At 69.7% G+C, this 110,031-nt stretch carries 111 protein-coding genes, 1 tRNA gene and 2 pseudogenes (2 of these 114 running past the window's edge); 46 read left to right on the top strand and 68 right to left on the bottom strand.

The window, feature by feature from the left end:
* Window positions 1–600: the 5' portion of a zinc ribbon domain-containing protein gene (locus ACSDQ9_RS10495; RefSeq protein ID WP_435146751.1), read on the bottom strand. Its footprint begins 141 nt before the window's first position; 600 of the gene's 741 nt are visible here — the first part of the coding sequence; it begins with the start codon at window positions 598–600; the stop codon falls past the left edge of the window.
* 344 nt (window positions 601–944) lie between these two features.
* Here ACSDQ9_RS10495 and ACSDQ9_RS10490 point away from each other — a divergent pair, with 344 nt between their 5' ends.
* Entirely contained in the window at window positions 945–2,237 is a 1,293-nt protein-coding gene (locus ACSDQ9_RS10490; RefSeq protein WP_435146749.1) for an MFS transporter, read from the top strand.
* 4 nt (window positions 2,238–2,241) lie between these two features.
* On the opposite strand, the gene ACSDQ9_RS10485 is transcribed toward ACSDQ9_RS10490, so the two are convergent.
* Window positions 2,242–3,156 carry an acyltransferase domain-containing protein gene (locus ACSDQ9_RS10485; protein WP_435146747.1) on the bottom strand — a complete coding sequence of 305 codons (915 nt, stop codon included), beginning with the start codon at window positions 3,154–3,156 and terminating at the stop codon, window positions 2,242–2,244.
* 105 nt (window positions 3,157–3,261) lie between these two features.
* Here ACSDQ9_RS10485 and ACSDQ9_RS10480 point away from each other — a divergent pair, with 105 nt between their 5' ends.
* Entirely contained in the window at window positions 3,262–4,728 is a 1,467-nt protein-coding gene (locus tag ACSDQ9_RS10480) for an aminopeptidase P family protein (protein WP_435146746.1), read from the top strand.
* Window positions 4,729–4,849: 121 nt separating this feature from the next.
* Entirely contained in the window at window positions 4,850–5,890 is a 1,041-nt protein-coding gene (corA, locus tag ACSDQ9_RS10475; RefSeq protein WP_435146744.1) for a magnesium/cobalt transporter CorA, read from the top strand.
* Window positions 5,891–5,934: 44 nt separating this feature from the next.
* Here the strand turns inward: corA and ACSDQ9_RS10470 are convergent, their stop codons facing one another.
* The 3 genes and pseudogenes from ACSDQ9_RS10470 to ACSDQ9_RS10460 form a co-directional block, all read right to left on the bottom strand.
* On the bottom strand, window positions 5,935–6,435 hold the full coding sequence (locus ACSDQ9_RS10470; protein WP_435146742.1) for a hypothetical protein: 501 nt from the start codon (window positions 6,433–6,435) through the stop codon (window positions 5,935–5,937).
* Window positions 6,432–7,061 (bottom strand): class I SAM-dependent methyltransferase, encoded by a 630-nt coding sequence (locus tag ACSDQ9_RS10465; RefSeq protein WP_435146740.1) that lies wholly within the window; start codon window positions 7,059–7,061, stop codon window positions 6,432–6,434. Before ACSDQ9_RS10465 ends, ACSDQ9_RS10470 begins: the two co-directional genes overlap by 4 nt.
* A pseudogene (locus tag ACSDQ9_RS10460) lies at window positions 7,058–7,577 on the bottom strand (general stress protein). Before ACSDQ9_RS10460 ends, ACSDQ9_RS10465 begins: the two are co-directional and overlap by 4 nt.
* A gap of 107 nt (window positions 7,578–7,684) precedes the next feature.
* Here ACSDQ9_RS10460 and ACSDQ9_RS10455 point away from each other — a divergent pair.
* The 3 genes from ACSDQ9_RS10455 (at window position 7,685) to ACSDQ9_RS10445 (ending at window position 10,808) form a co-directional block, all read left to right on the top strand.
* Entirely contained in the window at window positions 7,685–9,013 is a 1,329-nt protein-coding gene (locus tag ACSDQ9_RS10455) for a magnesium transporter MgtE N-terminal domain-containing protein (RefSeq protein ID WP_435146739.1), read from the top strand.
* Complete coding sequence (locus ACSDQ9_RS10450; protein ID WP_435146737.1) at window positions 9,006–9,518, top strand: DUF1003 domain-containing protein; 513 nt, start codon at window positions 9,006–9,008, stop codon at window positions 9,516–9,518. The genes ACSDQ9_RS10455 and ACSDQ9_RS10450 overlap by 8 nt, the downstream gene beginning before the upstream one ends.
* A 132-nt stretch (window positions 9,519–9,650) precedes the next feature.
* A complete protein-coding gene (locus tag ACSDQ9_RS10445; protein WP_435146735.1) occupies window positions 9,651–10,808 on the top strand; it encodes an Mrp/NBP35 family ATP-binding protein in 1,158 nt (385 codons plus the stop codon).
* A gap of 43 nt (window positions 10,809–10,851) precedes the next feature.
* Here the strand turns inward: ACSDQ9_RS10445 and ACSDQ9_RS10440 are convergent, their stop codons facing one another.
* From ACSDQ9_RS10440 to dapA, 4 genes are all read right to left on the bottom strand, one after another.
* Entirely contained in the window at window positions 10,852–11,295 is a 444-nt protein-coding gene (locus ACSDQ9_RS10440; protein ID WP_435146734.1) for a sec-independent translocase, read from the bottom strand.
* Between the two features lie 68 nt (window positions 11,296–11,363).
* Complete coding sequence (locus tag ACSDQ9_RS10435; RefSeq protein WP_435146733.1) at window positions 11,364–12,797, bottom strand: zf-HC2 domain-containing protein; 1,434 nt, start codon at window positions 12,795–12,797, stop codon at window positions 11,364–11,366.
* On the bottom strand, window positions 12,794–13,549 hold the full coding sequence (gene sigE, locus ACSDQ9_RS10430) for an RNA polymerase sigma factor SigE (RefSeq protein WP_435146732.1): 756 nt from the start codon (window positions 13,547–13,549) through the stop codon (window positions 12,794–12,796). The genes ACSDQ9_RS10435 and sigE overlap by 4 nt, the downstream gene beginning before the upstream one ends.
* A gap of 208 nt (window positions 13,550–13,757) precedes the next feature.
* A complete protein-coding gene (gene dapA / locus ACSDQ9_RS10425) occupies window positions 13,758–14,678 on the bottom strand; it encodes a 4-hydroxy-tetrahydrodipicolinate synthase (RefSeq protein WP_435146730.1) in 921 nt (306 codons plus the stop codon).
* A 28-nt stretch (window positions 14,679–14,706) separates the two neighbouring features.
* Between dapA and ACSDQ9_RS10420 the strand changes: the two genes are divergently transcribed.
* The gene (locus ACSDQ9_RS10420) at window positions 14,707–15,366 is read left to right on the top strand and encodes an O-methyltransferase (protein WP_435146728.1); all 660 of its coding nucleotides are present in this window, start codon (window positions 14,707–14,709) and stop codon (window positions 15,364–15,366) included.
* Window positions 15,367–15,521: 155 nt separating this feature from the next.
* On the opposite strand, the gene glgC is transcribed toward ACSDQ9_RS10420, so the two are convergent.
* On the bottom strand, window positions 15,522–16,754 hold the full coding sequence (gene glgC / locus ACSDQ9_RS10415; protein ID WP_435146727.1) for a glucose-1-phosphate adenylyltransferase: 1,233 nt from the start codon (window positions 16,752–16,754) through the stop codon (window positions 15,522–15,524).
* A 120-nt stretch (window positions 16,755–16,874) separates the two neighbouring features.
* On the opposite strand from glgC, the gene glgA reads away from it, so the two are divergent.
* A complete protein-coding gene (gene glgA / locus ACSDQ9_RS10410; protein WP_435146726.1) occupies window positions 16,875–18,071 on the top strand; it encodes a glycogen synthase in 1,197 nt (398 codons plus the stop codon).
* 133 nt (window positions 18,072–18,204) lie between these two features.
* Here the strand turns inward: glgA and ACSDQ9_RS10405 are convergent, their stop codons facing one another.
* The 4 genes from ACSDQ9_RS10405 to dapE are packed head-to-tail and all read right to left on the bottom strand — an operon-like array spanning window position 18,205 to window position 20,670.
* Window positions 18,205–18,372 (bottom strand): DUF3117 domain-containing protein, encoded by a 168-nt coding sequence (locus ACSDQ9_RS10405; protein WP_022909603.1) that lies wholly within the window; start codon window positions 18,370–18,372, stop codon window positions 18,205–18,207.
* Window positions 18,360–18,815: a DivIVA domain-containing protein gene (locus ACSDQ9_RS10400; RefSeq protein WP_435146724.1), complete on the bottom strand. Its 456-nt coding sequence runs from the start codon at window positions 18,813–18,815 to the stop codon at window positions 18,360–18,362. The genes ACSDQ9_RS10405 and ACSDQ9_RS10400 overlap by 13 nt, the downstream gene beginning before the upstream one ends.
* Complete coding sequence (locus ACSDQ9_RS10395; protein WP_435146858.1) at window positions 18,815–19,579, bottom strand: LOG family protein; 765 nt, start codon at window positions 19,577–19,579, stop codon at window positions 18,815–18,817. Before ACSDQ9_RS10395 ends, ACSDQ9_RS10400 begins: the two co-directional genes overlap by 1 nt.
* A gap of 5 nt (window positions 19,580–19,584) precedes the next feature.
* Window positions 19,585–20,670 carry a succinyl-diaminopimelate desuccinylase gene (gene dapE / locus ACSDQ9_RS10390; RefSeq protein ID WP_435146722.1) on the bottom strand — a complete coding sequence of 362 codons (1,086 nt, stop codon included), beginning with the start codon at window positions 20,668–20,670 and terminating at the stop codon, window positions 19,585–19,587.
* A gap of 189 nt (window positions 20,671–20,859) precedes the next feature.
* Between dapE and dapD the strand changes: the two genes are divergently transcribed.
* The 4 genes from dapD to ACSDQ9_RS10370 are packed head-to-tail and all read left to right on the top strand — an operon-like array spanning window position 20,860 to window position 24,919.
* Window positions 20,860–21,813 carry a 2,3,4,5-tetrahydropyridine-2,6-dicarboxylate N-succinyltransferase gene (gene dapD, locus ACSDQ9_RS10385; RefSeq protein WP_435146720.1) on the top strand — a complete coding sequence of 318 codons (954 nt, stop codon included), beginning with the start codon at window positions 20,860–20,862 and terminating at the stop codon, window positions 21,811–21,813.
* Window positions 21,810–22,760, top strand: coding sequence for a hypothetical protein (locus ACSDQ9_RS10380; protein ID WP_435146717.1), 951 nt, complete (start codon window positions 21,810–21,812; stop codon window positions 22,758–22,760). Before dapD ends, ACSDQ9_RS10380 begins: the two co-directional genes overlap by 4 nt.
* Window positions 22,761–22,811: 51 nt before the next feature.
* Window positions 22,812–23,864 carry a Gfo/Idh/MocA family protein gene (locus ACSDQ9_RS10375; RefSeq protein WP_435146715.1) on the top strand — a complete coding sequence of 351 codons (1,053 nt, stop codon included), beginning with the start codon at window positions 22,812–22,814 and terminating at the stop codon, window positions 23,862–23,864.
* The gene (locus ACSDQ9_RS10370; protein WP_435146714.1) at window positions 23,864–24,919 is read left to right on the top strand and encodes a Gfo/Idh/MocA family protein; all 1,056 of its coding nucleotides are present in this window, start codon (window positions 23,864–23,866) and stop codon (window positions 24,917–24,919) included. The genes ACSDQ9_RS10375 and ACSDQ9_RS10370 overlap by 1 nt, the downstream gene beginning before the upstream one ends.
* A gap of 30 nt (window positions 24,920–24,949) precedes the next feature.
* Here ACSDQ9_RS10370 and dapC read toward each other — a convergent pair whose 3' ends face one another.
* From dapC to ACSDQ9_RS10355, 3 genes are all read right to left on the bottom strand, one after another.
* Window positions 24,950–26,047, bottom strand: coding sequence for a succinyldiaminopimelate transaminase (dapC, locus tag ACSDQ9_RS10365; protein WP_435146712.1), 1,098 nt, complete (start codon window positions 26,045–26,047; stop codon window positions 24,950–24,952).
* 9 nt (window positions 26,048–26,056) lie between these two features.
* Entirely contained in the window at window positions 26,057–26,377 is a 321-nt protein-coding gene (fdxA, locus tag ACSDQ9_RS10360) for a ferredoxin (RefSeq protein WP_435146710.1), read from the bottom strand.
* A gap of 107 nt (window positions 26,378–26,484) precedes the next feature.
* Window positions 26,485–28,251, bottom strand: a complete 1,767-nt coding sequence (locus ACSDQ9_RS10355; protein WP_435146708.1) for a VanW family protein — start codon at window positions 28,249–28,251, stop codon at window positions 26,485–26,487.
* Window positions 28,252–28,394: 143 nt separating this feature from the next.
* Here ACSDQ9_RS10355 and ACSDQ9_RS10350 point away from each other — a divergent pair, with 143 nt between their 5' ends.
* Window positions 28,395–29,600, top strand: a complete 1,206-nt coding sequence (locus tag ACSDQ9_RS10350; protein WP_435146706.1) for a GNAT family N-acetyltransferase — start codon at window positions 28,395–28,397, stop codon at window positions 29,598–29,600.
* On the opposite strand, the gene ACSDQ9_RS10345 is transcribed toward ACSDQ9_RS10350, so the two are convergent.
* The 4 genes from ACSDQ9_RS10345 to ACSDQ9_RS10330 form a co-directional block, all read right to left on the bottom strand.
* Entirely contained in the window at window positions 29,591–30,520 is a 930-nt protein-coding gene (locus ACSDQ9_RS10345; protein ID WP_435146704.1) for a metallophosphoesterase family protein, read from the bottom strand. The genes ACSDQ9_RS10350 and ACSDQ9_RS10345 overlap by 10 nt on opposite strands.
* Window positions 30,520–32,235: a signal peptide peptidase SppA gene (gene sppA, locus ACSDQ9_RS10340; protein WP_435146702.1), complete on the bottom strand. Its 1,716-nt coding sequence runs from the start codon at window positions 32,233–32,235 to the stop codon at window positions 30,520–30,522. The genes ACSDQ9_RS10345 and sppA overlap by 1 nt, the downstream gene beginning before the upstream one ends.
* A gap of 221 nt (window positions 32,236–32,456) precedes the next feature.
* On the bottom strand, window positions 32,457–33,776 hold the full coding sequence (locus ACSDQ9_RS10335; protein ID WP_435146700.1) for an MFS transporter: 1,320 nt from the start codon (window positions 33,774–33,776) through the stop codon (window positions 32,457–32,459).
* 50 nt (window positions 33,777–33,826) lie between these two features.
* On the bottom strand, window positions 33,827–34,549 hold the full coding sequence (locus tag ACSDQ9_RS10330) for an aminotransferase class IV (protein ID WP_435146698.1): 723 nt from the start codon (window positions 34,547–34,549) through the stop codon (window positions 33,827–33,829).
* A 12-nt stretch (window positions 34,550–34,561) separates the two neighbouring features.
* Here ACSDQ9_RS10330 and ACSDQ9_RS10325 point away from each other — a divergent pair, with 12 nt between their 5' ends.
* Window positions 34,562–35,890 (top strand): anthranilate synthase component I family protein, encoded by a 1,329-nt coding sequence (locus ACSDQ9_RS10325; RefSeq protein ID WP_435146696.1) that lies wholly within the window; start codon window positions 34,562–34,564, stop codon window positions 35,888–35,890.
* Window positions 35,891–35,929: 39 nt separating this feature from the next.
* Here ACSDQ9_RS10325 and ACSDQ9_RS10320 read toward each other — a convergent pair whose 3' ends face one another.
* The 4 genes from ACSDQ9_RS10320 to ACSDQ9_RS10305 all read right to left on the bottom strand — a co-directional run bounded on the left by ACSDQ9_RS10320 (window position 35,930) and on the right by ACSDQ9_RS10305 (window position 40,952).
* A complete protein-coding gene (locus ACSDQ9_RS10320; protein ID WP_435146694.1) occupies window positions 35,930–36,322 on the bottom strand; it encodes a hypothetical protein in 393 nt (130 codons plus the stop codon).
* A gap of 91 nt (window positions 36,323–36,413) precedes the next feature.
* A complete protein-coding gene (gene rarD, locus ACSDQ9_RS10315; RefSeq protein ID WP_435146692.1) occupies window positions 36,414–37,271 on the bottom strand; it encodes an EamA family transporter RarD in 858 nt (285 codons plus the stop codon).
* A 112-nt stretch (window positions 37,272–37,383) separates the two neighbouring features.
* Window positions 37,384–39,444, bottom strand: a complete 2,061-nt coding sequence (gene tkt, locus ACSDQ9_RS10310) for a transketolase (RefSeq protein ID WP_435146690.1) — start codon at window positions 39,442–39,444, stop codon at window positions 37,384–37,386.
* 128 nt (window positions 39,445–39,572) lie between these two features.
* Window positions 39,573–40,952 carry an MFS transporter gene (locus ACSDQ9_RS10305; RefSeq protein WP_435146688.1) on the bottom strand — a complete coding sequence of 460 codons (1,380 nt, stop codon included), beginning with the start codon at window positions 40,950–40,952 and terminating at the stop codon, window positions 39,573–39,575.
* 85 nt (window positions 40,953–41,037) lie between these two features.
* On the opposite strand from ACSDQ9_RS10305, the gene ACSDQ9_RS10300 reads away from it, so the two are divergent.
* The 3 genes from ACSDQ9_RS10300 to ACSDQ9_RS10290 are packed head-to-tail and all read left to right on the top strand — an operon-like array spanning window position 41,038 to window position 43,695.
* On the top strand, window positions 41,038–41,550 hold the full coding sequence (locus ACSDQ9_RS10300; RefSeq protein WP_435146687.1) for a GNAT family N-acetyltransferase: 513 nt from the start codon (window positions 41,038–41,040) through the stop codon (window positions 41,548–41,550).
* A 25-nt stretch (window positions 41,551–41,575) separates the two neighbouring features.
* Entirely contained in the window at window positions 41,576–43,153 is a 1,578-nt protein-coding gene (locus ACSDQ9_RS10295; RefSeq protein WP_435146685.1) for a purine-cytosine permease family protein, read from the top strand.
* On the top strand, window positions 43,150–43,695 hold the full coding sequence (locus ACSDQ9_RS10290) for a cysteine hydrolase family protein (RefSeq protein WP_435146683.1): 546 nt from the start codon (window positions 43,150–43,152) through the stop codon (window positions 43,693–43,695). Before ACSDQ9_RS10295 ends, ACSDQ9_RS10290 begins: the two co-directional genes overlap by 4 nt.
* Window positions 43,696–43,732: 37 nt before the next feature.
* On the opposite strand, the gene ACSDQ9_RS10285 is transcribed toward ACSDQ9_RS10290, so the two are convergent.
* Complete coding sequence (locus ACSDQ9_RS10285; protein ID WP_435146681.1) at window positions 43,733–44,515, bottom strand: gamma-glutamyl-gamma-aminobutyrate hydrolase family protein; 783 nt, start codon at window positions 44,513–44,515, stop codon at window positions 43,733–43,735.
* Between the two features lie 71 nt (window positions 44,516–44,586).
* Here ACSDQ9_RS10285 and ACSDQ9_RS10280 point away from each other — a divergent pair, with 71 nt between their 5' ends.
* From ACSDQ9_RS10280 to ACSDQ9_RS10265, 4 genes are all read left to right on the top strand, one after another.
* Entirely contained in the window at window positions 44,587–45,378 is a 792-nt protein-coding gene (locus ACSDQ9_RS10280; RefSeq protein ID WP_435146679.1) for a sulfite exporter TauE/SafE family protein, read from the top strand.
* Window positions 45,379–45,505: 127 nt separating this feature from the next.
* Window positions 45,506–46,441, top strand: coding sequence for a metal ABC transporter solute-binding protein, Zn/Mn family (locus tag ACSDQ9_RS10275; protein ID WP_435146676.1), 936 nt, complete (start codon window positions 45,506–45,508; stop codon window positions 46,439–46,441).
* A complete protein-coding gene (locus tag ACSDQ9_RS10270; RefSeq protein ID WP_435146674.1) occupies window positions 46,438–47,268 on the top strand; it encodes a metal ABC transporter ATP-binding protein in 831 nt (276 codons plus the stop codon). The genes ACSDQ9_RS10275 and ACSDQ9_RS10270 overlap by 4 nt, the downstream gene beginning before the upstream one ends.
* Window positions 47,265–48,179, top strand: a complete 915-nt coding sequence (locus ACSDQ9_RS10265) for a metal ABC transporter permease (RefSeq protein ID WP_435146672.1) — start codon at window positions 47,265–47,267, stop codon at window positions 48,177–48,179. Before ACSDQ9_RS10270 ends, ACSDQ9_RS10265 begins: the two co-directional genes overlap by 4 nt.
* 50 nt (window positions 48,180–48,229) lie before the next feature.
* On the opposite strand, the gene melA is transcribed toward ACSDQ9_RS10265, so the two are convergent.
* A complete protein-coding gene (melA, locus tag ACSDQ9_RS10260; protein ID WP_435146670.1) occupies window positions 48,230–49,606 on the bottom strand; it encodes an alpha-galactosidase in 1,377 nt (458 codons plus the stop codon).
* Window positions 49,607–49,698: 92 nt separating this feature from the next.
* Between melA and ACSDQ9_RS10255 the strand changes: the two genes are divergently transcribed.
* Entirely contained in the window at window positions 49,699–50,556 is an 858-nt protein-coding gene (locus ACSDQ9_RS10255) for a helix-turn-helix domain-containing protein (RefSeq protein ID WP_435146667.1), read from the top strand.
* Here the strand turns inward: ACSDQ9_RS10255 and ACSDQ9_RS10250 are convergent.
* Genes ACSDQ9_RS10250 through ACSDQ9_RS10240 form a run of 3 tightly spaced genes read right to left on the bottom strand, consistent with a single transcriptional unit; the run spans window position 50,540 to window position 52,447 of the window.
* Window positions 50,540–51,475, bottom strand: coding sequence for an alpha/beta hydrolase (locus ACSDQ9_RS10250; RefSeq protein WP_435146665.1), 936 nt, complete (start codon window positions 51,473–51,475; stop codon window positions 50,540–50,542). The two genes, ACSDQ9_RS10255 and ACSDQ9_RS10250, sit on opposite strands and share 17 nt — an antisense overlap.
* A 25-nt stretch (window positions 51,476–51,500) precedes the next feature.
* Window positions 51,501–51,872 carry a phosphotransferase gene (locus ACSDQ9_RS10245; RefSeq protein ID WP_435146663.1) on the bottom strand — a complete coding sequence of 124 codons (372 nt, stop codon included), beginning with the start codon at window positions 51,870–51,872 and terminating at the stop codon, window positions 51,501–51,503.
* The gene (locus ACSDQ9_RS10240; RefSeq protein WP_435146662.1) at window positions 51,788–52,447 is read right to left on the bottom strand and encodes a phosphotransferase; all 660 of its coding nucleotides are present in this window, start codon (window positions 52,445–52,447) and stop codon (window positions 51,788–51,790) included. The genes ACSDQ9_RS10245 and ACSDQ9_RS10240 overlap by 85 nt, the downstream gene beginning before the upstream one ends.
* Window positions 52,448–52,549: 102 nt before the next feature.
* Here ACSDQ9_RS10240 and trpB point away from each other — a divergent pair, with 102 nt between their 5' ends.
* The gene (gene trpB, locus ACSDQ9_RS10235) at window positions 52,550–53,746 is read left to right on the top strand and encodes a tryptophan synthase subunit beta (protein WP_435146660.1); all 1,197 of its coding nucleotides are present in this window, start codon (window positions 52,550–52,552) and stop codon (window positions 53,744–53,746) included.
* Between the two features lie 166 nt (window positions 53,747–53,912).
* Here trpB and tpx read toward each other — a convergent pair whose 3' ends face one another.
* From tpx to ACSDQ9_RS10220, 3 genes are all read right to left on the bottom strand, one after another.
* Window positions 53,913–54,413: a thiol peroxidase gene (gene tpx, locus ACSDQ9_RS10230; protein ID WP_435146658.1), complete on the bottom strand. Its 501-nt coding sequence runs from the start codon at window positions 54,411–54,413 to the stop codon at window positions 53,913–53,915.
* 68 nt (window positions 54,414–54,481) lie between these two features.
* Window positions 54,482–57,010, bottom strand: a complete 2,529-nt coding sequence (locus tag ACSDQ9_RS10225) for a glycogen/starch/alpha-glucan phosphorylase (RefSeq protein WP_435146657.1) — start codon at window positions 57,008–57,010, stop codon at window positions 54,482–54,484.
* Window positions 57,011–57,119: 109 nt separating this feature from the next.
* A complete protein-coding gene (locus ACSDQ9_RS10220) occupies window positions 57,120–58,268 on the bottom strand; it encodes a hypothetical protein (RefSeq protein ID WP_435146655.1) in 1,149 nt (382 codons plus the stop codon).
* 73 nt (window positions 58,269–58,341) lie between these two features.
* Here ACSDQ9_RS10220 and ppk2 point away from each other — a divergent pair, with 73 nt between their 5' ends.
* Window positions 58,342–59,250, top strand: a complete 909-nt coding sequence (gene ppk2 / locus ACSDQ9_RS10215; protein WP_435146653.1) for a polyphosphate kinase 2 — start codon at window positions 58,342–58,344, stop codon at window positions 59,248–59,250.
* Between the two features lie 79 nt (window positions 59,251–59,329).
* Here ppk2 and ACSDQ9_RS10210 read toward each other — a convergent pair whose 3' ends face one another.
* The 5 genes from ACSDQ9_RS10210 to ACSDQ9_RS10190 form a co-directional block, all read right to left on the bottom strand.
* Entirely contained in the window at window positions 59,330–60,058 is a 729-nt protein-coding gene (locus tag ACSDQ9_RS10210; RefSeq protein ID WP_435146651.1) for a DUF4870 domain-containing protein, read from the bottom strand.
* A 68-nt stretch (window positions 60,059–60,126) separates the two neighbouring features.
* Window positions 60,127–60,477 (bottom strand): GatB/YqeY domain-containing protein, encoded by a 351-nt coding sequence (locus ACSDQ9_RS10205; RefSeq protein WP_435146649.1) that lies wholly within the window; start codon window positions 60,475–60,477, stop codon window positions 60,127–60,129.
* Between the two features lie 344 nt (window positions 60,478–60,821).
* Window positions 60,822–61,175 carry an ArsR/SmtB family transcription factor gene (locus ACSDQ9_RS10200; protein WP_435146647.1) on the bottom strand — a complete coding sequence of 118 codons (354 nt, stop codon included), beginning with the start codon at window positions 61,173–61,175 and terminating at the stop codon, window positions 60,822–60,824.
* Complete coding sequence (locus ACSDQ9_RS10195) at window positions 61,156–62,448, bottom strand: MFS transporter (protein ID WP_435146645.1); 1,293 nt, start codon at window positions 62,446–62,448, stop codon at window positions 61,156–61,158. The genes ACSDQ9_RS10200 and ACSDQ9_RS10195 overlap by 20 nt, the downstream gene beginning before the upstream one ends.
* A 241-nt stretch (window positions 62,449–62,689) precedes the next feature.
* A complete protein-coding gene (locus ACSDQ9_RS10190; protein WP_435146643.1) occupies window positions 62,690–63,127 on the bottom strand; it encodes a hypothetical protein in 438 nt (145 codons plus the stop codon).
* Window positions 63,128–63,315: 188 nt separating this feature from the next.
* On the opposite strand from ACSDQ9_RS10190, the gene ACSDQ9_RS10185 reads away from it, so the two are divergent.
* Together ACSDQ9_RS10185 and ACSDQ9_RS10180 are read left to right on the top strand one after the other, a co-directional pair.
* Entirely contained in the window at window positions 63,316–63,480 is a 165-nt protein-coding gene (locus tag ACSDQ9_RS10185; protein ID WP_435146642.1) for a hypothetical protein, read from the top strand.
* A gap of 59 nt (window positions 63,481–63,539) precedes the next feature.
* The gene (locus tag ACSDQ9_RS10180) at window positions 63,540–64,016 is read left to right on the top strand and encodes a hypothetical protein (RefSeq protein ID WP_435146640.1); all 477 of its coding nucleotides are present in this window, start codon (window positions 63,540–63,542) and stop codon (window positions 64,014–64,016) included.
* A gap of 536 nt (window positions 64,017–64,552) precedes the next feature.
* Here ACSDQ9_RS10180 and ACSDQ9_RS10175 read toward each other — a convergent pair.
* Together ACSDQ9_RS10175 and ychF are read right to left on the bottom strand one after the other, a co-directional pair.
* The gene (locus ACSDQ9_RS10175) at window positions 64,553–64,945 is read right to left on the bottom strand and encodes a VOC family protein (protein ID WP_435146638.1); all 393 of its coding nucleotides are present in this window, start codon (window positions 64,943–64,945) and stop codon (window positions 64,553–64,555) included.
* 154 nt (window positions 64,946–65,099) lie between these two features.
* Window positions 65,100–66,173 (bottom strand): redox-regulated ATPase YchF, encoded by a 1,074-nt coding sequence (ychF, locus tag ACSDQ9_RS10170; protein WP_435146635.1) that lies wholly within the window; start codon window positions 66,171–66,173, stop codon window positions 65,100–65,102.
* 176 nt (window positions 66,174–66,349) lie between these two features.
* Here ychF and ACSDQ9_RS10165 point away from each other — a divergent pair, with 176 nt between their 5' ends.
* Window positions 66,350–66,649: a hypothetical protein gene (locus tag ACSDQ9_RS10165; protein ID WP_435146633.1), complete on the top strand. Its 300-nt coding sequence runs from the start codon at window positions 66,350–66,352 to the stop codon at window positions 66,647–66,649.
* Window positions 66,650–66,746: 97 nt separating this feature from the next.
* Here ACSDQ9_RS10165 and ACSDQ9_RS10160 read toward each other — a convergent pair whose 3' ends face one another.
* Window positions 66,747–68,027 (bottom strand): M18 family aminopeptidase, encoded by a 1,281-nt coding sequence (locus ACSDQ9_RS10160; protein WP_435146632.1) that lies wholly within the window; start codon window positions 68,025–68,027, stop codon window positions 66,747–66,749.
* A 117-nt stretch (window positions 68,028–68,144) separates the two neighbouring features.
* Here ACSDQ9_RS10160 and ACSDQ9_RS10155 point away from each other — a divergent pair, with 117 nt between their 5' ends.
* Both ACSDQ9_RS10155 and ilvA read left to right on the top strand, forming a co-directional pair.
* Window positions 68,145–69,758, top strand: coding sequence for a DNA recombination protein RmuC (locus ACSDQ9_RS10155; RefSeq protein WP_435146630.1), 1,614 nt, complete (start codon window positions 68,145–68,147; stop codon window positions 69,756–69,758).
* Window positions 69,759–69,800: 42 nt separating this feature from the next.
* Complete coding sequence (gene ilvA, locus ACSDQ9_RS10150) at window positions 69,801–71,081, top strand: threonine ammonia-lyase IlvA (protein WP_435146628.1); 1,281 nt, start codon at window positions 69,801–69,803, stop codon at window positions 71,079–71,081.
* Between the two features lie 32 nt (window positions 71,082–71,113).
* Here the strand turns inward: ilvA and ACSDQ9_RS10145 are convergent, their stop codons facing one another.
* The 3 genes from ACSDQ9_RS10145 to ACSDQ9_RS10135 form a co-directional block, all read right to left on the bottom strand.
* Complete coding sequence (locus ACSDQ9_RS10145; protein WP_435146625.1) at window positions 71,114–71,743, bottom strand: hypothetical protein; 630 nt, start codon at window positions 71,741–71,743, stop codon at window positions 71,114–71,116.
* The gene (locus tag ACSDQ9_RS10140) at window positions 71,740–72,234 is read right to left on the bottom strand and encodes a SigE family RNA polymerase sigma factor (protein ID WP_435146623.1); all 495 of its coding nucleotides are present in this window, start codon (window positions 72,232–72,234) and stop codon (window positions 71,740–71,742) included. Before ACSDQ9_RS10140 ends, ACSDQ9_RS10145 begins: the two co-directional genes overlap by 4 nt.
* Window positions 72,235–72,400: 166 nt before the next feature.
* Window positions 72,401–73,402, bottom strand: coding sequence for a 4-hydroxy-3-methylbut-2-enyl diphosphate reductase (locus ACSDQ9_RS10135; RefSeq protein ID WP_435146856.1), 1,002 nt, complete (start codon window positions 73,400–73,402; stop codon window positions 72,401–72,403).
* A gap of 72 nt (window positions 73,403–73,474) precedes the next feature.
* Between ACSDQ9_RS10135 and xseA the strand changes: the two genes are divergently transcribed.
* Together xseA and ACSDQ9_RS10125 are read left to right on the top strand one after the other, a co-directional pair.
* A complete protein-coding gene (gene xseA / locus ACSDQ9_RS10130; protein ID WP_435146621.1) occupies window positions 73,475–74,722 on the top strand; it encodes an exodeoxyribonuclease VII large subunit in 1,248 nt (415 codons plus the stop codon).
* Entirely contained in the window at window positions 74,715–74,963 is a 249-nt protein-coding gene (locus ACSDQ9_RS10125) for an exodeoxyribonuclease VII small subunit (protein ID WP_435146619.1), read from the top strand. The genes xseA and ACSDQ9_RS10125 overlap by 8 nt, the downstream gene beginning before the upstream one ends.
* Before the next feature lie 24 nt (window positions 74,964–74,987).
* Here ACSDQ9_RS10125 and ACSDQ9_RS10120 read toward each other — a convergent pair whose 3' ends face one another.
* The 4 genes from ACSDQ9_RS10120 to trhA form a co-directional block, all read right to left on the bottom strand.
* Window positions 74,988–75,533: a DUF4245 domain-containing protein gene (locus tag ACSDQ9_RS10120; RefSeq protein ID WP_435146617.1), complete on the bottom strand. Its 546-nt coding sequence runs from the start codon at window positions 75,531–75,533 to the stop codon at window positions 74,988–74,990.
* 85 nt (window positions 75,534–75,618) lie between these two features.
* Window positions 75,619–75,972, bottom strand: coding sequence for a metallopeptidase family protein (locus ACSDQ9_RS10115; RefSeq protein ID WP_435146616.1), 354 nt, complete (start codon window positions 75,970–75,972; stop codon window positions 75,619–75,621).
* Window positions 75,973–76,044: 72 nt separating this feature from the next.
* Complete coding sequence (locus tag ACSDQ9_RS10110; RefSeq protein WP_435146855.1) at window positions 76,045–77,367, bottom strand: PhoH family protein; 1,323 nt, start codon at window positions 77,365–77,367, stop codon at window positions 76,045–76,047.
* A gap of 323 nt (window positions 77,368–77,690) precedes the next feature.
* Complete coding sequence (gene trhA, locus ACSDQ9_RS10105) at window positions 77,691–78,404, bottom strand: PAQR family membrane homeostasis protein TrhA (protein ID WP_435146615.1); 714 nt, start codon at window positions 78,402–78,404, stop codon at window positions 77,691–77,693.
* Between the two features lie 132 nt (window positions 78,405–78,536).
* On the opposite strand from trhA, the gene ACSDQ9_RS10100 reads away from it, so the two are divergent.
* Both ACSDQ9_RS10100 and ACSDQ9_RS10095 read left to right on the top strand, forming a co-directional pair.
* Window positions 78,537–79,346, top strand: coding sequence for an isoprenyl transferase (locus ACSDQ9_RS10100; protein ID WP_435146613.1), 810 nt, complete (start codon window positions 78,537–78,539; stop codon window positions 79,344–79,346).
* A 178-nt stretch (window positions 79,347–79,524) separates the two neighbouring features.
* On the top strand, window positions 79,525–80,406 hold the full coding sequence (locus ACSDQ9_RS10095; protein WP_435146611.1) for an endonuclease domain-containing protein: 882 nt from the start codon (window positions 79,525–79,527) through the stop codon (window positions 80,404–80,406).
* Between the two features lie 85 nt (window positions 80,407–80,491).
* Here ACSDQ9_RS10095 and ACSDQ9_RS10090 read toward each other — a convergent pair whose 3' ends face one another.
* Window positions 80,492–82,531, bottom strand: a complete 2,040-nt coding sequence (locus ACSDQ9_RS10090) for a thioredoxin domain-containing protein (RefSeq protein ID WP_435146610.1) — start codon at window positions 82,529–82,531, stop codon at window positions 80,492–80,494.
* Between the two features lie 83 nt (window positions 82,532–82,614).
* Between ACSDQ9_RS10090 and ACSDQ9_RS10085 the strand changes: the two genes are divergently transcribed.
* From ACSDQ9_RS10085 to ACSDQ9_RS10075, 3 genes are all read left to right on the top strand, one after another.
* A complete protein-coding gene (locus ACSDQ9_RS10085; protein ID WP_435146608.1) occupies window positions 82,615–83,202 on the top strand; it encodes a DinB family protein in 588 nt (195 codons plus the stop codon).
* Between the two features lie 46 nt (window positions 83,203–83,248).
* On the top strand, window positions 83,249–83,812 hold the full coding sequence (locus ACSDQ9_RS10080) for a DinB family protein (RefSeq protein ID WP_435146606.1): 564 nt from the start codon (window positions 83,249–83,251) through the stop codon (window positions 83,810–83,812).
* 137 nt (window positions 83,813–83,949) lie between these two features.
* Window positions 83,950–84,870 carry a phosphotransferase gene (locus tag ACSDQ9_RS10075; protein WP_435146605.1) on the top strand — a complete coding sequence of 307 codons (921 nt, stop codon included), beginning with the start codon at window positions 83,950–83,952 and terminating at the stop codon, window positions 84,868–84,870.
* Window positions 84,871–84,873: 3 nt separating this feature from the next.
* Here the strand turns inward: ACSDQ9_RS10075 and ACSDQ9_RS10070 are convergent, their stop codons facing one another.
* Window positions 84,874–85,047 carry a GNAT family acetyltransferase gene (locus ACSDQ9_RS10070; RefSeq protein WP_435146603.1) on the bottom strand — a complete coding sequence of 58 codons (174 nt, stop codon included), beginning with the start codon at window positions 85,045–85,047 and terminating at the stop codon, window positions 84,874–84,876.
* A gap of 32 nt (window positions 85,048–85,079) precedes the next feature.
* Window positions 85,080–85,988: a mycothiol conjugate amidase Mca gene (gene mca, locus ACSDQ9_RS10065; RefSeq protein ID WP_435146601.1), complete on the bottom strand. Its 909-nt coding sequence runs from the start codon at window positions 85,986–85,988 to the stop codon at window positions 85,080–85,082.
* An 87-nt stretch (window positions 85,989–86,075) separates the two neighbouring features.
* Between mca and ACSDQ9_RS10060 the strand changes: the two genes are divergently transcribed.
* Both ACSDQ9_RS10060 and greA read left to right on the top strand, forming a co-directional pair.
* On the top strand, window positions 86,076–86,510 hold the full coding sequence (locus ACSDQ9_RS10060) for a DUF4307 domain-containing protein (RefSeq protein WP_435146599.1): 435 nt from the start codon (window positions 86,076–86,078) through the stop codon (window positions 86,508–86,510).
* 61 nt (window positions 86,511–86,571) lie between these two features.
* Window positions 86,572–87,084: a transcription elongation factor GreA gene (gene greA / locus ACSDQ9_RS10055; RefSeq protein ID WP_435146597.1), complete on the top strand. Its 513-nt coding sequence runs from the start codon at window positions 86,572–86,574 to the stop codon at window positions 87,082–87,084.
* Window positions 87,085–87,175: 91 nt separating this feature from the next.
* Here greA and ACSDQ9_RS10050 read toward each other — a convergent pair whose 3' ends face one another.
* Together ACSDQ9_RS10050 and ACSDQ9_RS10045 are read right to left on the bottom strand one after the other, a co-directional pair.
* The gene (locus tag ACSDQ9_RS10050; RefSeq protein WP_435146595.1) at window positions 87,176–87,586 is read right to left on the bottom strand and encodes a DUF2089 domain-containing protein; all 411 of its coding nucleotides are present in this window, start codon (window positions 87,584–87,586) and stop codon (window positions 87,176–87,178) included.
* 23 nt (window positions 87,587–87,609) lie between these two features.
* Complete coding sequence (locus tag ACSDQ9_RS10045) at window positions 87,610–88,572, bottom strand: hypothetical protein (RefSeq protein ID WP_435146593.1); 963 nt, start codon at window positions 88,570–88,572, stop codon at window positions 87,610–87,612.
* Between the two features lie 112 nt (window positions 88,573–88,684).
* On the opposite strand from ACSDQ9_RS10045, the gene ACSDQ9_RS10040 reads away from it, so the two are divergent.
* Entirely contained in the window at window positions 88,685–89,371 is a 687-nt protein-coding gene (locus ACSDQ9_RS10040; RefSeq protein WP_435146592.1) for a uracil-DNA glycosylase, read from the top strand.
* A 62-nt stretch (window positions 89,372–89,433) separates the two neighbouring features.
* Here ACSDQ9_RS10040 and ACSDQ9_RS10035 read toward each other — a convergent pair.
* Window positions 89,434–89,871: pseudogene (locus ACSDQ9_RS10035) on the bottom strand (GtrA family protein); the annotation flags it as partial.
* Window positions 89,872–90,036: 165 nt separating this feature from the next.
* Here ACSDQ9_RS10035 and msrA point away from each other — a divergent pair.
* Both msrA and ACSDQ9_RS10025 read left to right on the top strand, forming a co-directional pair.
* Window positions 90,037–90,678 (top strand): peptide-methionine (S)-S-oxide reductase MsrA, encoded by a 642-nt coding sequence (gene msrA, locus ACSDQ9_RS10030; protein WP_435146590.1) that lies wholly within the window; start codon window positions 90,037–90,039, stop codon window positions 90,676–90,678.
* 72 nt (window positions 90,679–90,750) lie between these two features.
* Window positions 90,751–92,238 (top strand): peptide MFS transporter, encoded by a 1,488-nt coding sequence (locus ACSDQ9_RS10025; protein WP_435146589.1) that lies wholly within the window; start codon window positions 90,751–90,753, stop codon window positions 92,236–92,238.
* Between the two features lie 36 nt (window positions 92,239–92,274).
* On the opposite strand, the gene ACSDQ9_RS10020 is transcribed toward ACSDQ9_RS10025, so the two are convergent.
* The 4 genes from ACSDQ9_RS10020 to ACSDQ9_RS10005 all read right to left on the bottom strand — a co-directional run bounded on the left by ACSDQ9_RS10020 (window position 92,275) and on the right by ACSDQ9_RS10005 (window position 96,189).
* The gene (locus ACSDQ9_RS10020) at window positions 92,275–93,201 is read right to left on the bottom strand and encodes a TolB family protein (protein ID WP_435146587.1); all 927 of its coding nucleotides are present in this window, start codon (window positions 93,199–93,201) and stop codon (window positions 92,275–92,277) included.
* Between the two features lie 28 nt (window positions 93,202–93,229).
* A complete protein-coding gene (locus ACSDQ9_RS10015; RefSeq protein WP_435146585.1) occupies window positions 93,230–93,967 on the bottom strand; it encodes an ABC transporter permease in 738 nt (245 codons plus the stop codon).
* Window positions 93,964–94,689, bottom strand: coding sequence for an ABC transporter ATP-binding protein (locus ACSDQ9_RS10010; protein WP_435146583.1), 726 nt, complete (start codon window positions 94,687–94,689; stop codon window positions 93,964–93,966). Before ACSDQ9_RS10010 ends, ACSDQ9_RS10015 begins: the two co-directional genes overlap by 4 nt.
* Window positions 94,690–94,809: 120 nt before the next feature.
* Window positions 94,810–96,189 (bottom strand): mannitol dehydrogenase family protein, encoded by a 1,380-nt coding sequence (locus tag ACSDQ9_RS10005; RefSeq protein ID WP_435146581.1) that lies wholly within the window; start codon window positions 96,187–96,189, stop codon window positions 94,810–94,812.
* Window positions 96,190–96,466: 277 nt separating this feature from the next.
* Here ACSDQ9_RS10005 and gndA point away from each other — a divergent pair, with 277 nt between their 5' ends.
* Window positions 96,467–97,912 (top strand): NADP-dependent phosphogluconate dehydrogenase, encoded by a 1,446-nt coding sequence (gene gndA, locus ACSDQ9_RS10000; RefSeq protein ID WP_435146580.1) that lies wholly within the window; start codon window positions 96,467–96,469, stop codon window positions 97,910–97,912.
* Between the two features lie 195 nt (window positions 97,913–98,107).
* Window positions 98,108–98,725, top strand: a complete 618-nt coding sequence (locus ACSDQ9_RS09995) for a hypothetical protein (protein ID WP_435146578.1) — start codon at window positions 98,108–98,110, stop codon at window positions 98,723–98,725.
* On the opposite strand, the gene ACSDQ9_RS09990 is transcribed toward ACSDQ9_RS09995, so the two are convergent.
* Complete coding sequence (locus tag ACSDQ9_RS09990; protein ID WP_435146576.1) at window positions 98,706–99,986, bottom strand: FAD-binding protein; 1,281 nt, start codon at window positions 99,984–99,986, stop codon at window positions 98,706–98,708. The two genes, ACSDQ9_RS09995 and ACSDQ9_RS09990, sit on opposite strands and share 20 nt — an antisense overlap.
* A gap of 379 nt (window positions 99,987–100,365) precedes the next feature.
* On the opposite strand from ACSDQ9_RS09990, the gene ACSDQ9_RS09985 reads away from it, so the two are divergent.
* On the top strand, window positions 100,366–101,343 hold the full coding sequence (locus ACSDQ9_RS09985; protein WP_435146574.1) for a hypothetical protein: 978 nt from the start codon (window positions 100,366–100,368) through the stop codon (window positions 101,341–101,343).
* Between the two features lie 17 nt (window positions 101,344–101,360).
* On the opposite strand, the gene ypfJ is transcribed toward ACSDQ9_RS09985, so the two are convergent.
* A complete protein-coding gene (ypfJ, locus tag ACSDQ9_RS09980) occupies window positions 101,361–102,227 on the bottom strand; it encodes a KPN_02809 family neutral zinc metallopeptidase (RefSeq protein WP_435146573.1) in 867 nt (288 codons plus the stop codon).
* Between the two features lie 189 nt (window positions 102,228–102,416).
* Between ypfJ and ACSDQ9_RS09975 the strand changes: the two genes are divergently transcribed.
* On the top strand, window positions 102,417–103,112 hold the full coding sequence (locus ACSDQ9_RS09975) for an NUDIX hydrolase (RefSeq protein ID WP_435146571.1): 696 nt from the start codon (window positions 102,417–102,419) through the stop codon (window positions 103,110–103,112).
* A gap of 144 nt (window positions 103,113–103,256) precedes the next feature.
* Window positions 103,257–104,045 (top strand): DUF1801 domain-containing protein, encoded by a 789-nt coding sequence (locus ACSDQ9_RS09970; RefSeq protein ID WP_435146568.1) that lies wholly within the window; start codon window positions 103,257–103,259, stop codon window positions 104,043–104,045.
* Between the two features lie 100 nt (window positions 104,046–104,145).
* Here ACSDQ9_RS09970 and ACSDQ9_RS09965 read toward each other — a convergent pair whose 3' ends face one another.
* From ACSDQ9_RS09965 to eno, 8 genes are all read right to left on the bottom strand, one after another.
* Entirely contained in the window at window positions 104,146–104,970 is an 825-nt protein-coding gene (locus tag ACSDQ9_RS09965; RefSeq protein ID WP_435146566.1) for a Bax inhibitor-1/YccA family protein, read from the bottom strand.
* Window positions 104,971–105,191: 221 nt separating this feature from the next.
* Window positions 105,192–105,425 carry a hypothetical protein gene (locus tag ACSDQ9_RS09960; protein ID WP_435146564.1) on the bottom strand — a complete coding sequence of 78 codons (234 nt, stop codon included), beginning with the start codon at window positions 105,423–105,425 and terminating at the stop codon, window positions 105,192–105,194.
* 69 nt (window positions 105,426–105,494) lie between these two features.
* On the bottom strand, window positions 105,495–106,880 hold the full coding sequence (locus ACSDQ9_RS09955) for a cation:proton antiporter (RefSeq protein ID WP_435146562.1): 1,386 nt from the start codon (window positions 106,878–106,880) through the stop codon (window positions 105,495–105,497).
* A 32-nt stretch (window positions 106,881–106,912) separates the two neighbouring features.
* Window positions 106,913–106,986 (bottom strand) — tRNA-Leu (locus tag ACSDQ9_RS09950).
* Between the two features lie 14 nt (window positions 106,987–107,000).
* Window positions 107,001–107,921 carry a Ppx/GppA phosphatase family protein gene (locus ACSDQ9_RS09945; RefSeq protein WP_435146560.1) on the bottom strand — a complete coding sequence of 307 codons (921 nt, stop codon included), beginning with the start codon at window positions 107,919–107,921 and terminating at the stop codon, window positions 107,001–107,003.
* Window positions 107,918–108,427 carry a DUF501 domain-containing protein gene (locus tag ACSDQ9_RS09940; RefSeq protein ID WP_435146853.1) on the bottom strand — a complete coding sequence of 170 codons (510 nt, stop codon included), beginning with the start codon at window positions 108,425–108,427 and terminating at the stop codon, window positions 107,918–107,920. The genes ACSDQ9_RS09945 and ACSDQ9_RS09940 overlap by 4 nt, the downstream gene beginning before the upstream one ends.
* A 142-nt stretch (window positions 108,428–108,569) precedes the next feature.
* Window positions 108,570–109,292, bottom strand: coding sequence for an FtsB family cell division protein (locus tag ACSDQ9_RS09935; RefSeq protein ID WP_435146558.1), 723 nt, complete (start codon window positions 109,290–109,292; stop codon window positions 108,570–108,572).
* Window positions 109,293–109,451: 159 nt separating this feature from the next.
* Window positions 109,452–110,031 carry the end of a phosphopyruvate hydratase gene (gene eno, locus ACSDQ9_RS09930; protein WP_435146556.1) on the bottom strand. It continues 701 nt past the right edge of the window, so the window shows 580 of its 1,281 coding nt (coding positions 702–1,281); its start codon lies off the right edge, out of view; the stop codon is at window positions 109,452–109,454.

The raw sequence follows: 110,031 nt of genomic DNA, 5'->3' as shown, positions 1-110,031 counted from the left end.
GAGGGCGGCGGCACCGCTGCCGAGCTTGGCCCGCAGGGTGTCGTACTCGCCCAGGAGCGTCTGGGGCAGGGTCGTCAGCTGCTGGCCACGCTCGGTCGCGAGTTCCTGGGCCCGCTGGTCGACCTCGGCCAGGGCGGCATTCCGCTTGCCGATCACCACCCGCGCACGGTCGTTGACCTGGTCGCGCTTGGCGATGATGGCGTCGCGCTCACCCGTCAGGTCTTCGATGACCTGCATCACCTCGAGCTCATCGTCCTCGAGCTTCGAGATGCGCCCCTTGAGGTGCTCGGTCTCCTCGACCATCCCCCGCAACGCCTTGGGGTCTGAGACGGCACCCGAGTCGATCCGCTGCTGGTTGCGGGCCAGGCGGTCGCGCGCGGGGGCGAGGTCACCCTCGACCCGCTCCTGGTCGGCCTGGGCATCGGAGAGGCGCACCTCGGCGGCGACCAGTTCCTCGTCGACCGACCGCCGCTCGGTGGAGAGCTCCTGCAACTGCGCCAGCTCGGGCAGGTGGGTGCGGCGGTGCTCGTTCTGGGAGATCTGCGCATCGATCGCCGCCAGGTCGAGCAGGCGAAGCTGGTCTGCGGGTTCAGCGAGCATCGAGGGGTCCTTCCGCGGCGTTCTTGAGGTGTGCGCCGACTGTACCGCGTGACGGCCCGGACACATCAGTTCCGTCGGGCACCCTTCGAGCCGGGGCAACGCCGGCGCTCGCCCACCCGCCGCCATCGGCACCCCTCCCGAAAGGTGTCAAACGCGCGTCCGAAACGGGGTTCGCGTCCCGTTCGAGCTGTGAACCCCCGTTCAGGTGCGCATGTCACACACTTTTCGATGCGCCGCCCCGGATCGGACCTCTGTGGTCTCAGTTCCCGTGGCCGCCTCGAACCTCTGGCTCTCAGATCTCTTGACGTCAAGAGAACCCTGGTCGATCGTGATTGACTGGGACCATGCAGGATTCGGCGACGCCACTGATCAAGCGGCTCGCCCTTCCCGTCTACGTGCCGAGCATGCTGTCGTCGGCGGGCGGCCAGGCGCTGATCCCGATGATTCCCCTGATCGCGATCCAGCTGGGCTACTCCACCGCCCAGGCGGCGCTGTTGATCTCAATCATCGGCCTGACCGCCATCGTCGGCCCGATCCCGCTGGGTGTGCTGATGGAGCGCACCGGCGAGCGTCCGGCGATGCTGATGGCCGCCGGGCTGTCGATCGCGGCCGCGGCCGGCGGCATCTGGCTGCTGCACGAGGGCCCGTCGACCGCCACCCGCCTCGGACTCATCGGCCTGCTGGTGCTCGACGGCATCGCCGCCGAGGTGTGGGACCTCGGCCGCCAGACCTACCTCGGAGCCGAACTCCCCCACCACCTGCGCGGCCGCGCCATGAACTTCTTCGGCGGCATGATGCGCGTCGGTGGCGTCATCGGGCCCGCCCTCGGCGCCGGGGCCTACGCGTTCGCCGGCTTCACCGGCTCCTACGCCCTGCGGGTCGTGCTGATGGCCACCGCCGCGGCGATGGTCTTCCTCTTCCTCGTTCCCTCGACCGGACGAAGCGCCGCCCCCACCTCGGCAGCCACCGGCACCCGAGGCGGCCTGTACGGGCACGTCGTCCGCGCCATCGTGATGGTCGGGATCGGGCTGACCGGCCTGATCATCGCCCGCCAGAACCTGTCGGTGGTGCTGCCGCTGGTCGGGCAGCACCTCGGGCTCGACCCCAAGCAGATCTCGCTGATCTTCGCCCTGGGCATGGCGCTCGAGATCGTCCTGTTCTTGCCGGCCGGCGTGCTGTTCGACCGTTGGGGACGAGCCGTGATGGGCGGCCTGTGCTGCCTGGGGCTCGGCATCGGCTTCGTCCTGCTCTCGCAGGTCGACCGCCTGGGAGCCCTGGTCTGGGGCACCACCGCCTGGTACGTCGTCGCCCGAATGGTGATCTCGTTCGGCAACGCGCTGGGCTCCGGCATCGTGAAGACGCTCTCGGTCGACCTCACCCCGGCCTTCCGCCGGGCCGCCCACATGGGGCTCTACAACTCCATCACCGGGGCGGGGGTGCTGGCCGGCCCCGCCGTCGTCGGCGCCATCACCGCGGCGGCGAGCCTGTTGGTCGCGACGGCAGCGACCGGCGTGCTGGCCCTGCTCGGCGGCGCCTGGCTGTGGGTCGTGCTGCCCAAGTACGCGCCCGGGTGGAAGGGGCAGCAGCCGCCCTACGAGCCCGACCCGAAGACGGCGGCGCGCGCGTCGTCCGAGTGACGCGTCAGGAACGCCAGCGCTCGATGGGCATCGTGCCGCGCACGTCGACGAAGTGGCCGCCCGAGCGCCAGTGCTCGACCATCGCCCGGTGCAGGCGCGAAGCCGTGGGCAGGTCGTCCAACCCGTATGGCAGGTCGCGCCCCGCCTCGGGCTCGATGTTGAAGCCGAAGTAGTACGCGTCCCGGTCACCGGGTGAGGTCTCGCCGGGTTCCCACAACTGCTGGAAGGCGGCCATGTTCGACCCCGGCACCAGCGTGGGCAGCACCGGGTCGAGCAGCCAGGAGTGACAGCCGTAGAGCCGCAGCGCCCCGACCTCGGGGTAGAAGCGCTCGAACAGTTCGCCGGCGCGCGCGAAGTCGCGGGCGACCACCTCGGGGGCCAGCGGACCGGCGTCGGGAATGTGCACGTTGACGATCACCTCGTCTCGGCCGTCGATCGTCCACCGCGAGAGCTCGAACTCGAGCCGCTCCAGCCACAGGAAACCGTCGCAGAAGATGTTGCGCAGCCAGCCCTGGTTGTGCAGGCCGACCTCGCCGTACACCCAGCGATGCTTGGCCACCTGGTGGCCGAGATCGCTGAGCGACCTCCACGACAGTTCGTCGTCGATGCCGCGGACCTGATGGGCGGCGTGCACCTCGTCGGCCACCGCGATGAACGCGACGATCGGCAGGACCCCAGCCCCCAGCGGGTGCGCCTTGGTCTCGTCGGGGAACCCCGGGTGGTCGGAGTAGTCGAGGTAGTTGCCGATCTGCGGCAGCAGCACGTCGTCGACCAGACTCTGGACGACCGCCCGGTCGTCCGCATCGGCCTGCACGTGGCGCACCATGGCCGACACCCCCGCGCGATCGGCATCGTGGATTCCCAACAGGGTGAGGCGGGCGTCGAGATCGAGCTCGGCGAGGCGGGCGGCGACATCCATGCCTGCAACCTATCGGCCCAGCGGGGGCCCACGCGGAGTCCTAGGATGGGCGAGGTCCCGATGTTCACCACCGCCGCCAGAGTCGGCGCCCCGACGGAAGAAGCCATGAGCGAAGAGCAGCCGAAACTCCCCAACCGACAGACCCCGTTCTCGGAATCGTTCAAGGCCTTCATCCCTGAGGGTTGGGCGCCCTACCCCGAGGCGCTGCCGGAGCAGCTGCCCGCAGCCGAGTTCGCCCGGGCCCGTCGCGACCGGCTGAGTGAGCTGTACCCCGATGCCCGCATCGTCATTCCCGCTGGCGGCCTCAAGGTGCGTTCCAACGACACCGACTACCGCTACCGCCCCCACTCGGCCTTCGCCCACCTCACCGGCCTGGGCACCGACCGTGAGCCCGATTCGGTGCTGGTGCTCGAGCCCACCGACAACGGTCACGAGGCGACCCTGTTCTTCAAGCCGCGCGCCCCGCGCACCGACCCCGAGTTCTACGCCGATGCCCGCTACGGCGAGATGTGGGTCGGCCAGCGCGAGTCGCTCGACGAGATGGCCGCCCTCACCGGCCTGCACTGCGCCCCCATCTCGGAGCTGACCACCCAACTGGAGAAGAACGCCGACTCCACCCAGATCCGCGTGCTGCGCGACGCCGACGCCCAGATCACCGCCCAGGTCGACCAGATTCGCGGCAGCCAGGTGACCACCCTCGACGAGGAACTCACCGTCGCCCTCTCGGAGCTGCGCCTGGTCAAGGACGACTACGAGGCCGACCAGATGCGCGCCGCCTGCGCCGCCACTGCCGTGGGCTTCGAGGCCGTCGTCCGTGATCTTCCCGAGGCCGTCAAGCGCGGACGAGGCGAACGGTGGGTCGAGGGCATCTTCGGGCTGCACGCCCGTCATCAGGGCAATGCGGTCGGCTACGACACCATCGCCGCCGCCGGTGACCACGCGAACACGCTCCACTGGATCGGCAACGACGGTGACGTGCGCGACGGGGACCTGCTGCTGCTCGACGCCGGCGTCGAACTCGACAGCCTCTACACCGCCGACATCACCCGCACGCTGCCCATCAGCGGTCGCTTCACCCCGGCCCAGCGCAAGGTCTACGAGGCCGTGCTCGAGGCGCAGGAGGCCGGCATCGCCGCCGCCCAGCCGGGAGCGACCTTCGCCGACGTGCACAAGGCCGCCATCGCCGTGGTCGCCCGCCACCTCGAGGAATGGGGCGTGCTGCCCATCTCGGCCGAGGAGTCGCTGGGTGAGAACGGCGGTCACCACCGCCGTTGGATGGTGCACGGCACCTCGCACCACCTGGGCATCGACGTGCACGACTGCGCCCAGGCGCGCGCCGAGCACTACCGCGAGGGCACGCTCACCCCGGGCATGGTGATCACCGTCGAGCCCGGCATCTACTTCAAGGCGACCGACCTGTTGGTTCCCGAGGAACTGCGCGGCATCGGCGTACGCATCGAGGACGACATCTTGATCACCGCGGACGGCAACGAGAACCTCTCGTCCGCGCTGCCCCGCACGGCCGACGACGTGGAGGCCTGGATGGCCACCCTGTTGGGCAATCGGGACTGAGTCGGCGATGGGCGATCGTCCCCCGATCCGGCCGAGCAGAACCCGGGTGCTGTCGCCCCTGTCAGTCTTGGGGGGGTCAGTGTTGGGAGGTTCAGTGTTGGGAGGGTCAGCCAAGCGCCCGGTGGCCCCGCCGAACCGGCGTGACCCCAAGCGGTGGGCCACCACCCCCGACTCGGTGGTGGCCTGGTCGTGGTACGTCGACGGTGTGCGGCAGGACTGCGCCGACCTGCAGAACGCCATCGAGGCGGCCCGGGGCGGCGAGGGGTTCGTGTGGTTGGGGCTCAAGGACCCCACTGACGACGACATGGCGGCCTTCGCCCGCCAGTTCGACCTGCACACGCTGGCCATCGAGGATGCCGTCGAGGGCCACACCCGCTCGAAGCTGGAGGTCTTCGGCAGCACGCTGTTCACGGTCATCTCGACGGTCAGCTACGTGCCCCACGAGACCCTGACCGCCACCAGCGAGGTCGTCTCGACCGGGCAGATCATGGTCTTCACCGGCGACAACTACGTGCTCACCGTGCGCCGCGGCGAACACACGCCACTCAAGTCTCTGCGCGCCACCCTCGAGTCGGACGAGCGCCAGCTCGCTCGCGGTCCGTACTACGTGCTGTACCGGATTCTCGACACGGTCGTCGACGACTACGTGCAGGTCGTCACCGACATCGAGGAGGACGTGGACGAGCTCGAGGAGTCGGTGTTCTCGACCAACTCCCCCAGCCCCGACGTCGACCGCATCTACCAACTCAAGCGCGAACTGATCGAGTTCCGGCGCTGCGTCACCCCGCTCGGGCTGCCGCTGCAGGCCCTGGCGACCCGGGAACTGCCGGTGGTGCCGGAGGGTGCGCGGGCCTACTTCCGCGAGGTCGCCGACCATCACACGGAGGCACGGGAGTCGATCGCCTCGTTCGACGACGTGCTGACGACGCTGCTGCAGGCGGCCCTGGCCCGAGCGTCGGTGGCCGACAACCAGGACATGCGCAAGATCTCGGCCGCGGTCGCCCTGTTCGCCATTCCGACGACCATCGGCGCCATCTACGGCATGAACTTCGACAACATGCCCGAACTGCACACGCAGTACGGCTACTTCGTCGTGCTGGCCGTGATGGTCGCCTCGATGGTGGCCGCCTACGCGTTCTTCCGGCACAACCGCTGGCTCTGAAGTCAGGCCGGCCGCTCAGGCCCCATCGTCGGGAACCATCCCGTTCAGGCAGGACGAATCCCGTGGCGCGCCAGCTCTTCTTCCACCCGCGGCACGGCATCGGGGTCGAGTTGGCACAGGTAGGCCTTCGTCCGCGCGTTCTTCGGAACCCCGCCCACCAGCCACCGCGACAGGTGCATGCGGGGCGGTTGAGTGACCTGCACGGCGAGCACGGGCCCGGCCGAACCTGGGTGCACACCCGCGTGGGTGATCTCGTCCCAGCCGGCCCGCCACCCGGTGGCCGCCGACACCGGCGCCCCCGACAGCCGGTACAGAGCGTCGTCCGACCAGGCGAGCCGAGAGACGCGAGCACCCCGCCACAGGCTGGCCTGCAGGGCGAACAGGGCGAACATGGCCAGCGCCACCACTCCCTGCCCCCAGTCGCGACGGGCGGCCGCCGCGGCCAGGTTGAGGGCGGCCACCACGAGGCCAGCCAGGAACACCAGTGACATCAGCGTGGCGGCCCGATCGGTGGTGGTCGAGACCGCCGTGACGCGCTCACTCATGGCTTCATTCGCTGTCCCAGCACCTGCACCACGGCCGACAGACCCTGGTGACCGGGGCCCTCGAAGATGCGCCGCTCGGTGACGCGCACGTCGAGCCGCAGCCCCGGCCAGTCCGAGATCACCCGTTCGCGCGTGTACATCAGCGATTCGTCCTGCGGGCCACCCGTGCCCAGGCTGAGTTGGGCCGGGGTGTAGCCCTCGATGATCACCACACCGCGCTCCCCCAGCCGCGGCGTGAGCGCCGCCGCGACCCGGCGGCGCAGGTCCTGCGGCAGGTGGACGAACACGAGCACGATCGCATCCCACGGGCCCTCGGCGGCCGGCTCGTCGATGAAGTCAGCCAAGTCGGCGACGTGGGCGTCGAGCTCGACGCCTTGGGCGGCCGCGAGCCGGCGGGCCTTGTCGACGCCCACCGCCGAGAAGTCGACCGTGGTCACGCGATGCCCCTGCCGGGCGAGCCAGACCCCGTTGCGGCCCTCACCGTCGGCGAGCACCAGCACCCGGCCGCCCTCGGTGGCCGACCGCCGCGGAATCATCACCTCGGCCTCGACCAGGAAGTCGTTGGGGCGTTCGCCGAACAGGTAGCGGGGATCGCGGTAGCGCTCGTCCCAGCCCTCGTGGCTCACAGCTTCGGCTGGGAGCCGGGCAGCTGGCTCAGCAGCCGCCGGGCCTCCTCGGCGACGTTGTGCTCCCCGAGCACCTCGTACTTGCTGGCCACGGTCTGCCGAATCGAGTCGAAGTCGCGGCGCCCGCCCGAGAAGGAGTAGGTGATGGCCGACGAGACCATGCCGAAGATGATGCCCAGGCCGGCGCAGATCAGGAAGGTCGCCAGCTTCGAACCACCCGAGGAGAACAGCGAGAAGACCAGGCCGACGAAGACGCCCATGAACAGCCCCGAGGGTGGCGCCCTGGCCGAGCACGGAGCTCCAGGTCTTGCGCCCGGTGACTCGCTCGATCACCTTCAGGTCGGTGCCGACGATGCACAGGTTCTGCACGTCGAATTTGCTGTCGGCCAGGAAGTCGACCGCCTTCTGCGCCTCCTCGTAGGTGTCGTAGGTCGCCAGCGACTGGGGGTGCTGCAGTGTCAGCATGGCGCCCAGGCTGAGGCGCTGCGGGGTCGACCCGCCGGGGTTCAGGCTCATGCAGCCACCCTAGTCCGTGGGCGAGGCCGCCCCGGCGATCGATGCGCAGCCGGCGCGGGTTCGACGCCGGCCCACCGATCCGCAGCCGGGCGCGGCCGGGCCCTACGATGGGGCGCGTGAGCACTTCGGCCATCTTCATCTCGCGCCTGCGCGGCATTCCCGTGCTCGACGCCTCCGGCGACCAGGTCGGTCGCGTGCGTGACGTGGTCATCCAGCGGCGTGCCGCCGGACGAGCTCCGCGCTGCCGCGGTCTGGTCGTGGAACTCTTCGCCCGCCGCCGCATCTTCCTGCCGATGGCCCGGGTGCACAGCATCGACGCCACCCAGGTGGGCATTCAGGGGGTGCTCGACACGCGGCCGTTCCAACGCCGCGATGCCGAGTCGATGGTGATCGACGACCTGTTCGACCGCGAGGTCAAGCGCCCCGGTCTGCCCGACGCCGTCGTGCACGACGTCTCGATGCAGCAGCTGCGGCCGCGGGAGTGGGAGCTGGCCGAGGTGGCGCTGCGGGAGCGCCCCGCTGGCGGCCGGTTCCGGCTGGGACGCACCGGCAACATCGTGCAGGTGTCGTGGCGCGAGGTGCCCGACCTGCTGCTGAAGGGCACGCAGTCGACCGAGCACCTGGTGGCGCAGATGGCCGACATGAAGCCCGCCGACGTCGCCCGCGAACTGCACGACATGGAACCCGAACGGCGTGCCGAGGTAGCCCAGGCCCTCGACGACGAGCAACTCGCCAACGCCATCGAGGAGTTGCCCGAAGAGGAACAGGTCGAACTGATCCAGGCCCTCGACCACGAACGCGCCGCCGACGTGCTCGAGGAGATGGATCCCGACGACGCGGCCGACCTGATCAAGGAACTGCCCGAGCCGATGGCCGAGGACCTGCTGCAGCGCATGGAGCCCGAGGAGGCCAAGGACGTCCGCGCCCTGCTCGACTACGAGGAGTTCACCGCCGGCGCCATGATGACCCCCGAGCCGGTGATCCTCGGCGTCGATGCCACCGTCGCCGACGGCCTGGCCCGGGTGCGCAACGAGGAGCTCAGCCCGGCGCTGGCGTCGATGGTGTTCATCTGCCGCAGCCCGCTCGACACCCCGTCGGGGCGCTACATCGGCGCCGTGCACGTGCAGAAACTGCTGCGCGAGCCCCCGATGATGCCCGCGGCCAGCATGGTCGACTCGTCCCTCGAACCGATCCACCCCGACGCGAACCTCGCCGACGTCGCCCGTTACTTCGCCACCTACAACCTGGTGGTGGCCCCGGTCGTCGACTCCGATCAGCGCCTGCTGGGCGCGGTCACGGTCGACGACGTGCTCGACCACCTGCTGCCCGAGGACTGGCGCGGCGACCAGTTCACCGGGGTCGAGGCGACCGAGGGCACCCGTGAGGACGACCCCACCGCCGAGGGGTCCAACCGTGTGGGGGTGAACCGTGGCTGACCGTTCGCCGGTCGAGGACCTCGACAAGCCCCGCGGGGCCAAGCGTCGCTGGAACCCCGCCAAGCGCCTCAACCTGAACTCCGACACCTTCGGCCGGTTCGCCGAGTGGGTGGCGAAGTCGATGGGTACCGCCCAGTTCCTGGGGTGGATGACCCTGGTGGTGGTGCTGTGGGTGACGTTCAACGTGGTCGGGCTGTTCGGGTTCAAGTGGGACCCGTATCCCTTCATCCTGCTGAACCTGTTCTTCTCGACCCAGGCCTCCTACTCGGCTCCGCTCATCCTGTTGGCCCAGAACCGGCAGGAGGAACGCGACCGGCAGGCCGTCGCCGAGGACCGGCGGGTGGCGTCGCAGTCGCGCGACTCGATGGACTACTTGGCGCGCGAGATCGCCAGCCTGCGCATGAGCGTCGGCGAACTGGCCACCCGCGACTACATCCGCTCCGAGATCCGCAGCGAGTTGCGTCACCTGCTGGAGCAGTTGGACGAGGACGAGCGTCGTTCCTGACGCCCTCGCCCGCCGTCACCGCCGACGGGTGACGCGAATTCGACTGCTCGACGCCGATCGGGGCCCCTGAGGAGGGCTTCTCGGGGTCGAGCAGGCGAAAATGCGTCACGGCGCACTGGGTAGGCTGACCCCATGACCGACGAACACCCGTTGCTGCCCCAGATCCGCGCCGCTCTGCACGAGGTGAACGACCCCGAGATCAAACGTCCCATCACCGAACTGGGCATGGTCGACTCGGTCGAGGTCGACGAGAGCGGACGAGCAACCGTCGTCATCCTGCTGACCATTGCCGGCTGCCCCCTGAAGTCGACCCTCGAGAAGGACGTCACGGCGGCCGTCAGTTCCGTGGAGGGCGTCACCGGGGTGCACGTCGAGCTCGGCGTGATGGACGAGGAGCAGCGCGCGGCCCTCAAGACGCTGCTGCGCGGCGGCATTCCCGAGAAGCAGATCCCGTTCGCCCAGCCGGGCAACCTCACCAAGGTGATCGCCATCGCCTCGGGCAAGGGTGGCGTGGGCAAGTCGTCGGTCACCGTGAACCTGGCGCTGGCCCTCGCCGAGCGCGGCCGCAGCGTGGGCGTGATCGACGCCGACATCTACGGCCACTCGGTGCCCGACATGCTGGGTCTGGGCGACACCCGCCCCACCCCGGTCGAGGGCATGATCATGCCGGTGCCCGTGCTCGGGTTGAAGGTGGTGTCGGCGGGCATGTTCAAGCCCCGTCGCGAAGACGTGGTGGCCTGGCGTGGGCCGCTGCTCGATCGGGCGCTCACGCAGCTGCTCGCCGATGTCTACTGGGGCGACCTGGACTACCTGATCCTCGACCTTCCCCCCGGCACCGGCGACGTCGCCATGAGCCTTGGACAGAAGCTGCCCACCTCCGAGGTGATCGTGGTGACCACCCCGCAGGCAGCCGCCACCGAGGTCGCGGAGCGGGCCGGCACCATGGCGGCCATCATGCAGCAGCGGGTCATCGGTGTGGTCGAGAACATGTCGTGGCTCGACGTGCAGTGCCCCCACTGCGGCGAGAACCATCCCGTCAAGCTGTTCGGCGAGGGCGGCGGCGACCAGGTCGCGGCGAACCTCACCACGCGCCTGGGCTACGACGTGCCCATGCTGGCGCAGGTGCCGATCGACGAGCACGTGCGCATCGGCGGCGACGAGGGTGACCCGATCGTGGTCGCCCACCCCGAGACCGGTGCCGCGCAGGCGCTGACGAAGCTCGCCGAGACGATCGACGCTCGTCCGCGCGGGTTGGTGGGCGTGCCGCTGGGGCTGTCGGTCGCCGGCTGACCGGCACCGTCACGCGGCGGCGTCGCCCGCCTCGGGTGACGTGTCAGGTGGCCTCGGTGTCGAACGGGGCCACCGCCACCGACACCAGTTCCGGCTCGCTGCCGGTGGTCGAGGCATCCGACGAGGAGCCGTCCGCCTTCCACGCCGCGTCGACCTCGCCGGTGATGGCGTTCAGTTCGGCGGCATCTTCCTTGAGATCTTCCTTCAGCCCCTCGACATCGGCCTTGATGCCGTCGACCTCGTCCTGGATCTGGTCGAGCAGGTGCTTCTGGATGAACGTCTTGGGGTTGAGGTCGGCGACCGTCAGGTCGGCGTACTCGGGGCCGAGCTCGGCCTTGAGCTGGTTGGTGGCGCCGTTGGCGATGTTGCGCAGGAAGTGGACGACCTTGGCCGCCTTCTTGGCCAAGTCGGGAATGCGCTCGGGGCCGAACATGACGATCGCGAGCACCACCAGCAGGATGAATTCGGGTGCGCCAATGTCCAACACGTGTCACAGGGTATAGCGCTCGCCCAACCGATGCACTCACGCCCACCCGGCCGGGGTGCACGCTGGGGTCAGCGGCCGCCGAAGAGTTGCTTCAGCCCCGAGGTCGCCCGCTGCCAGGCGCCGGTGCGGGCGGGCCCCTCGTGGGGCAGACCCTCGGCCGCCCGGGTGGCCAGGTCGTGTCCACCGTTGGTGGTGACGGTGTAGACGACCCGATCGGACTGCCACGACAGCAGCACCCTGTCCTGGCTGACGCCGTAGACGACCGAGTCCTCGCCCGCCCATGTGCCGAGTTGCTGCATCACCGACACCCGCACGTCGCCGCGGCCGTAGATGGCGTGCACGACGCTCGGGCGAGTCGGTGAGTCGGTCGAGATCTGCAGCAACGGCAGCCCGGCAAGGTGCGAGGCGCAGCTGAAGCCACCCCCGCACATCTGCCGCGTGGCCCGGGCCACCGTGGCCGGCGCCAGTGACAACTGCAGGTACTCATCGCTGCCGGGATCGTCCGCCGTGGTGGTGGCGGTGAACGAGGTGAACCCGCCCGAACGGATCAACGTCTGGTCGGGGTCGAAGGCCTCGGCCCACATGACCACGCCGAGCGTCTCGCAGATCCACCAGCGCCCCAGCAGCGAGCCGTCGCCGCGGCGCGCCTCGAGCAGCGAGGTGGTCTGGCCGGCGATCTGGCCGCCGGTGGTGATCCTGAAGCTGGTGGCGCCGGGCGGCAGCAGCGGCCCCGAATCGGGGGTGGGGTCGATCACCAGACCGGACGAGACCACCGCCCCGGAACGGTCGAGCACGTCGAGGTGCAGGCCCTCACCGGGCAGCTGGACGACCTTCACGCCGGCCTGGACGAAGTCGGTGCCGCTGCCCAGCATGATGCGTTGCACCCCGGTGTAGCCCACCCGGTCGCCCTCGGCGAGCAGTGCCCTGGCCGACGACGACGAGATCACCCGCCACTCGAGGGTCGACAGCGGGTGCGGTGACTTCACCTGCGTGGCCGTGTCGAGCCGGGCGCGGGGGGCGGCCTGCACGGCGGTCATGGCGTTCGCCACGGCCCCCGACCCGGTCGACAGGTCGTACTCGCGGCTGGCCTGCTGCCGCGCATCGCGCACGATCGGCAACTCCGGCGCCACCAGGTAGCCGAGCCCGAGCAGCAGGAAGCAGGCCATGAAGACGGTCGCCGTGCCCGACAGGGCGCGGGTGCGGCGTTTGGCCCGGGGGCTCGGCAGCACGCCGGTGCGCGTGGCCGCGAGCCACAACGGCGAGTCGGCCTCGCCGCCGGCGATCGAGGTGAGTCGGTCGTTCAGCCGGTTCGGGGCCGCGGACGAGCACCGTCCCCGGTGGGCCAGCATGCTGCGCACCACCCGCTGGGATTCGACGTCGGAGCGGCACCGGGCGCAGTCCGACAGGTGCGCACGCACCCAGTCGAGGGTGCGCTGCGGGAGCGTCTCGTCGGCATAACCGGCGAGCTCGCCCGCGCTGGGGTGGGGTGCGTTGACGATCACGCCGACCCCCACAGTCCCGACTGGCTCGTCCGCCCCGGCAGCCCCAGGTCGAGCACGTCATCGAGGGGGCGGGCCTGACCGGGCTGCTCGTCCGGTGCCCCCTGCATGCGGGTGTTGCCGGCCATGGGACGGCGATGGGCCAGGCTGGCGCGCAGTTTCTCGCGACCCCGATGGATACGGCTGCGCACGGTGGTCACCGACACGTCGAGGATCGAGGCGATCTCGTCGTAGCTCAGCCCCTCGATGTCGCACAGCACGACGGCCACCCGCAGCTCGGGGGTGAGCTCGGCCAGCGCACGGGTGATGTCGTGGTCGAGGTCGAAGTCGGGCAGGTCGCCGGGTTCGGTGGCGGTGGCGCTGAGCCGCTCCTGGGCGTCGGCCATCGGGTCGAAGCGAATCTTCTGCCGGCGCCTGGCCTGGTCGATGAACAGGTTGGTGGTGATGCGGTGCAGCCAGCCGGTGAGGGTGCCGGGCTCGAAGCTGTGGATGGACTTGAAGGCGCGCACGAACACGTCCTGCGTGAGGTCCTCGGCATCGTGCTGGTTGCCCGTCAGGCGGTAGGCGACGCGGTAGACCATGTCGGAGTGGTCGCGGACCAGTTCTTCCCAGGTGGGGGTGGCGGCCAGCTCGGGGGTGGCGGCCAGCTCGGTCGCGGCGTCCGTCGGCGCGTCCGCGGGCAGCACGTCGCGCTCGGGAGCCTCCTCGCGGAGCCCGAGGACTGCGTCAACCGCCTTGCGCGCCCTACCGAACACTCGTCCCCTTCCGTGGCCGGCCCGGCACCGGCCGGGCTCCTCCACCATGGCAGATGAACCTGTGAGCCTCCTGTGGACGGCAACTCCCCAGTGCCGCCCTCAGGAGGACTCACCAGTAACAACGCTTGGGAGGCCCGATTGGTTGCCTCGGATCCTCAGCTGACAGCCGATTCACAGGTTTCCCCGTCGTCGGCCCCTCGAACCGGGGTCAGCCGCGCAGGCGCCGCACCTCGTCCACGAAGGGCGCGAGCACCTCGTCCGACGGGGGAACCATCGGCAGGCGCAGACCGCCGACACCCTGCCCGAGGGCCGCCAGGGTGCCCTTGACCATGGTCACCCCCTGCGCCGCGAAGACGCCGGCGAAGACCCCGAACCACTGCTCGTGAATGCGGCGCGCCTCACGCACGTCACCGGCGGTGAACGCCTCGATCATGCGGCGCATGGCGGGTGCCGAGAAGTGGGTCGAGGTGCCCACCACCCCGACGGCGCCGATCGCGAGCAGCGGCAGCGTCAGCGGGTCGTCGCCGGAGTAGTAGTCCAGGTCGGTGGAGGCCAGCACCATGGACGAGGCCTCGAGATCACCCTTGGCGTCCTTGACGGCCACCACGGTCGGCAGGCCGGCCAGCGTGCGCATCGTCTCGGTGCGAATGGCCACACCCGCACGGTGCGGAATGTCGTAGACCATGATCGGCAGCTCGGTCTCGCCGGCGACGGCGGTGAAGTGCTGCACCAACCCCTCCTGCGAGGGCTTGGAGTAATAAGGGGTCACCACCAGCAGGGCGGTCGCACCCGCCTCGGCCGCCTGGGTCGCCAGTTCGCAGGTGTGGGCGGTCGAGAAGGTGCCCACTCCGGCGATCACGTGGGCCCGGTCACCGATCTCGTCGGCGACCACCCGCACCAGTTCGGCCTTCTCGGCATCGGTGGTGGTCGGCGACTCGCCCGTGGTTCCGTTCACGACCAGACCGTCATTGCCCTCGTCGTCGACCAGTCGACGGGCCAGCGCGCGGGCGGCCTCGAGATCCAGCGAACCGTCGGCGGCGAACGGGGTCACCATCGCCGTCAGCACCCGCCCGAACCGTGGCTCGGGCGGTCCGGACATGTCGGGGTCGTCGCTCACGGCATGGCTCATGGCGTCATGCTAACGCTAGGCTGGCCGCGTGACTCGCAAGCAGCAGTGGGATGGATCAGGCGGCATCGACACCCTCACGTGGGGCTACGCCGAAGACTTCGTCGAACCCTCGGACGACCTGCGGGCCGCGGCCCAGCAGGGCTCCGACCTGGGCGTGACGCCGCTCTCGAACGGGGTCACCACCGCCCTCACCTTCCTGGCGCGCGCCATTCAGGCCCGCCACGTGGTGCAGGTCGGCACCGGATCGGGCGCCGCCGGCCTGGCCCTGTTCGCGGGCATGGCCGCCGACGGCGTGATCACCTCCATCGACCCCGAGGGCGACCGGCAGTCGGCCGCCCGGCAGGCGTTCATCGGCGCGAAGATCGCCACCAACCGCTTCCGCCTGATCGCCGGCGTGCCCCTCGAGGTGCTGCCGAAGCTGCGTGACGGCGCCTATGACCTGGTCTTCGTCGACGGCGACAAGCTCGAGTACGTCGAGTACCTGGCGCAGGCGCTGCGCCTGCTGCGGCACGGTGGCGTGGTCGTCATCAACGATGCGCTGTGGCGCGGACTGGTCGCCGACTCGTCCAACGAGGATGACGAGACGGTCATCATTCGCGAGGCGCTGGCCTCGGTGCTCGAGACCGAGGAGTTCACCCCGGTGTTGCTGCCCGTCGGTGGCGGACTGCTTGCGGCCGTCAAGGCCTGAGGCCAGCCCGGCCCCTCGTCCGCGCCCGCACTCCCCACTTCAACGCATCTGCCCACGTTCCGTGCGTTTGCCGCCTTTGCAGAGGCGGCAGATGCACGGAACGTGGGCAGATGCGGGTTGGAGGCAGGGTGTCCGGGCCGGAGGCCGGGGAGCCGTCACCGCGCGGGCGGGATGACCATCCCCTTCTCGACCACCGTGATGCCGCCCTCGGAGACGGTGAATCCCCGCGCGCGGTCGTGGTCATGGTCGAAGCCGATCTCGACGTTGTCGGGCACGGTCACGTTCTTGTCGATGATCGCCCGCTGCACCCGGGCCCCTCGGCCGACGTGGGCGCCGTTCATCAGGATCGACCCGTCGACCTTGGCCCACTTGTGGATGTAGACGTTCGGGCTGAGCACCGAATGGTCGACGTCGCCGCCCGAGATGATGCAGCCATGGCTGACGATCGAGTCCTCGGCGGTGCCGCGCAGGGTGAACTTGGCGCCCGGCGCCTGCACCTGGTGTGACCAGATCGGCCATTCGGGGTTGTAGAGGTTGAACTCGGGTTCGACGCTCACCAGGTCCATGTGGGCCTCGTGGTAGGCGTCGATGGTGCCCACGTCGCGCCAGTAGTTGCGATCCTTCTCGGTCGAACCGGGCACGACGTTCTGGGTGAAGTCGTAGACCTGGGCGGAGTTCTTCGCCACGAAGGCCGGAATGATGTTGCCGCCCATGTCGTGGCGGGAGTTGGCGTCGGTGGCGTCGGTGTGCAGCATCTTCACCAGGGCATCGGCGGTGAAGACGTAGTTGCCCATCGAGGCGAACGACTCGTCGGGGCTGTCGGGCAGTCCGGGCGGGTCGGCCGGCTTCTCGAGGAACTGGTTGATGCGGTTGTCGGCGCCGGCGTCGATGATGCCGAAGGCCGAGGCGTCCTTGCGGGGCACCCGGATGCCTGCGACGGTGCAGTCGAGGCCGGAATCGATGTGAGCCTGCAACATCTGCGAGACGTCCATGCGGTAGATGTTGTCGGCGCCGAAGACGACCACGTACTCGGGGTTCTCGTCGCGGATCAGGTTCATCGACTGGAAGATGGCGTCGGCCGACCCCTGGAACCACTGGGGGCCGGTGCGCTGCTGCGCGGGCACGGCGGTCACGTAGTTGCCCAGCATCGTCGACATGCGCCAGGTGAGCGAGATGTGGCGGTCGAGCGAGTGGGACTTGTACTGCGTGAGCACGGCGATCTGGCGAAGCTCGGAGTTGGCGAGGTTCGACAGCACGAAGTCGATCAGGCGATAGGTGCCACCGAACGGCACGGCGGGCTTGGCCCGGTCGGCGGTGAGCGGCATCAAGCGCTTCCCCTCGCCGCCGGCCAGGACAATGGAGAGCACATTGGGACGCTTCTTCGTCATGGCCCGAACCTATTGGGCGCGGGTGCCGACAACAAGGCACTTGCCACGATTTGCCCGGCGAACTGCGCGGATTGTTGACCGGGTCTCCCGCACCCGACGGCGGTGTGCTGAGATCAGGCCATGAAGGTTTCGATCCTCACCCGTGAGTACCCGCCGAGCATCTATGGTGGCGCCGGCGTGCACGTCGCTCAGCTCGTCCCGCAGTTGGCGAGGTTCGTCGACGTCGACGTGCAGTGCATGGGCGAACCCCGCGAGGGCGCCACCGCCCACCCCGAGACCTTCCCCGAGGGTGCCAACGGCGCCATCCGCACCCTGGGTGCCGACGTGTCGATGGCCGCGGCGATTCCGGAGGTCGATGTCGTCCACGCCCACACCTGGTATGCGCAGTTCGCTGGCATCATCGCCTCGCAGTACCAGGACGTGCCGCTGGTCGTGACGGCGCACTCGCTGGAGCCGGATCGTCCGTGGAAGATCGAACAGCTGGGCGGCGGCTACCGCGTCTCGTCGTGGATCGAGAAGACTGCCTACGAGAATGCCGACGCCGTGATCGCGGTGTCGGCCGCCATGATCGCCAACATCCAGGCGGCCTACCCGTTCGTCGAGACCGAACGCATCCACGTGGTCAAGAACGGCATCGACACCGACGAGTTCCACCCCGTCACCGAGTCGGACGTGTGCGCGCGGATCGGCATGGACGTCACCCGCCCGAGCGTGGTCTTCGTCGGGCGCATCACCCGCCAGAAGGGGCTGGTGCACCTCGTGCGGGCGGCCCGCCAGTTCTCGCCCGAGACCCAGGTGATCCTGCTGGCCGGCGCCCCCGACACCCCCGAGATCGCCGCCGAGTTCAACGAGGCCTTCGGCGTGCTCGAGGCCGAACGGGGCGGCGGCGTGGTCTGGGTGCAGGACATGCTCCCCCGTGCCGAGGTTCGGCAGGTGCTGTCGCATGCCACCGTCTTTGCCTGCCCCTCGATCTACGAGCCGCTCGGCATCGTGAACCTCGAGGCGATGGCCTGCGAGACCGCGGTGGTCGCCTCGGCCGTCGGCGGCATTCCCGAGGTCGTGGTCGACGGCGAGACCGGGCTGCTGGTGCCCTACGACCCGGCACGGGCGGACGACGCCGGTTCTGTCGCCGACTTCGAGTCGCAGTTCGCGGCCCGCGTCAACGAGCTCACCGCTGACCCCGACCGGGCCGCCGCCATGGGCCGGGCTGGTCGCGAGCGGTGCATCGCCGAGTTCAGCTGGGAGACCATCGCCCGGCAGACCGTCGAGGTCTACGAGGCCGCGCGGGCCAGGCGGGCGGCTCGCCGCCAGGGCTGAGGCTCGTCCGGGAACGCCAGGGCTGAGGCTCGTCCGGGAACGACGAACCGCCAGACTCGGGTGCGACCCTGGAAATCCTGGGGCGACCCGAACCTGGCGGCACGTGTTGTTGCTGAGTGGTGAGGCTGCGGCCTCAGCCCACGACCTCCTTGAGGCAGTTGAGCAGGTCGGTGGCCTCGGTCTGGTTCAGTTCGACCACGAGGCGTCCGCCGCCGTCGACGGGCACGCGCATGACAATGCCGCGGCCTTCCTTCGTGACCTCCATGGGTCCGTCACCGGTGCGGGGCTTCATTGCTGCCATGTCTGCACTTCCTCACTTCTTCCGGGCAGGTGTTCGTCGTCCATTCTGCCGTATGTGGGTGCCTCGACGCCCGCGCGGGGCCCGGAGAGCTGGTGAGCCAGGCGCGCCAGCACCTCGTCGACCTGTGCCGTCGACAGCCCGAACATCACCAGGTCGAAGGACGATTCGTTCACCTCGGCGGCGGTCACACCCGCCCCGTCCTGCCCCGGCGTGAGGCCGGTGCGCACGCGCTGCAGGAACTGGCGAACCTGGGCCGGGTGGTAGCCCCGAGGCACGGTCGCGAACCGGAGCGCCGCGAGGTCGTCCGTGGTGAAGTCGCCGGCCGGCAGGCGCGGCACGGGGCGGTCGTCGACGTGCTCGGGCTGCTCGCCGAAGGCTCCCTCGGCCACGAGCCAGGCGAGACCGGCGACCACGAAGACCAGCGCCGCGATCGCCCAGGCCATCAGTCCCTCCCCCACGCCGTGACGTGGGCCACGGCCTCGTCGATGTCGTCGGTGACGATCAGCATGTCGAGATCGGACTCGGAGATGTAGCCGCCGGTCAGGGTCTGCGAGCGCAGCCAGTCGATCAGCCCGGTCCAGTACTCGGTGCCGAACAGCACGATCGGGAAGTGCTCGATCTTCTGGGTCTGCACCAGCGTGATGGCCTCGAACAACTCGTCGAAGGTGCCCATGCCCCCGGGCATCACCACGAACCCCTGCGAGTACTTCAGGAACATCACCTTGCGGGCGAAGAAGTAGCGAAAGTTGATGCCCAGCGAGACGTGCTCGTTGAGGCTCGACTCGAAGGGCAGTTCGATGCCCAACCCGACCGAGGTGCCGTGCGCGGACGAGGCGCCCTTGTTGGCGGCCTCCATGATGCCGGGGCCACCGCCGGTGATCACGGCGTAGCCGGCCTTCACCAGTTCGGAGCCGATGCGGTCGGCGGCGGCATACATCGGGTGGTCGGGGCGGGTGCGGGCGCTGCCGAAGACGGCGATCGCGGGCCCGAGGTCGGCGAGCGTGCCGAAGCCCTCCACGAACTCGGCCTGGATGCGCATCACCCGCCAGGGGTCGGCGTGCACCCACGCCGATTCCTGACCCGACTGCAGCAGTCGCTGGTCGGTGGTGGTGGCCTGCACCTGCTCGCCGCGGCGGATCACGGGTCCCTGGACGACCGAGCGGCCGCGACCAGGGGCGTTGTCGACCAGGTCGGGGTCGCGGTTCATGTCGGTCATGCCTGCTCCTTCGCGGTCAGCCAGCGGACGAGGGCCGCATGGCAGGTCTCGAGGTCGGCCACCGGGCAGAACTCGTCGTCTGCGTGGGCCTTGCCGGGGTCGGCGGGGCCGAAGTTCACCGCGGGAATGCCCAGTTCCGAGAAGCGGGCGACATCGGTCCAGCCGTACTTGGCGCGCGGGGCGCCCCCGACGGCGGCCACGAAGGCGGCGGCCGCCGGGGCGTTCAGGCCCGGCCGCGATCCCCCGGCGAGGTCGTCGCAGCGGTAGTCGAGGCCGGAGAACACCGAGCGCATCAGGGCATCGGCCTCGTCCGCCGTCTTGTCGGGAGCGAACCGGTAGTTGACGTCGACCTCGGCCCAGTCGGGCACGACGTTGCCAGCGATGCCGCCGCGCACGGCGACCGCGTTGAGCCCCTCGTGGTAGAGCAGGCCGTCGACCTCGATCTCGCGTGCCTCGAAGCCCGCGATGCGAGCCAGCACCTCGGAGAGGTCGTGGATGGCGTTGTGGCCGAGCCACGAGCGGGCGCTGTGGGCGGCCAGACCCTTCGTACGGATCGTGAACCGCATGGTGCCCTGACAGCCGCCCTCGACCACGGCACCCGTGGGTTCCATCAACACCGCGAAGGCGCCCTCGAGCAGGTCGGGGCGGTTGCGCCCGAGGCGTCCGAGGCCGTTCTTGGCCGACTCGACCTCTTCGTGGTCGTAGAAGATCCAGGTGACGTCGCGCACCGGCTCGGCCACCTCGCAGGCCGCCTTCAGGGCGACGGCGACGCCGCCCTTCATGTCGCACGTGCCGCGGCCGTAGACGCGATCGCCGTCGAGGCGGCTCGGCAGATTGTCGGCCACGGGAACGGTGTCGATGTGCCCCGCGATCACCACCCGCTCGGAGCGGCCGAGCGTGGTGCGGGCGACCACCGCGTCGCCGTCGCGGTGCACCTCGAGGTGGGGGCGGGAGCGGAGCACGCCCTCGATCTCATCGGCGATCCGGCGCTCGTTGCCGCTCACCGATTCGATGTCGACCAGCGCCCTCAGCAGGGTGACCAGATCGGACGAGGGATCGACGGGAGCGTGGGTGTCTGCCATGGGCACGAGCCTAGTTGCCCGGGCGAGCACGACCACGCAACTCGGCGATCGCAGACCCCGCCGGCGCCGGCCCGAGTGTGCAGAACACGCACCTGAACAGGCGTTCACGTCCCACCCGGGGAACGAACCCCGATTGGGGTGCGCATTCTGCACACTATTCGCCGAAGGGCGCCCGATACGATGGCCCGCATGACCGACGCGCCCACCGCCGCCTCCCCCCGCACCGCCTGTGGTTGGGGCCTCGCCACCGTGCACGAGGCCACCGACCGAGTGCTCGACACCTGGTTCCCGAACCCCCAGCTCGGTGGCGACCCCAGCGACACCGCCCCCGAATGGCTGAGCGAGCTCGAACTCACCGACGAGGATCGCGGGGTGCGCCTCGAGGTGCTGCTCGCGACCATCTCGTTGGACGAGCCCCCCGCCGACACCAGCGACGCCTACCTGCGGCTCCACCTGCTGAGCCACACCCTCGTGCCGCCCCACGGCCTCAATCTCGACGGCCTCTTCGGGGTGCTGCCGAACGTGGTCTGGACCTCGCAGGGCCCGTGCGCGGTCGAGGGATTCGAGCAGACCCGCGCGACGCTGCGTGGCATTCACGGCCACGTCACCGTGTTCGGCATCGACAAGTTCCCGCGCCTGGTCGACTACGTCACCCCCGTTGGCGTCCGCATCGCCGACGCCGACCGGGTACGCCTGGGTGCCCACCTGGCCGAGGGCACCACGGTGATGCACGAGGGCTTCGTCAACTTCAACGCTGGCACCCTGGGTCACTCGATGATCGAGGGACGAGTCAGCGCGGGCGTGGTCGTCGGTGACGGCTCCGACGTGGGCGGCGGCGCCTCCATCATGGGCACGCTGTCGGGCGGCGGAAAGCAGGTCATCTCGATCGGCAAGGGCTGCCTGCTGGGGGCCGAGTCGGGTCTGGGCATCTCGCTGGGCGACAACTGTGTCGTCGAGGCCGGGCTCTACGTGACCGCGGGTACCAAGGTCACCGCACCCGACGGCACTCAGGTCAAGGCCTCCGACCTGTCGGGCGGATCCAACCTGCTGTTCCGCCGGAACTCGGTCACCGGTGCGGTCGAGGTGCTCCCCCGCAGCGGCGGCGCCGTCGAGCTCAACGCGATGCTGCACGCGAACGGATGAGCGACCGGGCGGGCGCCACCGGCCCCCGGGGCGGCGGCGAACCTTCACGGTCGACCACGTTGGCCCCGCTGCTGGGCTGCGGGGTGATCCTGGTGGTCGTGGCGGTGCTGGTGTTCGCCGTCTTCCAGTGGGTCCGGCAGCGTCCCCGCCCCGAGCCTCGTGTGGTGCTGCCCCCGAACCAGTGCGTGGCCACCGTCGGCGACGTCAGCTACACCATGACTCCCGAGCAGTCGAAGTGGGCGGCGGTGATCGTCGCCGAGTCGATCCGACGCGGGCTGCCGGCCCGCGCCGCGTCGATCGCGCTGGCCACCGCCATGCAGGAATCGAGCCTGCGCAACCTCGACCACGGCGACCGCGACTCGGTGGGGCTGTTCCAGCAGCGACCCTCGCAGGGCTGGGGCACGGTCGAGCAGATCATGGACCCGTGGTACTCGTCCGGGAAGTTCTACGAGCACCTGGTCAAGGTGTCGGGTTGGCAGACCGGCGACATCAACGACGTCGCGCAGAAGGTGCAACGCTCTGGCGTGCCCGACGGCTATCGCAAGCACGTCGACAACGCGAAGGCGCTGGCGAGCGCCCTGACGGGGAACTCGCCGGGGGCGTTCAGCTGCCTGAATCGCGATGCGCCCGAGACCGCCGAGCCGCAGATCATCACCCAGATCTTCGCGACCGGGCTCAAGGGCAAGGTCACCCTGAAGCGCACCGGCGACCAGTGGACGATCACCGCACCCAGCCCTCAACTGATGTGGGCCGCGGTCAACCTCAGTCTGGCCACCATCGACGAGACGCCGATCAGCCACGTGTCGGCGGGTGGCCAGCAATGGCAGCACGACGGGGCCGCCCTGGCATCGTGGAGTGACAGTTCGGCCTCGGCCACCCTGCCCGCCGACGCGGCCACGCTCACGGTCTCCTCGTCGACTCCCCAGCCAACCGAAACCTCGTCCTGAGCGATCTCGTCCGGCCCGCGACCATGACGAGACAGCGACGCCGCGCACCGGTTGGATGGGTGTGTAGTTGGAGGGTCGGCGAACCGACAGCGGGCGCGAGGAGTGCAGATGACGGAGTTCACGGTCGGGCTGGTGGGTGCCGGAGGCATCTCCAGCGCCCATGCGGCCGCCTGGCAGGCAATCGAGGGCGCCAGGTTGCAGGTGCACGCACTCGAGGGAGCCGAGGCATTCCGTGAGACCTACGGGGTGCCCGTGGTCGACACCTACGAGGCGCTGCTCGAGACCTCCGACCTGATCTGCGTGATCACCCCCACCCCCGAGCATGCCCACCTGGTCGAGCGGGCACTGCGGGCCGGCAAGGACGTGGTCTGCGAGAAGCCGCTGACGCGCACGACCGCCGATGGTCGCCGCCTCGTGGCGCTGGCCGACGAGCTCGGACGACGCGTGTTCCCGGCCCACGTGGTGCGCTGGTTCCCCCAGTACGCGGCCGCCCACACGACGGTGGCTGCCGGGGGCCTCGGCGACCTCGCCGTGCTGCGGTTCACCCGCGCCGTGCCCTACCCGTTCGACCGCGGCTGGTACTCCGACCCCGTGCAGTCGGGCGGCATCACCATGGATCTGATGATCCACGACCTCGACCAGGCCGCCTGGCTGGCCGGCCCCGTCGCCACGGTCTACGCCCAGCGCCGCACCGGCAGCGACCCGCACCCGACCGAAACCGCGCACGTGGTGCTCACCCACACCAGCGGCGCGATCAGCCACTGCCGGGGGCTGTGGACCGTGCCCGGGGCGCCGTTCTGGTACACCTTCCAGATCTCGGGAACCACCGGCACCCTGCGCTACGACTCCCGCGAGGAGGTCGGCTACCGGCTCACCCGGGTGCCCGAGGACACCTCGAACCGCCCGGTCGGCGTGACCAGCTTCACAGCCGACCCCTATGCCGCCGAGATCGCCGACTTCGTGCGAGCCTGGCGCACCGGTGAGCCCGCCGGGGTCAGTACGGACGACGGCCTGGTCGCCGTCGCCCTCGCCGAGGCGGCCCAGCTCAGCGCCGAGACCGGCGAACCTGTTGACTTCCAGGCCTTCGTGAAGGGAACCCTGTGATGACCGCGCTCAAGATCGGTGTGATGTCGTTCGCGCACACCCACGCCGCCGGCTACGTGCAGTTGTTGCAGGCCATGGGAGTCGAACTGCTCGCCTGCGATCCCGACCGGGTCTCGTCGGCCGACCACGAGGTGCGTGGTGCCGACCTGGCCGCCCAGTTGGGCGTGGCCCACGTCGACACCTACGACGAACTGTTCGCGTGGGGCCCCCACGCGGTGGTGATCTGCTCCGAGAACACCCGGCATCGCCGCGACACCGAGCTGGCGGCCGCCCACGGGGTGCACGTGCTCTGCGAGAAGCCCCTGGCGGTGAACGCCGCCGACGCCAGCGCCATGATCGCGGCTTGCGAGGCTGCCGGCGTGCTCCTGATGACGGCCTACCCGGTGCACTTCTCGCCCACCGTCACCCAGGCCAAGCAGGCCATCGCCGACGGCCGGCTCGGTACCGTGATCGGGGCGGTCGGCACCAACAACGGCTACTGCCCCGTGGGCGTGCGCCGCTGGTTCCTCGACCCGCAGTGGTCGGGCGGCGGTGCGCTCGTCGACCACACGGTGCACGTCGCCGAACTGCTCGACTGGCTGACCGGCGATCGTCCCGCATCGGTGCATGCCGTCAAGAACCAGCTGATGCACGCCGAACTCGAGGGTGTGCTGAGCGAGACCGGCGGGCTGGTCACCATCTCGTACGAGAACGGTCTGGTCGCCACCATCGACTGCTCGTGGAGCGTGCCGAAGGATGCCCCCACCTGGGGCGGCGTCACCCTCGAACTGGCCGGCACCGACGGCGTGATCGAGATCAACCCGTTCGCGCAGCGGGTCGGCGGCTGGGACGGCACGGCGGGCGGACGCGACTTCTGGCTGCCGTTCGGCACCAACACCGACGACTCCCTGTTGGCGGCCTTCGTCGGGGCCGTGCGGTCACGGCTTGCCGGGGACGACGTGCCCTCCCCCGCTCCCGACGGTCACGTCGGTCTGCGGACGGCACAGATCGTCGAGGCGGCCCAGATCTCGGCCCGTGAGGGACGCGTCGTTCGGATCGCCGAACTCAGCGTCTGAGCCGCACGCCCCGGTCGCACCAAGCTCGCGTCAGCGGCCAAGTCGCTCAACCGCGGCGGCGATGCGTTCGTCCGTCGCGGTGAGCGCGATGCGCACGTGCCGGCGACCGGCCTCGCCGTAGAAGTCACCGGGCGCCGCCAGAATGCCGCGCTCGGCAAGCCAGTCGAGCGTGGCCCGGCAGTCCTCGCCGCGGGTCGACCACAGGTAGAGCGAGCCCTCGGAGTGGTCGACGGTGAACCCGGCCCCCTCCAGCGCCTCCCGCAGCACCCGGCGCCTGGCCAGGTAGCGTTCCCGCTGCTCGGCCACGTGTGCCCGGTCGGAGAGCACGGCCTGCATGGCAGCCAGGGTCGGTGACCCGAGCATCATGCCGGTGTGCTTGCCCAGGGCGAGCAGTTCGCGGACGAGTGCCTCGTCCCCCGCCACGAATCCCGCACGGTAACCGGCGAGGTTCGACTCCTTGGAGGTCGACATCACGGCCAGCAGTCCGTCGACGGAGCCACCGTTGAGGCCGTCGTCCAGCACCGAGGTGGCCTCGGCCTCCCAGGCGAACTCGCCGTAGCACTCGTCCGAGGCCAGCACGGCACCGGCCGACCGAGCCGCCGTGATCCAGGCCGCGAGCTCGTCACGCGACAGGATCGCCCCATGCGGGTTGGCCGGCGAGTTGATCCACACCAGCCGGGTGCCCTCGGGCAGCGACGACGGGTCGTCGGACTCGACGACCGTGGCACCGACGAGTTCGGCGCCCACGCGGTAGGTCGGGTAGGCCGTGGTGGGAATGACCACCACGTCACCGGCGCCCAGGTTCAGCAGCGTCGGTAGCCAGGCCACCAGCCACTTGGTGCCGATCACCGGCATCACCTGGTGTTCGGTCAGGTCGCCGGCGCCCCAGCGGGTGCGCAGATGGGTGATAATCGCCTGCCGCAGCCCGGGCGTCCCCCAGACCTGGGGGTACCCGTGGGCATCCGAGGCGGCCGCGAGCGCGTCGCGGGCGACCGCGGGGGTCGGGTCGACGGGCGTGCCCACCGACAGATCCACGATCCCGTCAGGGTGTTCGCCGGCGCGGGCCTTGGCGGCCGCGATCGTGTCCCACGGGAAGTCGGGCAGGCGGCTCGAGAGCAGAGGCTTCACCCGGCCGGGTCACTCCCCCTGCGGGGCCATGGCCTCGACGACCGGGTGGTCCTTGTCGATGGCGCCCAGCTTGGAGGCACCACCGGGCGAACCCAGGTCGTCGAAGAACTGCACGTTCACGTCGTAGAACTGCTTCTGGTCGGCGGGAACGTCGTCCTCGTAGTAGATCGCCTCGACGGGGCACACCGGCTCACAGGCCCCACAGTCCACGCACTCCTCGGGGTGGATGTAGAGCATGCGGTTGCCCTCGTAGATGCAGTCGACCGGACACTCCTCGACGCAGGCCCGGTCCTTGATGTCAACGCAGGCGGCGCCAATGATGTAGGTCACGAGAGTTCCCTTCCGTTTCGTGCTCGTCGAGTCACGACTCTAGCGCGCGGACGACGCCCGCGGCAGTCGGCGTTCCGGGGAGTGAACGCCCGATCCCAGGGGTCGACTCAGGCGCACTTGATTTCGTCGCCGGGGCTGTACCGCCAGAAGAACCTCTCCGTGCGGACGAGCGCCCCGCCCTGGTAGAAGAGCCGCTGGTAGTTGACGTCGAAGCCCTGGATGGGTGCCTGGTACTCGCACTTGGGATCCTTCGAGATCCGCGTGGTGCCGGTGGTGAAGTTCGACTTGTTCAGCGCCGAGGACTTCACCTCGTAGGTCTTGGTCGACCACACCTTGACGGTGATCGACCCCTGCTGCCCCGGGGCGGCCTTCTGCACGTAGGCCTGCATCAGCACGCCGTACTTGGTGTTGTTCTTGAACTGCAGGTCGAGCGCCCCGTAGTAGACGGTGGCCTCACGGCCGGCCGGGTAGCGCGGGAAGTACAGGGTGTGCGGGTGGTGCTCGACGTCTTCGAGCCCCGCGAAGAACGCGGCGTTGAAGGTGGTGGTGGCCGACTGCGAGACGCCGCCGCCGACCTCCTTCTTGAGCACGCCGCCCTCGATGACGTAGCCGTCGATGTAGCCGTTGGCGGCGGTGCGCTCCCCCAACACCTTGTTGAGGCTGAAGGTGTCGCCGGGCTTCAGGTAGGTGCCGTTGATGCCAGCGGCGGCCCTGGTGAGGTTCACGTTGCGGTACTCGGCGTAGGGGAACTGCGTCGTGAACTCGCCGGTGACCTCCTTCACGCCGGCCTTCTGGGCGTCGGCGGTGGTGTACTTCGCCGGCACCTTGGTCACCTCGACGGTGGCGGTGCGCTCGGCGCCGGTCTTGGCGAGCACGGGCTGCACGGCCTTGGTGAAGTTGGCCTCGCTGACCCCGAGCCCGTCGACCGAGGGGACGACCACGGGCTTGCCGCCCTGCAGTTGGATCTTGGCGTCGCGTCCCTGCTCGTACTTGAGTGCGTCGATGGAGGCCTTCGACGCCGCGAACAGCTTCTTCATGTCGGTGGCGACCGCGAAGGTGGTGCCCGACTTGGTGAGCGTGGTCGAGTCGACGATCGCCTTCAGCGGCACCTCGAACGCCTGACCATCCTTGGTCTTCAGCGGGATCGGGCCCGACAGCACGGGCTTGAGCTGCTCATCGGCGACCTTGGTGACGGCGGCCGTGGTGATCTCGGGCGCCGTGGTGGCGATCGGGGCCGCCACCGAGGTCTCCTTCAGCCAGGCCTGCTTGACCCCCGCGGTGGCCTGGTCGACCTGGAGGGCCTTGCCGTCGACGCCCTCGGTGACCTGCGCCTTACCGGCGGTGAGCGTCAGGTCGGCGTTCTTCGCCTGCACTGCGAACGTCGGCGCTGCGGCCTTGACCGCCGCCGCCAGCTTGGCGTCGTCCGTGGTGGTGACCAACTCGAGGTCACCGCCGCCGCTGAGCACCTGCACGATGTGGTTCGGGTTCCAGGATCGTCCGGCCCCGGCGGCCTCGACGGTCTTGGCGTAGTCGACCACGAGCCCCGCCTCGGCCGGCTTGATGGCGGCCTGCTTGCCGTCTGCCTGGAGGGTGATGGCCGCCTCGGCCTTCGGGGCGATGGCACCGCGCAGCTTCTGCTGGGCCTCGTCGGAGGTGAGGCCGCCGATCGCGATCCCCTGCACCGTCGCGTTCCGAGGGGTCTTGTCACCGGCCATGAAGTACCCCGTGACGTAGGCGCCACCGGCGAGCACCACCAGACCACCGACCACGGCCGCGGCGATCGCTCCGCGGCGGTCGCGCCGCGGGGACTCCTGGTCGACGTCGTCGAGGTCTGACTGGTCGTGGAGCTGGGACTCGTCCTGTTGCTGGGACACGGGCATCCTCGGGCGCTGGTGGGGGTGGGTCGCGCTGATTCTACGTGGCCGCAGGTCGAGCCCCCAATCGAGGGCAGTCACCCGCGCCGGGAAGCGACCCGGACACCCCCGCCCGCGACCCCAACAGTGGTTGACTGGCCCCCATGCCCGTCACCGTTCGTCCGTTGACCGACGCCGACGCCGCCTCCTCGCAGGCCCTGCGCCATGAGGCCTTCGGCTCGCCGGTCACCAAGAAGAACACCAGCCAGATCTCGCGACCCCCCACCCACTGGCACGGCGCGTTCGACGGCGACCGCCAGATCGGACGAGCCGGGGTGCGCGACATCTCGTCGTTCTGGGGTGGCGTCGACCTGCCCACGGCCGGGGTGATGAGTGTCACCACCGCCATGGAGGACCGCGGCCGGGGGGTGCTTCGTCCGCTGCTCACGACCGCGCTCGCGCGGGCACGCGAGCGGGGCGCCGTCGTCGCGACGCTGTTCCCGACCGCGAACGGCATCTACCGGGGGTTCGGTTTCGAACTCGCCGCCGAACTCACCCGGGTGCGCGTGCCGCTGGCCGAGCTTGCCAGCCTGCGGGCACCCGAGGGGGTCACCGTGCGCCGCGCGGTCGAGGACGACGTCGCCGCTCTGGAGAACCTGTACCGGCGCTGGGCGAGCCAGCAGAACGGCCCGATCGACCGGGTCGGGCCGCTGTATGCCAGCAAGCCCGGCAAGTGGCTGAAGGCCCACACCGGCACCTCGGTGGCGGAAGTCGACGGCGTGCCGGTGGCCTATGCCCGCTGGAATCGCGGCTCGGGCTACGGGGAGGGCGCCGAACTGGCGGTTCGCGAGTTCGTCTCCCAGTCGTCCGCGGGCACGCAGGCCCTGTTGGCCATGTTCGGCACGAACGCCGCCGTCGTGCCACACGCGGTCTTCCGCACCTCGGGCGACGACGGCCTGCGACTCGTGCACCCCGCCGCCACCTGGCAGGTGACCGAGCGATTCCCCTACATGGTGAAGGTGCTGAACCTGCGCGCCGCGCTGGTGCCCCGGGTGTGGCCCGAGGGGTTGGACTGCGAGTTGCCCTTCCGGGTGGTGGACGACGTCGTCGACACCGTCACCGGCGACTGGAAGTTGCGTCTGGAGGACGGGCACGCGACCGTCACCCGCATCGGACGACTCGGTGCCCACTCCAAGCGCCTCAGCCCCGTGGAGTTCACCCCGCGCGGGCTGTCGCTGTTGTTCGCTGGATCGCAGTCGCTGTGGAACATCGTCGGTGCCGGCTTGGCCTCCGGGGGCGCCACGAACACCTATCCCACCTGGTCGGCGGCCTTCGGCGGTCGCCAGGGCCACATTCGCGATTACTTCTGAGCCGCCGTCCCCGACGGGGGCACGCTGGCCAGCGAGGGAACGCTGGCCAACGAGGGAACGATGGACTCGTGCAGCAGCCGCCCACTGCGGGCGTCCCAGGCCTCGAGGCGCACCCGGTCGGACTCGACGAACAGCCGCAGACCCGTGTGGGCCTCCTCGTCGATGAGTGCCTCGGTGCCATCGGCGGCCTGGCCGTACTCGTTCATGACCGCACCCGTGTTGACGGCCCAGAAGCCGGCGCCCCCGGGGGTGTCCTCGACCCGCACCAACCAGTCGTCCCGGTGCAGTCCCCAGTGGGTGTGGCCGGTCACCAGCAACACCGGTCGCCGTCCCGACAGGGCCCGGCGCAGGTCGTCCGCCTCGGCGTGGTCGTCGACGTAGGTCGCCCACGCCTGGTCGGGGCGGGTGCCAGACACCGTGTTCGGCAGCGGCTGGTGGGTGAACACGATCAGCGGGCGGGTCGTCGGCTCGTTCGCCGACGACCGGACGAACGCCAGTTGGTCGGGCCCCAGATGGACGTCGTGGCCGCCGGTGCCCGACCCGTCCAGGGTTCCCAGGACGATGGCGTCGACGCCCGGGATGTGTGCCGACCCCCACACCGCTGCCTCACCCGTCCAGCGCAGGAAGCGCTCGATGGAGGCGTCCGAGTCGGAGTCGTTGTAGAACTCGTGGTTGCCGATGGTGCAGGTCATCGGTGGCAACGCTCGAGCTCCGAACACGGAGAAGAGTTCCGCGTACTCGGCCTCGTGACCGTGGTCGACCAGGTCGCCCACGACCACCAGGTGGTCGGCACGCCCGCCCGGTACGTCGGCGGCACCGAACAGGTCGAGGGCGGCCGCGAGGTGGTCGAGGCGACCCTGGATGTCGGAGATGACGTCGATGACCACCGGGTGCGCAGCACCCTCGTGCGGGGTCGACATCAGCGCACGTCGAAGCGCCACGGCAGGGCCAACGGACCGGCCAGCTGCGCCCACTCGCCGCCCAGCCCCAGGGCCCGAATCGCCCTGGGCAGCAGGGCCTCCGGGCCGTCCGACACTGCCATCTGCGGCCGCCCACCCGACTCGGACGACTCCGCCGGCACGAACTGCTCGAGCATGCCCAGGGCGGGCACGGTGCGGAGCACGGCCTGCTCCCGGTCGACATCGGCGAGGTCGGCGGCCCGCTGCACGGCGGTCTCCAGCGTTCCGAGGTGGTCGATGAGCCCGCGCTCGAGGGCGTCGGCGCCGGTCCAGACTCGTCCGCGGGCCACCTTCTCGAGGTCGGCCGGGTCCATGCCGCGGTCGGCCGCCGCCTTGCTGGTGAACTGCTCGTAGATCACGTCGAGCCAGGTGTTCAGCGTGGCCCAGTCGTCCTCGGAGAAGTGGCTGTCCGAGGCGAACATGTCGGCCTTGGGGCCCGAGCTGATGCCCTCGTGTTTGAGCGCGAGCTTGTCGTACAACCCGAGGGTGACCAGCTTGCCGGCGAGCACGCCGATCGACCCGGTGAGCGTCGAGGGTGCGGCGACGATCTCGTCGGCGCCCATGGCGGCGTAGTAGCCACCCGACGCGGCGACGTTGCCCATCAGGGCCACCACCGGACGACCCGACTCGCGCACGCGGTGCACCTCGCGCCAGATGGTGTCGGAGGCCACCGCGGAACCACCGGGCGAGTCGATGCGCAGCACGACGGCCTTGATCTTGTCGTCGCGGCTGGCGGCCCGCAGGTGCTCGGCGACCACGTCTCCCCCGGCCTGCTGGCCGCCGGGGCCCCCGGGAGCGCCCCGCCCGGTGACGATTGGGCCGCGCAGGGTGACGATGCCGATCTGCGGGGCGTTGCGATCGAGCAGCTGACGCTTCAGTTCGCGGCGCTGCACCTTGGCGTCGTAGCGGTGCACGAACTGCAGGGCGTGACGGTCGAGTCGCAGCTCGTCGAAGAGTTCGGCGTAGACCTCGTCCCGGTAGCCGACCTTGTCGACGAGGCCGAGCTCGACGGCCCGCTCGACGGTCAGCGGGCTCTCGTCCATCGCGGAGCGCACGTCGGCGACCTCCAGGCCGCGACCCGCCGCGATCTGGGCCATGCACTGCTCGACGACCGAGTCGGCCAGCCGCTGCATCATCTCGCGGTTGGCCTTGCTGACCTTGGTGCCGGCGTACTGCTCGGCGGCCGACTTGTACTCCTTGCGCTGCCCGAACTCGGGGGTGACACCGACCTTCTCGAACAGCCCGCGCAGCAGGGTGATCGACAGGTGCAGTCCACCCAGGAAGACCATGCCCGAGGGCTGCACCCACACGGTCTTCGCGCGACTGGCCAGGGCCACCAGCGGCAGCGAGTTGCCCATCTCACCGAACGTCTGGGTCCAGGCAATGGTCGGCTTGCTCTCACCGAAGTCGGCGATCAGGTCGCCCAGATTCTGCAGGTCCGCGAGCCCCAGACCCGAGGGCGCGACGTGCACGACCAGTGCCTTCACCCGGGGGTCGGTCTTGCCCTGCCGGAGCCCCTCGCGGACGGCGCCCATCGTCGCGGCATTGAGTGACCGCAGGGCGGCCAACGGGTTGTCGGGCGGGGCCACGGTGATGCCGCGGGCGAGGTCGATCTCGAGAATGACGGGCCCGGTGGTGCGGGCGCGGAGGTCACGGGCTGCTGCGATCAGGTCCATGCCCCCCACTGTAGGAAGCAAGTCCGACGAACCGGAGCGACCAACGTCGCGAATCGGTGGTGACGCTGGCGACTCGGGGTGAACTCAGGGTGGGCAGGACGGATGGGAACCTCGCCCCCCACGTCCGATTGACAAACTTCTACACCGTGGCTCGGGCCACCCCCTGAAACAGGGGGTCGGTGGAGCCTGCTTGTAGAAGTGTGTAGGCCGTCGCGGATCGGTCAGGCGACCCGGGCCTGCGGGTCGGGGTCGACCGCGGCGGCCACCCCGGCCTCCTCGTCCGGTCGGTTGACCAGCAGACGGGGCGGCCAGGCGGTCTCCAGACGCACCCTCAACCGGTCGTGCACGATCACGTAGATGCTGGCGACCACGGCCACCGCGAAGGTGGCGGCGGCGCCGATCCCGAGCGTCCAGCGGGCGCCCCAGTGGTCACCGATCCAACCGATGATCGGCGATCCGATCGGCGTGCCGCCCATGTTGACGGCCATGTAGACGGCCATCACCCGGCCTCGCAGGGCGGGGTCGGCCGCCAATTGCACCGTGGCATTGCACGAGGTCATCACGGTCAGCGAGCAGACACCCACGCCGACCAGCATGGTGGCGAAGAACAGGTAGCTGCGGGCCAGTGCGGCCGCCGCGGTGAAGGCGGCGAAGCCGAACACGCCCAACAGCAGCCAGCGCAGCCGGGGGCGGGCACGGCGGGCCGCCATGAAGGCCGCCGCCAGGGTGCCGATGGCCATCACCGAGCCCAACATGCCGTACTCGCTGGCGCCCTTGCCGAAGACCGTCGTCGCCATCAGGGCGTTGGTGATCTGGAAGTTCATGCCGAACGTCGAGAAGATGAAGATGATCCCCAGGATCAGCAGGATGTCGGGCCGACTGCGCACGTAGGCGACACCCTCGCGCACCGTGCCCTTGCCCACCGGTTTCGGACGAGGCATGAGCTGGTCGGAGCGCATGAACCACAGGGCCGCGATCACCGCGACGAAGCTGACCGCGTTGATCAGCAGGGCCGGCGCGATGCCGAACCAGGCGATCACGAAGCCGGCGACGCCGGGGCCCAGCAGGCGGGCGCCGTTGAACTGCGCCGAGTTGAGCCCGATGGCGTTCGACACCAGTCGCTGGGGCACCATCTCGGACACGAAGGCCTGCCTCACCGGCATGTCGAAGGCGCTCGCCACTCCCTGCAGGAAGGCGAACGCGAAGGCGTGCCACAACTGCACGACGTCGGTGGCGACCAGGATCCACAGCCCGAACGCGGTGGCCCCCAGGGCCGCCTGGGTGAGGATCAGCAGCTTGCGCTTGGAGTAGCGGTCGGCCAGGGCGCCGGCCATCGGTGCGATCAGCGGAATCGGCAGGAACTGCAGCGCGGTGACGATGCCGAGCGCCTGGGCCGAGTGATCGGTGAGTTGCGTGAGCACCAGCCAGTCTTGGGCCACGCGAGCCATCCAGCCCCCCACGTTGCTGACCAGCGCACCCAGCCAGAAGAGTCGGTAGTTGAAGAGGGCAAAACTCGCGAAGGTGCGGACGCGGTCTGCCATGGGGCTCCTCCGGGCGGAGTGGTTCGGGTGCTGCCCCTCATTCTAGATGGTTAGTTAGGGTAAGCAAGTTGCTTGACCGACATGCGGGCTCCCTGGAGCCGATCGGCCCAGAGGCGCAGGCGATCGTCCGAGCTGGTGACCGCCGGCCCGTCGATCCATTCGACCACCGCGCGCGGCCCGTGCAGGGCACTCAGCACCCAGACCTCGGCGCCCGCGAGGTCGTCCGGACGCGCCCGCACCCACGAGACGGTGCCCCCGTCGGCGGCGACCCGGTCGGCCAGCCAGCCCGCGGTCACCGACGGCACCCGGGTCAGCGCCGGGTCGGGCAGGTGCAGCGCGTCCCCCCGCCACCAGACCAGGGCGCTGAGCGCGCCGTCACACACCCACCCGTCGGTGGTGATCACGGCCTCGTCGGCACCCAGTGCCCGCGCCTGCTCGCGAAGGGTGGCCCCGGCGACCAGGTCGGGACCCTTCACCCCGGGGCGACTGCGGGGGTCATGGGCCGCCGTCAGCAGCCGCACCGCTCCCCCACGCTCGGACGCCGGTCGCACCTGAGTCTCGAGAGTGTGGTCGGCCAGCAGGTCGATGCGCGGGAACCACACCCCGGTGGTCGGCACCCGCCTGGCCAGCTCGACGAGCGACCGCGCTGCCCGATCGGACGAGAACCCCAGCTCGGCCGCGGCCCGCGCGAAGCGCTCGGCATGGGCGTCGAGCCGCAGGACTCGTCCATGGTCGACCAGAAACGAATCGGCCACCAGCGTGTCGGGACTCATAGGATCCAACCTATGACTCCCCGACCCGGCGACGCCCAGCCATTCGGTTCTGGGCCACTCGGCTCTGGAGCCTTCGATTGGGTGACCGCGGGCTGGTCGGCCCCGCACGCACCGCTCGACCCGGTCGCGCTGGCCCAGCACTGGTGGAACGACTGGTCGCTCGACGTCGTCTGGCTGGACTCCTCCGACGGGGGCACCCACCTGATCGGGATCGGCGGCACCAGCCTGCTCGCACCCGACTTCGCTGCCTTCCGGGCGATCGTCGGCGGCGATCTCGGAGCGTGGGTCGGCTGGCTGGGTTACGAGGCCGGCGCCGACCTGCTCGACCTGCCCCGTGGCGAGGCGCCCCGGCACCCGCCGGTCTCGCTGGTGGCGCTCGACCAGTGGGCGGTGATTCGACCCGACGGCACCACCACGCTGCACGCCAGCTTACCCTCACGGGCGTGGACCCCACCCGCGAGCACGCTCGCGGGCGCCCGGGTCGACGAGCCCGCGACGCCGACCCCGGAGAGCTCGGTGGCGGTGCTGCCCGGGGACTCCGACGAGCACCTGCGGGCCCGCATCGCCGACTGCATCGAGCACATCGTCGCCGGCGACGCCTGGGTGCTCTGCCTCACCACGACGCTGTGGACGACCCGCCCCATCGACGCCTTCGCCTCGCACCTGCGGCTCAGGAATGCGAGCCCGGTGCCGCGCGGCGGGTTGCTGCGGATCAACGGCACCACCCTGAGTTCGGCCTCGATGGAGACCTTCCTGAGCGTGCACGACGGGGTCGCCACCACCTCACCCATCAAGGGCACCCGGCGCCGGGACCCCGACCCGGCCATCGACGCGGCCCTGGCGGCCGAGCTGGCCGCGTCCCCGAAGGAGCGCGCCGAGAACCTGATGATCGTCGACCTGTGCCGCAACGACCTGGGCCAGCTGTGTCGACCCGGCAGTGTGCAGGTCGAGGAACTGTTCGCGGTGCACTCCTACCCGACGGTGCACCAATTGGTGTCGACGGTGTCGGGACGACTGCGCGACGGGCTGGGCACGGTCGACGCCATCGCGGCGCTGTTCCCGGCGGGCTCGATGACCGGCGCTCCGAAGCGGCGGGCGGTCGAGATCCTGCGGACCCTGGAGCCGTGGCCGCGCGGCATCTACTCGGGGTGTTTCGGCATCTTCCAGGCCGACCACTGCGAGGCCGCCATGGTGATCCGCAGCGTGGTGGCCGACGAGGACGCCGCCTGGATCGGTGTCGGTGCGGGCATCACCGCCCTCTCCGACCCGGACGAGGAGGTGGCCGAGATGCACCTCAAGGCCGAGGCCCTGCTGGCCTGTCTGGTGCCACGCACCACCTGACGCGCCGCCCAGTCCCGAAGGAAAAGGTGTGGCGCGCGGTCAGGGCGCCTGGTCGATCCCCAGCACCCGCACGTCGAGGGTGTGACCGGGCCACTCGAAGCGGGCGACCACGCCGTCGTCGTCGCAGCGGGCCGCGACCACGGTGACGGGCCGCTGACGGGCGACCGCCATCGCCAGCTCGCCGACCCGCGTCTGCGGACCGTGGGCATCGACCAGGATCGCCGAATGATCGGCGAACTGCAGCCGGGCCACGCCCTCGCCGAACCTGGTGACGACCCGCACCGGCGTGACCCTGCTGGCCACGAGGCCCAGCTGGCGCAGCCAGGCACCGATCAGGGCCGCACGATGACCGGCCGCGGCCTCATCCAGGGCTGCGGCGAGTTCTGTGTCGACGAGGCCCTGCAGGCGCTCGTCCGGGCGCCACGCCACCATGCCCACCATTGTCGGCCAGCGCGCCGCCCGAAGGAAGGGGCCAGAACCGAAGTGGGGTGGGACGTGGGGTGGGAGAGCGGAAGGGCGGGCGTCAGGCGCGCGCGGCGACCCGGGCCGGGCGCGGGCGTCGTCCGAGCACACCCACCAGGTAGAGCCCACACCCGACCCACACCAGCGGCAGACCGATCCACCACACCCACGAGATCTGCTGCTTGAAGACCAGCAGTCCGATGATCAACTGCAGCGTGGGGCCGATGAACTGCAGCATGCCGAGCAGTCCGAGCGGCATTCCCCGGGCGGCCAGCGCGAACAGCCACAACGGGATCGCGGTGACCAGCCCCGAGATGACGAACAACCAGGTGAGGTGGCCGCCGAAGTGACCACGCCCGGTCACGGCCAGCACGATGATCACCACGAGCGCCACCGGGCTCATGAAACTCGACTCGAGGAAGAGCCCCTGCAGGGCGGGCACCTGGGATCGCTTCTTGAGCACTCCGTAGATGCCGAACGAGGCGGCGAGCAGCAGGGAGATCCAGACGGTGTGCCAGCTGCCCCAACTGATCACCACCACGCCGACCAGGGCCGACAGGGCACCGGCCCAGCCCCACCGATCCAGGCGCTCCCCGAAGAAGACCCGCCCGAACACGAGGTTGAGCAGCGGGTTGATGAAGTAGCCGAGCGAGCTCTCGACCGTGTGGCCGGTCTGCACGGCGAAGATGAACATGCCCCAGTTGACCGCGATCACGATCGAGGCCAGCAGCAGCGGCACCCACTGCCCACCGGCGAGCGCCGGGCGGAGCCACGAGAATCCCTGCCTGAGCACGACCAGCAACAGCGCCGTCCACAGGGCCGACCACAGGAAGCGCTCGGCCAGCGTCTCGATCGGATTCGCGTCGCCCAGCAGTGCCCAGAACAGCGGGAACACCCCCCAGAGCACATACGCGCCCACCCCGGCCAGGAAGGCCCGCGAACTCGCGGAGCTTCCCGGCCGGGGTGGGCGGCTGGCGATGGTGGTGTCAGTCAGGATCGGGCCATCGTCGGGAGTGAACTCGCTGCGGCGATCAGCTCAGCACCGACTGGGCGACCTCGACGACGTGGTCGACGGTGAAGCCGAACTCCTCGAAGATCTTGGCACCGTCCGCCGAGGCTCCGAAGGTCTCGATCGAGACCGAGGCTCCCTGGGCACCCACGTACTTCTGCCAGCCGTTGCCGACGCCGGCCTCGATCGAGACGCGGGCGGTCACCGACGTGGGCAGCACCTGCTCGCGGTAGGCCTCGTCCTGCGCGTCGAACCACTCCTGGCACGGCATCGAGACGACGCGGGTCGCAATGCCCTGCGCCTCGAGCGAGGCGGCCGATGCGACGGCCAGCTCGACCTCGGAGCCGGTGGCGATCAGGATCAGCTTCGGCTCGGCCGAGGCCTCCTTCAGCACGTAGGCACCCTTGGTGGCCTCCGAGGCCGGGGCCCAGCCCTCGCCGGAGCGGTCGAAGATCTCCAGGTCCTGGCGCGACAGGATCAGGGCGGTCGGACGATCCCGGTGCTCCAGCGCCTGCTTCCAGGCCACGGCCACCTCGTTGGCGTCGCCGGGGCGCACCACGTCGAGGCCGGGGATCAGCCGCAGCGAGGCCACGTGCTCGATCGGCTGGTGGGTGGGTCCGTCTCCGCCGACGCCGACGGAGTCGTGGGTCCACACGAAGATGGACGGGGCCTTCATCAGCGCGGCCAGTCGCACGGCGGGGCGCATGTAGTCGGAGAACACCAGGAAGGTGCCACCGTAGGGGCGCGTCAGACCCGACAGGGCGATGCCGTTGACGATGCCGCCCATGGCGTGCTCGCGGATGCCGAAGTGCAGGGTTCGTCCGTACGGGTTGCCCGAGAACTCGTGGCTCTGACGCTCGGTCGGCAGGAACGAGGGCTCGCCCTTCATGGTGGTGTTGTTCGAGCCGGCGAGGTCGGCGGAACCGCCCCACAGCTCGGGCACCTGGGCGGCCAGCTGGTTGAGCACCTCACCCGAGGCGCTGCGGGTGGCCTTCTTGCCGGGAGCGAACTCGGCGATCTCGATCTCGGGCAGTTCGTGGTTGCGAATGCGGGTGAGCAGGGCGTCCTTGTCGGGGTTGGCCTGCTGCCAGGCGGCGAACTTCTCGTCCCAGGCCGCGCGGGCGGCCTTCGAGCGGGCGGCGGCGTTCTCGGTGGCGTGCGCGACGGCGGCCTCGTCCACGGCGAAAGGCTCGTCGACGAAGTTGAGCTCCTTCTTCAGCCCCGAGATCTCCTCGGCGCCGAGCTTCGAGCCGTGCACGTCGTGCGAGCCGGCCTTCTTGGGCAGCGGCCAGCCGATGATGGTGGTGAGGCGAATGAACGACGGCTTGTCGGTGACGGCCTTGGCGGCCTCGATGGCGTCGTAGAGCGCCTGCGGGTCTTCGCGGTACTCGGTGCCACCGTGGGTCCAGTCGACGTGCTGCACGTGCCAGCCGTAGGCCTCGTAGCGGGCGGCGACGTCTTCGGAGAAGGCGATCTTGGTGTCGCCCTCGATCGAGATGCGGTTGTCGTCGTAGATCAGGGTGAGGTTGCCCAGGTTCTGGGTCGCGGCCAGCGAGCTGGCCTCGGAGGCGACACCCTCCTGCATGCAGCCGTCGCCAGCGATGGCGTAGATCTGGCGGTCGAACACCGACTCGCCCTGGGGGGCCTGGGGGTCAAAGATGCCACGCTCGCGGCGGGCGGCCATCGCGAAGCCGACGGCGTTCGACACGCCAGCTCCCAGCGGGCCGGTGGTCGTCTCGATGAACTTGGTGTGGTGGTACTCGGGGTGACCGGGGGTCTTCGAGCCCCAGGTGCGCAGCGCCTTCAGGTCGTCGAGGGTGAGGTCGGCGTTCGCGAGGAACAGCTGGGTGTACTGGGTGAGGGACGAGTGCCCGGCCGACAGCACGAACCGGTCACGGCCCAGCCACTGGTCGTCGTTGACGTCCCAGTTCATGACCTTCTGGAAGAGCACGTAGGCGGCCGGGGCCAGCGAGATCGCGGTGCCGGGGTGACCGTTCCCGACCTTCTCGACGGCGTCGGCGGCCAGGATGCGGGCGGTGTCGACTGCCCGCTGGTCTTGCTCGGTCCATTCCAGGGATGCCATGTGAAGTCCTCACTGATCGCGATCTTTGCTCTGTTCGTCACCGAGCTTAGTGAGCAGCCGCGCGACAGTCAGGGTGTGCCACATGTTGCCCCGAGCGCTTCGGTGGGGGCGAAAGGTGGGGGCCGACCTCACTCGGTCAGTTCGCGGTTCTTGTACTCCGGCAGGAAGACGGCCGCCACCGCCGCCACGACGAACGCCGCCGCGAACACCGTGAAGATGGTCGGCAGTCCCCCGTTGGCCAGCATGATCGGCACGCTCAGCGGGGCGATCATCGAGGCGATCCGGCCAAAGGCGGCGGCCGCTCCGGTGCCGGCGCCGCGCAGACGGGTCGGGTACAGCTCCGGGCCGACCGCGTACAGGGCACCCCAGGCGCCGAGGTTGAAGAACGACAGGAAGCAGCCCGCCACCAGGATGGTGGCCGTGGAGTCCGCGAACCCGAAGGCGGCCGCCGACAGCGCCGACCCCGCCAGGAAGGTCGCGAGCGTGGCGCGTCGTCCCCAGATCTCGATCAGCACGGCGGCGACGGCGTACCCCGGCAACTGCGCGAGCGTGATGATCATCGTGTACTCGAACGACTTGACCACCGTGTGGCCCGACTTCACCAGCAGGCTGGGCAGCCAGATGAAGGCGCCGTAGTACGACAGGTTGATGCAGAACCACACCACCCACAGGGCGATGGTGCGCGAGCGCAGACCGGGCGACCAGATGGTGCGCCGGTCGAAGTCCTCGGCCGTGATCTCGGACGAGTCGGCCCGCTCGGCGGACGAGGGCGCCGGCACCCCCGAGGGCTCCTCGTAGCGGCGCACCGCGGCCTCGGCCTCGTCGTGGCGACCCTTCGACTCGAGGAAGCGCACCGATTCGGGCAGCCCGTACCGCACGATCAGCGCGTAGGCCGCAGGCACGATGCCCACCAGCAGCGCCCACCGCCAGCCGTTGTCGATGTTGGGGATCACGAGGTAGCCGATCAGCGAGGCCATGATCCAGCCCAGGGCCCAGAAGGCCTCGAGCATCACGACCACTCGTCCACGAATGCGCCGCGGCGCGTACTCGCTGACCAGGGTCGAGGCCACCGGCAGCTCGGCGCCCAGCCCCAGCCCGACGATGAAGCGGAGCACGATCAGGGCCCCCACCGACCAGGCCAACGCCGAGGCACCGGTGGCCACGCCGTAGACGAGCAGGGTGAGGGCGAAGACCTGGCGTCGTCCGATCTTGTCGGCCAGCAGACCACCCAGGGACGCGCCGATGGCCATGCCCACGAAGCCGATGCTGGCGATCCAGCTGAGTTGGCCGGGGCTGAGCTTCCACTCGGCGGCCAGCGCAACCATGACGAACGAGATCAGGCCGACGTCCATCGCGTCGAGGGCCCAGCCCAGTCCGGAGCCGACCAGCAGCTTGGCGTGGCGGCGGTTGAACGGCAGCCGGTCGAGGCGATCGGTGCGCGTCACCCGAGCTCGCGCCTGGCTCGGGTTCACCGGCTGGGGGGTCACCGGGTGGGGGGTTGTCGTCATGGAGCGCGACGATAGTTCACTCGGCGCCTGCGTGCCCCCGACGACCATGGGCAGTGCAGGGGCGCGGTGGGCCTAGGCTGAGCGCATGCCGCTGACGATTCGCCCCGCGACCCTGGCGGACCTGCCCGCCATCACCGCGATCTACAACGAAGCCGGGGTGGGCACGACGGCCAGCTACGACCTCGCCCCGGTGACGGTCGCGGAGCGCACCGCCGTGTTCCAGGACAAGCAGCGGCACGGCCATCCGACGCTGGTGGCGGTGCTCGACGGCGAGACCGTCGGCTTCGCCAGCTACGGCAACTTTCGCGACAAGGCCGGCTACAACTACACCGTCGAGCACTCCGTGTACGTGAAGTCGGGCCATCGCGCCGCCGGCGTGGGCCGCATGCTGATGACCGCCCTCATCGACTACGCCAAGGGGCACGGGGTGCACGTGATGATCGGCGTGCTCGACGGCAGCAACGAGACCTCCATCGCCTTCCACGAACGCATGGGCTTCCTCGAGGTGGCCCGCATGCCCGAGGTGGGCCGCAAGTTCGGGCGCTGGCTCGACATCGTGATGATGCAACTGACCTTCGACGGACCCGACGTCCGCTGACCGACACGGAAGACAGGACACCTTCATGAGCGACACCGACGTCGACCAGGGCTTGCCGCCGGGGCAGGGTTCACCGCAGCCGGGGCTGATCGAGCAACAGGGCATCGACGTCATCGACGAACCCGCCCGCACCGCCCGCCCGCGCGATCTGTTCATGCCGTGGTTCGCCGCCAACGTGAGCGTCTTCGGCATGAGCTACGGCGCCTTCGTGCTCGGCTTCGGCATCTCGTTCTGGCAGGCGATGGCCGTGACGCTGATCGGGGTGGTGTTCAGCTTCCTGGTCTGCGGCATCATCGCGATCGCGGGCAAGAAGGGCTCGGTTCCGACCATGGTGCTCAGCCGCGCGGCCTTCGGCGTCGACGGGCAGAAGCTGCCGGGTGCGCTGGGCTGGCTGACCTCCATCGGCTGGGAGACGACCCTGACGATTCTGGCCACCCTGGCCACCGTCACCATCTTCGACAAGCTCGGTTGGGCGCACGGCACGGCGGTCAAGATTCTTGCCACCATCGTGATCGCGGGCACCATCGTGGCCGCCTCGGTGCTCGGCTACCACGTGATCATGAAGCTGCAGTCGATCCTCACCTGGGTCACCGGCATCGCCACCATCGTGATCATGGCGATCACCCTGCCGAAGGTCGACTGGTCGGCGGTCACCGCGCTTCCGGCCGGGTCGGCGGCGCAGATGGTCGGCGCACTCGTGATGGTGATGACCGGTTTCGGGTTGGGCTGGACGAACGTCGCCGCCGACTGGTCGCGCTACCAGCGGCGGGGCGCCAGTTCCGGCGCCATCGTGTTCTGGAACACCTTCGGCGGTTCGGTGGCGCCGGTGGTGCTGGTCACCGTCGGACTGCTGCTGAGCGCCTCGAACGAGACCTACGCCGGCCACGTCGCGGGCGACCCCATCGGCGCCCTGGCCGACCTGCTGCCCACCTGGATCCTGCTGATCTTCTTGGTGGTGGCCGTGCTCAGCCTGATCTCGGGAGCCGTGCTCGGCATCTACTCCTCGGGGCTGACGCTGCTCTCGCTCGGGGTCAAGGTAGCCCGTCCGGTCGCCGCCCTGATCGACGGCGCCATCCTGACGGCCGGCACCATCGTCGTGGTCTTCTTCGCCACCGACTTCCTCGGCCCGTTCCAGTCCTTCCTGATCACGCTCGGCGTTCCGCTGGCCGCCTGGGCCGGCATCTTCTGCGCCGACCTGGCGCTGCGGCGTCGTCCCTACGACACGTTGTCGCTGTTCCGCCGCACCGGTCGCTACGGACGATTCGACTGGGTCTCGCTGGCGACCCTCGTGGTCTGCTCGGTGATCGGCTGGGGGCTGGTGATCAACCAGTTCGCGGCCGACGCCAGCTGGAACAACTGGCAGGGCTACCTGCTGGAACCGCTCGGGTTGGGCAAGCGCGTCACCGACGAGTCGGGGGCCGAGAGTTGGGACGGCAACTGGCCGTGGGCCAACCTGGGCGTGCTGGTCTCGCTGGTGCTGGGCTTCGTGGTCACCTACCTCGCGCGCCGGGGGGTCGTCCGCCGTCAGGAGGCGGGGCAGACCGACACGGACGAGAACGCCACCGCCGCCGAGGTGCGGGCCGCCATCGAGGCCGGCGCATGAGCGGGGCGGGCAGCCAGGAGGCCTGGCTGCTGGTGATCGACCCCCAACGGATCTTCGCCGACCCGGCCTCCGAGTGGTGCGCCCCGGAGTTCGAGCGGGTGGTGGAGCCCATCGACCGACTGGTCGCCCAGTACGGCGAGCGGACGATCGTCACCCGCTGGCTGCCCGGCACCAACCGGCGCGGATCGTGGGCGGCCTACTTCGAGAGGTGGACGTTCGCCGATCGGCCCGACGGCGACCCGATGTTCGAGCTGGTCGAGGCGGCGGTGCCGTGGGCGGCGCGGCGCGGTGGCGAGACTCTCGACGTGTCGACGTTCGGCAAGTTCGGCGACGACCTGCTGGCGATCACCGGGCCCGAGCCGTCGCTGGTGCTGACCGGCGTGGCCACCGACTGCTGCGTGATCTCGACGGCGCTGGCGGCGGCCGATGCCGGGGCCACCGTCGAGGTCGTCGGCGCGGGCTGCGCCGGGTCGTCCGCGGAGAACCATGCGGCCGCCCTGCAGGTGATGGGGCTCTACGCGCCGCAGATCACCGTTCGCTGAGGGACCACCGGCGACCAGCGCGCAAGAATCGCGGGGATCAGTCGTTGTCGGCGTGACAGCAGGGGCAGTCGCGCAGTTCGTCGGCCACCCGGACGAGCGCCCGCACCACCGCGACCCCGGCCTCGTCGCGCTTGTGCGACATCTCGGGGTGCCACTGCACGCCCACGACCCAGCCGTCCTCGGCCGGGTCGAGCGAGAAGGCCTCGATGAGGCCGTCGGGGGCGGTGGCCTCGACCACCAGCCCTCGTCCGAGCTGGTCGACGCCCTGGTGGTGGAACGAGGTCACCATCACCTGATCGCCGCCGATCGCCTCGTGCAGGATGCCGTCGGCCGCCAGACTCACCCGGTGGCTGGGCTCGTCGGGGGCGATGGTCTGCCAGTGGGCGAGCTCGGAGTCCGGACGATCGGTCGGCAGGTCCTGGAACAAGGTGCCTCCGAAGCGGACGTTGAGCACCTGCATGCCCCGGCAGATGCCCAGGATCGGCAGTCCCTTCGCCAGCGCGGCCTCGACCAACGCGAGGTCCCAGGCATCCCGGAAGGGCAGGGTGGCACCGCAGCAGGGGCGCGTCGGCTGGCCGTAACTGGCCGGGTCGACGTCGTGACCACCGGTCAGGATGAGGGCGTCGAGGTCGGCGACCTGCTGGGCGACCAGGTCGGGGTGATCGGCCGGGTCGAACAGCGGCAGCATCACGGGCAGGCCGCCGGCGGCGAGCACGACCTCGGGGTAGTCGGCGGCCACGTTGGTGCGCGGGTAACCCGGCAACGGGCCGGAGAGCTCGTGCCCGGTGGTGGTCGAGATGCCGATGCGGGGTCGTGACATGGGCGGGAGCCTAGCGACCAGGGCGTGACCCTCGCGCCGCCGCCCAGCCCTCGGGTGAAAGGGTGACAGCCATGTTCTGGCTCACTCTGGTCGTCGCGGCCCTGTTGATCGGCATCTCGAAGACCTCGGTGGGTGGGCTGGGGTCGGTGAGTGTGGCGATGTTCGCGCTCGTCATGCCGACCAAGGAGTCGACCGCGGCGGTGTTGCTGCTGCTCATCGTCGGCGACATCGTCGCCGTGCTGCGCTACCGCGCCCACGCCGACTGGAAGCTGTTGGTGAAGCTGCTGCCGTGGGTCATTCCGGGGCTCGCACTGGGGGCACTGTTCCTGCGGTTGGTCGACGACCTCGCGCTGACCCGAGTGATCGGAGCGATGCTGTTGGTGATGTTGGTGATCCAGTTGGTCACCCGTTGGCGCCCCCGACGTCGACCCGACGCGGGCATCCCGTCCGGCCCGGGCACTCCGTCCGGCACGGGTGAGCCCGCCCCCGAGCCGACCTCATGGGCGCAGACCAAGGTCGCCGCCGGCGGCGCCGGCATCCTGGCCGGGTTCACGACGATGACCGCCAACGCGGCCGGGCCCGTGATGACGCTCTACCTGCTGGCCGCCCGCATCGACAAGCTGCGCTTCGTGGGCACCGGCGCCTGGTACTTCCTGATCATCAACCTCACCAAGGTGCCGTTCTCGGCCGCGCTCGGGCTGTTCACGCGCGAGACCCTGCTGCACGACCTGTACCTGGTTCCGGTCGTGCTGGCGGGCACGTTCCTGGGGACGAAGCTGCTGGCCGTGATGCCTCAGAAGGTGTTCGAGAACGTGGCCATCATCGCGTCGGGGATCGGCGCGGTCAGCCTGCTGCTGAAGTGAACGCGCTCGAGTTGGTCACCGAACTTGCGTGGCCGCCCAACTGCAGGCGATAATCGTTCTCATTAAGCCCTGCGGGCTAGCTCCGCGGCACCGAACCACCAGAGAGTGACCCCAGAGAGTGATCATCGTGCGCCGACTCCACACCGTCCTGACCGCGGCCCTGCTCACCGTGGGCCTGGTCGCCCTGACGGCGGCCTGCTCCCCGTCCGGCGAGTCCGCCGACAACAAGGCCGCCGGGTCGTCCGACGGCAAGCCGACGGTGGTCGCCTCGACCAGCATGTGGGCCGCGGTCGCGCGCCAGATCGCCGGTGACCACGCCGACGTGACCGCCGTGATCGACAACCCCCAGCAGGACCCCCACGACTACGAGGCCAGCGCGCAGGACAAGCTGACCTTCTCGAAGGCCACCGTCACCATCGTCAACGGCGGTGGGTACGACGACTGGGCCGTGTCGCTGGCCGCGAAGGGCACCACCGTCGTCAACGCCGTCGAGGTCTCGGGCCTGCCGGGCGCCGGCAAGGACGGTTTCAACGAGCACGTGTGGTACTCCCCCGCCGCCGCCAAGCAGGTCGCCACTCGGGTGAGCGAGGCCCTCGCGAAGGCCGACGCCCAGCACTCGTCCGACTACCAGGCCAACCTCGTGACCTTCACCACCACGGTGGACGAACTCGCCACCCGCGCCCAGCAGATCGGCGCCAAGAACAAGGCGGGCCAGGCGGGCGTCGACATCGTGTCGACCGAGCCCGTGGCCGTGCACCTGTTCGAGGCCGCCGGGCTGACCGACGCGACGCCCCACGAGTTCGTCGAGCAGAGCGAGTCCGATGCCGGCCCGTCGGTGGCCGCCGTCAACGAGACCGTGAAGCTGATCGGATCGGGCCGGGTGCGCGCCCTGGCGGTCAACCCGCAGACCTCCGACCCGGTGGCCGACAAGCTGATCGCCGCCGCGAAGCAGGCCTCGGTGCCCACGTTCGAGGTGTACGAGGTGCTGCCCGATGCAACGATGAGCTGGACCGACTTCCTCGGCGCCACCCTCGACTCCCTTGAGAAGGCCCTCAACCAGTGACCGCACCCACCACCCCGGACGACGCGCCCCCCGCGATCTGCCTCAACAATGCCTGCGTCGCCTTCGGCGATCGGGTGCTGTGGGACCACGTCGACCTCGACATCGCGCCCGGCGAGTTCGTGGCGATCCTCGGGCCGAACGGTGCCGGCAAGACCACCCTGCTGCGGGTGCTGCTCGGCCAGCAGGAGCTGGCGCACGGCCGCGTCGAGATCGACGGCGAACCCGTGCAGCGCGGCTCGCGGCGCATCGGTTACGTGCCCCAGCAGAAGACGATCGACTCCACCGCCGTGATTCGCGGACGAGATCTGGTCGCCCTGGGTCTGGACGGCGACCGCTGGGGCATCACTTGGCCGAGCCGGAGCCGCCGGGCCAAGGTCGACTGGGCCCTCGAGGCGGTCGGCGCCACGGCCTACGCCGACGCCCCGTTGTCGATGCTGTCCGGTGGTGAGCAGCAGCGGCTGCGGATCGCCCAGGCGCTGGTCACCGACCCCAGTGTGCTGCTGTGCGACGAGCCCCTGTTGAGCCTCGACATCAAGCACCAACACCAGGTCACCGACCTGATCGACCGCACCCGTCGCGAGCACACCATCGCCGTGCTGTTCGTCACCCACGAGATCAATCCGGTACTGCCGCTGGTCGACCGGATCATCTACTTCGCCAACGGGCAGGCTCTGATCGGCACGCCCGACGAGGTGATGACCACCGAGACACTCTCGGAACTGTACGGACGCAAGGTCGAGGTGCTGCGCCACGACGGCCAACTGCTCGTCTTCGGCGGCGACGAACACGCCCATCACCCCGATCACGACGAGCCGGTGGACGCATGAGTGGCGCCCTGCTCGAGGTGACCATCCACACCTTCCTGAACTTCGACAACCTCGCCGAACTGCTGCCGCTGGTCGCCGGGTCATTGGCCGCCGGGGTGATCCTCGGCCTGATCGCCGGGGTGATCGGGCCGATGATCCACGCCCGCGACCTGGCCTTCGCGGTGCACGGCACCTCGGAGCTGTCGTTCGCCGGGGCGGCCGCAGCCCTCTACTTCGGGGCCTCGGTCACGGCCGGCGCCATCGGTGGTTCCCTGCTGGCCGCCCTGCTGCTCGGGGTGCTGGGGGTGAGAGCCCGCCACCGCAATGCCACCATCGGCATCCTGTTGCCGTTCGGGCTGGGCATCGGCGTGCTGTTCCTGGCGCTCTACACGGGCCGCTCGTCGAACAAGTTCGGCCTGCTCGCCGGGCAGATCGTGGCCGTCGAGTCGAGCCAGCTGACGACCCTGGCGATCGTCGCGGCCGTGATCGCGGTCGTGCTGATCCCGATCTGGAGGCCGCTGTTCTTCGCCTCGGTCGACCCCGAGGTGGCGCAGGCGCGCGGCGTGCCGGTGCGCTGGCTGTCGATCGCCTTCATGCTCGTGCTCGGCTTGGCCGTCGCGATGTCGGTGCAACTGGTGGGCGCCCTGCTGGTGCTGTCGCTGCTGATCACTCCGACCGCGGCCGCCGCCCGACTGACGGTTCGTCCGTTCATGCTCTCGCTGCTGAGCGTGGTCTTCGCGATCACCGCGGCCGTGGGCGGCATCGTGCTGTCGCTCGGCCCCGGCTTGCCCATCAGCCCCTACGTGACCACGGTGTCGTTCGCCATCTTCGGCATCTGCGCCCTGATCGGCCACCTGCGGGAGCGACGCGGGTGGAACCGCCGCCCCGACGCCGGCCACCACCCCCACGCGGACGCCCTGCACACGCACTGACAGGGGGTCCCGCTGCCACCGAATGTCGGGGCGCCCGCAATCGGGGGGTCTCAGGCCCGCAGCGCCTCGGGCAGCAGGCTGCGGTGGGCGGCGAACAGTTCCTCGGTCATCGCGCGCGCGTCCTCAAGTGACACCAGGGCGGCCGTCAACGGATCGAGGGCCACGGCGTGGTGCACGTGCTCCCGCTCACCGGTCAACGCCGCCCGCACCGCGAGGGTCTGCACGTTCACGTTGGTGCGGTTGAGGGCCGCCAACTGTGGGGGCAGGTCGCCGATCACCGTGGGCTGCACGCCGCGCGCATCGACCAGACAGGGCACCTCGACGCAGGCGTCGTCCGGCAGGTTGGTGATCAGCGAACCCCCGTTGGGCACATTGCCGTGGATGACGCTGGGCGTGCCCGTGACGATCGAGTTCACGATGGTGGCGCCGTACTCGACCGACGGCGCCAGCTCGGCCTTGAGGCGGACGAGCTGTCCGTCGATGTCGCCCTGGTCGTCGTGGGCGGCGCAGATCTCGTAGTAGTCCCAGCGCTCGGGAATCCACGAGTCGACCGCCTCGGCGTTCTTGCGGAAGTAGGGCAGGTACTCCGAGGCGTGGTGGCTCGATTCGGTCTGGAAGTAGCCGAAGGCCTTCATGATCGAGGTGCGCACCTGCTCGTTGCCGCCCTCGTAGGTGCTGGCAGCCAGGGCCGCATCGGAGTGGTCACCGAAGTCATCGGCCAGTTCCGAGGCCGCCCGACCGCGGCGGTGCCGGTCGGCCATCACCTCGCGCAACCGCGGGTAAAGGTCGGTCGTCCCCTGCACGAACTCGAGCACCCAGGCCTGGTGGTTGATGCCGGCGCAGCGGTAGCTGACCTCGTCGTAGGGCACGCCGAGGGTGCGGGCGAGCATGCGGGTGGTGCCCTGCACCGAGTGGCACAGGCCCACGGTGCGCAAGCCGCGCGCATTGAGGTAGGCGGTCGCCATCGCCATCGGGTTGGCGTAGTTGATGAACTGCGCCTCGGGGCACACCTCGAGCGCGTCGTCGATGATCTGGTCGTAGGCGTTCACCGAGCGCAGGAAGCGGAAGACCCCGCCGGGGCCGACGGTGTCACCGACGGTCTGGTCGATGCCGTAGCGGCGCGGAATCTCGACGTCGTGGCGGTACGACTCCACCCCACCGACCTGGAAGGTGATGATCACCACGTCGGTACCGTCGAGGGCGGCGCGGCGGTCGGTGGTCTCGACGACGGTGGTGGGCAGCCCGTGGTGGGCGACGAGGGCGCGGGCAGCGTCGGCGACTGGGCGCAGCTTGTCGGCGTTGACGTCCATCAGCCGCAGTTCGCTGTCGCGCAGGGCCTCGAAGCTGAGGATGTCGCCGATGAGCCGGAAGGGGAAGACGTAGCCGCCAGCGCCGATGATGGTCAGGGTGGGACGAGAGGTGGTCATGGCACCACGCTAGAAGCACCGTCACTCGCATGTCTGCCGGGAAACACGGCAAAACATCCAGTATTCGACGGCCATCGCCGTAGGCTGGGGGCGTGCCCTCCCCCGCCGTCACCAGTCAGCCTGGTGGCCTGTGGACGAGGATCGGCCAGCCGCCACTGATGGAGGCGATGCACTCCCACCACGACCTCGAGCTCAACCTGGTCGTCGAGGGCGAATTGCGGTACCTGTTCGCCGGACGAGAGCTGGTGGTGCGTGCCGGCCAGATCGCCCTGTTCTGGGCGCTGCCCCCGCACGGACTCGTCGAGTCGCGACCCGGCAAGGCCTGTTGGCTGCACGTGCCCCTGCCCATCGCCCTCACCTGGGACCTCACCGAGGGCGAGGTGGCCCGGCTGCTGCAGCCCCGGCCCCTGTTGGTCGACTCGGCCGGCCTGCACGCCCACCTGCGCGGACGCATCGAGCAGTGGCACGACGACCTCGACGACCCCCGCCGGCGCGCCATCGCGCTGGTCGAGATGCAGGCCGCCGTGCGTCGGTTGCTGCTCGAAGCGGTGCCGGTGGTGCCCGCCGGGTCGGGCACGGCAACGTCCCGCGCGCAGGGGTCGAGCTCACTGGTGACCGACCTGGCGCAGTTCGTGATGCGGCACCATCGTCGACCCCTGAGCGTGGACGAGATCGCCGCCGCCGCCCATCTGTCGCCGTCCCACGCGGCCGCCACCTTTCGGCGGACGGTCGGGGTGACGTTGGGCGCCTACCTCACCATGTGCCGCGTGGCCGAGGCCCAGCGACTGCTGGTCACCACCGACCTGCCGGTGGCCGAGATCGCCCACGCCAGCGGTTTCGGGTCGCTGTCGAGTTTCCACGCCCAGTTGCGCCGCGCCACGGGGCTCTCGCCGCGCGAGTTCCGCCGCCGTTCGGCGGTGGCCGGCGCACCGGTCACAGGCTCTCGATGAACCTCAGCACGTCGGCGGTGACCGCGTCTGCCATCACGTCGTGCAGCATCTCGTGCCGCCCACCCGGATAGATGTTCACCTCGACCCGGGCCACGCCGGCGGCCTCGTAGGTGATGGCCGCCTTCTGCGCCGACACCCCCGAGGCGGTCACGGGATCGTCCGACCCCGACAGCAGCAGGATCGGCAGGTCGTTCGGGGTGGCGGCGGCGACGGCGCGGCCGTTGACCCGTTGGGTGGCGCGAACCAGGTCGCGGAAGAAGCTGGCCGAGCAGACGAACCCGCACCACTCGTCGGCCACGTAGGCGTCGACCTCGTCGGGCAGGCTCGAGAGCCAGTCGAAGTCGGTGCGGGTCGGCCTGAAGGCGTTGTTGAACGAGCCGAACGTCAGCCGGTCGAGTGTCTTCGAGCGGTGTGCGGCACCCCTGACCCGGACGATGCCCGTGGCCAGCGCCGATCCGGGGTGACCGAGCAGCCCGGGATCCCCCGGCGGGGACGAGACCACCAACCCGTCGACCAGCAACGGCGGCTGGGTCACCAGTTCGCGCGCGACCAGGCTGCCCATGGAGTGCCCCATCAGCACCAACGGCACATCGCGGTGGCGGAACCGCACGTGCCGCACGACCCCGCGCAGGTCGTCGACCAGCAGTTGCCAGCCGCCGCGGTCGGCGACGTGGCCGGCCCTGCTGGGGGCGGCTGCGGTCAGCTTGTGCCCGCGCTGGTCGACGGCGAACACGGCCACCCCGCGGGCCGCCAGGGCCCGGGCGAAGCGGTCGTAGCGGCCCCCGTGCTCGGCCATGCCGTGGGCGATGACCAGCGCCGCCCGGGCGTGGCCATCGGGGGTCTTGGAGGCGTCCGGCAGCCACGAGTGGCCACCCAGTCGGGTGCCGTTGACCTCGAGGTCGAACTGGGTTGCCTTCATCGGTTCCCTTTCGTCGGCCACCACTCTAGGTGGTGAGGGCGGGCGGCCAGGCCCCGGTCTCCCCAGCAGCCAGGATCTCCGGCAGTGCGGCGGCGTGCCCCGCGAACAGCCCGTCGTCGGGGTTGCGGGTGCTGAGCAGCGCCTTCCACAACGCCCACCCCCGGGCGCGCTCCCACAGCTCGGGGTCGCGACCCTGCTCCCCCAAGGCCTCGACGAACGCTTGCCGGTCGCCGCCCCGGAACAGCGTCCAGGCGATGGTGAGGTCGCAGGCGGGGTCGCCCACGCCGGTCTGCCCGACGTCGACGAAGGCGCTCAGCCGGCCGTCATGCACCAGCAGGTTGCCGACCGCGAGATCACCGTGGAACCACACCGGCTCCCCCTGCCAGACCGAGCCCATCGCCGTCCGCCAGATCTCGCGCGCCCGGTCACGGTCGAAGTCGAGTGGGTGGTCGGCCAGCATCGCCTGCATCTGGCTGCCCCAGACACCCGGGTGACAACCGCGGAACTGGGTGACGTCCCCCGCCCACCGCGCACCCCGGGTGGGGCCTCGCGGAGGGCGACCAGGGCGGAGGCCAGATCGCGGGCGAACCCGCCCAGGTCGAGGTCGTCCACCCGATCGGGGGCGGCTCCGGCCAGGTGGCGCCGCACCAGCCAGGGTCGTCCGAACAGGTCCGAAGGGGCGCCCTGGGCGACCGGCTCGGGCAGCGCCACGGGTAGGTGGCCCCGCAACTGACGCAGCACCTCGTCCTCGCCCAGCAGCCCCGCGACATAGCCATCGCCGCTGGGCAGGCGCACCATGAACTCGTCCCCGAGGCGGAAGCTGCGGTTGTCCCAGCCCTGGCGCTCGACAGCGGTCACCGGCAGGTGGGCCCACTGGGGGAACTGCTCGGCGACCAACGCCCGCACCAGCTCGGCGTTGATCGGGTCGGTGTTGGTCGGGTGGGGGTTGATCGGCTGGCGGGCGTCCTGCATGCGGACGACCCTAGCGCCAGGGGCTGGGGGGATGGATAGCCTGACCCACAACGGGCGACGGTGCCCCGCGAGACCCTCTCGACAGACCCCAGAGGACCCCAGATGAACGACTTCCAGGCCGACGAGTCCGGCTTCTTCGGCGAGTTCGGTGGCAGCTTCCTGCCCCCGCATCTCGTCACCCCGATCGCCGAGGTGAAGCAGGCCTACCAGGAGGCCAAGGCCGATCCCGAGTTCCAGGCCGAGTACGAGCGACTGCTGAAGAAGTACGTCGGACGCCCCAGCCCCCTGTTCCTCGCCGAGCGGCTCACCGCGCACGCGGGTGGCGCCAAGATCTACCTGAAGCGGGAGGATCTCAACCACACCGGCGCACACAAGATCAACCACTGCCTCGGCGAGGGGCTGCTGGCCAAGCGGATGGGCAAGAAGAAGCTGATCGCCGAGACCGGGGCCGGCCAGCACGGTGTCGCCCTCGCGACCGCCGCCGCCCTGTTGGGCCTGGAGTGCGAGATCCACATGGGCGCCATCGACGTCGCCAAGCAGCACCCCAACGTGGTGCGCATGCAGCTGCTGGGGGCGACGGTGGTCGAGGTCACCGAGGGCGGGCGCTCGCTGAAGGAGGCCGTCGACTCGGCCTTCACCACCTTCGCCTCCGACTATCACGAGGTCTTCTTCGGCATCGGTTCGGTGGTCGGCCCCGACCCCTACCCGACGATGGTGCGCGACTTCCAGTCCGTCGTCGGCCGCGAGGCCAAGGAGCAGATCCTGGACGAGGAGGGTCGTCTGCCCGATGCCCTCGTCGGAGCCGTCGGCGGTGGATCGAACGCGCTCGGCCTGTTCACCGAGTTCCTGGGCGACCCCGAGGTGGCCATCTACGGCGTCGAGCCGGCCGGCGAAGGCCTGTCGACCCCGCGGCACGCGGCCACGATGACCAAGGGCACCCCCGGCATGCTGCACGGCATGCAGACGCTGGTGCTGCAGGAGGCCGACGGGCAGCCCTCGCCGGTGCACTCGATCGCCTCGGGTCTGGACTACCCGGGAGTCGGGCCGCAGCACGCCCACCTGAAGGCGACCGGCCGGGTGACCTACGTGTCGGCGACGGACGAGGAGACCCTGGCCGCGTTCACGCTGCTCAGCCGACTCGAGGGCATCATTCCGGCGCTCGAGTCGAGCCATGCGGTGGCCCACGCGCTGAAGCTGGCCCCCGAGTTGGGCCCCGACAAGGTGATCATCGTGAACCTGTCGGGTCGCGGCGACAAGGATGTCGACTACGTCGCCGAGGTGCTCGCGGCCCGCTCCTGAGGCCGGGCGGGGTGCCGGGAACGAGCCTCGTCCGACCCCTTGTCCGACCTCCCACGGCCACAGACTCGCAAGAAACGGTGCGACCCCCAGGAAGATTCCTGGGGGTCGCACCGTTGGGTGGGGGTTTGCGGTGAACGTCGACGCCCACCCGGCCTGAGTGGCGGCGTCAGTTCTTGAGCACCTCGAGGGCCGCGTCGTAGTCGGGCTCCTGGGTGATCTCGGGCACCAGCTCGGTGAGCACCACCTCGCCGTGCTCGTTCACCACCACCACGGAGCGGGCCAGTCGTCCGGCGAGCGGGCCGTCGACGATGGTGAGGCCGTAGCTGTCGCCGAAGCCCTGCCCGACGCCGGAGCCCACGACCACGTTCGACAGCCCCTCGGCCGCACAGAAGTTGCTCAGCGTCTCGGGCTGGTCGTTCGACAGGCACAGCACGGTGGTGTTCTCCAGCCTCGAGGCCAGCTCATTGAACCGGCGCACGCTCATCGCGCACACCGACGTCTCGATGTTGGGGAAGATGTTGAGCACGACCTTGCGGCCGGCGTACTGGTCGAGGCTCACCTCGGCACCGTCTGCGCCGGTCACGGTGAACGCCGGAGCCTCCTGGCCGACGAGCGGCAGGTCTCCGGAGGTGTTGACGTCATTGCCCTTGAGCTTGGTGGTTGCCATGCCAGCCACCCTACTGAGGCCGCCGCGCCGATCGCAGTCGTGTTCGCGCTCGGCGCGGCCGTGGGCACTCAGATCTCGGGAGTGACTCCCCAGATGCGCTGCAGGTAGTCACGAATCGAGCGGTCGGACGAGAAGTAGCCGCTGCGGGCCACGTTGAGGATCGCCGACTTGGTCCACGCCTCGGTGTCGGCGTACTTCTGCTCGACCACCGACTGCACCTCGATGTAGGAGCGGAAGTCGGCCAGGGCCATGAAGCGGTCCTCGTAGAGCAGGTTCGACACGAACGACTCGAAGCCGCGCGGGTCACCGTCCGAGAAGGTGCCCGAGGCGATCAGGTCGATCGCGGCCTTCAGCTGCGGGTCACCCTCGTACACCTCGGACGGGCGGTAACCCTGCCGCTGACGCTCCGCCACGGCGGGCTCGTCCATGCCGAACAGGAAGAAGTTGTCGTCGCCGACGAGCTCGCGGATCTCGACGTTGGCGCCGTCGTCGGTGCCCACGGTGAGGGCGCCGTTGAGGGCGAACTTCATGTTGCCGGTGCCGGAGGCCTCCTGCCCCGCGAGCGAGATCTGCTCCGACAGGTCGGCGGCGGGAATCAGCGTCTCGGCCAGGGTGACGTTGTAGTTCGGCGGGTAGGCGACGTACAACGCCCCCCGCACCCGGGAGTCGTTGTTGACGGTCTCGGCCACCTTGTTGATCAGCCGGATCGTCTCCTTGGCGAACCGGTAGCCGGGGGCAGCCTTCGCGCCGAACACCACGGTGCGCGGGGTCAACGTGGCCGGGTCGACGTGCCCGTGAATGATCTGCTCGTAGGTCGACACGATGTGCAGCAGCTTCATCGACTGCCGCTTGTACTCGTGCAGACGCTTGACCATCACGTCGAGCAGCGGTCCGGGCACCGGCTCACCGTCGGACGAGGTGGCGTGCGGCAGGTGCAGGCCGTCGCGGCGTTCCAGCAGGGCGACGAGTCGCTCCTTGTTGGCGCGCTTCACGTCGGCGAACCGGGCGCGGAACTCCTCGTCCTCGGCGAAGGGCTCCAACTCACGCAACCGCTCGAGGTCGTTCAGCCAGCCACGCCCGATGGCGCTGGTGATCAGCGACGACAGGCCGGGGTTGGCGATCTTGATGAAGCGCCGCGGGGTGACGCCGTTGGTGACGTTGGTGAACTTGTCGGGCCACAACTCGTTGAACTCGGGCAGCACCTTGTCGCGCAGCAGTTGCGAGTGCAGTTCGGCGACACCGTTGATCTTCACGCCGGCCACGCAGGCGAGGTTGGCCATGCGCACCGACTGGTTCGGGTGCTCGGCGACGATCGACATGCGCCGCACGCGCCACTCATCGTTGCCGAACTTCTCGCGCACCTCGGCGAGGAACTCGTCGTTGATGCGGTAGATGATCTCGAGGTGGCGAGGCAGCAGTCGTCCGAGTAGTTCGGTCGACCAGATCTCGAGGGCCTCCGGCAGCAGGGTGTGACAGGTGTAGGCGAAACACTGCTTGGTGATCTGCCACGCCTGGTTCCACTCGAGCCCGCGCTCGTCGACGAGAATGCGCATCAGCTCGGGCACCGCGATCACGGGGTGGGTGTCGTTGAGCTGGAAGATGATCCGCTCGGGCAGCCGCGTGAGGTCGAAATCGGGGCCGAGCTCGTTGTCGAGGAAGTCGTAGAGCGAGCACGTGACGAAGAAGTACTGCTGCTGCAGGCGCAGTTCCTTGCCCTGCGGGGTGGAGTCCTCGGGGTAGAGCACCTTGGTGATGTTCTCGGCGAAGGTCTGGGCCCGCACCGCCTGCGCGTAGTCACCGGCGTTGAAGATCTGCAGGTCGAAGGCGTTGGTGGCGGTGGCGCTCCACAGGCGCAGGGTGTTCACCCGGCCGTTGCGGTACCCCGGAACCATGTAGTTGTAGGGCACACCCTTGACGTTCCAGTCGGGAAGCCAGCGGGTCTTCTCGACGCCGTCCTCGGTGTAGCGCTCGGTTCGTCCGCCGAAGTTCACGATCACGGACGACTCGGGGTCGGGGAACTCCCACGGGTTGCCGAGCTCGAGCCACGTGTCGGGCTGCTCGACCTGCGCCCCGTCGACGAAGGTCTGGCGGAAGATGCCGTACTCGTAGCGGATGCCGTAACCGATGGCCGGCACGTTCTTGGTGGCCAGCGAGTCGATGAAGCAGGCCGCGAGCCGCCCCAGCCCGCCGTTGCCCAGGCCCGGCTCGACCTCCAGGTCCTTGAGCTGGTTGAGGTCGAGCCCCAACGAGTCCATGGCGTCGCGGGCGATGTCGTTGAGATCGGCGGCCAGCAGCGCGGTGCCGAGCTGTCGTCCGAGCAGGTACTCCGCCGACAGGTAGCCGACCATCTTGGTGCCCGAATCCTGCTGCTTCTTGTTGGTCTCGAGCCAGCGAGCCATCAGGTAGTAGCGCACCGTGCGCGCGAGGGCGAGGTACTGGTCATTCGGTGTCGAGCGCGACAGGGACGTGCCCTGCTCGGTGTTGAGCTCGTACAGGAACGTGCGGACGAAGCCGTCGACCGAGTGCGCGGGAGCTGCCACCGGGGCCAGGCCCAGGGGGTGCGTGACGGGCTTGCTGGGGACGAGAGTCTGAGCCATGGGCGAGAGCCTAATGGCTGATCAGCCACTCACCACAACCGCCCATGTTGCAGCCGATCCGGACGAGCGGGCCTGCGCCGTCAGCAATGGGACGCGCCCGCTTGGCCGATCAGCGGCTGAAGAACTCGACGAACCCCCTGGCGAAGAGTTGGAAGACCAGCCACGCCAGCACGAACACGAGCACTCCCCACGAGAAGCCTCGCCGCAGCCGCTGACCCTGGGGTGCGATGGCCCTGGCAGGGGTGCCCGGGCTGCCCAGATGCTGCGGCCTGCCCAGGAACGTCTCCGGCGCGGGCTGTTCCGGGCTCCCGGGGACGAAGTTCGCCGGTGTCGACGGGGGCACGAGCCGGCCGTCGCGATAGCGGGTGGCGAGGTCGGCGACCCGGCTGACCAGCCCGGTCGCGACCTGTTCGAGCATCTGCCAGGTCTGCGGATCGGTGAGGTCCTGACGATCCTTGGTGTAGAGGAACAACCAGTCGTCGACGATCTCGATGTCGTACTGGGCCGGGGTGTTCATCAGGTCGGCCAGGGCGTCGGGCGGGAACAGGTACAGGGCATCCTGGCCGTATCCCTCGGGTGCCAGCAGCCGGTAGCGATCCGAGACCGGCGCCCCGATCGGCACCTGCTGCACCGAGGCGTAGGTGACCGGCAGGTTCGTGAACCCGAAGGTGTCATTGCTGCGCGAGTCGAGCACCAGGTGGGGCATGGGTGCCGGCAGGCGGAAGGCTGCGAAGTTCCACCGGTGGGTGTTCCGGTTCTTGCCCGATCCGGTGGTGTAGCGGTAGCCGCCGGCGTCGGCGAAGAGTCCCTCGCGCGCGTAGAGATGGTTGACGACGCGGCGCGGACTGCCGATGCCGAACAACAGACCGGGATAGCTGGGCGCATCCGAGGCCCGGCGGAAGGCCAGCCCATTGCGGTCCGCGAGCAGCGCCAGTTTCAGCCACTGGTCGCGCCCACCCCCGAGCTTGCTCAGCCGGCTGATCGCCACCACCAGCCCGATCAACAGGAACGGCGCGAGAGGCAGGAAGCGCGCCCAACTGTTGCGCCCGTCGGTCATCCCCGGCGAGAGCGCCAGCGTGAACACGTTGATCGACACGACCACGATCACGATCACCGCGCCGACCACCAACCACGCTCCCTCGAAGGATCGCGGGCCGAACTCGCCACTCTTGAGCCGGGCCTTCAGGGCTCGGCGCTGATCGTCCGACATGGGTTGTTCGAGGCTCGTCGTGTCGAACTGGCGCACCGGGGGAATCACCCTTCGACGGTAGCGAGTGACGGGTGCACCGAGCGTACGTGACCGGTTCACCGAATTGTCACCCGGGTTTGACATGCTCGACTCCATGACGCAACGCATGAACTTGCGCGAGTACATCGACAGCCTCAAGGACGAGGGGTACCGCATCGAGGGCGCCGAGGGTGAAGACCCGCAGCTGATCTCGCCCGACGGCAGCGCGGTCGAGACCTGGCGCTTCGACTATCCGTACGACGAGTTGATGGGACGACCCGAGTACGAGCGCGAGAAGTACGCCCTGCAGATCGAACTGCTGAAGTTCCAGTACTGGAGTCAGGACATCGGTGCCAAGCACGTCATCGTCTTCGAGGGACGAGACGCGGCCGGCAAGGGTGGCACCATCAAGCGGTTCACCGAGCACCTCAACCCGCGGGCGGCCCGGGTGGTGGCGCTGAACACCCCGACCGAGCGCGAGCGGGGGCAGTGGTACTTCCAGCGCTACGTGCAGCACCTGCCGACCGCGGGCGAGATCGTGATGTTCGACCGCTCTTGGTACAACCGCGCCGGCGTCGAGCGCGTGATGGGCTTCTGCAGCGACGAGGAGTACGAGATCTTCATGGGGCAGGCGCCGTTGTTCGAGCGCATGCTGGTCGACTCGGGCATCTCGCTCACGAAGTTCTGGTTCTCGGTCACCCAGGACGAGCAGCGCACCCGCTTCGCCATGCGCCAGCTCGACCCGGTGCGGCAGTGGAAGCTCTCCCCCATGGATCTGGAATCCTTGGACCGGTGGGACGCCTACTCCGACGCCAAGGAGGCCATGCTGCTGCGCACCGACAAGAAGCTCGCGCCGTGGACGACGGTGAAGTCGAACGACAAGAAGCGGGCCCGCATCAACGCGATGCGCTCATTCCTCCACCAGTTCGACTACGAGGGTCGCGACGACTCGGTGGTGTACGCGCCGGACGACCGCATCGTCCGCCGGGCGAAGCACACCCAGGGAGACTGAGCCCGGTCGGGCGGGCCCGGGGGCAACTGCCGGCGACTGAGGGACGTCCCTACCCCGCGCGGAGGGAGGGACGACCACCTCACTTCAACAGCTGGATCTTGCCGATGATCGGCAGGGTCTTGGCCTTGCCCGAGCCGGCGTTCACGGCACCGATGACGGCCAGAACGATGGGCGCGAGGCTGCACAACCAGCCGATGAGGCCGCCGACCAGGGGCACGTTGAGCTGGTCGAGGACGAACTGGATGATGCCGCTGCCGATGCCCAGCACGACGGCCGTCAGCACGTTGACGATGCTCTGGTTGGCGTGGAAGCGCGAGAAGCGGTTGTTGGGCTGCATCAGCAGGGGCAGCAGGAACAGGATGCCGAGGTAACCGACGGCCGACAGGGTCTTGCCCTCGTTCACGTCCTGCGGAGAGAACGCCGGCGTGTAGTCCTGGTTGGCGACCAGCGGGGTGGGTTGCGGGGCGATCGGCCCGGCCAGACCCGGCTGCGGCTGCCCGAACTGCTGGTTCGGGTACTGCTGATTCCCGTACTGCTGATTCGGGTACTGCTGGTTTCCGGGCGGGGGCTGCTGCCCGTAGGCAGGCTGCTGCCCGTACTGCTCTTGTGCGTACCGGGGCTGTCCGTACTGGGGCTGCCCGTACGGGTCGTTGGCCGACTGCTGCTGACCCGGCTGCTGCTGCCCGTACTGGGGCTGCTGCCCATACTGCTGCTGGCCGTACTGCTGCTGGCCGTACTGCTGATTCCCGTACTGGTCACCGGGCTGCGACTGCCCCTGCCATGACTCGTGCGGATCGTTCTGCGACATCACATCTCCTGGACCTTGACCGGGTGGGCAGCTCAAGCCTCCCATCCCGCAAGGGCCAGCACCAGAGGTCAGCCCTCGTCCGCCAGCACGGCCTGCAACGTCGCCACCTCGTGCTTGAGCTTCTCGGAGGCGTCGCTTCGTCCGTGGGTTTCGTAGTCGGTGATCGCGGAGAGTCGCTCATTGATCTCGAACTCGACGACCTCGCGCTGCTCGTCATCGGTGAGCAGCAGGCGCTCGGCCTCGGCGGCCCCGAGCCCCACGGCGGCCTCGATCGCGCCGGCGGCGGGCACGATCGTGATCGGCACCGCCTCAGCATTGGCGATCGCGGCCAGAGCGCTGCGCAGGGCTCCGACGGCGGTCGAGTCCTGGGCCTTCATCGCCTCGGTGAGTGCTACCTGCAGATCATCACGAACAGTCATGCCTGTCAGGGATTCACAGGTGGGGGGTCGAGTGCGCGCTCGAGTTGAGGGCACCGTCACCATGATCCGCGCGGCAGCGCCTGTACTGACCTGACGCCCCACCGCCTCCACCCATCGCTGAGGCGGTCACAAATCCCAGAGATCTGGTCTTGGCCGGCGCTCGTCGACCGAGTGAACTGGGGTCGCCCGTTGCTGGGCTGGACCCGTGGCGCTGGGATCTCCGAGCCCCACGGGTGTATCAGGCCGGCCCGGGCGCGCTCCTCACCATGTGCCACATCTTCACCATGAGTCCAAGGGGGACCCTGGTCTGACCCCGTGGCCGCGATGGCCCGACGTCGCTTTGTTCAGCCGGGGCGCTCCACCCCATGCCGCTGGCTGCGGTGGTGGGGCGCCTCGGCGTAGACCGCGTGTTCCGCGAACTGCAGGGCGTTGGTCACCAGAGCGGCCAGGTGCTCGTCCGGCTGGCGGTAGTGACTGCTCGTTCCCTGCCTGCGGACGACCACGAGTCCCGCGGTGCGCAGTTTGGCCAGGTGCTGCGAGACGGCCGGCACGGGCCGGTCCAACGCCTCGGCCAGCGCGGTCACAGTGAGTTCCTGATCGGCCAACAGGGCGAGGATCCCGAGCCGGGTGCGGTCGGCAAGCAACCGCAGCACGCTGGTGGCGTGCTCGAGTTCGGGGTCAGCCGGCAACTCGCTCATGAAGGTGAACGGCCTCCTCGTCGGGGCTCTCAGGGGACGAGGGCCACACTACGGCCGCGGCCGCCGCGGCAACACCCGCCACGGCCGCCAAGGTCCACGCCGCCACGTCAAGACCCATCTGGCCGAGCACCCCGGCGAGCGGATAGGTCACCAGCCAACACGCGTGCGACAACGAAAACTGCGCGGCGTAGGCCTGGTCGAGCTGCTCGCTCGGCACCGACCGTTTGATGATGCGACCCATCGGGGTCTCCGCGAACGACCAGCCCAGACCGATCGCCAACCAGAGCACGCCGATGGCCACCGCCGCCACACCGGTGCGGGCACCCTGCCCCCACAGGACGAACCCGGCCACCGCGGTGAGCAGCGCCAGGGCGGCACCCGCGGTGAGCATCAGCCGCCGCTCGCCCACTCGTCCGATCACGCGCCCCAACAGCACGGCGGCGGCGATCGCGCCGGCCCCGTTCACGGCCAGGAAGACGGGCACCCACGACTCCGACAGACCCAGATCGGCCCGGACGATGACCACGGTCTGCACCAGCACGAAGGCCACGGCGGCGGCCACGGTGAGGTTGAGCAGCAGCACGGGCCGCAGCGCCGGGGTGCGGAAGAACAGCAGCATTCCCTGCCGGGCTCGACGCCCCCAGGGCTCCTCAGGCTCTTCCTCGGAGGGGTGGTGCTGTTCGCCGGGCTGCGTGCGACCGCGCACGGCAGGCAAGGCCACGGAGAGCACCAGCACCGCCGACGCGGCGAACCCCAGGGCCGTGCCGAAGAACAGTCCTGACACGGGCACGACGAGCAGCAGCAGGGCGGCGATCAGGGGTGAGCCGATGGTCTCGAGGTCCTCGACCAGCCTCGAGAGCGAGAGGGCACCGGTGTAGTCGTCCTCGTCAGGGAGCACCCGGGGCAGGGTGGCCTGGTAGGTGGGGATGAACGCGGCCGAGGCGGCCTGCAGCACGAACACGAGCACGAAGATCTGCCACGTGTGGGCGACGAACGGCAGCGTGCAGGCGACCGCGACCCGCACCAGGTCGGAGGCGACCATCACGGTGCGTCGGGGCACGGAGCGCAGGGCGGCGGCCGCCAGCGGGGCCACCACGACGTAGGCCACCATCTTGACCGCGAACAGCGCGCCCAGCACCAGACTGGCACGACTGCCGGAGAGGTCGTAGGCCAGCAGTCCGAGGGCAACGGTGGCCAGCCCGGAGCCCAACAGCGAGACCACTTGCGCCACGAACAGGGTGCGGTAGGTGCGGTGGCGGAGTGCGCGAATCACACCTCATTGTTTGCGCAACTGCGCAAACATGCAAGTTGAGCGTGGCGGGCTGTGGTTCAGCCCTCCAGAAGACGACCTCGCGGCCCGCAGGATCATCCCGCCCGTCGGCGCCTGACCTTCGCCCTCGCGACCCCGACCGGCTCCTCAGGTCGCAAACCACAAGGTTGTGCCCAGAACTCCACGGTCTCCGCTGGAGTTCTGGGCACAAGTTGGAGTTCTGTGGCCAGCCGGTGTTCTGTGGTCAGTTCGTGGGCTCCGGCAGGATCGGCTCTCCGTCGGGGCTCAGGAGCAGCCGCTCGTGGGCGATCGTCGCCCCGAGCACCCGGCCTTCGGCGTCACGGAACACCACGTCCACGTCTCCCAGGCCGGTCCACTGGTCGGCGGTGGACTCGTCCGTGAAGAACCCGCCCAGTTCCTCGATGGCCCGGACGACCTCGCGGTCGTACCCGAACCGGAGCCTGACGGCCGTCGGGCGGGGTCGGCCGTAGCCGAAGGTGTCGGTGACGCCGACCGTTCTGGTGGAGGTCAGGCGGGCGAGCCGGGACGTCAGCCGGTGACCCTCGTCGTCGGCCCGATTGAAGACGAACTCGACCTGACCGATGCGCGGACGAAGGGCCTGCAGCCAGGCGATCTGCTGCTCGAAGGTGGCCCCCTGGTCACTTCTGAGTGTTCCGCTCATCGCTCCCCTGCTCCCGTGTCCGGTTCATGGCATAGATTCTCAGCCTGCCAGTTGGCTGGCGCGGCGGGCTCGTCCATTCTGGGACGCGTGGGCACCTCGACGGTGCGCTCGGCGTCGTCCACGGCGATCTCGGCGTCGACGGTGTCGCCCAGCTCCAGCCCCAGGAAGCATCGCCCACACTTGAAGGCGTGAGCCACTGCGACACCTGCGACACCGTGGGAGTGCCCAGCCCCGGCACCCTGCCGTGGGACATCGACGCGACCACGACCCTCCTCGTGGAGCGCATCAACGCGGGGCGGATGCGCGTGCTGAGGGGCGACGTACCACCCCGTGAGAAGTGGGCGCGGGCCTGACCCCACGAGGCGAAACGATGGAGCCTTCCCACTGGCCCGACCCCGGATCGAGGACGAGCATGACTGACCGACCCACCGACACCCCGCCGCCCGCTCCGCTGGACCCCAGCGCTGAGACCATCGCCGAGATCGAGCGTCTGCACGAGGTGTCCCGTACGTCGGGCGTGCTCGATGACCAGGTGGCCCTGTGGCGGGCGGTCGCCGCGCTCGACCGGTGGGTGTTCATCAACCGTGGCGGCGCGGACTCCCCTCGTCCGTACTCGCTGGGTGCCGAACCCGGCCCGATGCTGGCTGTCTACACCAGTGGTCGTCGCGCGCAGGAAGCGGCCTGGGCCAGCGGACTCGTCCCCCAGAGTGAGCGGGTGGAGCTCCTGGCTGTTCCCCTGCCGGCCGCCCTCGACTGGGCGTTGGCGTTCGGACAGTCGGGTGTGGTCGGGGTCGCCCTCGACTACCCCTTGCTCAGCTCGTGGTGTCCGCTCCCGAACCTCGCCAGGTTCCGGGACGAGCGCTCGTCGGGGTCACAGGGCGCCAACTGACGGGCCGGCTTGGCGCCTCGCCGGAGGGTGCGGCGCTCGACCGCCTCAGCGCGCGTTGAGACTGCCCACTCCTTCGGGCACACCGATCCGAAATGGTCTCCCCGTGCGTGAAGTTGCCACCTGGTGGCACAAATGCGCACGGTGACACCGTTATGGATCGGCGAGGTCACCCGGGTCACGGGGGCGGGGCACCGCACGGAACCCCGGCTCACACGTTGAAGCGGAACTCCACCGCGTTCCGGTACATACCAACCTGCCGCTGTGCAGTAAGGGTGCAACTCCGGGTTACAGATCCACAGAGGGTCACCAGGGATCTCACTCAAGGCTGACACAGAGGGCTTACGCCGACTTCGACACGGTGCTGACTATTGACAGCGAGCGAAGCTGTGCGCGTCGGCTCCGATCCGTGAGTGCGGGTGCGCCAAAGGTTTAGTTCGAGAAACGGAACTCCACCCCATTCCGACACCGAGCAATCTCTTCCGCCACTGTCGTTGTGCGGGCCAGCACTGATGAGCCGCGCCTTCGCTCACCGGCGCTCAGACAACGGTGTGAGCGGACTCGTCGCCCTCCGTTCGAGCGCACACCATGAGCAGGTTCCCGTCAGGATCCCGGAACTGGACGAAGGCCACGCTCCCAATGTCGACGACGTCCGAGGCGAGTTCGGCCCCGAGATCGCGCACATGCGCCACGACTGCGCCGAGGTCATCGGCCCACCAGAAGAAGCGTGGCGGACCGTCCGGCGTGAACCGCGCGTTCGCGTCCAGAGCAAGGCCGGGGCCCGGTTCCATCGGGACGTCGACGATCGTGTCGTCATGCGAAGGCAGGGACACCTCCGCACCGAGCAGCCTGCCGTACCAGTCGGCAGAGCGGTGGATGTCCCGCACCGGGATGAAGACTTGGCCGATCTCGCGGCGTATAGGAGTTGTCACCGCTCAATCGTATGGCAACGCGTCTCGCGGATCGGCTCGCAGGGCCGTCATCCAGCTGTCCACCGACACGAGCGGACCCGGGAGGACATGGACAAGGGCAGCAACGCGGTGACCAAACGCAGAGGAATCGCATGACACCACGCGCAACCGGAGGTTAAACCGCAAAACGAAATTCGACCACGTCGCCGTCGGCCATCACGTAGTCCTTGCCCTCGAGGCGCATCTTGCCCGCGGCCTTGGCTGCCTGCTCCGACCCCGCCGCCATCAGGTCGTCGAAGCTGACCACCTGTGCCTTGATGAAGCCCTTCTCGAAGTCGGTGTGGATCACGCCGGCCGCCTGCGGGGCCGTCCAACCCTTGCGGATCGTCCATGCCCGGGCCTCCTTCGGGCCTGCCGTCAGGTAGCTCTGCAACCCCAGGGTCTCGTAACCCACCCGCGCCAGCGTGTCGAGGCCAGGCTCGTCCACCCCGAGGTCGGCCAGGAACTCGCGCACCTCGTCCGGCTCCATGTCGATCATCTCCGACTCGATCTTGGCGTCGAGGAAGATCGCCTCGGCCGGGGCCACGATGTCGCGCATGCGCTGCTTGAGGTCCTCGTCCGCCAACTCGTCGGAGTCGCAGTTGAAGACGTAGATGAACGGCTTGGCGGTGAGCAGGAAGAGGTCGCGCAGTGGTTCGAGGTCGAGCCCGGCCGCGTACACGCCGGTCCCCCCGTTGAGCGTCTCGCGCGCCTGCTGCCACGCCTGGAACTTGGGCTGCACCTCCTTCTTGATGCGCGCCTCCTTCTCCAGCCGGGGCAGCGCCTTCTCGATCGTCTGCAGATCCGCGAGGATCAGCTCGGTGGTGATCGTCTCGATGTCGTTGCCCGGGTTGACGGCGCCGTCGACGTGGGTGACGTCGGGGTCACGGAAGACGCGGGTGACCTGGCAGATCGCGTCGGCCTCGCGAATGTTGGCGAGGAAGGCGTTGCCCATGCCCTCACCCTGCGACGCCCCCTTCACGATGCCGGCGATGTCGACGAAGCTCACCGTGGCCGGCAGGATCTCGGCCGAGCCGAACATCTGGGCCAACTGGGGCAACCGGTCGTCCGGCACGCCAACCACCCCCACGTTGGGCTCGATCGTCGCGAACGGGTAGTTCGCCGCGAGCACGTTGTTGCGGGTGAGTGCGTTGAAGAGCGTCGACTTGCCCGCGTTGGGGAGTCCGACGATGCCGATGGTGAGTGCCACGAGCGGTCATCCTACCCTCGGACGACCCGACCCTCCTCCCCTCCCCCGGCTCACCTCGAGGGGTGGCCTTGTACCACCGGTATCCAAATCCGGGGGAACCAATCCCCGACAGTGACCCGTCGCACTGCCATACTCGTGACGTCCGTCCCGGGCATTGAGCAATCCAGGAGTTACCCATGTCCCAGAACTACACCCCTCAGCAGCAGGGCTACGGCGCCACCGCCGAGCACCCCAAGACTCAGAGCGTCTTCATCCTTGGCATCGTCGGCATCTTCGTCGGCATCTGCGCGTTCATCGCGTGGTACCAGGGCGGTCAGGCCAAGAAGGAGATCGCCGCTGGCGCTCCTTACGCCTTCGACGGCAACCTGAAGACCGGCTACATGCTGGGCAAGATCTTCTCGATCCTGTACATCGTCTTCATCGTGATCTACATCGTGGTGCTGATCGCCGCTGTGATCGCCAGCCAGTCGGCCTGACGTTTCGCTGACGGGTTCATCCCGTCGCACCAGAAACGGCCGTCGTCCCTCGGGACGGCGGCCGTTCTGCATGCTCAGGGAGTTCTCGTCCGGGCGATCAGGCGCCGCCCCAGTAGGCCTCCAGCGCGCGCGACAGGCACCAGGGGTCGTCCACCCCGCACAGCTCACGCGCGGAGTGCATCGACAGCAGCGGAATGCCCACGTCGACGACCGTGATGCCCAACCGGGTCGCGGTCAGCGGCCCGATGGTCGACCCGCACGGCACCGCATTGTTCGACACGAACGCCTGCGTGGGCACGTCGGCCTCCTCGCACGCGCGCTTCCACAGCGCCGCCCCGACGGCATCGGTGGCGTAGCGCTGGTTGGCGTTGATCTTCAGCAGGGGGCCGCGGTTCACGCCGGGACGATTGTCGGGGTCGTGCATGTGCGCGTAGTTGGGGTGCACCGCGTGCCCAGCATCGGACGAGATGCACGTCGACCGCGCCAGCATCGCCCGGAAACCATCGCCCGTGATGCCGTGGCCGGCGGCCACCCGGGTGAGCACGTCCTCCAGGATCGGGCCGCACGCCCCCGACCGCGTCGCCGAGCCCACCTCCTCGTGGTCGAACGCCGCCAGCACCGCGATGTCGTCGCCCAAAGCGACATCGAGCAGGGCCTGCAGGCTGGCGTGCACCGACGACAGGTTGTCCATCCGCGGTGCCGCGAAGAACTCCTGCTGGGCGCCCAGCAGCCCCGGCCGCTCCGTGCCGTAGGTGAGCAGGTCGCAGAAAGCCAGCTCGTCGAGGTCGATGCCGGCCTCGTCACACAACAGCGCCTCGAGATCGGCCCCCGACCCCTGCGGACCCGAGTCGAGCCCCCAGATCGGGTGCAGGTGCTGCTGCTTGTCGAGGTGCAGGTTGTCGTTGACGGTGCGGTCGAGGTGGGGCGCGAGCTGCGGAATGCGCAGCCACGGGCCGGTGCGCACCAGCTGGCTTCGTCCGTCGAAGGTGGTCACCCGACCGGCCAGCCCGAGGTCGCGGTCGAGCCACGAATTGAGCAGCGGCCCGCCGTACACCTCGACCCCGGCCTGCCGCCAACCGTAGGTGGACGAGGTCGGGTTCGGCTTGAGCTTGAAGCCCGGCGAGTCGGTGTGCGACCCGACGATGCGGAACCCGGTCAGTTGGTCGACGGTGTCGGGCACGAGCCACGCGATCACGGCCCCGTCGCGCACGATGAACTGACCGCCGTGGGCCCGTTCCCATGGTTGCCGCTCGTCCAGACGAGTGAAACCGTTCTGCTCCAACTGCCGCGCGACTTCTTCGGCGGCGTGGTAGCTCGACGGGGAGGCCTCGATGAAGGCCTGCAGACCGGTCAGGTGCTCGCGGGCGGTGTTGTGCATGAGCGTCAGTCAACCACGACCCTGTGACAGGTCGCGGCGGGGACGTCCGGGGCGCCCAATTCGTCCCGGGCGGAGTGGGCGGACGAAATTGTCACAGGCGGTTGGCAGAGTGGAGCCATGAGCACTTCAGACGTCCTGCTGCTGGTGACCGGCCTCCTGTTGGGGCTGGCCGTCGGTGCCTTCGCCGCCTGGCAGATCGTGCGTTCCCGCATCGCCCAACAGGCCGCGGACGACCGCGCCGACCTCGCCCAGCGCGGTGCCGAGCTCGACCGCGCTCGCGGTGAGGCCGAGCGCGCCCGCGCCGAGGCGGCCGTCGCTCGGCAGGAGGCGTCCGAGGCCCGCGCCCGGGCGGCAGAGAGCGGCACCCGCGACGCCGACCTGCGGGCTCAACTGGCCGACGCTCAGGCCGACCGCTCCGAGGCGATCGCCGAGAAGGAACGGGTCGGTGCCGAACTCGCCGCGGCCTTCGCCCAGCGCGACAGCGCCATCGACCAGCTGGCCTCACTCAAGGCCACCAGCGAGCAGATGCAGCAGGCCTTCGAACTTCTCTCCGCCAAGGCCCTCGAGGCCCAGGGTGCCAAGGCCGACGCTGTCGCCCAGGAACGGCTGAAGGCCACCCAGGAGGTGCTCACCCCGGTGACCGGCCTGCTCAAGGACCTGCAGGAGCGGATCACCCAGGTCGAGAAGGAGCGCAGCGCCCTGCAGGCCGAGATGAAGGAACAGGTGCGTCAGGTGACGCGAACCGGCGAAGACCTGCGCCGCGAGACCACGGCCCTGTCGACGGCCCTGCGTCGTCCGCAGGTCAGGGGCGCCTGGGGCGAGACCCAGCTCAAGCGGGTGGCCGAGTCGGCCGGCATGCTCGAACACTGCGACTTCGACCTGCAGACCACCACGGTGAACACCGATGACAACACCATTCGCCCCGACATGCGGGTCAACTTCGGCGAGGGCAAGTTCGTCTGGGTCGACTCGAAGGTGCCGTTGTCGGCGTTCCTCGATGCGCAGGCCGCGACCGACGAGTCCCAGCGGCAGACCCACCTGAAGACGTTCGCGAAGCATGTGAGGACCCACATCGACCAGCTGTCGAACAAGCGCTACTGGGCCTCCGATGCCGGCACGCCCGAGTTCGTGATCCTGTTCATCCCCTCAGACGTGCTGTTCGCCGAGGCGCTGACGCAGATGACCGACCTGCACGACTACGCCAGCAACCGCAGCATCGTGCTGACCAGCCCGTCGTCGCTGATCGCGACCCTGCGCACCGTGGCCTACTCGTGGAAGCAGGCGAAGCTGGCCGAGAGCGCCGCCGAGGTCTTCTCGCTGGGGCGCGAACTGCACACCCGGCTGTCGCGCATGGGCTCCAACTTCGACAAGCTCGGGCGCCAGCTCACCTCGTCGGTCAAGGCCTACAACGAGACCGTCGGCACCCTCGAGGGTCGGGTCTTCCCGCAGGCCCGCAAGCTGGCCGAGCTGGGTGTGACCACCGACGACCTGGCAGGCGTCAGCGAGGTCGAGGTGAGCCCGCGCCAGCTGACGGCGCCCGAACTGGTCGACAGTTCCAGCGAGGTCAAGCAGCTGGCCGGGCGCGAGCGCCGCGGGCACGCCCCCGCCGACGGTCAGGACGACCTGTTCGAGCCCGACGAGCTGTTCCAGCGCGGGACGCCGTCGCCCGACGACCTCGTCGAGTCCACCCACCCACGCATGGTGGAGTTGCGCCGCCGCGAGCTCAGCTGAACCGGCGTATCGGGGGTGGGCCCGGTGCGCCATGATGGATCGGTGCACGTTGACGACCTGAGTTTCTCCTCCTTGGCGCTGAGCATCGATGCGGCCCGCGAGCGGCTGCGCGGGGTCACGATCGTCACCCCGCTGCAGCGCAACGAGCGGCTGTCGGTCGAGTCCGGGGCGCAGGTGCACCTCAAGCGCGAAGACCTGCAACCCGTGCGCAGCTACAAGCTCCGCGGGGCCTACAACCTCGTCAGTCAGCTGACCCCCGAGGAACGGGCCCGAGGGGTGGTCGGCGCGTCGGCGGGCAATCACGGCCAAGGGGTGGCCTGGAGTTGTGCCGAGCTGGGCATCGACGCCCACATCTTCGTGCCGAGCACCACCCCGCGCCAGAAGCGCGACCGCATGCGCCAACTGGGGCGTGGCCGCGTCACCCTGATGATCGGGGGCGAGACCTACGACGAGGCCCAGGCCGCCTCACGCCAGTACGCGCTCGACCACGGCGCGATCCCCGTGCCTGCCTTCAACGATCCGCGGACGATCATCGGCCAGGGCACGGTGGCGCCCGAGATCGTCGAGCAGCTCGGGGAGGCCCCCGACGTGCTGCTGGTGCCCGTCGGCGGTGGCGGCATGATCTCCGGCTGTCTCGCCTGGTTCCGCACCCACCACCCGAACACCCGCATCGTCGGGCTGGAACCGGCCGGTGCCGCCTGCATGTCGGCCGCCCTCGCCGCCGGCCACCCGGTCACCCTCGATCACATCGAGACCTTCGCCGACGGGGCCGCCGTCTCGCGCGCCGGCGATCTCACCTTCGACCTGGTGAGCCGGGGAACCCCCGAACTGATCACCGTGCCCGAGGGGCAGATCTGCTCCGAGATGCTCGACCTCTACCAGTCCGACGGCATCATCGCCGAGCCCGCGGGGGCGCTGGCCTCGTCCGCCATCAAGACGCACCCCAAGGACGCCGACTTCACCGTCGAGCCGGGGGCGACCGTGGTGGCGATCCTCTCCGGAGGCAACAACGACGTCTCCCGGTATGCCGAGATCGTGGAACGCTCGCTGATCCACGAGGGACGCAAGCACTACTTCCTGGTGCAGTTCCCCCAGGAACCGGGAGCGCTGCGGCGCTTCCTCGACGAGGTGCTCGGCCCCGAAGACGACATCGCCCACTTCGAGTACGTGAAGCGGTCGAACCGAGAGGTGGGGCCGGCCCTGGTCGGTATCGAACTGGGCGACCCGTTCAGCTACCACGACCTGATCGCCCGGCTCGACCGCGGGCCGGTGGAGTACGAGATCGTCTCCCCCGACTCGGCGCTGCACCGCTACTTGATCTGAGTCGGGCAGCCAGCGCCTCACCACGGCGCGGGTCAGCAGCCCTGCTTCACGAACACGATCCAGACGCCGTCGCGCTGAGCCATCAACGCGCAGCCCTCGGGGCGACTCGTGTCGCGGTACAACCGCGTGCCGACCGGCAGGTTGGTGCTCGACCCGTCGGGCCATGGCCCGCCGAACACCCGCTGGGCCGCGTCCTGGATCTCGACGATGTTGCAGGGCACGATGCCGACGAGGGCACCGACGGTTCCGGTGGCCCCGTGGTCGTGGACCAGGGAGACCCCGCCGTCCCAGGACACGCCGTCGACATAGGAGGGCATGCCCAGCTGCCAGGTGTCGTCCGGCTGCGGGCACGACGCGGATGTCGGAGTCGACGCGGTGGAGGCCGACGGGCTACCCGGGCCACCGGGCAGAGCGGGCACGGAGGTCGTGGTCGGCAGCAGTTGCATCGTGACCACGGCGACCGCGGCCACGCCGACGGCGCCCAGTCCGCCGCCGATCAGGCGGTGCGAACGCTGGCTGCGTCGGCCCGCTCGCAGGGCGGCCTCGACGTCGACGGGGGGCAGGTCGTCCGGCACGAGGCGGGTCAGCCGGTTCCCGGTGTCGCTCGTGCCGGTGTCGCTCGTCCCGGTGTCGCTAGGGGGGCGGGGGTCGGCGCTGGTCATGGTGTGATTCCCTCCACGAGGTCGGCGACGCGTGGGTCGCGTCGCAGGGTGGCCAGCGCGCGGGCGCACTGGGTGGTGACGGCCTGCTCGGAACAGCCCGCCACGAGGGCGGTGTCGCGCACCGACAGGTCGTCGACGTACCGCAGCGCAACCACGGCCCGCTGCTGTGGAGAGAGGTCGGCGAGAGCCCGGACGAGTACCAGTCGGTCGTCGGTCGAGCGGTCCCGCGGGTCACCGTGGGCGGTTTCGGGCACCTGATCGGTGACCCACTCCCGCCGCGGACGACGCGAGCCCCACTGATTGACCAGCAACCGCTTGAGATACGCGGCCGGCTGGTCGGCGCGCAGCACCAGTCTGCGCTTGACGAAGCCACGGCACAGGGCGTCCTGCACCAGATCGGCGGCGGACTCGGCATCGCCGGTGAGCACCCAGGCCAGCCGCATCAGCGACCGGCTCTGGGCGTCTGCCAGCTCGGCGAAATCCTCGTCCACGTCGTCCTCCCTCACCCAGAATGACCGGCCGAGCCCCCGGTTTCGTCAACACACCCGCAGGAAACGGTGCGACCCACAGGAAAGTTCCTGTGGGTCGAACACTTGGGTGAGGGTTTGCGTGAGGCGGCCGGCTCCCGACCGGCTGGGGGTGCCCCAGAGCCCGAGCTCAGTGGCGGATCGCGTGCTTGGGCAGGTCCTTGCGCAGTTCGGGAGGCAGGGCGAACGTCAGCGACTCCTCGGTCAACCGCTCCTCGGTGGCCTTCGGGAATCCGGCGCGCTCGAGATGGGCCAGCACGCCCTCGACCAACTCGTCGGGCACCGAGGCACCCGAGGTGACGCCGACCGAGGTCACGCCCTCGAGCCACGCGTCGTCGATCTCGGACTCGTTGTCGACCCGGTGGGCCGCCTTCGCACCGGCCTCGAGGGCCACCTCGACGAGTCGTACCGAGTTGGACGAGTTGCGCGATCCCACCACGATCACCAGATCGGAGTGGCCGGCAATCTGCTTGATGGCGGCCTGCCGGTTCGACGTGGCGTAGCAGATGTCGTCCGAGGGCGGGTCCATCAGCAGGGGGAACTTCTCGCGCAGCTTGTGCACGGTGGCCAGGGTCTCGTCCACCGACAAGGTGGTCTGCGACAGCCACGCCACCTTCGAGGGGTCCTTGACCTCGACGTCGGCGACGTCGTCCGGCGACTGAACCAGGGTGATGTGCTCGGGGGCCTCACCGGTGGTGCCCTCGACCTCCTCATGGCCGGCGTGCCCGATGAGCAGGATCTCGACGTCCTGCTTGGCGAAACGCTTGGCCTCGTGGTGCACCTTGGTGACCAGCGGGCAGGTGGCGTCGATGGTCTTGAGCTGCCGCTCACCGGCCTCCGCGTGCACGGCCGGCGACACCCCGTGGGCCGAGAACACCACGGTGGAGCCCTCGGGCACCTCCGAGAGTTCCTCGACGAAGATGGCGCCCCGCTCCGACAGGTTCTCGACCACGTGCTTGTTGTGCACGATCTGCTTGCGCACGTAGACGGGAGCGCCATAGGTCTCCAGCGCCTTCTCGACGGTGATCACGGCCCGGTCGACCCCGGCGCAGTAGCCGCGGGGGGCGGCAACCACGACTCGCTTGGGTCGGTCGTGACGCTCGGCACCGGACGACTGGTCGGGGGTGGTCATGCTCTGGTCGGTCATGGTGCGAGTCTACGTGGCGGCATTGTCGGAGCTCACCTCTAGGCTGACCACGTGCCCATGACCAGCTCTCCCGAGCAGCCGCAGCCGCTGGGTCGCGTCGTGGCCGCAGCCGCCGCGTGGATCGACAGGCTGGGTGAGATCTGGGTCGAGGCCGAGGTCGTGCAGGTCAAACGCACCCAGAACGTCACCCAGTTCCTCACCCTGCGCGACAAGACCGGGTCCGTGACCGCCGACGGCACCTGCTCCAGGCTGGTGCTCGACCAGGTCGGGCCGCTCACCGACGGCACCACGGTCGCCGCCCGGGTGAAGCCACGCATGTGGCCCAAGAGCGCCCGGTTCTCGCTCGAGGTGCTCGAACTGCGCGTGATGGGGGTCGGACGACTGCTGGCCCAGCTCGAGGCGCTGAAGTCGAAGCTGCGCGCCGAAGGGCTGTTCGAGCCGCACCGCAAGCGGCGCCCGCCGTTTCTGCCGCGTGCCATCGGTCTGGTCACCGGGCGCGACTCCGCCGCCGAGCGCGACGTGCTGGCCACCATCGCCAGCCGCTGGCCCGGGGCGAGGGTCGAGGTGCGCCACGCCCTCGTGCAGGGCCCCGAGGCGGCTGCCATGGTCATGCAACGCCTCGACGAACTCGACCGCGACCCGGCCGTCGACGTGATCATCGTCGCCCGGGGCGGCGGGTCGCTCGAAGACCTGCTCCCCTTCTCGGACGAGGGCCTCGTGCGCGCCGTCGCCGCGTGTCGCACTCCCGTCATCAGCGCCATCGGGCACGAACCCGACACCCCGATCATCGATCTGGTGGCCGACGTGCGGGCGGCCACGCCGACCGCGGCCGCGAAACTGGTGGTGCCCGACGTCGCCGAACAACTGCAGCAGGTGCGGGGTGACCTGGCGCGCATCCGGCAGGCGCTTCAGACCCGGTTGGGGCGGGCCCAGGCCGAGCTCGACGCGCTCACCTCACGCCCGGTCATGCGCGATCCGACGGCCAGCTTCGCGGTGCATGTGGCCCAGCTCGAGCAAGCGCGCGACCGGCTCGATCGCTCGATCGACCGGTTGCTGGCCGACGAGTCCCGGGCCGTGGAGCATCACCTGCAGCGGGTGCGCTCGATGTCACCCAAGGCCACGCTCGAGCGCGGCTACGCCATTCTGGTCGACGGCGAGAACCACTCAGTCACCTCGGTGCACGACGTTGACCCGGGCGACGACCTGTTGGCCTACGTGGCCGACGGCACGCTGGTGCTGGAAGTACGTGAGGGTGCTGAAGTACGCGAGGGCTCACCGGCCCAGGAGAGGAACACCGATGACTGACCGAACCCGCGGCTCCGCCGACCCCGGCCAGGCCACCGAGCCGACCTATGAGGAGGCCCGCACCCAACTGGCGGAGGTCGTCCGTCAGCTCGAGTCGGGGGGCGTGTCGCTCAACGACTCCATGAAGCTGTGGGAGCGCGGCGAAGAGCTGGCTGGCATCTGCCAGCGCATGCTCGACGGCGCCAAGGCCAAGGTCGAAGCCGCCCGGGCCGCGGCCGCAGGCTCGTCCGACGCAGGCTGACGCAGCGTCGGCGTCACCGGCCGCTCAGCCGGCGGTGGTGAGCATTCCGGCGAAGGCGACCAACGTGGCGGCCGAGGTGTCACCCGAGACCAGCACCAGCGAGTCGGGTCGCTCCCCCAGCAGGTAGGTCGTGCGTCCGTCGGCCGAGGTGACCTGCTTCCACACCTGGTCGCCCACCTTCTGGGCGCCGGAGTCGTAGCCGTCGCGGGTGTTCTGCGTCAGGAAAGCCCGGGCATTGCTCGTCTTCGCCTGCCGCACCTGCAGGTTGAGGTTGTCGGCGTTCAGGAAGCCCAGCCGCAACTCGTCGTAGGCAGATCCCTGCCCGCCGCCCGCTTGGCTGAAACTGGCCTGAGTGGCGCGCCAGCCATCGGGCAGCGAGGCCGGGGCGAGCACCTCGAAGTCGGCCTGCTTGCGGGCGAGGGCCACCTGCTCCTGCCAGTTGACGACGGGCAGCGGCGGCTCGTCCGGGGTGCGCTGGAAGAACCAGACGATGAGCAGCACGGGAATCATCAGCACCGCCATGGTCAGCACCATGTCGCGGGCACCGGCCCGGGGGTTGCGTCCACTCACCCGGCCAGTCTCCCAGCCCGCACCAGAGCCACCAAAACTGCCGGACTGGGAGAGCCCAGTGCGGGCCAGCCCAGTCTGGGAAGGCTCAGTCCCAGCCCAGCTCGCGCAGCCGCTCGTCGTCGATGCCGAAGAAGTGGGCGATCTCGTGCACGACGGTGACCGCGATCTCGTCCACCAGTTCGTCGGTCGACTCGCACAGCCGCTGCAGCGGTCCGCGGAAGATGACGATGCGGTCGGGCAGCACGCCGGAGTAGGTGGAGTCCCGCTCGGTGAGCGGGGTGCCGTCGTAGTGACCGAGCAGGTCGGGTTCGTCGGCAGGGGCCTCGTCCTCGACCATCACCACGCAGTTGTCGAGCAGGTCGATCAGCTCTTCGGGCACCTCGCCGAGGGCCTCCTCGACGGCCTGGTCGAACTCTTCCTCAGACACCTGCACGGGCACGCGGCCAGCCTAGCCGCCGCGTGCCCGAGGGCCGCGCCAGACAGTCGCGCCCAGAACCTCGAACGGGGCGTCTCAGAGGGCATCCTCCAGCATCTCGGTGACCAGGGCCGCGATCGGCGAGCGCTCCGAGCGGGTGAGGGTGACATGGGCGAACAGCGGGTTGCCCTTCAGCTTCTCGACCACCGCGGCGACCCCGTCGTGGCGCCCCACGCGCAGGTTGTCGCGCTGAGCGACGTCGTGGGTGAGCACCACGCGCGAGTTGGTGCCGAGCCGGCTGAGCACGGTGAGCAGCACGTTGCGCTCGAGCGACTGGGCCTCGTCCACGATCACGAAGGCGTCGTGCAGCGAGCGCCCTCTGATGTGGGTCAGCGGCAGCACCTCGAGCATGTTCTGGGCCATGATCTCGTCGATCACGAACTTGTTCGCGTGCGCCGACAGGGTGTCGTAGACGGCCTGCCCCCAGGGCGCCATCTTCTCGTTCTCGCTGCCGGGCAGGTAGCCGAGCTCCTGGCCGCCGACCGCGTAGAGCGGCCGGAACACCATCACCTTGGAGTACTGGCGTCGCTCCATCACCAGTTCGAGCCCGGCGCACAGCGCGAGCGCCGACTTGCCGGTGCCCGCTCGTCCGCCGAGGGAGACGATGCCCACGGAGTCGTCCAGCAGAATGTCGAGGGCGATCCGCTGCTCGGCGGATCGTCCGTGCAGTCCGAAGGCCTCCCGGTCGGACTTGACCAGGCGCAGATCGCCGTTGGCCTGCTTGCGGGCCAGCGCCGTGCCCGACGGAGCGTGCAGCACGACGCCCGTGTGCACGGGCAGGTCGTCGGCGGCCTCGCACTCGGCCACCCCATCGGCGTAGAGCGCATCGGTGACCTCGTTGGGCACCTCGAGGTTGGTCATGCCCGTCCACCCGGTGTCAACGGCCAGTTCGGCGCGGTACTCCTGGGCCTCCAACCCCACGGACGAGGCCTTGACCCGCATCGGCAGATCCTTCGAGACCAGCACCACGTCGTGGCCCTCGTGCTTGAAGTTCAACGCCACGGCCAGGATGCGGGTGTCGTTGTCACCCAGCTGGAACCCGGTGGGGAGCCGGCTCTGGTCGGTGTGGTTGAGCTCGACGTGCAGCATGCCCCCCTGCTCGTTGACGGGCACGGGCAGGTCGAGTCGGCCGTGCCGAATGCGCAGGTCGTCGAGCAGGCGCAGCGCCGAGCGGGCGAAGTAGCCCAGTTCGGGATGGTGACGTTTGGCCTCGAGTTCGGTGATCACCACGATCGGCAGCACGATGGCGTGCTCGGCGAAGCGCAGCAGGGCGCGCGGATCGCTGAGCAGCACGGAGGTGTCGAGCACGTAGGTGAGGGTGCGCTGCGGGGAATCGGCCGACTGGTCAGGGAACACCACGGGTGCGCCGGTGGAGTGAGTCAGCTGGTCGGGGCTGTTGAGCACGGGAGTCCTTCCGAAGGCACCCGCTGGCTCCGCCTCCTCCGGTGGAGACCACCGTGTGCCCATGGCACTGAGCTGGCACGTCGTGCGGTTGCACGCCGCGTGAATCAACCTGCTCGAAGCGACCGGGGGAAGGCGCCCGACCCTGGGTCGGGTCAATTGCTCCGTGCTCGAAAACTAAGCTCCCGCGGGTTCGGCGCGGGGCTGCCACGCCGAACGTTCAACCAATGTTGCCGACTGTTCATCCGGGCTCTGTCGCGACCGCCGATGCCGACCGCGGCTCAGATCGGCAGGGTGGCGAGCAGGATCGCAGCGAAGTGCAGCAGGGCGGCGATCACGGTGCAGGCGTGGAAGATCTCGTGGAAGCCGAACCAGGTCGGCGACGGGTTGGGTCGCTTGCGCCCGTAGACGAGGGCGCCGAGGGAGTAGACGAGACCGCCGCCGATGACCAGCGCCACCACGAGCGGGCCGCCGTCGCGCCAGAAGGTCGGCAGCCAGCCCACGGCCGCCCAGCCCATCAGCACGTAGAGCACGGTGTAGAGCCAGCGCGGGGCCGACAACCAGAGCACCCGGAACGCGACACCGAGGCCGGCGGCGATCCAGATCAGCGCGAGCAGGGCCACCCGGCTCCTGCCGGTGAGCAGTTGCGTCGCCAGTGGGGTGTAAGTGCCAGCGATGAACAGGAAGATGTTGGCGTGGTCGACGCGCCTCAACGTGGCCTGCACCCGATCGGTCCATCGTCCGCGGTGGTAGACGGCGGAGTTGCCGAACAGCGCCAGCGAGCTGGTCAGGTAGACCGCGGCGGCCAGGCGCCCCCCGATGGTGGGGGTGATCACCAGCAGCACCAGCCCGCCCACGAAGGCCAGCGGCGCCATGATCGTGTGCAGCACCCCGCGGAGTCTGGGCTTGAGGGGGGCGTCGGGGCGACCTTCGGGCTGGTCGAGGACGATCGCCGGCTCGCCCTGGGGGTCGGGAAGCTGTGGGGTCTGGGCCATGGTGGAAGTCCCTTGCTGAGGCATCGGTCGCTCCTCGTCGTCACCTACGCATGCGTAACCTACGGTAACGTAGGTTTGGCGCGGAACCAAGGCGTCCCGCCCTCTGAGGGTCGCGCTGACTAGAGTGTCGGCATGAACTGGCGGCACCGGGTGGACGAGGCGATCGACCGCCTGCACCCCAGAAACCTGCTGTACGCCACCTACGAGGGACGACTGCTCGCCGAACTCGACCACGACAAGCTGCCGCGGCACGTCGCGGTGATGGCTGACGGCAACCGGCGGTGGGCGCGCATGAACGCCCCCGGTCAGCCGCTCGTCACGGGCTACCGGGCCGGCGCCGCCAAGCTCACCGACTTCTGCGGCTGGTGCGACGAGGCCGGCATCGAACTGGTCACCATCTGGGTGCTGAGCACCGACAACCTGACCCGCAGTGAGGCGGACGAGCTGAACCCCCTGCTCGAGGTCATCACCGAACTGGTCGAAGACCTCAGTCGCCGCGATCACTGGCGCGTGCAGGCCGTGGGCGACCTCAGCCTGCTGCCCGACGAGATGGCCGGCCGGATTCGCGCGGCCGAGGCAGCCACCGACGGCCACGAGGGCATGCACGTGAATGTGGCCGTCGGCTACGGCGGACGCCACGAACTGCGCGACGCCGTGCGCTCGCTGCTGGCGGCCGAGGCGGCCAAAGGCAGCGACCTGGCCACCCTTTCCGAGACTCTCGAGATCGACCAGATCGCCGATCACCTCTACACCAAGGGCCAGCCGGACCCCGATCTGGTGATTCGCACCTCGGGGGAACAGCGGCTGTCGGGCTTCCTGATCTGGCAGAGCGCGCACTCGGAGTTCTACTTCCACGAGGCGCTCTGGCCCGACTTCCGCAAGGTCGACTTCGTGCGCGCCCTGCGCTCGTACGAGCAGCGGGAGCGCCGTTACGGCAAGTAGCCGCGTGGTTTGGTGGTCCGTCTTGGGCTGTCGTGGTCAAACCGCAGCAGCTGAGGGCGATCGATCCGCACCAGAGATCGTTGTCGCTCAGCTGCTGCGGTTTGACCACGGTCTCGAGTTGTCCACAGATTTTTTGGGGGTCTTCCCCTTCGAGAAGCCTGGCCGGTGGGATGGAGTGATGCATTCCACCGGAGTTCTGACGCTGGCCGACCTCCATCCCCTCGGCCTGTCGAGGCAAGAGATTCGCGGCCAAGTGCGAGCTGGCCGGCTGCGAAGGATCCGGTCCGGCTGGTTCGCCCGGCCGGATGCCGACCCCGCCGCCGTCAGGGCAGTGGCCGCCGGCGGTGCGGTCACCTGCGTGTCCGCGCTGCGTCTGGCCAAGGCGGCTGGCTCATCCGGCTGGGCCTCCACGGTGTGGGTTGCGCCCCACCAGGGCCTGCACGTCAGACTGCCCAGCAACTCCCGACGCCTCACGGCCCACCCCGAGGGTCTGGTCATGCACCAGTTGGGCCGGACGGCCGGAGTACCCACCCGCGCGATCGACCCGCTGTCGGCAGCCGTGGCAGCGGCCAGTACGTGCCTGCCGGCCGCCGAATGGGTGGCCGTCGTCGATTCCCTGCTCCACGCGGGATACCCGGCCGATGACCTGCTGAGCGATGCCATCGCGGTCTGGCCGTATCGAGAGAATCACCTGGTCACCCTGATGAAGCGAACCAACACACTCTCCGAGTCAGGCTCGGAATCCCTGCTGCGGCATGACCTTCAGCGCGCGGGCTTTCGGGTGAGGGTGCAGGTGCTCATCGGACCCGACCGGGTTGACCTGTTGGTGGGTGACCGCTTGGTCATCGAGTGCGACTCCGTGGCCCACCACACCTCCCTCGACAACTACTTCCGCGACCGCCGCCGCGACCAACGCCTCAGCCGCCTGAACTATCACGTGCTCCGGGTGACCTATCAGGAAGTTCTGAACGAGCGACCCCGGCTGGTGGAGTTGGTGCGGGAACTGGCCCGCCAAGGGGTGCACACCTGGGGTCGGGTGCACCGGGGCTCCGCCGCCTGATGGTCAAACTGCAGCAGCTCAGGCCCACCGATCCGCACCAGCGGTCGATGAGGCTGAGCTGCTGCGGTTTGACCACGCCTCCGCGTCAGCAGCGCGACCACAGCGGCGTCTTGAGCTCCGAGTAGTGATCCGCGGGGTCGAAACACACGGTGCCGCGGCAGACGAACGCGCGCGCGCCACTCTCCCCCGCCACCCGGCCCTCGAAGTTCTCCCCGAAGCCGGTGGTGCCTGCTGGGGCGGTGACGATGGCAGTTCCCGCCGGGGCCATCCGCCACGCCGCTCTGGTCACCTCGTTGAACGGGTCGTCGGACACCACCACCGCCACCGCCGGACGAAGCCCGCGCCGCGCCTCCTCCCGAATCAGTGCATCGGCCAGACTCCAGCCCGCGAACCGCGGGGTCGCCGCGACCGTCGCCCAGGTGGTGGCCGCCGCCCTGTCTGAACGGTCCAGGAAGCGCTGCTCCCCGCTCAACAGCCCCACCGCCCGCAACGCGTGCACCATGGTGGCCGTCGCCGAGGGGGTCGGGTTGTCGGTGAGTTCCCGCGGACGAGAAGGCAGCATCGGCTGCTGCTCAGCGTCGAAGTAGCCGCCATCCTCGGCCGAGAACAGGGCGTCGGCACGGTCGAGCAGCCAGATCGCGCGCCGCAGCCACTCGCTGTCGCCGAGCGCTCCGGCCAGCTGGGCGAAGCCGAGCGCCAGCGCGGCATGGTCCTCGGTGACCGCGGGCGCCGACCCGGCGACCCCGTCGCGAGAGGTGCGCACCAGACGCGCCTGCTGACCCTCACCCACCACATGCGTCGTCCAGACCATCTCGGCGCAGCCGCGGGCCAGCTCGAGCCAGGTCGGCTCGTGGAACATCATGCCCGCGGTCACCAGCGCGTCGACCAGCAGCCCGTTCCACGCGGCCACGACCTTGTCGTCGCGGGCTGGCCGGAATCGCTGGGCGCGCACCTCGTTCAGCGTCTGCATCAGGGGCTCCAGCCGGGACCAGTCGACTCGTCCGCGCAGTTGCAGGGTCGAAAGTCCGTGCTCGAAGGTGCCCGGATCGGTGACGTGGAAGACGTCGGCAGCCCAGTCGGCGTCGTCTGCGCCGAGCGCATCGGCGAGCAGCTCGCGGTTCCAGACGTAGAAGATGCCCTCGTGCACGGCCCCCCTGATGTCGCACGAGTCGGCATCGAGCGAGGCCGCGAACCCACCCTCGTCGGTGCGCAGTTCGCGCTCGAGGAAGCCGACGATTCCGTAGATCACGTGCTCGAACAGCGCCCGCTTGTCGGCATCGTGGTCGGCGGTGCGCCGCCACAGCCGACAGTAGGTGCCGAGCAGCAGGGCGTTGTCGTAGAGCATCTTCTCGAAGTGGGGCACGGCCCACCCGGCGTCGACGGAGTACCGGTGGAACCCGCCGCCCAGCTGGTCGTGGATGCCCCCGCGGGCCATCGCCTCGCAGGTCAGTTGGGCCATGTCGAGGCTGGTCGGGTCGCCCTTCACGAGCAGCGCGTCGAGCACGGTGGGCGGCGGGAACTTCGGGGCGTGGCCGAACCCACCGTGGATCAGGTCGTAGTCCTTGCCGAGCAATTCGAGGGTCTCCCGCGAGCCGGGCACCCCATCGGCCGGTTGGATGGCGGTTCCCAGCTTGGCCAGTTCATCCCGAACGGACGAGGCCGAGGCCAGCACCTCGTCGCGGCGCTCGGCCCACGCCTGCGCCAGCGCCTCGGCGACCTGCCGGAAGCTCGGCAGGCCGTGGGCGGGCTCGGGTGGGAAGTAGGTGCCCGCGAAGAAGGGGTCGCCGTCGGGGGTGAGGAAGGCCGACATCGGCCAGCCGCCGCGTCCGGTGAGGGCCTGGGTGGCGAACATGTGCACGGCGTCGACATCGGGATGCTCCTCGCGGTCGACCTTGACCGAGACGAAGTGCTCGTTGAGGTAGGCGGCCACGTCGGGGTCGTCGAAGGACTCGTGCGCCATCACGTGGCACCAGTGGCAGGCGGCATAGCCCACCGACAGGAAGATCGGCACCTGCCGCTCGCGGGCCTCGGCGAACGCCTCCTCGCCCCAGGGCTGCCAGTCCACCGGCTGATGGGCGTGCTGCTGCAGGTACGGGCTGGTGGAGTCGGCAAGGCGATTCGGCATGACCCAACCCTATTGCGAGCCCACGAGAGGCCAACCACCGGGGATCCGGCGAACATGTCGGAGCCGCCACCTAGCGTCACCTCATGGACACCACGCCCGACCAGACCATCCGCACCTCCGAGGCCGAGACCCTGATCGAGGCGCTGGCGCGCCACCGAGGGTTCCTGCTCACCACCGCGCAGGGGCTCACCGAAGAACAGGCCCGCACGGCCTCGACCGTCAGCGCCCTCACCATCGCCTCGCTGCTCAAGCACGTCGCCGACACCGAGGAACAGTGGTTCGACTTCGCTGTGCGCGGGGCCGAAGCCTTCGGCGACAGCACCGTGTACTCCGACGAGGTGGACTGGTCCGCGGTCGACGCCGAGGCGGCGACCAACGGTGGGGACTGGTCGGACTCGACCTGGGACGACCCGCGGTTCGTGCTCAATGACTCCGAAACCCTCCCCCACCTGGTGCAGCGCCTCGACCAGGTGGCGACCCGCACCGCCGAGATCCTGAGCACCACCGATCTCGACCTCGCGCACCCCCTTCCCGAGGCACCCTGGTTCGAGAAGGGAGTCTCGTGGTCGATGCGCCGGGTGGCGCTGCACATGCTGGCCGAGATCAGCCAGCACGCCGGCCACGCCGACATCATTCGTGAAGCCATCGACGGGCAGAAGACGATGGGGTGAGCCAATTCGGTTGCCACGCGGCGCACGTCGGGCGTTCACTCGGGTCATGACCGAGGAGACCCAGCGACCCCATCGGTGGACCCAAGCCACGGTGTACCCCGACATGTGGGTCAACCCCGAGGACGACCCACGCAACACCGACGGGGTCAGCCCCGACGGTGAACTGGCCACCCTGCAGGACTACCTGACCAGCTACCGCCACACCTTGCTCATGAAGTGCGAGGGACTCGACGCCGAGCAACTCGCCCGTCGGTCGGTGCCGCCCTCGACCATGTCCCTGCTGGGGCTGCTACGGCACCTCGCCGCCTGCGAACGAGACTGGCGGGGCTGGTTCGGGCCGTCCGAACCCTCGTTGCACGGTGGCTCCACCCGCGACTTCGAGGGCGGCACCGCGGACGAGGCCATGGTCGCCCAGGCTCGGGACGACCTGGCTCGCGAGCAGCGCGTCACCGACGAGGCCCTGTTGGCGCACGATGACCTGGGCGAGCGACTCGGCGACGACGGCGTGGCGATCCGCGAGATCTGGGTGCATCGCATCGAGGAGTACGCCCGCCACTGTGGCCACGCCGACCTGCTGCGCGAGTGCATCGACGGCCGCGTGGGCCAGTGAGCCGGGTGGGCCAGAGAGCCGGGTGGGCCAGTGAGCCGGGTGGGCCAGTGAGCCGCGGGGACCAGAGAACCGTGCGGGCCAGAGAAGCGCGCGGGCAGCCGGCCGGTGAAGGTCATGCAGCGTGGCAGGATCGTCCGGTGACCCTGCGCCTGCCCGACCGCCTGACCACGACCCTGTCCAATGCCGGTCCCGAGGCCGAGGTCTGGGGCGCCGCACTCCCCGACAGTGTCGAAACCATCAGCGCCCGCTGGGGGCTGAGCCTGGGTGAGCCTTACGACGGCGGGTCGTGGTCACTCGTGCTGCCGGCCGAACGCGCCGGTCAGCAATACGTGCTCAAACTCGTCCTGCCCGACGCCTCCACCCTCGAGCAGATCGAGGTGTTGCGCGCCGCCGAGGGGCGCGGCGTCGTCCGACTGGTCGAGTCAGACGCCGCCCTCGGAGCCATGCTCCTCGAGTCCCTCGAGCCAGCCCCGGCCCCCTCCTGGGACGACACGCCTCACCAGCTGGCGTCGGCGCTGCAACGGTTCTGGGCGGCGGTCCGACACCTGGCTCCCGCCGATCCCGGCCCGGCCACGCACAAGGCCGCCGGACTGATCGCCCTGATCGACCGGCTGCAGGGCCTCGCCGACGACCGCCACAGGCTCGCCGTCGCCACCGCTCGCGCCCTCGCCGAGGAGCGGCTGGCCGCCCACGACCCGCAGCGCGACGTCTTCTGTCACGGCGATCCCCACGCGGGCAACCTGATGCTGCGCCGCCTGCCCGACGGCACGACCGAACCCGTCCTGATCGACGTCGACGGCATCGGCGGCTGCGAACCCGAATACGATCTGGGCGTCATCCTGCGCTCGTGGAACGACGTCATCCTGCCCGCGGACGACCCGGTCTTCCTGCTGACGGCCAAGGCCGACGAACTGGCCCGCCTCACCGGTACCGACCGCGCGGCCATCCTGGCCTGGGCGAACATTGAGCGCGTCACCAGTGGCCTGTACCTGCGGCACCTCGGCCACGACGACGACGGGGTGGAGCACCTCGACAGCGCGAGCCACCTGCTGGGGTGAGTCTCAGCGTTCCTCGGCCGACCGGGTCGAGGCGGGGGCCTCGTCCGCGGGATCGGCGAAGTCGATGCCCCGCACGTTGCGGCGCAGGCTGAACCAGCCGATCACCACGAACGCGGCCAGGACGACGAACACCAGCAGCGTGAGCGTGCCGCCACCGATCGCGAGTGCAGGAACCATGCGCCCAGACTACCCCCGCGCGGCCGCCAGGCTCAGATCGAGAAGTCCTCACCGCGGGCGTGCGCCGACACCTCGACGTCACCCCGCAACCCGGCGAACAAATCGTCCTCGGGCAGCGAGGTCTCGACCATCGACTCCACCAGTTGGTAGTCCTCGGTCGGCCACACCCGCCGCTGGATCTCCTGCGGCACCTGGAACCAGAAGCCGTCGGGGTCGATCTGGGTGGCGTGGGCGCGCAGCGCGGCGTCGCGCACGTCGAAGAAGTCGGCACAGGGCACCTGCGTGGTGATCCGGGTCTCGTAGTGCCGGTCCTCCCACTGCGCCAGCCGCTCGCGGTAGGGCGAGTCCATGCCCGCCTCGTGCATCGCCGCATCGAGGGCAGCCAGCCGCAGTCGGTGCATGCCCATTTGGTAGTACAACTTGCTGACCTGCCAGGCGGGGCCGTGTTCGGGCCACAGCTCGGGGTCCGCGGCCTGCCGGAACGCCTCCACGGAGATCTGGTGGCACATGATGTGGTCGGGGTGCGGGTAGCCGCCCCGCTCGTCGTAGGTGGTCATCACCTGCGGCTTGAACTCGCGGATCACCTTCACCAGCGGACCGCACGACACAGTCGGGTCCGTCAGCCCGAAGCACCCCTCGGGCAGCGGCGGCAGCGGGTCCCCCTCGGGCAGCCCGGAGTCGACGAACCCCAACCACACCTGCTGGATGCCCAGGATCTCCCGCGCGCGATCCATCTCGCCACGGCGAATCTCGGCGATGTGCTCCCACACCTCGGGCCGGTCCAGCTTCGGGTTCAGCACCGAACCCCTCTCCCCGCCCGTGCACGTCGCGACCATCACCTGCACACCCTCGGAGACGTAGCGTCCGGTGGTCGCCGCCCCCTTGCTCGACTCGTCGTCGGGGTGGGCGTGCACGTTCAACAGGCGCAGGTCGGCAGACATGGCGCCCATTGTGCCGTGCCCCGCCTGCGCAGTCAGCCCCACCAGCCACCCCGATCAGCCCGCCCGTCCGACTGGCAGAATGGACGAGTGCCGTCCCCCACCGTCGACCCGAACCTCGCCCGTGGTGTCGAGCTGACCGCGGACGACCGCGAGCGCATCCGCACCCGCTACCCCCAGCGGCGACGCGGCCGCTGGATCGGCGCCGCCGTGGTGATCGCCGTCCTGCTCGGCGGGTGGGCCGTGTGGGCGGGTCTCGAACACGCCAACCCGGGGGTCACCGGCCAACTCCACGGCTACCGCGTGCTCGATGACCAGTCCGTGGAGGCGACCGTCATCACCCACCGACCCGACCCGACCACGCGCGCTGAGTGCACGGTGCAGGCCCAGGCCCTCAGCGGCGAGATCGTCGGCGAACTGACCTTCGCGGTGACCGGCGATTCGTCCGACCAGACGCAACGGGTGACCATTCGGACGACCCTGCGGGCCACGACGGCCGTGCTGCTGCACTGCCGTCGCGCCTGACCACGCTCACCCCACGCACCATAAAGAGGCCTCTGAGCAGGCCCTTCGGTATGCTGGTGGAATGTCTGCAAACACTGATGAAACCGTGTGGCTGACCCAGGAGGCGTACGACAAGCTCCGTGAGGAGCTGGAGTACCTGAAGGGTGAGGGCCGCACCACCGTTGCCAACAAGATCGCCGAGGCGCGCAGCGAGGGCGACCTCTCCGAGAACGGCGGCTACCACGCCGCGCGCGAGGAGCAGGGCCAGCAGGAGGCGCGCATCCGCCAGCTCGAGAGCGTGCTGCGCAAGGCCCAGGTCGAACAGGCACCCGCCAACACCGACGAGGCCGCCCCCGGCATGCTCGTCACCGTCGCCTACTTCGGCGACGAGGACGACACCGACACCTTCCTGCTGGGCAGCCGCGAACTGCTCGGCCTCGACGACTCCGTCGATGACGTGCAGGTCTACTCGCCGCAGTCTCCGCTGGGCGCCGCCGTCATCGGCCAGCCCGTCGGCGCCTCGGTCAGCTACGAGGCACCCAACGGCAAGAAGATCGACGTCACCGTCGTGAAGGTGGAGAAGTTCACCGCCTGACCCGAACCCACGCAGACAGCACCAGCGCCTGTCCCCGGTTCGGGGACAGGCGCTGGTGCATTTGTCGGCGTGGGTACGGCGGCCGCAGCCCTCACTCGAGGGTGGCGAGCAGCCTTTCGCCCTCGGCCGGGGTCAGCGACCCCTGCGCCACTTCTTTCAACACCTGCTCGGCGGTGAGGCCGAGATCTTCGTCCGCCTCACCGCTGAGCCCGAGCTTCGCGAGCAGCCCCGTGAGCCGCAGCCGGGCCGTCGGGTAGCTGACGCCCAGGTGCTTCTCGACCTCCTTGACATTGCCGCGCGCCGCCAGGAACAGCCGCAACAGATGCAGGTCGGCGTCGTCCAGAGCACAGAACTCACACGGGTCGAACTCGCCCACGATCTCGGTGCCGCAGCCGGGGCACCCCAACCGGATCGGCACCAGCCGTTCGGCGCACACCGGGCACTCCCCCGGCGCGCGGTGTCGCGGCTCGGCCAGCTGCCGCCGCATGGTGCGGTCGGCCATCGCTCGCACGCCACGTGCCACCGTCAGGCCTCCTCGTCGTCGTCGACCTTGACCGAGGCGTGGCCCATGACGACGCCGATGTCGAGCCGGGCGGCACCGTTGCCCACCACGTACTCGTCGACCTGACCCTCAACCGGCCAGGCCACCTTGCCCAGGTGGGCATCGCCCTTCACGGTGACATTGGCACCCTCGGTGAGCTTCACCGACAGCGATCCCGACTCGACGCGCACCCGGGAACGGCCCTGCCGCACGGGTCCGCTGACCGAGGCCGACCCCGCCTGCACCAGGGCGTCGGACACCTCGGTGACGTCGTTCAGCGTCGCCGACCCGGCGGTGACCCGAATCTTGCCGAGCACCGGCACCCCCTGCACCTTCAGACTGCCAGCGGTCACCTCGGCATCGACGGCGATGGCCGGGTTGATGCGCAGCGTGAGGGCCTTGCCGAGCCCGACCGAGCGCAGATCGTCCAGCGACTTGGGCGGACGCACGATCGAGAAGCCGTCGAGGGACGGCCCGAGGTCACCGTCGGACGTCACCTCGAGCACGCGGCCGGAGCGGCGCAGCACGTGCGGCCCATCGGCCGACAGGGTCGCCACCTTGGGGTCACCGATGATGCGCACGCGTCGTCCGGTGGCGCGGACGACCACCTTGTCGACGCCCTTCGAACCCGCCGGACGATCCCCCGCCTGCGCCTCGGAGGCCTCGGGCACGTCGTCGAGGTTGACCTCGGCAGGCGGCTCGTCGGCCTTCGGCGCCGAGGGCTGCTGGCGACGGAAGCTCTCCCGGGCGTGGCTGGCGAACTGCGGACGACCGCCCTCGAGGTCGTCGTAGGAGGTGCGGGCGCCGGCGGGCTCCGGAGCCTCCGCGGGCTCGGGTGCGGGCGCCACCTCGGGCTGGGACTTGGCGGCGTCGATGCGGCGGGCGGCTTCGGCGGCGTCGATGCGCCCGGCCGCGAGGTCTTCGAGAATGCTGGTGATGTCGCTCATGCAGCAAAAGTACAAGGCCACCTTGTCAATCTGACAGGGTCGACTGCACACATCAGGGCTCAACCGGGGTCGCGGTCCTTCGGGCGACAGCGCGAGCCCTAGCGTGGAGCCCATGACACCCCTGCCCCTCACCGAGTTGGTCGCCGCCGACTGGGCGGCCGCCCTGGCGCCCGTGGAACCCCAGATCAGGAGGGCCGGTGAGTTCCTGCGCCGGGAGGTGGCTGATGGGCGCGGCTACCTGCCCGCGGGCGATCGGGTGCTGCGGGCCTTCAGTCGACCGCTGGCCGACGTGCGGGTGCTGGTGGTCGGGCAAGACCCCTACCCCACACCGGGGCACGCGGTGGGGCTGAGCTTCTCGGTCGAGCGCGAGGTGCGTCCGCTGCCGCGCAGCCTCGGCAACATCTACACCGAACTGCGTGACGACCTCGGCATCGAACCCGCGCAGCACGGCGACCTGACGGCCTGGTTCGAGCGCGGGGTGTTGCTGCTGAATCGGGTGCTGACGGTTCGCCCGGGAACGCCCGGATCGCACCGCAACCAGGGCTGGGAGGAGGTCACCGGCCACGCCATCGACGTGCTCACCGCGCGCGGTGGACCGCTGGTGGCGGTGCTGTGGGGGCGCGACGCCCGCAGCCTGGCGCCACAGCTCACGGCCGCCGGGGTGCCGGTGGTCGAGTCGGCCCACCCGTCACCCCTGTCGGCCCGCTCGGGGTTCTTCGGCTCTCGTCCGTTCAGTCGGACGAATCAGCTTCTCGAGGCCGCCGGCTCCGAGCCGGTCGACTGGCGACTGCCGTCCTGAGCGGGCTCCGCGCCAGGGGTCGTGGCCTTGGCACGTTCGTCGGCCACGGCCTCCGCGCCGCGGAAGACCCACCAGCGCAGCAGGACGTAGATGTAGAGGCCCTCGATGCAGGCCGCCAGGAACCGAGCCAACTGGAACTGCACACCGACGTGCTCCATCAGCCAGGAGAAGCCGAGAATCCAGATCACGTAGTTCGAGACCATCGTGACGGTGTAGCGCGCTGACTGGGCGCCGACGTGACCGTGCGCACGGAAGTTCAGCCAGCGGTTGATGATGAACGAGTACACGCAGGCCACGCCGTAGCCGAGCGTGACGGCCACCGGGTACGGCAAGGGCGTGAAGCTGTAGAACAGGCTCAAGAGGCCCATGTCGATGGCGAAGGCCGACCCGTTGATGAAGGCATACCCGATGAAGGTCTGCGGAATGCGCCGCAGCGGCCCCGGCAGCAGGGCGTGCAGCGCACCGGTGAAGCGTGCGAACCCCTGGGCTGCCTTGCCCATGCGGGTGCTGGATTCCATCCCCCCATTCTGCTGCTCCCCACCGACAGAACCAACAGCGATCCAACCCGCGACCCTCCCGCTGGCCCGCCTCGCGCTGACCCGCCCCGGGCTGCGCTCTCGGCGATCACTCGTGCCCGGGGGTCGTGGGCGACCTAGGCTGGGGGCATGTTCGGACTTTCCTCGCACCGCACCTCCACCCTCACCGCCGAGACCGCCCTGCCCGGGCGCGAGGAACCCGTGCTCACGCAGATGCCATTCCACCGCATCTTCGGCGACCGGCTCGACCGGGAGTTCCCGGGGTCGCAGACCGCCCATCTGGCGCTGGGCTGCTTCTGGGGGGCCGAGAAGCTGTACTGGCAGACCGAGGGCGTGCTGTCGACCGCGGTCGGTTACCAGGGCGGCTTCACCCCGAACCCGACCTACCGTGAGGCCTGCTCGGGTCGCACCGGTCACGCCGAGACCGTGCGCGTGACGTTCGACCCAGCCGTCGTCAGCTTCGACGACCTGCTGCGCATCTTCTTCGAGAACCACGACCCCACCCAGGGTGACCGGCAGGGCAACGACGTGGGCAGCCAGTACCGCTCGGCGATCTACACCATCGACGACGAGCAGACGGCCATCGCGCAGCGCGTCCGCGACCAGTACCAGGCCGAGTTCACCAAGGCTGGCTACGGCACCATCACCACCGAGATCGCCCCCGCCGGGCCGTTCTACCTGGCCGAGGACTACCACCAGCAGTACCTCGAGGCGAACCCGAACGGGTACTGCCCGGTGCACGCCACGGGCGTCACCTGCAACGCCGGCTGAGGCCACCCGGTTCGTCCGTCGGACGCCCCCCAAGGGTGGCCCGTCGGCCCCACTCGTGGCAGGGTGGAGCGAGTGAGTTCCATCGACACCCCTCTCGAACAGCCCTCCGAGACCTCGACGCCACCCACCGGTGGCCGTGGATTCTTCGGGCATCCGAGCGTGCTGGCGAACCTGTTCGGCGTTGAGCTGTGGGAGCGTTTCAGCTTCTACGGCATGCAGGGCATTCTGCTGATCTACCTGTACTACACGTCGTCCCAGGGCGGACTCGGCGTCGAGCAGGGCGTCGCGACCGGCATCGTCGGCGCCTACGGTGGCGCCGTCTACCTGTCGACGATCCTCGCCGCCTGGCTCGCCGACCGGGTGCTCAGCCCCGAACGCACCCTGTTCTACGCGGCGGTCTGCGTCATGCTGGGCCACATCGCCCTCGCGGTGCTGCCCGGGCTGCTCGGCGTGGGCGTCGGTCTGGTGCTGATCGCGCTCGGTTCGGGCGGTGTGAAGGCCAATGCCACGTCGCTGGTCGGCTCGCTGTACGCGGCGGACGACACCCGCCGCGACGCCGGGTTCTCGCTGTTCTACATGGGCATCAACCTGGGTGCCCTGGTCGGCCCGCTGCTGACCGGTCTGCTGCAGAGCGAGATCGGCTTCCACTGGGGCTTCGGCGCCGCCGCCGTCGGCATGGCCATCGGGCTCGTGCAGTACACGATCAGCCGCGGCAAACTGCCGGACGAGACGCGGCACGTGCCCAACCCGCTGCCCTCGGGGCGACGCGGGCTCTACGTGGGCATCGGCGTGGGCGTGATCGTGGTGATCGCGGCCCTGGTCGCCCTCAAGGTGATCACCGCAGACCGACTGGCCACGATCGTGATCGCCATCTCGGCGATCGCGGCCGTCGCCTACTTCGCCCTGATGATCGGCGACAAGCAGACCACCTCGACCGAGCGCAGCCGCCTGTTCGCCTTCATTCCCCTGTTCCTGTGCAACATGGTGTTCTGGTCGCTCTACCAGCAGCAGTTCACCGTGGTCACGATCTACTCCGACGAGCGACTCAACCGCGACCTGTTCGGCTGGGAGATGCCCGTGTCGTGGGTGCAGTCGATCAACCCGGTGTTCATCATCGCCCTGGCCGGCGTGTTCGCGGCCGTGTGGACGAAGCTGGGCACGCGCCAGCCGATCACCCCGCTGAAGTTCGGCATCGGCACGACCCTGATGGGGCTGGCCTTCTTCCTGTTCCTGCCCATGCCCGCCGGCGCCAACTCGGCCCCGCTGCTGGGCCTGATCGGCATCCTGCTGGCGTTCACCCTCGCCGAGCTGTTCATCTCCCCGCCCGGGTTGAGCGTCGCCACCAAGCTCGCTCCGCAGCGCTACCACACCCAGATGGTCGCCCTGTACTTCCTCTCGATCGCCCTGGGCACGGCGCTCGCCGGTTCGCTGGCGAAGTACTACGACCCGGCCCACGAGTCCCCGTTCTTCCTGTGGGTCGGCGGCGTCTCCGTGGTGGTCGGGGTGCTGGTGATCCTGGCCTCCAAGCCGATCCACCACCTCATGCGCGGGGTCGACTGAGGCCCTCGTCCGAGCTGGTCGACCCCCGCGACGACCTCAGTCGAGCGGGTAGGCGACGTAGGCGATGCGGGTCGAATCGGGTGACCAGGAGTTCACGTTGATCGTGCCCTGGCCGCCGTGCAGGGCCACGAGGTCGCGGTAGCCGCCGTCGAACAGCAGTTCGCGCAGGATCACGTCCTTGTTCTCGGGGTGACCCAGGGTGCCCGGCGGGAAGCTCACGTAGACCACGCTGCACCCGCTCGGCGAGACGTGCGGGAACCAGTTCACCCGCTCGTCGAAGGTCAGCTGGGTCGGGTGACCGCCGGTCGCCGGCATGCGGAAGATCTGCGCGTGACCCGGCGCCACCGGTTCGGCCTGGTCGCCGACCCGACGCTCGGAGTTGAACCACAGCCACTCGCCGTCGGGCGAGAACTCGGGCCCGTCGTCGGGGTGGTCGTCGTCGGTGAGCTGACGGCGGCCACTCGAGACGGCCGGGTCGTCCGGCGGTGTGGTGGCGCTGCAGTACAGGTTGGTGCGCACCTGACCCTGCGCCCAGTCACCGATGAGCGACAGCCCCACCCAGGCGATCTCGGCGCCGTCGGGTGAGACCCCGTGCAGGAAGTGGAACAGGCCCTCGTCGTCGCCGGTCACCCGCACCTGCTCTCCGCTGGCGAGGTTCACGCGGTGGATCTGGCGGGTGCCGGAGTCCGAGACGAACACGTGCTCCCCGTCGGGGTCGAGCACGTGGTCGTTGTTGAGGTCGTCGAGCCCCGGCGTGGGCAGATGCACCGGCGCGTCGTCCCCGTCGGCGCTCAGCGTGAACAGCCGGCCGTCGCCGTTGACCAGCAGCCGGTTGTCGGCGGTCCAGTTGGGTGCCTCGACGAGCAGGTCGGACGAGGACCAGCGCAGCCGGCGCTCGCCGGTCTCGACGTTCAGGGTCCAGATTTCGGCGCGCTGGCCGGGGAGCAGGTGACGGGCGGGCATGGCTACCTTTCGGAGGCTTGGTTCTGATTCAGGGCGTTCGGCGACGCAGAGTGAGCGCGGCGAGAGCGAGACAGACGACCAGCACGGCGCCGATCACCGCGAGGTCCCGCCACAGGGTGCTGGTGACCTCGGCGTGGGCACCCACCTGCTGCAGTGCCTCCACGGCATAGGTCAGCGGGAAGACCGTCGACAACGCGTGCAACCAGTCGGCCATGCGATCGCGGGGCGAGAACAGCCCGGCCGACAGCAGTTGCGGGAAGACCACCAAGGGCATGAACTGCACGGCCTGGAACTCCGTGCGGGCGAACGCGCTGGCGAACAGGCCGAGCGATACCCCCAACAGGGCGTTGAGCACCGCGATCAGCACCACCCACCCCGCCGAACCCTTCGTGTCGAGGTCGAACAACCAGTAGGCGGCGCCCACCGCCACCAGCGCCTGCAGGGCGGCCATCAGGCCGAAGGCCAACGCGTAGCCGGCGAGCAGGTCGGCCCGGTCAACCGGCGTGGTGAGCAGGCGTTCCAGGGTGCCGGTGGTGCGCTCACGCAGCATGGCGATGCTGGTGACCAGGAACATGATGATGAAGGGGAAGATGCCCAGCATGATCAATCCGATGGAGTTGAAGATGCGGGCGTCACCGTCGAACATCGCGTGCAGCAGGAATAGCAGCAGCACCGGCACCACCAGGATCAGCGCGATGGTGCGCCGGTCGTGGGCCAGCTGACGCAGGCACCGTTGGGCGGTGGCCAGGGCCAGACGGGGGTTCACGAGCTCACCTCCGCCCGGATCAGCCGCAGGAAGGCCTGCTCGAGGTCGTCCGTGCCAGTGCGCTGGCTCAGGGCCGACGGGGTGTCGTCGGCCACCAGTCGTCCGTCGCGCAGCAGCAACAGGCGGTCGCAGCGCCGGGCCTCGTCCATCACGTGACTCGACACGAGCAGGGTGGTGCCCTGGTCGGCGAGGGCGTGGAAGAGCTGCCAGAGTTCCTCGCGAAGCACCGGATCGAGGCCGACGGTGGGCTCGTCGAGCACCAGCAGATCGGGGTCGCCGACCAGGGCACAGGCCAGCGAGGCCCGGCTGCGCTGACCGCCCGAGAGACGTTCGACCAGCGCCGAACGATGGGAGTCGAGGCCGACGCGACCGATGGCCTGGTCGACCGCAGCCCGGCCCTTCCCCGCGAGCGCGGCGAAGTGGGCGGTGTTCTGGGCCACCGTCAGGTCGCCGTAGATGCTCGGAGCCTGGGTGACGTAGCCGATCCGGTGCCGAAGGTCGGCCGATCCCGCGGAGTGGCCGAAGACCGTGACCCCTCCCGAGGCCACCTGCTGCACGCCGACGATGGCGCGCAGCAGCGTGGTCTTGCCACCCCCCGAGGGGCCGAGCAGACCCGTCACCCGCCCGCGGGGTACCTCACAGGTGAGGCCGTGCAGCACCTCCGCGCGGCCGCGCCGCACCACCAGGTCGGTGACCCGGACGGCGGCGCTTCCCTGCTCCATGGCCCGAGACTACGGCTCGGAGCCGGTGGCCGAGCGGGCGCCCACCGCGAACTCCGTTCTCGATCACGCCCACGGCCGAATCAGCCCAGTTCAGGCGATCGCGAACGGAGTTGGCGGGAATCAGACGGCCAGCCCCTCGAGTTCCGTGGCCAGCCGCAGCGTCTCGGCGGTCACCTCGTCGTCGCCGTCGAGGCCGGCCCAGGCGAGCACCTTGCCGACCGACTGCTCGAGCGAGCCCTCCCCCAGCGGCGTCACCTCGTCGGCGCGGGCATCGTTCACCGGTGCGCCGAGCCCGCGCAGGTGCAGCGTCCAGGCGGCGATGGCGCGCAGCGCACCGGTGGGCAGCAGTCCCAGGTCGCGGTCACCCTTCACCGAGGCCACGATGCGGATGGGCAGCTTCTGCGAGCCGTCGCCGGCGATCTGGGCCAGCAGGTGGCGGATCTTGGGATTGCGGTAGCGGTCGAGCAGGGCCGCACGGTAGGCGTCGATCTCGCTGGCATCGAGGGTGAGGTGGCGCGCGGCCACGTCCCACCACTCGTTCACCCACGAGAGCACCCGCTCATCGTTGATGGCGTCGTAGACGGTGTCGAGACCCAGGATCGGCCCGACGTAGGCCATCAGGGAGTGCGACCCGTTGAGCAGGTAGAGCTTGCGGGTCTCGAAGGGCTCGATGTCGTCGACGAAGCGCGCCCCGGCGTCGTCCCAGGCGGGTCGTCCGCCCGCGAAGGCCCCCTCGAGCACCCACTCCGAGAAGGGTTCGGTGACCACCGCGGCGGGGTCGTCCACCCCGGTGTCGGCCGCCACGGCTGCCCGGTCATCGTCGGTCGGACGAGGGGTGATGCGGTCGACCATGGTGGTGACGAAGCTGGTGTGCTCCCCGATCCAGCCGACCAGGGACTCGTCGACGGCGCCGGCCAGGTCGGTGATCACGCGGCGCACCATGTCGCCGTTGCCCGAGATGTTGTCGCACGGCACGAAGGTCACTCCCTCGGCCACCCCGGCGGCTCGACGGGCGAGCAGACCGGCCACGAACTTGCCGGGGGCGGTGGTCACCTCACCCGCGACCGGGTCTGCAGTCAGAGCGGCGATGTCGGCGGCAACGGCTGGGTCGGTCGCGTCGAGCGAACCATCGCCGGCGCGCTTGTAGCCGGCCTCCGTGACCGTCGAGGTGACGATGGCCAGCTCGGACGAGGCGAAGTATCCGCGCAGGGCCTCGAGATCGGCGGCGGCATGCACCGCCGAGAGCGCACCGATGACGGTGTACTCGTTGCCCTCGGGATGCTGCGTGACCAGGGTGTACAGGCCCTCCTGGGGGGCCAGTTCCTCGGCGATCGCGGCGGATCGTCCGGTGAAGGCGGCAATGCCCCACTGGTCGGCGTCGCCGGCACGCTCGGTGTACCAGGCCTGATGGGCGCGGAAGAAGTTGCCGACGCCCAGGTGCAGGATCTTGACCGGGGCGGCCGGGCGCGAGTCGGACGAGCGGGTGAGCTGGCGGGCCATGGGGGCCTCCTGGGCGGGATCGACGGGTGGTACTCGACCAGCCAAGCGTGACGGCGGGTCGAAGGGTCAGTGTTGCCCAGTGTTGTTTCTTCTGGGGGTTGTTTCTTCTGGGGGTTGTTTCTTCTGGGGGTTGTTTCTGGGCAGGGTGGCCGCCGGCACGACCGGGTGATGGGCAATCAATGGCAACCCTTGGCGCCGGAGCGGTGCCACCGCGTAGAAACAATGACATCGGCGCCGCACTCCCACAGCAGGCAGCCAAGGAACAGGAGAAGCCAGGATGTCAGAACAGCTCGCAGAGGTCGGCGTCATCGGGATGGCCGTGATGGGCTCGTCCCTCGCCCGCAACATGGCCCACAAGGGCTACCGCGTGGCCCTCTTCAACCGCACCTACGCCAAGACCGAGCACGTCATGGCCGAGCACGGCAGCGAGGGCACCTTCCTGCCGGCCGAGACCGTCGAGCAGTTCGTGGCGTCGCTCGAGACCCCCCGTCGCATCGTCATCATGGTGCAGGCCGGCAAGGGCACCGACGCCACCATCGACTCCCTGATCCCGCACCTCGAGGCCGGTGACATCGTGGTCGACGGCGGCAACGCCTTCTACGAGGACACCCGTCGCCGCGAGGCCAAGCTGAAGGAGCTGGGCTTCCACTTCGTCGGCGCCGGCATCTCGGGCGGCGAGGTCGGTGCGCTCGAGGGCCCCTCGATCATGCCCGGCGGCTCGAAGGAGTCCTACGAGGCCCTGGGCCCGATCCTCGAGAAGATCTCGGCGCACGTGGGCGACGAGCCCTGCTGCACCTACATCGGCAGCGACGGCGCCGGTCACTTCGTCAAGATGGTGCACAACGGCATCGAGTACGCCGACATGCAGTTCATCGGCGAGGCCTACGAGCTGCTGAAGGGCGCCGGTTTCACCACCGACGAGGCTGCCGACATCTTCGCCCAGTGGAACACCGGCGACCTCGACTCGTTCCTGATCGAGATCACCGCCGAGGTGCTGCGCCAGACCGACGCCAAGACCGGCAAGCCGCTCGTCGACGTCATCCTCGACCAGGCCGGCATGAAGGGCACCGGCACGTGGACCGTGCAGTCGGCGCTCAACCTGGGCACCCCGGTCAACACGATCGCCGAGAGCGTGTTCTCGCGCGCCGTTTCGAGCCATCCCGAGTTGCGCGCTGCCGCGCAGGCCGCCCTCGAGGGCCCCGACGGCACCCTGAGCGTGGACGACCGCGAGGGCTTCGTCGAGGACGTGCGGCAGGCGCTGTGGTCGTCCAAGGTGATCGCCTACGCCCAGGGTCTGGACGAGATCCGCATGGCCGCGCAGCAGTACGGCTGGGAGATCGACGTGGCCGCCGTGGCCCGCATCTGGCGTGCCGGCTGCATCATTCGCGCCAAGCTGCTCGACCGCATCTCGAACGAGTACGCCGCCAACAACCTGGTGACGCTGCTCGAGGCCCCCTCGATCAAGGCCGGGCTGGCCGAGGCGCAGGGGTCGTGGCGTCGGGTGATCGCCCGCGCGGTTGAAGCGGGGGTCCCCGTGCCGGGCTTCTCGTCGGCTCTGGCACACTATGACCAGGCACGTGCACCGCGGCTGAATGCGGCCCTCACCCAGGGGCTGCGCGACAACTTCGGCGCACACACCTACAAGCGCATCGATGCGGACGGCTCCTTCCACACCCTGTGGTCGGGCGACAAGTCCGAGATCCAGGCCGAGGACAGCCACTGAGCGTCCTCTCCCACCAGCACTTCTGGGGGGAACCAAGCGCGTGGTGTGCTCGAGGAAGGGTTCGGGGGGACCACTGACTCAGCAGCCGCCACGACGGCCGAAGGCCTCGCCCGAACGGGCGAGGCCTTTGTGCTGTCCCCGTGGTGTACCCGTGCTGTCCCCCTCCCCGCCCCGACGATGGTCGACAATGGGGCGGTGAGCGAGCCCTGGACCCCGGACGATCCCCTGCTGCTGCGCGCCACGGCGGGGAGAGGCTCCAGGCAATTGCTCGTGCTGGTGCCGGGCATGCTGCTGTTCGTCGGCATGCTGGTGATCGGCGTCATGTCGCTGGTGTTCGGCTGGCAGCAGGGTTGGCGGTCGGCGGGGTTCTGGATGGCCGGCGCCGTCGGGTGGATGTTCGTGGGCCTCGGCCTCGCCTGCCTGATCTCGGGCGCCGAGGCGATCGTGCGCACCCTGTGGGCGCGTTCGGGCACGCCCGTGCTGCAGGTCGACGCCCGTGGGGTCGGGGACGGGCGTCGTCCGCCGATTTCCTGGTCTGACCTGCGCACGGTGGTGGTGATCTCCCAGGACTCGCCGTACCGCAGGGGCAAGTACGGCGCCATGGATCGGGCGGTCGGCGAGCCGCTCAAGGTGCGCGACGGGCACCGTGCGATCCGCCTCGAGCGCCGCGACGGCAGCAGCCGGGTGTTCCACCTGACCCTGCCGATCGGGCCGGACGAGTTCGCCCGCGCCGCCGAGGCCTTGATCGCCTTCGGAGCCCGGGCCGGGGTGCCGGTGGAGGTGACGGACGACCTCAGCCGAAGGTTCGCCTGAACCAGTCGTTCGCGAATCTGCCCTGCGGGTCGAACCGCTGCGCGAGCTCACGGAAGTCGTCGGCCCGGGCGAAACGGTCGGCGATGCCGCGGTCGTTGACCAGCAACTTGCCCCAGTGCACCCGCGGCTCGAACGGCGCCAGCGCCCGCTCCACCTCGGCGAGCACGGGCACGATGTCACCCGGACGGGGGTGCCAGGTCAGGTGCAGGCCCACCACGTGCTGCCCCTGGGCAGGGCTGAGCCACAGGTCGTCCGCGGCGACAGTGCGGATCTCGGAGATCATCAGCACCTCGTCGAGCACCGGGTGCAGGTCGCGCAACGCGGCGATGGCCTCGACGGCCTGGTCGCGGCGCACGAAGAACTCCGACTGGATCTCCTTGCCACTGGCAGGCGCCTTGTCGGGAAGGAAGTGGGGCCACCGGGCGAACCAGGGCCCGGGCACTCCGAGCTGTTCGGTGACGTTGTCGGGAGCGAGCCCGACGATCGGGTGGAGCGGTCGGGTGGCAGCCGTCGCCCCGAACAGGTCGTCGGCGAGCGGCCCCTGGTCAAGTCGCTGCTTCAGCCAGACCTCGTCGACGACATCGCCGTACCGCGTGAACAGGCTGACACCGGTGGCCGCCGACGTGAGCTCGTCGAAGTGGTCCTCGACCACACCCCAGTCGAGATCGGTGAACACCCGCTGGGCGACGTCGAAGCGGGGCTCCAGACGCAGGTGCACGCGGGTGACCACGCCGAGCGCCCCCAGATTGACGACGGCACCGGCGAAGTCGGGGTCGTCCGGGCCCAGACGCAGGTGGTCGCCCGTGCCGGTGACCAGTTCGAGCCCGGTGACCTGGGTGGCGAGGTTGCCGGTGCGGTCGCCGGTGCCGTGGGTGCCGGTCGCGATGGAGCCGGCGACGCTGATGTGCGGCAGGGACGCGAGGGCCGGCAGAGCCCAGCCCGCCTCGTCGAGCACCGGGCACAGGTCGGCGTAGCGGGTGTGCGCGGGCACCCAGGCGCGGTCGCCGTCGATCTCGATCTCGCCCGGCAGCCCGGCGGTGGTGACCATCACGTCGGCGTCGGCGATCGCGTTGAAGGTGTGCCCCGACCCGGCGGCGCGGATCGACGGGCTGGCAGCGATCAGTGCGGCCAGCTCGTCGAGGCTGCCCGGACGAGCCAGCTCCCGCGCCCGGTAGTCGACATTGCCCGCCCAGTTGGTGCGCGATGGGGCCGACTCGGTGCCCGATGGGGCCCACGTGGTGCCTGATGGGGGTTGCGTCATGGCGTCATTGTGGCCCATCGGGTCCTGCTCTGAGGGTCGGCCCATGGACGAGAGCCGACCGCCCCGACGCGGCCGGGCATGGGAGGACCCGCGAGTGCCGGTGCCCATCCGCGGGAGCGGAGGGCCGGGCTGTCGGCAGGACCAGTGCCGACCTCGCGGGTCCCGATGGTCTGTTGGTATTCGCCGAGGCAGGTGCCTCACAGCGGCTGCCTCAGCGGCAGACCACCTCACAAGGTCGAGTCGAATTCATCGTCGGACCACCTCCTTTCCTGTGTGACTCCACCGTACGAGCACGCCCCGGGCGACTCAACCGGTTTTTCGCGAGCTGCTGGCGGGGTGGGCGGTGAATCAGCAACCGCGTAGGCTCGACGTCGTGCCCATGCGTCGACGCCTCCTGCTGACGGCCCCGGCCGCGCTGGCGGCGGCCGCCGTCGTGGGCTCGTGCCGTCGTCCGGTCGCCACCGGCACCCCGACTCCGTCGGGCAGCCCGACGACCGGGTCGCCCAGCGCGTCACCGAGCCCCTCGGCCACCCCGAGGCCGCTCACGGACACCGGTCAGGCCAGGCTGGTCGTCAACGAACTGCGCGAGGCCTCCGGCGGATTGCCCGTGCTCAAGGTCGACCTCACGGTCGAACGGGCCATCCTGTCGGTGCTGGACGGCACCAAGGTGAAGGGGTGGTCGTGGCAGGGCGGCAGCATCACCCAGGTCACCAGTGACATCGAGTACATCAAGCAGGCCACCTTCGACCCCGACTCCTTCCGGTTCGACAACCTGACCAACCTGTTCGGCGTGGCCGGGGCCCTGTCGGGGTCGACCTCGAACCAGGAGCTGCAGATCGTCGAGTACAACCCGGGCCAGGTGCTCATGGTGGTGAGTACGCGGCCGGAGTCTCGTCCGGTGTTCTTCCGCCCCGACGCGTCACCGATCCACGAACTCGACTACCGCTCCCAACAGGGCATCGAGGAGGGGCTGCGGGACGCCTTGGGCGGGCGCACCCAGTTGCACCAGCTCGGCTACCAGCAGGGCTCGGGGCTCTGGGTCGACGCGCCCGACCCGAACGACCCCGGCGTGATGGTGCGGCGCACCCGAGCCTCGAAGCTGCCCGTGTGGACGTCGTCGAAGAAGGTCACCTCGGACTGGGCGTTGTTCGCCGCCAGCGACGTGACCGCCGAGAAACTCGCCGCGATCATCACCGACCTGCCCACGCGCTACGACAAGCCGGCGGAGGCTGAGATCAGCTACACGATCGACATGCGCGACAAGCGGTCGCTGCCAGCCATCCGCTGGGTGGTCGGTGGCAAGGAGGTGATCACCGACCTCGACGGCGTGGACATCACCACCCAAATCAACGGCTGAGGGTCAACGACTGAGCGTCACTCCCCCAGGTCGTCGGTCGCGAACGTGTCGCACTGGTTCGGGTCGCCCGACTCGAACCCCTTCTGCAGCCAGTACTGGCGCATCTTCGACGAGCCGTGGGTCCAGGCGTCGGGGTTGACCCCGCCCTGCTGGGACTGAATGTGGTCGTCACCGACGGCTCGGGCGGCGTCGACGATGCGGTTGAGGTCATCGGCGGTGATGTTCTCGATGATGTCGGTGTTGTCCTTGTTGGCGAAGTTGAACCACACCCCGGCGTAGCAGTCGGCCATCAGCTCGACCCGCACACCGGACGACTTCGGCCCGGTCGAGCGATCCTGCTGGGCCTTGTCGAGCACCCCGGTGAGGTTCTCGATGTGGTGGCCGTACTCGTGGGCGACGATGTAGGCCTCGGCGGCCGGTCCACCCTTCGCGCCCAGCTGGTCGAGCAGCGTCTGCACGAACGCGGTGTCGATGTAGATCTTCTGGTCACCGGGGCAGTAGAAGGGGCCGACCTGCGACGACGCCTGGCCGCACGCGGTGTTGACCCCGCCGGAGAACTTGATCATGGTGGGCGCCTGAAAACCCTGCCCGGCCGCCTGCGACCAGTACTGGTTGAGCGAGGTCATGTAGGCCGGCCAGCGGCACTCGGGGTCGCGCTGCACGTCGGCACCGGTGGAGCACTGGCTGGTCGAGGTGGCCTGCGGCTGGCTGTCGGTGCTCCCACCCCCGAGGATGGCGCTCGGATCGATGCCGAGGAAGAGCGCGATCACCACGATGATCAGGCCACCGATGCCGCCGACGGCGATGCCTCCGCCTCGTCCGCCCCCACCACTGGAACCGCTGACCGACCCGGAGTCGATCTGGGCATCGGACTTGAAGTCCATCGGTTTCCTCCTGCTCGACGGCCGACGATGGCGGCCCCAGTTGTCGTCGGCTGACGACGGCGTACACCAACGCATCGTAGAGCCAAACGTGTCGGCCGACCACGAAGGGTGACAGGGTCGGGGCCGTCTCACCGCGCCCGGGGCCGGGCGGTTCGACGCGCACACCCAGAGTGATGCCATGATGGATCGATGCAGATTGTGGGTGTTGCCAATCCGGGTTCCCCGGAGGTGGTGCGCCTTGACGTTGCCCACGGAGCCCACCCGCGCCAGGTGCTGTGGCGCCAGGGCTGGGTGCTCCAGAACCTCTTCTCGGCGCAGTTGGTCGGCGGTGAAGTGGTCATCACCGGACGAGTGGTCCGGCGCGGGCCGAGGTCTCGTCCGCCGAAGATCAAGCACCGCTCGACGGATCCCAACCTGAAGATCGACCCCGGCGAGGTGCCGGTTCCGCGTCAGCGCATCGCCGCCTACGCCGTCGTGCGGTCCCCGCGCGGGATTCTCGGCACCGAGTGTTCCGATCGCACGGCCATCCCCGGGCTGTGGCAGTTGCCCGGCGGCGGTCTGGATGACGGCGAGTCCCCCGCCGAGGCGTTGGTGCGCGAGGTGATGGAGGAGGCTGGTCAGGAGGTGCGCCTGAACCACCTGCTCGACCTGCAGTCGGACCACTGGATCGGTCGCGCCCCCAACGGGCAGTTGGAGGACTTCCACGCCCTGCGCATCTTCTACTCCGCCACCTGTGAGACCCCCACCGATCCCCAAGTGATCGACGTCGACGGCACCACCGAGCGCGCCGAGTGGGTTCCCCTGTGGCGGTGGCGGCGCCTGCCCTGGACGGCCGGTTCGCGGTCGATCCTCGACAAGTACGCCGCCGGGGTGCCGAGCAACTGAGCTCTCCCCCCAGGAAACAGGCGCACACGGGACCGCTGGCGCCGAGGCCGCTCCGCAAGTGTTATGTGGCGACACGGATTGCATCTGAGTGCAATCCGTGTCGCCACGGAGCAGTTTTGGACCGGTCGCGCCTAGGCTCTGGGCATGGCGAACAAGACCCAGCCCACCGATGTGCCGGTCGACGACTTCATCGCGGGGCTGCCGGCTCGCCGCCAACCCGAGGCGCGCTCCCTGATTGCCCTGATGGGTGAGATCTCGGGCGAACAGCCGGTGATGTGGGGCCCGAGCATCATCGGCTTCGGGCGCAAGCAGTACCGCTACGAGAGCGGACGCTCCGGCGAGATGGGGTTGCTCGGCTTCAGTCCGCGGGCGGCCAAGATCACCATCTACGTGCCCGAGGGGTTCGACCATCACACCGACCTGCTCCCCCGCTTGGGCAAGCACAGCACCTCGGTCTCGTGCCTCTACCTGAACAGGCTGGATGACGCCGATCCGGCCGTGCTGCGCGAGTTGGTCGAGCGCTCGTACGCCCTGGCCGTCGCTCGACCCGCCGACGACACTGCCACATCGGCCGATGCGAGCAGCGCCCCCGACGCACCCTCGACGGTTGCCGACTACGTCGCGTCGGTGCCGGCTGCGGCGCGCGGCCACGTCGACGCCCTGCGTGAACTGGTGCGCTCCGAACTGCCCGAGGCCGAGGAGTGCCTCAGCTACGGCATCATCGGCTACCGCACGATTCCCAAGAAGCGCGCCCGGGTCTACGTCTCGGGTTGGAAGGACCATGTGGCGGTCTACCCGATCCCGAAGGACGACGACCTGCGCCGCGAGCTCGCCGGGCACATCCGCGGCAAGGGCACCCTACGCTTCGCGTTGGACGAACCCCTGCCGATCGACCTGCTGCGCCGGGTGGTGCAATCTCTGGCCGCCGACTGATCCACGTGGACGAACGCCGGCCCCCGTTCCCTGGTGGGAGCGGGGGCCGGCGTTCGTCCGGGCTGTGTTGGTCCGGGCTGTGTTGGTCCGGGCTGGGGGCTCAGCGACGGAAGTACGACAGGATGCGCAGGATCTCGGTGTACAGCCACACCATGGTGACGGTGATGCCGAGGGCAGCGCGCCACGACTCCGAAGCGGGGGCGCGGGAGGCGATGCCGCGCTCGACGTAGTCGAAGTCGGTGACCAGGTTCAGCACGGCCAGACCGCAGGCGACGATGCCGACCAGCAGGCCGAGGGCGCCACCGCGCAGGCCAGCACTCTGCGTGAACAGGCTGAACACGAAGTTGCCCAGCATCAGCACGGCGAAGCCAGCGGTCGCGATGAAGATCATGCGGCGGAACTTCGGGGTGACCCGAATGTTGAAGAACTTGTAGGCCGCCAGGGTGACGCCAGCCACGGCGAACGTGGCAAGCACGGCCTGGGTGGCGATGCCGGGGTACTGGTACTCGAAGACCTTCGTGAAGGCGCCGACGAACAGTCCCTCGACGAGGGCGTAGATGAACAGCCCGACCGGATTCACGGTGCGACGAGCGCTGACGATCATCACGGTCACGAAGCCGAGCAGTGCCGAGGCGAGCAGCGCGGGGTAGACGAAGGCCAGCGGCAGCATCAGGTAGGCGACGGCGGCGACACCGGCGACCATGACCAGCGAGATCGCGGTCTTGGTGATGACGTCATCGAGGGTCATCAGCTTCTCGGCGGCCTGGTACTGCTGGGGCTGCTGGCCGTAGCCGTAGGGCTGCTGCCCGTACTGCTGACCGTAGGGGGCCTGCTGCCCGTACTGCTGCTGCCCGTACTGAACGGGCACGGGAACCGGCTGCTGACCGTTGAAGGTGCTCGAGCGGTTGAAGATGGGATTGCCCATGTGTCGCCTCCTGAAGGTGATCCGCCTCCAGTGTAGTCAGGCGGCAATGGTGCGGTCGTCCCCGAGAGCTGCGGGCGTCGCCCAGCCGCGTTTGCCTCCCGAACGTGCACCTGCCGCCGTTGCAACAGGGGCAAACGCCAGTTCGGGAGGCAAACGCGAGAAGGGCGGGGGCGGGGCCGGGGGCGGGGGCGGGGGCGAGAAGGCCGGGGAGGGAGGCGGGGTCAGGTGCTGAGCTTCGTCCGCATCTCGATGGCGATCTGCGCGGAGTCGAGGTTGGCCAACATGGCCGCCAGCACGTCGGCGTCGAAGGTGCCGTCGTCGCGGGCATCCAGCAGTGCCTCCCGCTGGGCCTTGATCACCTCGACCCGATGGCGCCCATTGGCGAGGATGCGTTCCTCGCGGGTGGCGTCGTCAGGCACTTCGACCGCGGGCACCTCCTCAGCACGGTCACGCATCAGCTGCACGAGGGTGAGCCGCTCGTCCGCGTCGTCGTCGCTGTCGGACGGCCCGCCGGCGGGGGCCAGTCATCCGAGCAACCACCCGACGGTGCCACCCTGCACCAGCAGCGACCCCGTGGCGACGGCGAACGCGATCAGCACCAACACCGAGCGCTGGGGGGTGTCGTCGGGCAGCGTCTGGGCGGCGGCCACTGTCACCGCGCCACGCATGCCGGCCCAGACGACCACCAGACCCTCGCGCCAGCCGAGCGGTGCGCCCAGGAAGTAGTCGATGTCGGCCAGCGAGCGCCGAATGCGGGTGGTGAACCGGTCGAGATCGCCCTCGTGGGTGACCCGGCGGGACGCCGGCCCTCGTCCGCGGCGATCGTTCAATCGGTCGACGGCGCGCTGCCGACCCTCGGGAGTCTGCAGGCGCTCGTGCAGGTGCTCCATGCGCGGCCGCATGCCGACCACGCGCCGCGCCGAGGCCGCCAGCACGGCGAGCAATGGGGCCACGTAGGCGGCCCGCACGACCACGGTCACCACCAGCGCCAGCGCCGCCAACCCGAGCGCCATGCCCAGCCCGGCATGCTCGTGGTGCACCGCCTCGACCACCGACTTGAGCTGCAGACCCATGGTGAGGAAGACGATGCCCTCGAGCACCAGTTCGAGGGTGTGCCAGTTCTGCGAGTCGGACGAACGGTGCTGCGGCGGCAGCGTGCGTGGAGCGCGACGTCCGGTGACCAGACCGGCCACCACCGCGGCCACCAGACCGGAGGCCTGCAACAGGTCGGCGGGGATGGATGCCAGGAACGGAACCGTGAACGAGAGCACGGTGTTCACCGCCGGGTTCGTCACCCGTGAGCGCACGGCAAGGTTGCCGAAGCCGACCGCCAGCCCGATCACCAGCGCCACCACCACCGACCAGACGAACGATCCGACGGCGCCCCAGAACGAGAAGGTGGCCGCCGTGGCGACGATGGCGGTGCGCAGCAGCACCAGCGCGGTCGCGTCGTTGAGCAGGCTCTCGCCCTCGAGCAGGGCGATCACCCGCTTCGAGACCGTGGTGCCCTTCACGATCGAGGTGGCCACGGCGTCGGTCGGGCTCAGAATCGCGCCGAGCGCCACTCCCCAGGCGAACCCGACCTCGGGCAGCAGCCGCCAGAAGAGCAGTCCCAACCCGAGCGAGCAGACCACCACCAGCACCACCGACAGCCCCGAGATCGCCCCGAACTCGCGTCGGAAGTTCATCGACGGCATCGACACCGCCGACGAGTACAGCAGGGGCGGCAGCAGGCCGGCGAGCACCCATTCGGGGTCGATGTGCACGTCGGCGAACACCTCGAGAAAGCTGGCCGCGACCCCGACGACCACCAGCAGCAGCGGTGAGGCGACACCGAAGCGGGGCCCGAGCAGGGTGGCGCCGGCGATCACCAGCAGGGCCGCCACCACCAGCACCAGCAGTTCCACCATGCCCTCCGATCGGGCGGCGAAACGCCCAGCAGTGCCCCCGACGGGATTCGAACCCGTACTCGGGCGGGTTTAAGCCGCCTGCCTCTGCCAGTTGGGCCACGGGGGCAGATCGTGGTGCGGTCAGGCCAACAGGTCGGCCGCGATCCCGTCAAGAATGTCAGATTCGCTCACCACGAGCGGCACCTCGAGTCGGCGGGCGATCTCGGCCAGGATCAGCCCCCCGGCACAGATGATCTCGGCCCGCTGCGGGTGCATCGAGGGTTCCTGGCTCACCTGGTCGACGGACGAGGACAGCCATCGCCGACTGATCGTCTCGATGGTGTCGTGGTCGAGGGTGTGGTGGTGCACCAGGGTGCGGTCGTAGGCGGGCAACGCCAGGTCGACACCGGCCATGGTGGTCACCGTGCCGGCCACGCCCACCCAGGTGCGGATGCCGTCGAGGGGCACCGTGCTCGCGTCGAGCAGGGCGTTCACGTGGGCGCGGGCGGCGGCCACCTGGTCGGGCGTGGGTGGATCGTCGAGCAGGAATCGCTCGCGCACACGGACGGCGCCGATGTCGAGTGACTGGGCGGCCTCGATCGCGGGGGTCGGCTCGGCGACGGTGCCGCGGATGAGCTCGGTGGAGCCGCCGCCGATGTCGATCACCAGCACGGGGTCGGCGGCGTCGCGAATACCGGCGGCCGCACCGGCGAAGCTGAGCGTCGCCTCTTCGGTGCCCGAGATGATGTCGGGACGCACCCCGAATCGCTGCTCCACTCCGGCGAAGAAGTCCTCGCGATTGCGGGCATCGCGGGCGGCCGAGGTGGCCACGAAGCGCAGCCGGTCGACGCTGCCGAGGGACTCCAGCTGGGCGGCATAGTCGTCGCACGCGGCGAAGGTGCGGGCCAACGCGTCGGGGTGGAACTCGCCCGTCGCGTCGACCCCCTGACCGAGGCGGACGATGGTGGTGCGGCGCGCGAGCTTGGTGACACCGTCGGCACTGCTCTCGAGCACCAGCAGGCGGATCGAGTTGGTGCCGCAGTCGATGGCGGCGACCCTCATCGCTGATCCCCCTCGGGGCCACCGGCGAGGGTGTCGGGAGTGTGGCGCTCGAAGAAGTCCTCGAGGCGGGCGACGGCCTCGTCCCCCAGCAGGTTCACGCCCTCCCCCTTGGCGAGTGCGTGAGCGACCAGCACGTGCAGGCACTTGACGCGGGTGGGCATGCCGCCGGCGGAGATGCCGCGAATCTCGGGCACGTCACCCAGGCTCTCCCGGTCGGCCAGGTACGACTCGTGGGCACGGCGGTAGTTGGCGGCCAGCGCTTCGTCGGTCGTCAGCCGCTCCGACATGTCGGCCATCAGTCCGCTGGCCTCGAGGGTGCCGATCGCCGAGGCCAGCTTCGGGCAGGTGAGGTAATAGGTGGTGGGGAACGGGGTGCCGTTCGGCAGCCGGGGTTCGGTGGCGACCACCCCGGGCAGGCCGCAGGTGCAGCGCCAGGCGATGCCGACGACCCCGCGGGGTTCGCGCCCCAGCTGCTCGGTCACGGCGGCACGGTCGTCCTCAGTCATGGGCTCCACGCCCAGCGGCAGGGGCTGGTCCCCCACCCGGTCGATGTCACGGGGTTCTGGCACGGCCGCCATTCTGCCATTGCCGCATCGATGGTGCGTGGGGCGGGCAGGGCGTCCGGTGGCGCGGGTGCACCCGCCGGCCTCACCGGCGCGGGGTCGGCGTGGGGGTCGGCTGGTCGGTGGGCTTGATGGTGGTCGGAGCCGTCGGGGTCGCCTCGCCCTCCTTGGGGGCCGGCTGGTCCGCGGCCTTGATCGACCCCGTCAGGCGTTCCCACCAGACCTGGGCGTGTTCGTCCGACGGCAGGGCGCCCTCGGTGTCGATCTGGGCTCCCCCACCCAGGGGCTTGCCGTCGGGGCCGATGACGCGGTAGCCGGTCTCACCGGGCACCACCCAGCCAAGGCGGCTGCGGGCCTGCGCCCTGACGTAGTTGGGGTCGTTCCAGCGCTTGATCTCGTCCTGCAGGGAACCGATGCTCGACTGCCGCTCCGCGATCTGCTGGCGGGCGACGGCGATCTCGCGCTCCTGACGCAGGTAGACGCTGAGGCTCGAGGCATAGGGAATCGCCAGCATGGCCAGCACCACGCCGACGGCGAGCAAGCGCTGCAACCAGCCCAAACCCATCAGTCGGCGGACGAAGGTTCCCGGACGCGGAGCGGCCGCCTGCTGGGCGCTGCCCCGGGGCGGCGTGGGACGTTCCGTCGCGCTGGTGGCCGAACTCGCGGACGAGGGTGCCCCCTGACTGCCGCCTGCCCGCGCCCGCTGGCCGCGCCTGCTGGCCGCGCGGGCGCGGGGGGTGTCACCCGAGCGCCCGGTACCGCGGGTCGTCGAGGCGCGCGAGGAACGGGGCGTGGGGGAAGGACTCACCCCGCCAGTGTGCCTCATCGTCCGGGCGGCCCCGAGGAGGCCGCACCGGCACCGGCCGGACTGCCCCTGGCTGCAAACCACGGCCGGGCACGCAGAAGGGGGACGAGGCCAGGCCTCGTCCCCCTCACGCGTTCAGCTCAGCTGAAGCTCCTGAACCCCTCAGCCCTTGAAGCGGGGAAAGGCCTTGGCACCGGCATAGGTGGCGGCGTCGTCCAGATCCTGCTCGATGCGCAGCAACTGGTTGTACTTGGCCACGCGCTCGGTGCGAGCCGGGGCGCCCGACTTGATCTGGCCACAGCTCAGGGCGACGGCCAGGTCGGCGATGGTGACGTCCTCGGTCTCACCCGAACGGTGGCTCATCATCGTGGTGAAGCCGTTGCGGTGGGCCAGGTTCACGGCGTCGATGGTCTCGGTCAGCGAACCGATCTGGTTCACCTTCACCAGCATCGAGTTGGCGGCCTTCTCGTCGATGCCGCGCTGCAGGCGGGTGACGTTGGTGACGAACAGGTCGTCGCCGACCAGCTGCACCTTCTCGCCGAGGGCGGCGTTCATCTTGGCCCAGCCCTCCCAGTCCTCCTCGTTCAGGGGATCCTCGATCGAGACCAGCGGGTAGTTGTCGACCAGCTCGGAGTAGTAGGCGATCATCTCGTCCGAGGACTTCTTGGCGCCCTCGAAGTTGTACGAACCGTCCTCGAAGAACTCCGATGCGGCGACGTCGAGCGCGAGCGCGACCTCCTTG

This window comes from Aestuariimicrobium soli, from assembly GCF_051192575.1.
GTDB lineage: Bacteria > Actinomycetota > Actinomycetes > Propionibacteriales > Propionibacteriaceae > Aestuariimicrobium > Aestuariimicrobium soli.
The sequence above is the reverse complement of the archived record's forward strand: the minus strand, read 5'-3'. Positions and strand labels throughout refer to the sequence as shown.

Coding starts and splice junctions, on each gene's coding strand:
- ACSDQ9_RS10490 (WP_435146749.1), top strand. CDS start 945: ATGCAGGATTCGGCGACGCCACTGATCAAGCGGCTCGCCCTTCCCGTC.
- ACSDQ9_RS10485 (WP_435146747.1), bottom strand. CDS start 3,156: ATGGATGTCGCCGCCCGCCTCGCCGAGCTCGATCTCGACGCCCGCCTC.
- ACSDQ9_RS10480 (WP_435146746.1), top strand. CDS start 3,262: ATGAGCGAAGAGCAGCCGAAACTCCCCAACCGACAGACCCCGTTCTCG.
- ACSDQ9_RS10470 (WP_435146742.1), bottom strand. CDS start 6,435: ATGAGTGAGCGCGTCACGGCGGTCTCGACCACCACCGATCGGGCCGCC.
- ACSDQ9_RS10455 (WP_435146739.1), top strand. CDS start 7,685: ATGGGGCGCGTGAGCACTTCGGCCATCTTCATCTCGCGCCTGCGCGGC.
- ACSDQ9_RS10445 (WP_435146735.1), top strand. CDS start 9,651: ATGACCGACGAACACCCGTTGCTGCCCCAGATCCGCGCCGCTCTGCAC.
- dapA (WP_435146730.1), bottom strand. CDS start 14,678: ATGAGCCATGCCGTGAGCGACGACCCCGACATGTCCGGACCGCCCGAG.
- glgC (WP_435146727.1), bottom strand. CDS start 16,754: ATGACGAAGAAGCGTCCCAATGTGCTCTCCATTGTCCTGGCCGGCGGC.
- glgA (WP_435146726.1), top strand. CDS start 16,875: ATGAAGGTTTCGATCCTCACCCGTGAGTACCCGCCGAGCATCTATGGT.
- ACSDQ9_RS10405 (WP_022909603.1), bottom strand. CDS start 18,372: ATGGCAGCAATGAAGCCCCGCACCGGTGACGGACCCATGGAGGTCACG.
- ACSDQ9_RS10400 (WP_435146724.1), bottom strand. CDS start 18,815: ATGGCCTGGGCGATCGCGGCGCTGGTCTTCGTGGTCGCCGGTCTCGCC.
- ACSDQ9_RS10395 (WP_435146858.1), bottom strand. CDS start 19,579: ATGAACCGCGACCCCGACCTGGTCGACAACGCCCCTGGTCGCGGCCGC.
- dapE (WP_435146722.1), bottom strand. CDS start 20,670: ATGGCAGACACCCACGCTCCCGTCGATCCCTCGTCCGATCTGGTCACC.
- dapD (WP_435146720.1), top strand. CDS start 20,860: ATGACCGACGCGCCCACCGCCGCCTCCCCCCGCACCGCCTGTGGTTGG.
- ACSDQ9_RS10380 (WP_435146717.1), top strand. CDS start 21,810: ATGAGCGACCGGGCGGGCGCCACCGGCCCCCGGGGCGGCGGCGAACCT.
- ACSDQ9_RS10370 (WP_435146714.1), top strand. CDS start 23,864: ATGACCGCGCTCAAGATCGGTGTGATGTCGTTCGCGCACACCCACGCC.
- ACSDQ9_RS10350 (WP_435146706.1), top strand. CDS start 28,395: ATGCCCGTCACCGTTCGTCCGTTGACCGACGCCGACGCCGCCTCCTCG.
- ACSDQ9_RS10345 (WP_435146704.1), bottom strand. CDS start 30,520: ATGTCGACCCCGCACGAGGGTGCTGCGCACCCGGTGGTCATCGACGTC.
- sppA (WP_435146702.1), bottom strand. CDS start 32,235: ATGGACCTGATCGCAGCAGCCCGTGACCTCCGCGCCCGCACCACCGGG.
- ACSDQ9_RS10335 (WP_435146700.1), bottom strand. CDS start 33,776: ATGGCAGACCGCGTCCGCACCTTCGCGAGTTTTGCCCTCTTCAACTAC.
- ACSDQ9_RS10330 (WP_435146698.1), bottom strand. CDS start 34,549: ATGAGTCCCGACACGCTGGTGGCCGATTCGTTTCTGGTCGACCATGGA.
- ACSDQ9_RS10325 (WP_435146696.1), top strand. CDS start 34,562: ATGACTCCCCGACCCGGCGACGCCCAGCCATTCGGTTCTGGGCCACTC.
- ACSDQ9_RS10320 (WP_435146694.1), bottom strand. CDS start 36,322: ATGGTGGCGTGGCGCCCGGACGAGCGCCTGCAGGGCCTCGTCGACACA.
- tkt (WP_435146690.1), bottom strand. CDS start 39,444: ATGGCATCCCTGGAATGGACCGAGCAAGACCAGCGGGCAGTCGACACC.
- ACSDQ9_RS10305 (WP_435146688.1), bottom strand. CDS start 40,952: ATGACGACAACCCCCCACCCGGTGACCCCCCAGCCGGTGAACCCGAGC.
- ACSDQ9_RS10300 (WP_435146687.1), top strand. CDS start 41,038: ATGCCGCTGACGATTCGCCCCGCGACCCTGGCGGACCTGCCCGCCATC.
- ACSDQ9_RS10295 (WP_435146685.1), top strand. CDS start 41,576: ATGAGCGACACCGACGTCGACCAGGGCTTGCCGCCGGGGCAGGGTTCA.
- ACSDQ9_RS10290 (WP_435146683.1), top strand. CDS start 43,150: ATGAGCGGGGCGGGCAGCCAGGAGGCCTGGCTGCTGGTGATCGACCCC.
- ACSDQ9_RS10285 (WP_435146681.1), bottom strand. CDS start 44,515: ATGTCACGACCCCGCATCGGCATCTCGACCACCACCGGGCACGAGCTC.
- ACSDQ9_RS10280 (WP_435146679.1), top strand. CDS start 44,587: ATGTTCTGGCTCACTCTGGTCGTCGCGGCCCTGTTGATCGGCATCTCG.
- ACSDQ9_RS10265 (WP_435146672.1), top strand. CDS start 47,265: ATGAGTGGCGCCCTGCTCGAGGTGACCATCCACACCTTCCTGAACTTC.
- melA (WP_435146670.1), bottom strand. CDS start 49,606: ATGACCACCTCTCGTCCCACCCTGACCATCATCGGCGCTGGCGGCTAC.
- ACSDQ9_RS10250 (WP_435146665.1), bottom strand. CDS start 51,475: ATGAAGGCAACCCAGTTCGACCTCGAGGTCAACGGCACCCGACTGGGT.
- ACSDQ9_RS10245 (WP_435146663.1), bottom strand. CDS start 51,872: ATGGGCTCGGTCTGGCAGGGGGAGCCGGTGTGGTTCCACGGTGATCTC.
- ACSDQ9_RS10240 (WP_435146662.1), bottom strand. CDS start 52,447: ATGCAGGACGCCCGCCAGCCGATCAACCCCCACCCGACCAACACCGAC.
- trpB (WP_435146660.1), top strand. CDS start 52,550: ATGAACGACTTCCAGGCCGACGAGTCCGGCTTCTTCGGCGAGTTCGGT.
- tpx (WP_435146658.1), bottom strand. CDS start 54,413: ATGGCAACCACCAAGCTCAAGGGCAATGACGTCAACACCTCCGGAGAC.
- ACSDQ9_RS10225 (WP_435146657.1), bottom strand. CDS start 57,010: ATGGCTCAGACTCTCGTCCCCAGCAAGCCCGTCACGCACCCCCTGGGC.
- ppk2 (WP_435146653.1), top strand. CDS start 58,342: ATGCTCGACTCCATGACGCAACGCATGAACTTGCGCGAGTACATCGAC.
- ACSDQ9_RS10210 (WP_435146651.1), bottom strand. CDS start 60,058: ATGTCGCAGAACGATCCGCACGAGTCATGGCAGGGGCAGTCGCAGCCC.
- ACSDQ9_RS10205 (WP_435146649.1), bottom strand. CDS start 60,477: ATGACTGTTCGTGATGATCTGCAGGTAGCACTCACCGAGGCGATGAAG.
- ACSDQ9_RS10200 (WP_435146647.1), bottom strand. CDS start 61,175: ATGAGCGAGTTGCCGGCTGACCCCGAACTCGAGCACGCCACCAGCGTG.
- ACSDQ9_RS10190 (WP_435146643.1), bottom strand. CDS start 63,127: ATGAGCGGAACACTCAGAAGTGACCAGGGGGCCACCTTCGAGCAGCAG.
- ACSDQ9_RS10180 (WP_435146640.1), top strand. CDS start 63,540: ATGACTGACCGACCCACCGACACCCCGCCGCCCGCTCCGCTGGACCCC.
- ACSDQ9_RS10165 (WP_435146633.1), top strand. CDS start 66,350: ATGTCCCAGAACTACACCCCTCAGCAGCAGGGCTACGGCGCCACCGCC.
- ACSDQ9_RS10160 (WP_435146632.1), bottom strand. CDS start 68,027: ATGCACAACACCGCCCGCGAGCACCTGACCGGTCTGCAGGCCTTCATC.
- ACSDQ9_RS10155 (WP_435146630.1), top strand. CDS start 68,145: ATGAGCACTTCAGACGTCCTGCTGCTGGTGACCGGCCTCCTGTTGGGG.
- ACSDQ9_RS10145 (WP_435146625.1), bottom strand. CDS start 71,743: ATGACCAGCGCCGACCCCCGCCCCCCTAGCGACACCGGGACGAGCGAC.
- ACSDQ9_RS10135 (WP_435146856.1), bottom strand. CDS start 73,402: ATGACCACCCCCGACCAGTCGTCCGGTGCCGAGCGTCACGACCGACCC.
- xseA (WP_435146621.1), top strand. CDS start 73,475: ATGACCAGCTCTCCCGAGCAGCCGCAGCCGCTGGGTCGCGTCGTGGCC.
- ACSDQ9_RS10125 (WP_435146619.1), top strand. CDS start 74,715: ATGACTGACCGAACCCGCGGCTCCGCCGACCCCGGCCAGGCCACCGAG.
- trhA (WP_435146615.1), bottom strand. CDS start 78,404: ATGGCCCAGACCCCACAGCTTCCCGACCCCCAGGGCGAGCCGGCGATC.
- ACSDQ9_RS10100 (WP_435146613.1), top strand. CDS start 78,537: ATGAACTGGCGGCACCGGGTGGACGAGGCGATCGACCGCCTGCACCCC.
- ACSDQ9_RS10095 (WP_435146611.1), top strand. CDS start 79,525: ATGCATTCCACCGGAGTTCTGACGCTGGCCGACCTCCATCCCCTCGGC.
- ACSDQ9_RS10090 (WP_435146610.1), bottom strand. CDS start 82,531: ATGCCGAATCGCCTTGCCGACTCCACCAGCCCGTACCTGCAGCAGCAC.
- ACSDQ9_RS10085 (WP_435146608.1), top strand. CDS start 82,615: ATGGACACCACGCCCGACCAGACCATCCGCACCTCCGAGGCCGAGACC.
- ACSDQ9_RS10080 (WP_435146606.1), top strand. CDS start 83,249: ATGACCGAGGAGACCCAGCGACCCCATCGGTGGACCCAAGCCACGGTG.
- ACSDQ9_RS10070 (WP_435146603.1), bottom strand. CDS start 85,047: ATGGTTCCTGCACTCGCGATCGGTGGCGGCACGCTCACGCTGCTGGTG.
- mca (WP_435146601.1), bottom strand. CDS start 85,988: ATGTCTGCCGACCTGCGCCTGTTGAACGTGCACGCCCACCCCGACGAC.
- greA (WP_435146597.1), top strand. CDS start 86,572: ATGTCTGCAAACACTGATGAAACCGTGTGGCTGACCCAGGAGGCGTAC.
- ACSDQ9_RS10050 (WP_435146595.1), bottom strand. CDS start 87,586: ATGGCCGACCGCACCATGCGGCGGCAGCTGGCCGAGCCGCGACACCGC.
- ACSDQ9_RS10045 (WP_435146593.1), bottom strand. CDS start 88,572: ATGAGCGACATCACCAGCATTCTCGAAGACCTCGCGGCCGGGCGCATC.
- ACSDQ9_RS10040 (WP_435146592.1), top strand. CDS start 88,685: ATGACACCCCTGCCCCTCACCGAGTTGGTCGCCGCCGACTGGGCGGCC.
- msrA (WP_435146590.1), top strand. CDS start 90,037: ATGTTCGGACTTTCCTCGCACCGCACCTCCACCCTCACCGCCGAGACC.
- ACSDQ9_RS10020 (WP_435146587.1), bottom strand. CDS start 93,201: ATGCCCGCCCGTCACCTGCTCCCCGGCCAGCGCGCCGAAATCTGGACC.
- ACSDQ9_RS10010 (WP_435146583.1), bottom strand. CDS start 94,689: ATGGAGCAGGGAAGCGCCGCCGTCCGGGTCACCGACCTGGTGGTGCGG.
- ACSDQ9_RS10005 (WP_435146581.1), bottom strand. CDS start 96,189: ATGGCCCGCCAGCTCACCCGCTCGTCCGACTCGCGCCCGGCCGCCCCG.
- gndA (WP_435146580.1), top strand. CDS start 96,467: ATGTCAGAACAGCTCGCAGAGGTCGGCGTCATCGGGATGGCCGTGATG.
- ACSDQ9_RS09990 (WP_435146576.1), bottom strand. CDS start 99,986: ATGACGCAACCCCCATCAGGCACCACGTGGGCCCCATCGGGCACCGAG.
- ACSDQ9_RS09985 (WP_435146574.1), top strand. CDS start 100,366: ATGCGTCGACGCCTCCTGCTGACGGCCCCGGCCGCGCTGGCGGCGGCC.
- ypfJ (WP_435146573.1), bottom strand. CDS start 102,227: ATGGACTTCAAGTCCGATGCCCAGATCGACTCCGGGTCGGTCAGCGGT.
- ACSDQ9_RS09975 (WP_435146571.1), top strand. CDS start 102,417: ATGCAGATTGTGGGTGTTGCCAATCCGGGTTCCCCGGAGGTGGTGCGC.
- ACSDQ9_RS09970 (WP_435146568.1), top strand. CDS start 103,257: ATGGCGAACAAGACCCAGCCCACCGATGTGCCGGTCGACGACTTCATC.
- ACSDQ9_RS09965 (WP_435146566.1), bottom strand. CDS start 104,970: ATGGGCAATCCCATCTTCAACCGCTCGAGCACCTTCAACGGTCAGCAG.
- ACSDQ9_RS09960 (WP_435146564.1), bottom strand. CDS start 105,425: ATGCGTGACCGTGCTGAGGAGGTGCCCGCGGTCGAAGTGCCTGACGAC.
- ACSDQ9_RS09955 (WP_435146562.1), bottom strand. CDS start 106,880: ATGGTGGAACTGCTGGTGCTGGTGGTGGCGGCCCTGCTGGTGATCGCC.
- ACSDQ9_RS09945 (WP_435146560.1), bottom strand. CDS start 107,921: ATGAGGGTCGCCGCCATCGACTGCGGCACCAACTCGATCCGCCTGCTG.
- ACSDQ9_RS09940 (WP_435146853.1), bottom strand. CDS start 108,427: ATGACTGAGGACGACCGTGCCGCCGTGACCGAGCAGCTGGGGCGCGAA.